The sequence below is a fragment of the Bradyrhizobium iriomotense genome (genome assembly GCF_030160715.1).
GTDB lineage: Bacteria > Pseudomonadota > Alphaproteobacteria > Rhizobiales > Xanthobacteraceae > Bradyrhizobium > Bradyrhizobium iriomotense.
On the sequence record NZ_BSOW01000004.1, the window covers coordinates 114,393 to 223,665 of the forward strand.

At 64.8% G+C, this 109,273-nt stretch carries 115 protein-coding genes, 1 tRNA gene and 6 pseudogenes (1 of these 122 running past the window's edge); 65 read left to right on the forward strand and 57 right to left on the reverse strand.

Translation table 11 applies throughout. The annotated features are described in order from the left end of the window. The first annotated feature begins 119 nt into the window (after positions 1-119). Entirely contained in the window at positions 120-962 is an 843-nt protein-coding gene (locus QQL28_RS07070; protein ID WP_284262734.1) for a hypothetical protein, read from the forward strand. 138 nt (positions 963-1,100) lie between these two features. On the opposite strand, the gene QQL28_RS07075 is transcribed toward QQL28_RS07070, so the two are convergent. Both QQL28_RS07075 and QQL28_RS07080 read right to left on the reverse strand, forming a co-directional pair. Further along, a complete protein-coding gene (locus QQL28_RS07075) occupies positions 1,101-1,763 on the reverse strand; it encodes a response regulator (RefSeq protein WP_284262737.1) in 663 nt (220 codons plus the stop codon). Next, on the reverse strand, positions 1,760-3,151 hold the full coding sequence (locus QQL28_RS07080; protein ID WP_284262739.1) for a sensor histidine kinase: 1,392 nt from the start codon (positions 3,149-3,151) through the stop codon (positions 1,760-1,762). The genes QQL28_RS07075 and QQL28_RS07080 overlap by 4 nt, the downstream gene beginning before the upstream one ends. 192 nt (positions 3,152-3,343) lie before the next feature. Here QQL28_RS07080 and QQL28_RS07085 point away from each other — a divergent pair, with 192 nt between their 5' ends. Then, the gene (locus tag QQL28_RS07085; RefSeq protein ID WP_284262741.1) at positions 3,344-4,219 is read left to right on the forward strand and encodes a DUF3280 domain-containing protein; all 876 of its coding nucleotides are present in this window, start codon (positions 3,344-3,346) and stop codon (positions 4,217-4,219) included. 14 nt (positions 4,220-4,233) lie between these two features. On the opposite strand, the gene QQL28_RS07090 is transcribed toward QQL28_RS07085, so the two are convergent. From QQL28_RS07090 to QQL28_RS07100, 3 genes are read right to left on the reverse strand one after another with little or no spacing between them, the layout of a single operon-like run. Continuing rightward, positions 4,234-5,265: an L-idonate 5-dehydrogenase gene (locus QQL28_RS07090; protein ID WP_284262742.1), complete on the reverse strand. Its 1,032-nt coding sequence runs from the start codon at positions 5,263-5,265 to the stop codon at positions 4,234-4,236. Between the two features lie 38 nt (positions 5,266-5,303). Further along, the gene (locus QQL28_RS07095) at positions 5,304-6,071 is read right to left on the reverse strand and encodes an SDR family oxidoreductase (RefSeq protein WP_284262744.1); all 768 of its coding nucleotides are present in this window, start codon (positions 6,069-6,071) and stop codon (positions 5,304-5,306) included. Between the two features lie 11 nt (positions 6,072-6,082). Further along, entirely contained in the window at positions 6,083-7,282 is a 1,200-nt protein-coding gene (locus QQL28_RS07100) for a mandelate racemase/muconate lactonizing enzyme family protein (RefSeq protein ID WP_284262746.1), read from the reverse strand. A gap of 180 nt (positions 7,283-7,462) precedes the next feature. Here QQL28_RS07100 and QQL28_RS07105 point away from each other — a divergent pair, with 180 nt between their 5' ends. Then, positions 7,463-8,224, forward strand: coding sequence for a GntR family transcriptional regulator (locus QQL28_RS07105; protein WP_284262748.1), 762 nt, complete (start codon positions 7,463-7,465; stop codon positions 8,222-8,224). A 23-nt stretch (positions 8,225-8,247) separates the two neighbouring features. Further along, a complete protein-coding gene (locus QQL28_RS07110) occupies positions 8,248-9,612 on the forward strand; it encodes an MFS transporter (protein WP_284262751.1) in 1,365 nt (454 codons plus the stop codon). 6 nt (positions 9,613-9,618) lie between these two features. Here the strand turns inward: QQL28_RS07110 and QQL28_RS07115 are convergent, their stop codons facing one another. The 4 genes from QQL28_RS07115 to QQL28_RS07130 all read right to left on the reverse strand — a co-directional run bounded on the left by QQL28_RS07115 (position 9,619) and on the right by QQL28_RS07130 (position 15,247). Beyond that, complete coding sequence (locus QQL28_RS07115) at positions 9,619-10,878, reverse strand: arsenic transporter (RefSeq protein WP_284262753.1); 1,260 nt, start codon at positions 10,876-10,878, stop codon at positions 9,619-9,621. Between the two features lie 20 nt (positions 10,879-10,898). Next, positions 10,899-12,173, reverse strand: a complete 1,275-nt coding sequence (locus tag QQL28_RS07120; protein ID WP_284262755.1) for an MFS transporter — start codon at positions 12,171-12,173, stop codon at positions 10,899-10,901. A gap of 88 nt (positions 12,174-12,261) precedes the next feature. Beyond that, positions 12,262-12,702, reverse strand: a complete 441-nt coding sequence (locus QQL28_RS07125) for an EamA family transporter (protein WP_284262757.1) — start codon at positions 12,700-12,702, stop codon at positions 12,262-12,264. Between the two features lie 97 nt (positions 12,703-12,799). Then, entirely contained in the window at positions 12,800-15,247 is a 2,448-nt protein-coding gene (locus QQL28_RS07130) for a PAS domain S-box protein (RefSeq protein WP_284262759.1), read from the reverse strand. A 266-nt stretch (positions 15,248-15,513) separates the two neighbouring features. Between QQL28_RS07130 and QQL28_RS07135 the strand changes: the two genes are divergently transcribed. The 4 genes from QQL28_RS07135 to QQL28_RS07150 all read left to right on the forward strand — a co-directional run bounded on the left by QQL28_RS07135 (position 15,514) and on the right by QQL28_RS07150 (position 20,161). Beyond that, positions 15,514-16,584 carry a zinc-binding metallopeptidase family protein gene (locus QQL28_RS07135; protein ID WP_284262762.1) on the forward strand — a complete coding sequence of 357 codons (1,071 nt, stop codon included), beginning with the start codon at positions 15,514-15,516 and terminating at the stop codon, positions 16,582-16,584. A gap of 191 nt (positions 16,585-16,775) precedes the next feature. Next, complete coding sequence (locus QQL28_RS07140; protein WP_284262764.1) at positions 16,776-18,791, forward strand: acetyl-CoA carboxylase biotin carboxylase subunit; 2,016 nt, start codon at positions 16,776-16,778, stop codon at positions 18,789-18,791. A 207-nt stretch (positions 18,792-18,998) separates the two neighbouring features. After that, positions 18,999-19,865 carry an isocitrate lyase/PEP mutase family protein gene (locus QQL28_RS07145; RefSeq protein ID WP_284262766.1) on the forward strand — a complete coding sequence of 289 codons (867 nt, stop codon included), beginning with the start codon at positions 18,999-19,001 and terminating at the stop codon, positions 19,863-19,865. Beyond that, positions 19,862-20,161 (forward strand): acylphosphatase, encoded by a 300-nt coding sequence (locus QQL28_RS07150; RefSeq protein WP_254095820.1) that lies wholly within the window; start codon positions 19,862-19,864, stop codon positions 20,159-20,161. Before QQL28_RS07145 ends, QQL28_RS07150 begins: the two co-directional genes overlap by 4 nt. A gap of 2 nt (positions 20,162-20,163) precedes the next feature. Here QQL28_RS07150 and QQL28_RS07155 read toward each other — a convergent pair whose 3' ends face one another. Next, on the reverse strand, positions 20,164-21,681 hold the full coding sequence (locus QQL28_RS07155; RefSeq protein ID WP_284262771.1) for a PAS domain-containing sensor histidine kinase: 1,518 nt from the start codon (positions 21,679-21,681) through the stop codon (positions 20,164-20,166). Between the two features lie 149 nt (positions 21,682-21,830). Between QQL28_RS07155 and QQL28_RS07160 the strand changes: the two genes are divergently transcribed. From QQL28_RS07160 to QQL28_RS07170, 3 genes are read left to right on the forward strand one after another with little or no spacing between them, the layout of a single operon-like run. Further along, positions 21,831-22,388 carry a GbsR/MarR family transcriptional regulator gene (locus QQL28_RS07160; protein WP_284262773.1) on the forward strand — a complete coding sequence of 186 codons (558 nt, stop codon included), beginning with the start codon at positions 21,831-21,833 and terminating at the stop codon, positions 22,386-22,388. Positions 22,389-22,405: 17 nt separating this feature from the next. Further along, positions 22,406-23,065, forward strand: a complete 660-nt coding sequence (locus tag QQL28_RS07165) for a DUF4166 domain-containing protein (protein ID WP_284262774.1) — start codon at positions 22,406-22,408, stop codon at positions 23,063-23,065. Beyond that, positions 23,062-24,498, forward strand: a complete 1,437-nt coding sequence (locus tag QQL28_RS07170) for a TIGR01777 family oxidoreductase (RefSeq protein WP_284262776.1) — start codon at positions 23,062-23,064, stop codon at positions 24,496-24,498. The genes QQL28_RS07165 and QQL28_RS07170 overlap by 4 nt, the downstream gene beginning before the upstream one ends. Before the next feature lie 3 nt (positions 24,499-24,501). On the opposite strand, the gene QQL28_RS07175 is transcribed toward QQL28_RS07170, so the two are convergent. After that, positions 24,502-25,353: a LysR family transcriptional regulator gene (locus tag QQL28_RS07175; protein ID WP_284262777.1), complete on the reverse strand. Its 852-nt coding sequence runs from the start codon at positions 25,351-25,353 to the stop codon at positions 24,502-24,504. Positions 25,354-25,470: 117 nt separating this feature from the next. On the opposite strand from QQL28_RS07175, the gene QQL28_RS07180 reads away from it, so the two are divergent. Further along, entirely contained in the window at positions 25,471-25,899 is a 429-nt protein-coding gene (locus tag QQL28_RS07180) for a tautomerase family protein (RefSeq protein ID WP_284262779.1), read from the forward strand. Here QQL28_RS07180 and lipB read toward each other — a convergent pair. Next, positions 25,896-26,633, reverse strand: a complete 738-nt coding sequence (gene lipB, locus QQL28_RS07185) for a lipoyl(octanoyl) transferase LipB (protein ID WP_284262781.1) — start codon at positions 26,631-26,633, stop codon at positions 25,896-25,898. The genes QQL28_RS07180 and lipB overlap by 4 nt on opposite strands. Positions 26,634-26,701: 68 nt before the next feature. Here lipB and QQL28_RS07190 point away from each other — a divergent pair, with 68 nt between their 5' ends. Next, the gene (locus QQL28_RS07190) at positions 26,702-26,944 is read left to right on the forward strand and encodes a FliM/FliN family flagellar motor switch protein (protein WP_018647371.1); all 243 of its coding nucleotides are present in this window, start codon (positions 26,702-26,704) and stop codon (positions 26,942-26,944) included. A gap of 136 nt (positions 26,945-27,080) precedes the next feature. Beyond that, a tRNA-Leu gene (locus QQL28_RS07195) sits at positions 27,081-27,165 on the forward strand. A 43-nt stretch (positions 27,166-27,208) separates the two neighbouring features. Here the strand turns inward: QQL28_RS07195 and QQL28_RS07200 are convergent. Then, positions 27,209-27,466: a hypothetical protein gene (locus QQL28_RS07200; protein WP_284262804.1), complete on the reverse strand. Its 258-nt coding sequence runs from the start codon at positions 27,464-27,466 to the stop codon at positions 27,209-27,211. A gap of 464 nt (positions 27,467-27,930) precedes the next feature. Here QQL28_RS07200 and QQL28_RS07205 point away from each other — a divergent pair, with 464 nt between their 5' ends. Continuing rightward, positions 27,931-28,305 (forward strand): hypothetical protein, encoded by a 375-nt coding sequence (locus QQL28_RS07205; protein ID WP_284262806.1) that lies wholly within the window; start codon positions 27,931-27,933, stop codon positions 28,303-28,305. A 14-nt stretch (positions 28,306-28,319) separates the two neighbouring features. Here the strand turns inward: QQL28_RS07205 and QQL28_RS07210 are convergent, their stop codons facing one another. Together QQL28_RS07210 and QQL28_RS07215 are read right to left on the reverse strand one after the other, a co-directional pair. Next, positions 28,320-29,591: a polysaccharide deacetylase family protein gene (locus QQL28_RS07210; protein ID WP_284262808.1), complete on the reverse strand. Its 1,272-nt coding sequence runs from the start codon at positions 29,589-29,591 to the stop codon at positions 28,320-28,322. Positions 29,592-29,755: 164 nt separating this feature from the next. Then, positions 29,756-30,556 (reverse strand): polysaccharide deacetylase family protein, encoded by an 801-nt coding sequence (locus QQL28_RS07215; protein WP_284262810.1) that lies wholly within the window; start codon positions 30,554-30,556, stop codon positions 29,756-29,758. 82 nt (positions 30,557-30,638) lie between these two features. Here QQL28_RS07215 and mgtE point away from each other — a divergent pair, with 82 nt between their 5' ends. The 5 genes from mgtE to QQL28_RS07240 all read left to right on the forward strand — a co-directional run bounded on the left by mgtE (position 30,639) and on the right by QQL28_RS07240 (position 35,319). Then, entirely contained in the window at positions 30,639-32,060 is a 1,422-nt protein-coding gene (gene mgtE / locus QQL28_RS07220) for a magnesium transporter (RefSeq protein ID WP_284262812.1), read from the forward strand. A 250-nt stretch (positions 32,061-32,310) separates the two neighbouring features. Continuing rightward, the gene (locus QQL28_RS07225) at positions 32,311-32,607 is read left to right on the forward strand and encodes a helix-turn-helix domain-containing protein (RefSeq protein ID WP_284262814.1); all 297 of its coding nucleotides are present in this window, start codon (positions 32,311-32,313) and stop codon (positions 32,605-32,607) included. 111 nt (positions 32,608-32,718) lie between these two features. Then, positions 32,719-33,537 carry an aldo/keto reductase gene (locus QQL28_RS07230; protein WP_284262816.1) on the forward strand — a complete coding sequence of 273 codons (819 nt, stop codon included), beginning with the start codon at positions 32,719-32,721 and terminating at the stop codon, positions 33,535-33,537. Positions 33,538-33,688: 151 nt separating this feature from the next. Further along, positions 33,689-34,528 (forward strand): hypothetical protein, encoded by an 840-nt coding sequence (locus QQL28_RS07235; protein WP_284262818.1) that lies wholly within the window; start codon positions 33,689-33,691, stop codon positions 34,526-34,528. A gap of 158 nt (positions 34,529-34,686) precedes the next feature. Next, positions 34,687-35,319, forward strand: coding sequence for a hypothetical protein (locus QQL28_RS07240; protein ID WP_284262820.1), 633 nt, complete (start codon positions 34,687-34,689; stop codon positions 35,317-35,319). Between the two features lie 36 nt (positions 35,320-35,355). Here the strand turns inward: QQL28_RS07240 and QQL28_RS07245 are convergent, their stop codons facing one another. From QQL28_RS07245 to QQL28_RS07260, 4 genes are all read right to left on the reverse strand, one after another. Beyond that, positions 35,356-35,736 (reverse strand): hypothetical protein, encoded by a 381-nt coding sequence (locus tag QQL28_RS07245; RefSeq protein ID WP_284262821.1) that lies wholly within the window; start codon positions 35,734-35,736, stop codon positions 35,356-35,358. After that, positions 35,730-36,428, reverse strand: a complete 699-nt coding sequence (locus tag QQL28_RS07250; RefSeq protein WP_284262823.1) for a transposase — start codon at positions 36,426-36,428, stop codon at positions 35,730-35,732. The genes QQL28_RS07245 and QQL28_RS07250 overlap by 7 nt, the downstream gene beginning before the upstream one ends. Before the next feature lie 140 nt (positions 36,429-36,568). Further along, positions 36,569-37,675 (reverse strand): DUF6892 domain-containing protein, encoded by a 1,107-nt coding sequence (locus QQL28_RS07255; RefSeq protein WP_284262825.1) that lies wholly within the window; start codon positions 37,673-37,675, stop codon positions 36,569-36,571. Between the two features lie 388 nt (positions 37,676-38,063). After that, the gene (locus tag QQL28_RS07260; RefSeq protein WP_284262827.1) at positions 38,064-38,786 is read right to left on the reverse strand and encodes a DUF599 domain-containing protein; all 723 of its coding nucleotides are present in this window, start codon (positions 38,784-38,786) and stop codon (positions 38,064-38,066) included. Positions 38,787-38,913: 127 nt separating this feature from the next. On the opposite strand from QQL28_RS07260, the gene QQL28_RS07265 reads away from it, so the two are divergent. From QQL28_RS07265 to QQL28_RS07285, 5 genes are all read left to right on the forward strand, one after another. Next, entirely contained in the window at positions 38,914-39,573 is a 660-nt protein-coding gene (locus QQL28_RS07265; protein WP_284262830.1) for a glutathione S-transferase family protein, read from the forward strand. 93 nt (positions 39,574-39,666) lie between these two features. Beyond that, positions 39,667-40,068: a YidB family protein gene (locus QQL28_RS07270; protein WP_284263550.1), complete on the forward strand. Its 402-nt coding sequence runs from the start codon at positions 39,667-39,669 to the stop codon at positions 40,066-40,068. A 206-nt stretch (positions 40,069-40,274) separates the two neighbouring features. Further along, positions 40,275-40,478, forward strand: a complete 204-nt coding sequence (locus tag QQL28_RS07275; protein WP_156944292.1) for a hypothetical protein — start codon at positions 40,275-40,277, stop codon at positions 40,476-40,478. Positions 40,479-40,624: 146 nt separating this feature from the next. Further along, positions 40,625-41,608, forward strand: a complete 984-nt coding sequence (locus QQL28_RS07280; RefSeq protein ID WP_284262835.1) for a hypothetical protein — start codon at positions 40,625-40,627, stop codon at positions 41,606-41,608. Positions 41,609-41,650: 42 nt separating this feature from the next. Next, positions 41,651-42,091, forward strand: coding sequence for a DUF1489 family protein (locus tag QQL28_RS07285; protein WP_284262837.1), 441 nt, complete (start codon positions 41,651-41,653; stop codon positions 42,089-42,091). A 26-nt stretch (positions 42,092-42,117) separates the two neighbouring features. On the opposite strand, the gene panC is transcribed toward QQL28_RS07285, so the two are convergent. Continuing rightward, on the reverse strand, positions 42,118-42,969 hold the full coding sequence (panC, locus tag QQL28_RS07290) for a pantoate--beta-alanine ligase (protein WP_284262838.1): 852 nt from the start codon (positions 42,967-42,969) through the stop codon (positions 42,118-42,120). Positions 42,970-43,242: 273 nt separating this feature from the next. Here panC and QQL28_RS07295 point away from each other — a divergent pair, with 273 nt between their 5' ends. The 3 genes from QQL28_RS07295 (at position 43,243) to QQL28_RS07305 (ending at position 46,254) form a co-directional block, all read left to right on the forward strand. After that, entirely contained in the window at positions 43,243-44,166 is a 924-nt protein-coding gene (locus tag QQL28_RS07295; protein ID WP_284262840.1) for a division plane positioning ATPase MipZ, read from the forward strand. A gap of 328 nt (positions 44,167-44,494) precedes the next feature. Further along, positions 44,495-45,355 (forward strand): alpha/beta fold hydrolase, encoded by an 861-nt coding sequence (locus QQL28_RS07300; protein ID WP_284262842.1) that lies wholly within the window; start codon positions 44,495-44,497, stop codon positions 45,353-45,355. 143 nt (positions 45,356-45,498) lie between these two features. Next, positions 45,499-46,254: a vWA domain-containing protein gene (locus QQL28_RS07305; RefSeq protein ID WP_284262844.1), complete on the forward strand. Its 756-nt coding sequence runs from the start codon at positions 45,499-45,501 to the stop codon at positions 46,252-46,254. 1 nt (position 46,255) lies between these two features. Here QQL28_RS07305 and QQL28_RS07310 read toward each other — a convergent pair whose 3' ends face one another. After that, positions 46,256-46,654, reverse strand: a complete 399-nt coding sequence (locus QQL28_RS07310) for a DUF302 domain-containing protein (RefSeq protein ID WP_284262846.1) — start codon at positions 46,652-46,654, stop codon at positions 46,256-46,258. Between the two features lie 124 nt (positions 46,655-46,778). Between QQL28_RS07310 and QQL28_RS07315 the strand changes: the two genes are divergently transcribed. Then, the gene (locus tag QQL28_RS07315; protein ID WP_284262848.1) at positions 46,779-47,504 is read left to right on the forward strand and encodes a DnaJ domain-containing protein; all 726 of its coding nucleotides are present in this window, start codon (positions 46,779-46,781) and stop codon (positions 47,502-47,504) included. Positions 47,505-47,732: 228 nt separating this feature from the next. Here the strand turns inward: QQL28_RS07315 and QQL28_RS07320 are convergent, their stop codons facing one another. Then, entirely contained in the window at positions 47,733-49,562 is a 1,830-nt protein-coding gene (locus QQL28_RS07320; protein WP_284262850.1) for a D-alanyl-D-alanine carboxypeptidase, read from the reverse strand. 407 nt (positions 49,563-49,969) lie between these two features. Between QQL28_RS07320 and QQL28_RS07325 the strand changes: the two genes are divergently transcribed. Further along, positions 49,970-50,308, forward strand: a complete 339-nt coding sequence (locus QQL28_RS07325) for a phasin family protein (protein WP_284262852.1) — start codon at positions 49,970-49,972, stop codon at positions 50,306-50,308. Positions 50,309-50,315: 7 nt separating this feature from the next. Here the strand turns inward: QQL28_RS07325 and QQL28_RS07330 are convergent, their stop codons facing one another. Then, complete coding sequence (locus tag QQL28_RS07330) at positions 50,316-50,579, reverse strand: hypothetical protein (RefSeq protein WP_284262854.1); 264 nt, start codon at positions 50,577-50,579, stop codon at positions 50,316-50,318. A gap of 450 nt (positions 50,580-51,029) precedes the next feature. Here QQL28_RS07330 and clpS point away from each other — a divergent pair, with 450 nt between their 5' ends. Further along, positions 51,030-51,362 (forward strand): ATP-dependent Clp protease adapter ClpS, encoded by a 333-nt coding sequence (gene clpS / locus QQL28_RS07335; protein ID WP_027523020.1) that lies wholly within the window; start codon positions 51,030-51,032, stop codon positions 51,360-51,362. A gap of 266 nt (positions 51,363-51,628) precedes the next feature. Further along, positions 51,629-54,043 (forward strand): ATP-dependent Clp protease ATP-binding subunit ClpA, encoded by a 2,415-nt coding sequence (gene clpA / locus QQL28_RS07340; RefSeq protein ID WP_284262855.1) that lies wholly within the window; start codon positions 51,629-51,631, stop codon positions 54,041-54,043. Between the two features lie 69 nt (positions 54,044-54,112). Here clpA and QQL28_RS07345 read toward each other — a convergent pair whose 3' ends face one another. From QQL28_RS07345 to QQL28_RS07370, 6 genes and pseudogenes are all read right to left on the reverse strand, one after another. Next, a complete protein-coding gene (locus QQL28_RS07345) occupies positions 54,113-54,562 on the reverse strand; it encodes a PEGA domain-containing protein (RefSeq protein WP_284262857.1) in 450 nt (149 codons plus the stop codon). Between the two features lie 227 nt (positions 54,563-54,789). Beyond that, positions 54,790-54,951 (reverse strand): hypothetical protein, encoded by a 162-nt coding sequence (locus tag QQL28_RS07350; RefSeq protein ID WP_284262859.1) that lies wholly within the window; start codon positions 54,949-54,951, stop codon positions 54,790-54,792. Positions 54,952-55,060: 109 nt separating this feature from the next. Continuing rightward, the gene (locus QQL28_RS07355) at positions 55,061-55,291 is read right to left on the reverse strand and encodes a hypothetical protein (protein WP_284262861.1); all 231 of its coding nucleotides are present in this window, start codon (positions 55,289-55,291) and stop codon (positions 55,061-55,063) included. A gap of 126 nt (positions 55,292-55,417) precedes the next feature. After that, positions 55,418-56,560 carry a transporter substrate-binding domain-containing protein gene (locus tag QQL28_RS07360; RefSeq protein WP_284262863.1) on the reverse strand — a complete coding sequence of 381 codons (1,143 nt, stop codon included), beginning with the start codon at positions 56,558-56,560 and terminating at the stop codon, positions 55,418-55,420. A gap of 81 nt (positions 56,561-56,641) precedes the next feature. Beyond that, positions 56,642-57,541, reverse strand: a pseudogene (locus QQL28_RS07365) (AraC-like ligand-binding domain-containing protein); the annotation flags it as partial. Further along, positions 57,541-57,648: pseudogene (locus tag QQL28_RS07370) on the reverse strand (carbon-nitrogen hydrolase family protein); the annotation flags it as partial. The pseudogenes QQL28_RS07365 and QQL28_RS07370, both read right to left, overlap by 1 nt. Here QQL28_RS07370 and QQL28_RS07375 point away from each other — a divergent pair. Both QQL28_RS07375 and QQL28_RS07380 read left to right on the forward strand, forming a co-directional pair. After that, positions 57,646-57,987: pseudogene (locus tag QQL28_RS07375) on the forward strand (nitrilase-related carbon-nitrogen hydrolase); the annotation flags it as partial. The pseudogenes QQL28_RS07370 and QQL28_RS07375 overlap by 3 nt on opposite strands. A 180-nt stretch (positions 57,988-58,167) precedes the next feature. Then, positions 58,168-58,500 (forward strand): annotated as a pseudogene (locus QQL28_RS07380) (nitrilase-related carbon-nitrogen hydrolase); the annotation flags it as partial. 77 nt (positions 58,501-58,577) lie between these two features. Here QQL28_RS07380 and QQL28_RS07385 read toward each other — a convergent pair. Then, positions 58,578-59,225 (reverse strand): HAD family hydrolase, encoded by a 648-nt coding sequence (locus QQL28_RS07385; protein ID WP_284262864.1) that lies wholly within the window; start codon positions 59,223-59,225, stop codon positions 58,578-58,580. Between the two features lie 127 nt (positions 59,226-59,352). Here QQL28_RS07385 and QQL28_RS07390 point away from each other — a divergent pair, with 127 nt between their 5' ends. The 4 genes from QQL28_RS07390 (at position 59,353) to tsaA (ending at position 62,143) form a co-directional block, all read left to right on the forward strand. Then, positions 59,353-60,315, forward strand: a complete 963-nt coding sequence (locus tag QQL28_RS07390) for a lytic transglycosylase domain-containing protein (protein WP_284262866.1) — start codon at positions 59,353-59,355, stop codon at positions 60,313-60,315. A 225-nt stretch (positions 60,316-60,540) separates the two neighbouring features. Beyond that, positions 60,541-61,281 carry an AzlC family ABC transporter permease gene (locus QQL28_RS07395; protein ID WP_284262868.1) on the forward strand — a complete coding sequence of 247 codons (741 nt, stop codon included), beginning with the start codon at positions 60,541-60,543 and terminating at the stop codon, positions 61,279-61,281. Further along, entirely contained in the window at positions 61,278-61,622 is a 345-nt protein-coding gene (locus QQL28_RS07400) for an AzlD domain-containing protein (RefSeq protein WP_284262869.1), read from the forward strand. Before QQL28_RS07395 ends, QQL28_RS07400 begins: the two co-directional genes overlap by 4 nt. Positions 61,623-61,651: 29 nt before the next feature. Further along, positions 61,652-62,143, forward strand: a complete 492-nt coding sequence (gene tsaA / locus QQL28_RS07405) for a tRNA (N6-threonylcarbamoyladenosine(37)-N6)-methyltransferase TrmO (RefSeq protein ID WP_284262871.1) — start codon at positions 61,652-61,654, stop codon at positions 62,141-62,143. A 109-nt stretch (positions 62,144-62,252) separates the two neighbouring features. On the opposite strand, the gene QQL28_RS07410 is transcribed toward tsaA, so the two are convergent. Both QQL28_RS07410 and QQL28_RS07415 read right to left on the reverse strand, forming a co-directional pair. Then, positions 62,253-62,681 (reverse strand): HIT family protein, encoded by a 429-nt coding sequence (locus QQL28_RS07410; protein WP_284262873.1) that lies wholly within the window; start codon positions 62,679-62,681, stop codon positions 62,253-62,255. 50 nt (positions 62,682-62,731) lie between these two features. Then, positions 62,732-63,973, reverse strand: coding sequence for a GNAT family N-acetyltransferase (locus QQL28_RS07415; protein WP_284262875.1), 1,242 nt, complete (start codon positions 63,971-63,973; stop codon positions 62,732-62,734). Positions 63,974-63,993: 20 nt separating this feature from the next. Between QQL28_RS07415 and QQL28_RS07420 the strand changes: the two genes are divergently transcribed. After that, entirely contained in the window at positions 63,994-64,134 is a 141-nt protein-coding gene (locus QQL28_RS07420) for a hypothetical protein (RefSeq protein ID WP_284262877.1), read from the forward strand. A 19-nt stretch (positions 64,135-64,153) separates the two neighbouring features. Here the strand turns inward: QQL28_RS07420 and QQL28_RS07425 are convergent, their stop codons facing one another. Then, a complete protein-coding gene (locus QQL28_RS07425) occupies positions 64,154-64,900 on the reverse strand; it encodes a glycerophosphodiester phosphodiesterase (protein WP_284262879.1) in 747 nt (248 codons plus the stop codon). A gap of 16 nt (positions 64,901-64,916) precedes the next feature. Further along, positions 64,917-65,384, reverse strand: coding sequence for a RidA family protein (locus QQL28_RS07430; protein WP_284262881.1), 468 nt, complete (start codon positions 65,382-65,384; stop codon positions 64,917-64,919). Between the two features lie 248 nt (positions 65,385-65,632). Between QQL28_RS07430 and QQL28_RS07435 the strand changes: the two genes are divergently transcribed. Beyond that, positions 65,633-66,481: a cell envelope integrity EipB family protein gene (locus QQL28_RS07435; RefSeq protein ID WP_284262883.1), complete on the forward strand. Its 849-nt coding sequence runs from the start codon at positions 65,633-65,635 to the stop codon at positions 66,479-66,481. 272 nt (positions 66,482-66,753) lie between these two features. Continuing rightward, on the forward strand, positions 66,754-67,155 hold the full coding sequence (locus tag QQL28_RS07440; RefSeq protein WP_284262885.1) for a RidA family protein: 402 nt from the start codon (positions 66,754-66,756) through the stop codon (positions 67,153-67,155). Positions 67,156-67,267: 112 nt separating this feature from the next. On the opposite strand, the gene QQL28_RS07445 is transcribed toward QQL28_RS07440, so the two are convergent. Both QQL28_RS07445 and QQL28_RS07450 read right to left on the reverse strand, forming a co-directional pair. Continuing rightward, entirely contained in the window at positions 67,268-68,572 is a 1,305-nt protein-coding gene (locus QQL28_RS07445) for a DNA polymerase IV (protein ID WP_284262887.1), read from the reverse strand. Continuing rightward, a complete protein-coding gene (locus QQL28_RS07450) occupies positions 68,569-68,868 on the reverse strand; it encodes a DUF3572 domain-containing protein (protein WP_284262889.1) in 300 nt (99 codons plus the stop codon). Before QQL28_RS07450 ends, QQL28_RS07445 begins: the two co-directional genes overlap by 4 nt. A 273-nt stretch (positions 68,869-69,141) precedes the next feature. Between QQL28_RS07450 and QQL28_RS07455 the strand changes: the two genes are divergently transcribed. Together QQL28_RS07455 and QQL28_RS07460 are read left to right on the forward strand one after the other, a co-directional pair. Beyond that, complete coding sequence (locus tag QQL28_RS07455; RefSeq protein ID WP_027523000.1) at positions 69,142-69,507, forward strand: response regulator; 366 nt, start codon at positions 69,142-69,144, stop codon at positions 69,505-69,507. Between the two features lie 13 nt (positions 69,508-69,520). Next, entirely contained in the window at positions 69,521-70,894 is a 1,374-nt protein-coding gene (locus tag QQL28_RS07460; protein WP_284262897.1) for a PleD family two-component system response regulator, read from the forward strand. Positions 70,895-71,228: 334 nt separating this feature from the next. Here the strand turns inward: QQL28_RS07460 and QQL28_RS07465 are convergent, their stop codons facing one another. Continuing rightward, positions 71,229-71,564, reverse strand: coding sequence for a hypothetical protein (locus tag QQL28_RS07465; RefSeq protein WP_284262900.1), 336 nt, complete (start codon positions 71,562-71,564; stop codon positions 71,229-71,231). 362 nt (positions 71,565-71,926) lie between these two features. Next, positions 71,927-72,505, reverse strand: coding sequence for a TetR/AcrR family transcriptional regulator (locus QQL28_RS07470; protein WP_284263553.1), 579 nt, complete (start codon positions 72,503-72,505; stop codon positions 71,927-71,929). A 165-nt stretch (positions 72,506-72,670) separates the two neighbouring features. On the opposite strand from QQL28_RS07470, the gene QQL28_RS07475 reads away from it, so the two are divergent. The 4 genes from QQL28_RS07475 (at position 72,671) to QQL28_RS07490 (ending at position 77,214) form a co-directional block, all read left to right on the forward strand. Continuing rightward, positions 72,671-73,897 carry an MFS transporter gene (locus tag QQL28_RS07475; protein WP_284262902.1) on the forward strand — a complete coding sequence of 409 codons (1,227 nt, stop codon included), beginning with the start codon at positions 72,671-72,673 and terminating at the stop codon, positions 73,895-73,897. Positions 73,898-74,293: 396 nt separating this feature from the next. Next, positions 74,294-75,688, forward strand: coding sequence for an ammonium transporter (locus tag QQL28_RS07480; RefSeq protein ID WP_284262904.1), 1,395 nt, complete (start codon positions 74,294-74,296; stop codon positions 75,686-75,688). Between the two features lie 76 nt (positions 75,689-75,764). Further along, the gene (locus tag QQL28_RS07485) at positions 75,765-76,109 is read left to right on the forward strand and encodes a hypothetical protein (protein WP_284262906.1); all 345 of its coding nucleotides are present in this window, start codon (positions 75,765-75,767) and stop codon (positions 76,107-76,109) included. Between the two features lie 109 nt (positions 76,110-76,218). After that, positions 76,219-77,214, forward strand: coding sequence for a DUF6745 domain-containing protein (locus QQL28_RS07490; protein ID WP_284262909.1), 996 nt, complete (start codon positions 76,219-76,221; stop codon positions 77,212-77,214). Positions 77,215-77,232: 18 nt separating this feature from the next. On the opposite strand, the gene QQL28_RS07495 is transcribed toward QQL28_RS07490, so the two are convergent. From QQL28_RS07495 to QQL28_RS07505, 3 genes are all read right to left on the reverse strand, one after another. Continuing rightward, complete coding sequence (locus QQL28_RS07495) at positions 77,233-77,763, reverse strand: hypothetical protein (protein ID WP_284262911.1); 531 nt, start codon at positions 77,761-77,763, stop codon at positions 77,233-77,235. Between the two features lie 85 nt (positions 77,764-77,848). Next, positions 77,849-78,016, reverse strand: a complete 168-nt coding sequence (gene rpmG, locus QQL28_RS07500; RefSeq protein ID WP_027522986.1) for a 50S ribosomal protein L33 — start codon at positions 78,014-78,016, stop codon at positions 77,849-77,851. A 126-nt stretch (positions 78,017-78,142) separates the two neighbouring features. Further along, on the reverse strand, positions 78,143-79,468 hold the full coding sequence (locus QQL28_RS07505; RefSeq protein ID WP_284262914.1) for an LLM class flavin-dependent oxidoreductase: 1,326 nt from the start codon (positions 79,466-79,468) through the stop codon (positions 78,143-78,145). A gap of 299 nt (positions 79,469-79,767) precedes the next feature. On the opposite strand from QQL28_RS07505, the gene QQL28_RS07510 reads away from it, so the two are divergent. Then, positions 79,768-80,310 (forward strand): hypothetical protein, encoded by a 543-nt coding sequence (locus QQL28_RS07510; RefSeq protein WP_284262921.1) that lies wholly within the window; start codon positions 79,768-79,770, stop codon positions 80,308-80,310. Positions 80,311-80,321: 11 nt separating this feature from the next. On the opposite strand, the gene QQL28_RS07515 is transcribed toward QQL28_RS07510, so the two are convergent. The 4 genes from QQL28_RS07515 to topA form a co-directional block, all read right to left on the reverse strand. Further along, the gene (locus tag QQL28_RS07515; RefSeq protein WP_284262924.1) at positions 80,322-81,071 is read right to left on the reverse strand and encodes an NUDIX hydrolase; all 750 of its coding nucleotides are present in this window, start codon (positions 81,069-81,071) and stop codon (positions 80,322-80,324) included. Between the two features lie 90 nt (positions 81,072-81,161). Further along, positions 81,162-81,602 (reverse strand): DUF983 domain-containing protein, encoded by a 441-nt coding sequence (locus QQL28_RS07520; RefSeq protein ID WP_284262926.1) that lies wholly within the window; start codon positions 81,600-81,602, stop codon positions 81,162-81,164. Further along, positions 81,590-83,926 carry a ribonuclease R gene (gene rnr, locus QQL28_RS07525; protein WP_284262928.1) on the reverse strand — a complete coding sequence of 779 codons (2,337 nt, stop codon included), beginning with the start codon at positions 83,924-83,926 and terminating at the stop codon, positions 81,590-81,592. Before rnr ends, QQL28_RS07520 begins: the two co-directional genes overlap by 13 nt. Positions 83,927-83,933: 7 nt before the next feature. Beyond that, positions 83,934-86,678 carry a type I DNA topoisomerase gene (topA, locus tag QQL28_RS07530; protein WP_284262929.1) on the reverse strand — a complete coding sequence of 915 codons (2,745 nt, stop codon included), beginning with the start codon at positions 86,676-86,678 and terminating at the stop codon, positions 83,934-83,936. A gap of 226 nt (positions 86,679-86,904) precedes the next feature. On the opposite strand from topA, the gene QQL28_RS07535 reads away from it, so the two are divergent. Next, entirely contained in the window at positions 86,905-87,144 is a 240-nt protein-coding gene (locus QQL28_RS07535; RefSeq protein WP_284262932.1) for a hypothetical protein, read from the forward strand. 194 nt (positions 87,145-87,338) lie between these two features. Here QQL28_RS07535 and QQL28_RS07540 read toward each other — a convergent pair whose 3' ends face one another. Continuing rightward, positions 87,339-87,812 carry a winged helix-turn-helix transcriptional regulator gene (locus QQL28_RS07540; RefSeq protein WP_284262934.1) on the reverse strand — a complete coding sequence of 158 codons (474 nt, stop codon included), beginning with the start codon at positions 87,810-87,812 and terminating at the stop codon, positions 87,339-87,341. Positions 87,813-87,917: 105 nt separating this feature from the next. On the opposite strand from QQL28_RS07540, the gene QQL28_RS07545 reads away from it, so the two are divergent. Then, on the forward strand, positions 87,918-88,691 hold the full coding sequence (locus tag QQL28_RS07545) for an SDR family NAD(P)-dependent oxidoreductase (RefSeq protein WP_284262936.1): 774 nt from the start codon (positions 87,918-87,920) through the stop codon (positions 88,689-88,691). Between the two features lie 173 nt (positions 88,692-88,864). Continuing rightward, complete coding sequence (locus QQL28_RS07550; protein ID WP_284262938.1) at positions 88,865-89,047, forward strand: hypothetical protein; 183 nt, start codon at positions 88,865-88,867, stop codon at positions 89,045-89,047. A 71-nt stretch (positions 89,048-89,118) separates the two neighbouring features. Here the strand turns inward: QQL28_RS07550 and QQL28_RS07555 are convergent, their stop codons facing one another. Continuing rightward, positions 89,119-89,727, reverse strand: coding sequence for an FMN-dependent NADH-azoreductase (locus QQL28_RS07555; protein ID WP_284262940.1), 609 nt, complete (start codon positions 89,725-89,727; stop codon positions 89,119-89,121). 83 nt (positions 89,728-89,810) lie between these two features. Between QQL28_RS07555 and QQL28_RS07560 the strand changes: the two genes are divergently transcribed. Then, positions 89,811-90,221, forward strand: a complete 411-nt coding sequence (locus tag QQL28_RS07560; protein WP_284262942.1) for a winged helix-turn-helix transcriptional regulator — start codon at positions 89,811-89,813, stop codon at positions 90,219-90,221. 148 nt (positions 90,222-90,369) lie between these two features. Here QQL28_RS07560 and dprA read toward each other — a convergent pair. After that, positions 90,370-91,511, reverse strand: a pseudogene (dprA, locus tag QQL28_RS07565) (DNA-processing protein DprA). A 91-nt stretch (positions 91,512-91,602) separates the two neighbouring features. On the opposite strand from dprA, the gene QQL28_RS07570 reads away from it, so the two are divergent. Next, entirely contained in the window at positions 91,603-92,844 is a 1,242-nt protein-coding gene (locus tag QQL28_RS07570; RefSeq protein ID WP_284262944.1) for an amidase, read from the forward strand. Here QQL28_RS07570 and QQL28_RS07575 read toward each other — a convergent pair. The 4 genes from QQL28_RS07575 to QQL28_RS07590 form a co-directional block, all read right to left on the reverse strand. Continuing rightward, the gene (locus tag QQL28_RS07575) at positions 92,836-94,050 is read right to left on the reverse strand and encodes a patatin-like phospholipase family protein (RefSeq protein WP_284262946.1); all 1,215 of its coding nucleotides are present in this window, start codon (positions 94,048-94,050) and stop codon (positions 92,836-92,838) included. The two genes, QQL28_RS07570 and QQL28_RS07575, sit on opposite strands and share 9 nt — an antisense overlap. Before the next feature lie 140 nt (positions 94,051-94,190). Continuing rightward, a complete protein-coding gene (gene plsY, locus QQL28_RS07580) occupies positions 94,191-94,787 on the reverse strand; it encodes a glycerol-3-phosphate 1-O-acyltransferase PlsY (protein ID WP_284263554.1) in 597 nt (198 codons plus the stop codon). Positions 94,788-94,885: 98 nt separating this feature from the next. After that, the gene (locus QQL28_RS07585) at positions 94,886-96,187 is read right to left on the reverse strand and encodes a dihydroorotase (protein ID WP_284263556.1); all 1,302 of its coding nucleotides are present in this window, start codon (positions 96,185-96,187) and stop codon (positions 94,886-94,888) included. A gap of 5 nt (positions 96,188-96,192) precedes the next feature. Further along, complete coding sequence (locus QQL28_RS07590; RefSeq protein ID WP_284262947.1) at positions 96,193-97,140, reverse strand: aspartate carbamoyltransferase catalytic subunit; 948 nt, start codon at positions 97,138-97,140, stop codon at positions 96,193-96,195. A gap of 201 nt (positions 97,141-97,341) precedes the next feature. On the opposite strand from QQL28_RS07590, the gene QQL28_RS07595 reads away from it, so the two are divergent. The 3 genes from QQL28_RS07595 to QQL28_RS07605 all read left to right on the forward strand — a co-directional run bounded on the left by QQL28_RS07595 (position 97,342) and on the right by QQL28_RS07605 (position 99,858). Beyond that, positions 97,342-98,100, forward strand: coding sequence for a M15 family metallopeptidase (locus tag QQL28_RS07595; protein WP_284262950.1), 759 nt, complete (start codon positions 97,342-97,344; stop codon positions 98,098-98,100). Positions 98,101-98,200: 100 nt separating this feature from the next. Next, entirely contained in the window at positions 98,201-98,971 is a 771-nt protein-coding gene (locus QQL28_RS07600; RefSeq protein WP_284262952.1) for a CPBP family intramembrane glutamic endopeptidase, read from the forward strand. A 128-nt stretch (positions 98,972-99,099) separates the two neighbouring features. Then, the gene (locus QQL28_RS07605) at positions 99,100-99,858 is read left to right on the forward strand and encodes a CPBP family intramembrane glutamic endopeptidase (protein ID WP_284262954.1); all 759 of its coding nucleotides are present in this window, start codon (positions 99,100-99,102) and stop codon (positions 99,856-99,858) included. Here QQL28_RS07605 and QQL28_RS07610 read toward each other — a convergent pair. Then, positions 99,855-99,968 (reverse strand): annotated as a pseudogene (locus QQL28_RS07610) (AEC family transporter); the annotation flags it as partial. The gene QQL28_RS07605 and the pseudogene QQL28_RS07610 overlap by 4 nt on opposite strands. A 16-nt stretch (positions 99,969-99,984) precedes the next feature. Continuing rightward, positions 99,985-100,476 (reverse strand): Holliday junction resolvase RuvX, encoded by a 492-nt coding sequence (gene ruvX / locus QQL28_RS07615; RefSeq protein ID WP_284262956.1) that lies wholly within the window; start codon positions 100,474-100,476, stop codon positions 99,985-99,987. Between the two features lie 47 nt (positions 100,477-100,523). Here ruvX and QQL28_RS07620 point away from each other — a divergent pair, with 47 nt between their 5' ends. After that, entirely contained in the window at positions 100,524-100,739 is a 216-nt protein-coding gene (locus QQL28_RS07620; protein WP_284262958.1) for a hypothetical protein, read from the forward strand. Here the strand turns inward: QQL28_RS07620 and QQL28_RS07625 are convergent. Next, positions 100,726-101,616: a LysR family transcriptional regulator gene (locus QQL28_RS07625; RefSeq protein ID WP_284262960.1), complete on the reverse strand. Its 891-nt coding sequence runs from the start codon at positions 101,614-101,616 to the stop codon at positions 100,726-100,728. The genes QQL28_RS07620 and QQL28_RS07625 overlap by 14 nt on opposite strands. Positions 101,617-101,669: 53 nt before the next feature. Here QQL28_RS07625 and QQL28_RS07630 point away from each other — a divergent pair, with 53 nt between their 5' ends. From QQL28_RS07630 to gatB, 7 genes are all read left to right on the forward strand, one after another. Then, positions 101,670-102,692 carry an NAD(P)H-dependent flavin oxidoreductase gene (locus QQL28_RS07630; protein ID WP_431309581.1) on the forward strand — a complete coding sequence of 341 codons (1,023 nt, stop codon included), beginning with the start codon at positions 101,670-101,672 and terminating at the stop codon, positions 102,690-102,692. 15 nt (positions 102,693-102,707) lie between these two features. Next, positions 102,708-103,784, forward strand: coding sequence for an NAD(P)H-dependent flavin oxidoreductase (locus QQL28_RS07635; protein ID WP_284262964.1), 1,077 nt, complete (start codon positions 102,708-102,710; stop codon positions 103,782-103,784). A gap of 160 nt (positions 103,785-103,944) precedes the next feature. Continuing rightward, complete coding sequence (gene gatC / locus QQL28_RS07640) at positions 103,945-104,232, forward strand: Asp-tRNA(Asn)/Glu-tRNA(Gln) amidotransferase subunit GatC (protein WP_284262966.1); 288 nt, start codon at positions 103,945-103,947, stop codon at positions 104,230-104,232. Positions 104,233-104,256: 24 nt separating this feature from the next. After that, entirely contained in the window at positions 104,257-104,469 is a 213-nt protein-coding gene (locus QQL28_RS07645; protein WP_284262967.1) for a hypothetical protein, read from the forward strand. Then, a complete protein-coding gene (gatA, locus tag QQL28_RS07650; RefSeq protein ID WP_284262969.1) occupies positions 104,466-105,941 on the forward strand; it encodes an Asp-tRNA(Asn)/Glu-tRNA(Gln) amidotransferase subunit GatA in 1,476 nt (491 codons plus the stop codon). The genes QQL28_RS07645 and gatA overlap by 4 nt, the downstream gene beginning before the upstream one ends. Beyond that, the gene (locus tag QQL28_RS07655) at positions 105,932-106,234 is read left to right on the forward strand and encodes a hypothetical protein (RefSeq protein WP_284262971.1); all 303 of its coding nucleotides are present in this window, start codon (positions 105,932-105,934) and stop codon (positions 106,232-106,234) included. Before gatA ends, QQL28_RS07655 begins: the two co-directional genes overlap by 10 nt. Then, the gene (gene gatB, locus QQL28_RS07660) at positions 106,231-107,709 is read left to right on the forward strand and encodes an Asp-tRNA(Asn)/Glu-tRNA(Gln) amidotransferase subunit GatB (protein ID WP_284262973.1); all 1,479 of its coding nucleotides are present in this window, start codon (positions 106,231-106,233) and stop codon (positions 107,707-107,709) included. The genes QQL28_RS07655 and gatB overlap by 4 nt, the downstream gene beginning before the upstream one ends. Positions 107,710-107,735: 26 nt before the next feature. Here gatB and QQL28_RS07665 read toward each other — a convergent pair whose 3' ends face one another. Both QQL28_RS07665 and QQL28_RS07670 read right to left on the reverse strand, forming a co-directional pair. Further along, positions 107,736-107,918: a hypothetical protein gene (locus QQL28_RS07665; RefSeq protein ID WP_284262976.1), complete on the reverse strand. Its 183-nt coding sequence runs from the start codon at positions 107,916-107,918 to the stop codon at positions 107,736-107,738. A gap of 572 nt (positions 107,919-108,490) precedes the next feature. Then, positions 108,491-108,820, reverse strand: coding sequence for a hypothetical protein (locus QQL28_RS07670; protein ID WP_284262977.1), 330 nt, complete (start codon positions 108,818-108,820; stop codon positions 108,491-108,493). A 314-nt stretch (positions 108,821-109,134) separates the two neighbouring features. Between QQL28_RS07670 and QQL28_RS07675 the strand changes: the two genes are divergently transcribed. Further along, positions 109,135-109,273, forward strand: the 5' portion of a protein-coding gene (locus QQL28_RS07675) for a hypothetical protein (RefSeq protein ID WP_284262979.1). It continues 128 nt past the right edge of the window; 139 of the gene's 267 nt are visible here — the first part of the coding sequence; the start codon lies at positions 109,135-109,137; its stop codon lies off the right edge, out of view.

Below are 109,273 nucleotides of genomic sequence, written 5' to 3' on the forward strand. Positions count from 1 at the left end.
ATGACAGCGCGGCGTGCGATTATGACAGTGCCATAACGCAGATTTTTGTCGCCTCCTGCTGCCGAATTATGACAGAATTGCTACCGCTGGATGTCACATCGATTACAGCGGAGCGATTCATGTTGCAGTGGCAGGCACGGTCAAATCCCCTCGCGTGGTGGTGGGGGTCTCTGACGCTTGTCAGCGCGGCCAACATCCTCGTCTGGTTCATGCTGTACCGCGAATTCTATCCGACGATTGCGGGTAGCCTCGGCGGCGGCTCCGACACCGGCCTGATGTTCCTGCTCTGCGCAGCTTACGTGTTTGGCTGCGCCTTCCGCTCGGTGCTGCCGCGCGCCGACGTGCAGCGCATCTGCCTGTTCGACACCTGGCTGTCGAGCGTCTTCGTTGGCCGCACGGTCGCGACCGTGGCCGAGGTCTGCTTCGCCGCGCAATGGGCGATCATCCTGCATCAGCTCGGGATCATGACCGGCGCGGAGACCGCGGTGAACATCGCGCTCGTGATCGTGCCCATCATCATCATCGCGGAGTGCTTCTCCTGGTATGCGGTCGTGACGACCAACTTCCTCTACAATGCGATCGAAAACTCGCTGTGGGCGGTGACCTTCTTCCTCGCCGGCATTGCGCTGTGCCGGCTGATGCCGGAATTCCAGGGGCCGGTGCGCTGGGCGCTGATCGCCGGTATCGTCGGCATTGCCTGCTTCCTCGCCTTCCTCGTCACCGTCGACGTGCCGATGTATCTCAGCCGTTGGCGGGCAGGGCATGCCGAGGGCAACAAGTTCCTCGGCTTCCTCGAAGGCCTGCATGACGTCTCGACGCGATGGGTGGTGACCCATGACATCGCGCACTGGAAGGGTGAGCTGACCTGGATGTTCCTGTATTTCAGCGCGGCGGTGTGGTCGAGCCTTGCGCTGTGCGCGCTCTATGCGATGGAAGGCTATCTGACGCGCTACCTCGTTTGAGCCGTGGCGCCTAACGCATGATCCGGAAAAGTGTGCAGCGGTTTCCCTCGCGACAAACTCGGAATGCGTTTGCGCGGAGATCATGCTCAAACCAAAAACCTAAAGCGCGATGACGATTCCGCCCAATCTCATCGCGCTTTAGGCCTCGCCGAGATCGACTTCGGTCAATATGCCCTGGCGCAGCGCGAGCCTGACGAGCTCGATGTCCGACTCGACGCCGAGCTTGCCCTTGATCAAAGAGTGCAGGTTCGCGACCGTCTTGGGACTGACGTGGAGCGTCTCGGCGATCTCCTCGGTGGAGCGTTCGGCGAGCAGGAGCCTGAGCACCTCGAATTCGCGCGCCGTCAGGACGTCGGTCGCCGAGCTTTCGCCGGCGAGCCGGCTCAGCGCGAGCTCATGGTCGATGTCGGGGCTGATGGCGACCCGCCCCGCAAGCACGTCCATCACCGCGCGCACCAGCGTCTCCGGCGGGCTGGTCTTGGTGACATAGCCCCTTGCGCCGGCGCGGATCGCCTGCACGGCGAATCCCGCGTTCTGATGCATGGTGAAGACGAGGATCTTTGCGGCCTTGTCCCACTGCCTGATCCGCCGGATCGCCTCGAGCCCGCCGATCCCGGGCATGCTCAGATCCATGATGATCAGGTCGGGCGCGCTTTCCTTGAACAGCCGATAGGCCTCCGCGCCATCCGAGGCCTCGGCGACGACGCGCAGTCCCGGCTGCTTCTGCAAGACGGAGCGATAGCCCTCGCGGACGACGGCGTGGTCGTCGACCAGCATGATGGCCCAGCCGGCCTCGCTCATGCCGCGTCCTCCAGGGCCTCGAGCTGCCCGTCGGCCGGGCTGACCGGAATCACGACGCGTAGGGAGGAGCCGCCGTCCGGCCCGGCCGTGAAGCTGAACCGCCCGCGCATCGCCGCGACGCGCTCGCGCATGCCGAGCAGGCCCATGCCGGACTTGACGGCGGCGTCGTTCGGCCGGCCGTCGTCGTCGATGGCGAGCGCGATCTCGTTGGCGCCCATCGCCAGATGCAGGCCGACCTTCGTGGCGCCGGCGTGCTTCGCCGCGTTGGTGAGCGCCTCCTGCACGATGCGATAGAGATTGGCACTGATCGAGGCGGGCAGGCTCTCGAAGGCGCCCTCGAAGCGGATATCGAAGCGCGTCTGGCCGTGGCTACGGCCGTTCCACCCCGACACCAGCCCTTGGAGGCTCGCGACGAGGCCGAGCTCGTCGACATCGGGCGGCCGCAACCGGAACAGCGCGCCGCGCAGCGTCTCCATCATGCCGGTCGCGGTCCGGGCAATGCTGTCGCACTCTCCGAGCAGCGCGGGGCAGTCCTGCGCCGCGGTCTGGCTGGCGGATGCGGCGAGCGCGCGGATTGCGGCGAGCGACTGGCCGAACTCGTCGTGCAGCTCGCGTGCGAGATGACGGCGCTCCTCGTCCTGGAGCGCGATCAGCCTGCGCGTCAGTTCGCTGCGTTCGGACAGCGCTGTGGCAAGACTCGCGGCGAGATGATTGAAGACGTCGCGGATTGCCGACAGCTCGGCGAGGTCGAAGGGCGGCAGCCGCGCGTTGAGGTCGTTGGCGGCAATGCGTTCGAGGCCGGCACGGACGACCTGCGTCGGACGCAGCGCGCGGGCCAGCGCTGCGTAGACCAGGGCGCACAACAGCGGCAGCGTGATCGCAAGCACGGTCATCAGGCGCCCGGCCTCGTGCCAGGCCTCCGCGGTCTGCACGGCCGGATCAAACCAGACCACGGCGTCGCCGAGCCTCGCTCCGCGCGCGATCACCGGCCGTGCCGCTTCCCGGCCGGGGTCGAACAGGCCGCGATAGAAGGCCGCGAAGGCTTGCGGCGGCGCATTCGCCGGGGTCGGTGCGCCGCTACAGAATCGCTGGAGCATCTCGCCGTTCGCGCCACGGAACGCGAGACACAGGCCGGGCGTCATCACGAAGGCCGAGACAGGGTCAAGGTTCGGAAAGTCCGAGCGCGGGCTATTCACCCACTGGACTTTGCCCTGTTGCAGCTCCAGCGTCTTCGCCACGATGGCGGCGATACCGTCGATGCGCGCATGCACCGCGCGGTCGGCCGTGATGAGGAAATAGGCGGAGATCGCGGCGAAGCAGGCGGCCGATACGGCGGCCACGCGCAACGTCAGACGGACCTTGAGATCGAACCTCGGGCGGTTCCACATCGGCGGGCACCTGGCGCGGACGGTATTGTCGCGTCCGCATTAAACGGCAGAACGCAAGCGGCGGAAAGCGCTACGGGCTATCGCAGTGCAACGTCGTGAAATTTTCCCGGCGCTCGCCGGGACGGGCACGGCTGCGTGGCCTGAGGCCGCCGGCCTAGTATCGCGGGCCGCTCCCTCGTACGAGGCCCGCTCATGCACCGTTTCCGATTGACCCTCTCTGCTTTTCTTCTCTCCGTCCTCCCGGCAGCTCATGCGTTGGCTGGCGCCGAGGCCGCCATCGGCGTTGCCATGGACGATTTCAGCTATACCGATACGTCGGCCGAACCCGCCAACCAGACCGTCGCCCACGAGCGGCGGCTGTCGGCGTTCATGGCCGCGCTCAGGCGGGATGTCGGTGCGGACGGTCGCTACCGGCTTGCCCCATCGGTCCAGGACGGTGCGGCATTCAAGGTCATCGGCGGCATTCAGAAGACGAGCACGCTGGTGCAATGGGCCAAGGTCGCTGTGATCGACGTCGGCGCCAGGAAGATCGTGATGGACAAGCTCTACACCTTCCGCGGGGATAGTGATGAAGCATGGGAGCGTGCCGAGATCTTCGTGTCCCGCGAGGTCATGGCCGCGCTCGGCACACCCGCACCGGTCGCGCTGGCGGTATTTGAATTCGAGCTCGACGACAACACCGCGGCGCCGGCGGCCGGCCTCGCAGCCGCAGATGCATCCTATCTGGCCGAAGTCACCAACAGCGTCCGCGACGCCCTCGTCCAATCCGGCCGCTACCGGATTGTCGACGTCAACGGCGCGAGCGGAGAGGCGGTTACTCGACATGCGCTGCGCGACTGCAACGGCTGCGAGGCCGCAATTGCGCAAACGCTCGGCGCGGACCAATCACTGATCGGCGTGGTGCGGCGGGTCAGCCGCACCGAATACACGCTCGGCTTTCAGGTGCGCGATGCCAGAACCGGCGCCGTGGTGTCACGCGGCGACAGCGGCCTGCGCATGGGTGCGGACTATTCGTGGAAGCGCGGGGCCGTCCGGCTGGTCAGCGAGCGGCTGATCGAGAGCCAATAGCGCCGGCCGTTGGCTCAGAACGTCAACTGCACCTTCATCGACTGCGACCGGTCGCTGGCGAGCTCGAAGGCGGCGACCGCGTTCTCGAACGGCAGCGAGGCCGAGATCAGCGGCTTCACGTCGATGAGGCCTTCGCCCATCAGCCGCACCGCCAGCTCGAACTCCGGATCGAAGCGGAAGGTGCCGCGGAGCTGCAACTCCTTGGCGACGATGGAATTGATCGGCAGCGTCATCTCGCCGCCGAGACCGAGCTGCACGATGGTCGCGCCGGGGCGCAGCAGGTCGAGCGCGGTACGCAGCGCCGCCTGGTTGCCGGAGGCTTCGAACAGCGTGTCGAACACGCCCTTGCCGGCGCGCCAGAGATCGAGCGCCGCGGCATTGTTCGCGACGTTGATGGCATGGGTGGCACCGAGCTTCCTGGCGACCGCGAGCGGCGCGTCGGCAACGTCCGTCACCACGATCTCGGCGGCGCCGCCAAAGCGCGACACCAAAATCATCAGGGCGCCGATCGGGCCGCAGCCGGTGATCAGCACGCGCTTGCCGAGGAGGGGGCCGGCCTGCTTGCCGGCATGCAGACACACCGCAAGCGGCTCCGCCATTGCGGCTTCTGCGAACGACAATTTTTCGGCGATCGGAACGGCTTGCGCGGCATCGACGGTGACGTATTCGCGAAAGCCGCCCTGGACGTGGGGATTGCGCATCGCGCTGCCCATGAAGCGCATGTCGAGGCACTGGTTGCGCATGCCTTCGTGGCAATGCAGGCACTGGCCGCACGGCTTGCTCGGATTGACCGCGACCCGCGTCCCTGATTTCACACGCAAGACGCCTTCACCAACTGCGGCAACGACGCCGGCGATCTCGTGCCCAAGCGCCATCGGCTGCTGAATGCGCACGGTGCCGAAGCCGCCATGGTGATAATAGTGCAGGTCGGAGCCGCAGATGCCGCCATTGGCGATCTTCACACGGACTTCACCGGGGCCGGGCGCGGGATCGGCAAAGCTGTCGATCCGCAGATCCTTCGGCGCGTGAATGACGACGGCACGCATGGGCTCACTCCTTCAACTCGTTCAGTGGCGGGGCGCGATCACATCGCGGCGATCATGCCGCCATCGACATAGATGATCTGACCGTTGACGTAGGTCGAGGCGTCGGAGGCGAGGAAGATCGCGGCGCCCACCAGCTCGTCCGGCTTGCCCCAGCGCTTCGACGGGATGCGCCCCATCAGCCAGTTGTTGAAATCGGCGTTGTTGACCAGCGCCTCGTTCATGTCGGTCAGCATATAGCCCGGGCCGATCGCGTTGGCCTGGATGCCATGCTGCGCCCATTCCACCGCCATGGAGCGGGTAAGGTTCTTGATGCCGCCTTTGGCCGCGGTGTAGGGCGCGATCGTCGGTCGCGCCAGCTCGCTGCCGAGCGATCCGATGTTGATGATCTTGCCGTGCTTGCGCGGGATCATCCGCTTGGCGGCCTCGCGGCCGATCACGAAGGCGCTGGTCAGATCCGTCTCGATCACCTTGCGCCATTCGTCGGTGGTGAACTCGACCAGCGGCTTGCGGTGCTGGATGCCGGCATTGTTGACGAGGATGTCGACCGCGAGCCCCTCGCGATCGAAGCGCTCGAAGCTGGCGACGATCGCGGCTTCATCGGTGACGTTGAAGGCGGCGCCTTCGGCCTTGTGCCCGGCGGCGCGGAATTCGGCGACCGCCTGCTCGACCCGCTTGGGATCGACGCCGTTGATGATCAGTGTGGCGCCGGCTTTCGCTAGGCCTTCCGCGATCGCACGGCCGAGCCCGCGGGAGGAGCCGGTGACGAGCGCGGTGCGGCCGGAGAGATCGAACAGGGTGGTGCTCATCTAGGCAATCCTCAAACGTTGGAGCGGCGCACGGTGAGATCGGACCGATCGAATACCGCAGGCAGGAGATCGACGCCAAGGCCGGGACCTTCCATCGGGAAGACGTAGCCGTCCTTGATCACGGGCATCGTGGTCACGAGCTCATTGTACCAGCCTTTGTAGAAGGCGCGCACTGATTCCTGGATCAGCGTGTTGGGCTGGCTGAACGACATGTGGATCGCGGCGATGAAGCCGACCGGGCCGATGCAATCATGCGGTGCAAAGGGGCGGTGATAAGTCTCCGCCATCGCAGCGATCTTGCGGCCCTCGGTGAGGCCTCCAGTCCAGCACAGATCCGCCATCACGACATGCATGGCGTCGCGGTCGAGCATGTCCTTGTAGGGGAAGCGCGAGCCGAGCGTCTCGCTGGCGCAGACCCAGACGTCGGTCGAGCGCGCATATTCGGCGAGCGCCTGCGGCGAGTTCATGCGGATCGGATCTTCGTACCAGGTCGGCTTGTACGGCTCGATCGCCCGCGCGATCTGCTTTGCGGTCGGCAGATTCCAGAGCGAATGGAGTTCGACCATGATCTCCATCTTGTCGCCGACCGCCTTGCGAATCTTCTCGAACGGCTCGAGCGCCTTCTTCATCTGGGCCGCGGTGATGAAGAGGCCGTTGTTCTCCTGGGCGGCCGGGTCGAACGGCCAGATCTTCATGGCCGAGATGCCGTTTTCCAGGAGATTTTCGGCAAGCGCGTCGGCGCGGTTCATGAAGCCGTCGAGGTCTTCATAGGGGCTTTGCACCTCGCCGAGATTCCAGTTCGAGACCGGGCGGATGTTGGTGGAGCGGACATATTTGGTGCCGGCGCAGGTGTTGTAGATGCGCTGCTTGTCGCGGCAGAGACCGCCGAGCATCTGGTGCACCGGCTGGCCGCAGACCTTGCCGAAGAGGTCCCACAGCGCGATGTCGATCGCGGAAGCCGCGCGGTATTCGACGCCGGTCGAGGACTGCGCCATCGGCAGGTTCAGCATGTCGCGATGGATCGCCTCGATGTGGAGGGGATTGCGGCCGAGCAGGCGGCCGGCAAAGGTGTCGTGGATCTGCGCTTCGACAGCGCCTGCGCCGTAAAACGTCTCGCCGAGGCCGATGACACCGGCATCGGTGTGGACGCGCACCCAGATCACATTGGCGAATTCCTCGGTGCGCAACGTCTCGATTGACGTGATCTTCACGGCAACATCCTCCCGTTTCAAAGCGCTGGGCGCCCGTCTTGTTGTTGTTTCGCACCGCCAGAGGCGGCGGATCGGTGCGCGCAGTCATACGCCCACTTGTAATATATCACAACATGTTTTACGAATATCACAAACAAGGCCGCGCCCGACAGGGACGAGGCGGGCCGACGGGAGGATGGGATGGCGCGACGTAAGCGCACGCTGGAGGTTGTGCGATCGGAGGGTGAGGACAGGCCCGGCCGGCGCAACCGCATCAATTTCTTCGAGCTGGCCTATCAGAAGATCGAGGATCTCCTCGTCAGTTGCGAGCTCAGGCCCGGTCAGTTCCTGACCATGCTGGAGCTCCAGCATTTGACCGGTTTTGGCCGTACGCCGATCCACCATGCCATCAACCGTCTCTCTGCGGACACGCTGATCATCATCCGCCCGCGTCACGGCCTCCAGGTCGCGCCGATCGACCTGGCGCGCGAGCGCATGCTCTTGGGCCTGCGCCGCGACATGGAGCGCTTCGTGATCCGCCTGGCGGCCGATCGAGCCAATCTCTCGCATCGCAACCAGGCGCTGCATATCGAGCGCGTGCTGCGCGAGCGCCGCGCCACGCTGACACTCGACGAGTTCAACAGCCTCGACCGCCGCATCGACGCGCTGATCCTCGAGGCCGGCGGTGAGCCGTTTCTGGCGCATACGATGCGGCCGCTGCACACGCTCTATCGCCGTATCGGCTTCATCCATCACCATCACATGCCGGGGCAGACCGACCTGTCCGGCACGATCGACTGCCATCTAGACATCCTGCACGCGATCGCCAACCGCCGCGTTGATGCGGCGGTCAAAGCGAGCGACGCATTGATCGACTTCATGGACTCGATGTTTGCAGGAATGGAAGCGGGGATAGATCCGCGGCTGCTCGATTGCAGCATCGAGCCGCTGTTCGGCGCGTAACGATTTTTAGGGAAGGAACTCACATGCAAACGATGGCACTGCCACAACAGACCGCGATCGACACCGCGGTCCGCCACCTCATCACCAATTACAGTCCAAAGGGCAACAAGGTCGGCTGGCTGATGATGGCCTCGATCCTCGTCGAAGCCTGGGACCTCTATTCGATCGCCTTCGTGCTGATCTTCATACGCGAGCAGTACAACCCAGATCCGCTGATGCTCGGCCTTGCCGCGGCAGGAACGCAGGGCGGCGCCTTGATCGGCGCGCTGATCGGCGGCTGGCTGTCGGACAAGATCGGTCGCCGGGTGATGTTCCTTGTCACCATGGTCATGTTCATTATCCTGGCGCTGGCGCAGGCCTTCGTGCCGGGCGTCGGCTGGCTCGTCGTGATCCGCTTCCTGCTCGGCATCCCGCTCGGTTCCGATATCTCGACCGGCTACACCTACATCATGGAATCCATGGCCAAGGGCGAGCGCGAGGTCATGGGCAATCGCTGGCAGTTCATGTTCGCGGTCGGCGAGGTGCTGACGCTCGCGGTCATCATTGCCTTCCTGCTGGTCGACATGCACCACGAGACGCTGTGGCGCGTGACGCTTGGCCTCGGCGCGCTGCCGGCGCTGATCATCCTGTTGATGCGCCATGACGTGCCGGAGACGGCCGTGTGGCTGGTGCAGAAGGGACGCTTCCGTGAGGCCAAGCAGGTGGCCCGGGAAATGTTCAACGACAATCTCGACATGCTGCCGGACCATGACGTGGTGATGCCGAAGGCGCGCACGAGCGCGTTCCTCGCCGATCTGCGCAAGGACCCGATCCGCTGGCGCGCCACGCTCTATGGCTGGATTGCCTGCTTCGTTCAGGCGAGCGAGTTCTCGACCTTCGCGTTCTATCTTCCGGTGTTGTTTGCGATGGTCGGCGTGTCCTCGATCCTCGGCAACAATCTGGTGACGATGGCGCTGTTCTCCTTCGCAGCCCTGTCCGGCTGGGTCGGGCCGCTGCTCACGCCGAAGATCGGCCATCGCGGCATCGCGATCGCGGGCTTCTCCATCGTGCTCGTGTCGCTGCTGGTCGCCGCGTTCGCGCTCTACACCGACAACAAGGTGCTGTTGCCGTTCGCCGCCGCCGGCATGCTCTGGGGCCACTATTGGGATGCGTCGAACTGCATGACGATTCCGACCATGGTCGCAAAGCCGCTCTATCGCGGCACCGCGAGCGGCTTCGCCTACATGTTCGTGAAGCTGCCGTCGTTCCTGGCGATCTTCCTGTTCCCATCGCTGTTCGCGGCCATCGGGCAGGCCAATGCGACGCTGTTCGTCGCGATCTTCCCGGTGATCGGCTTGCTCGCTGCGATCTTCATCCTGCCGGAGGTCTACGGCTACGAGAACGATTGAGGCGGCTCACCTGATCGCGGCTGCAAGTGCTGCGATCAGGGCCGGCGGCGTCACGAGCAGTCCCAGCTTAAGGAACGGCCAGGCGCCGACATCGATCTTCTCGCGGCGCAGCGCCACCAGCCACAGGATGGTGGCGAGCGAGCCGGTGATCGAGAAGTTCGGTCCGAGATCGACGCCGATCAGGATGGCGCTCACGACCGATGTGGGCAGGTGATCGGCGGCCACGATCGACCCGGCGACGAGCCCGACCGGCAGATTGTTGGCGATGTTGTCGGCGATCGCAGTCGCAATCCCGACGCTCCAGGCGGCCCTGGGTACGGACTGCGCGACGGCCTCGTGCAGCAGCGCGCTGAGATGGCCGATCACGCCGGTCTTCACCAGCGCCTCGACCATCACGAAAAGCCCGCCGACCAGCGGCAGCACGCTCCATGACACGTGCTTCAGCACCGGCACGGGTGACTGCCGGCTCAGCAGCAGGACGAGGCCGGTCGTCACGACGCCGCAGATGAAGGTCGGCAGGCCAAGCTGCTTGTCGAGCGCGGAGGCCGTGATCAACACGACGCCGATCGCGGCAATGCCGATCGCGGTCAGCTTGCCGCCGCGGCTGAGCACCTTGTGTGGCACGCGGCGCTCGATGGTCTCCTCCTTCAGCGCGCGATGCTGGGTGAGGCGCAGCACGACATAGGTCAGCACGATCGAGGCGAGCGAGGGCAGGGCGAACTGCCGCAGCCATTCGGTCAGATGCGGCATGCGCGAGCCGAACACCACGAGATTGGCGGGGTTCGAGATCGGCAGCACGAAGCTCGCGGCGTTCGCAATGAAGGCGCAGACGAACAGATAGGGCAGCGGCTGGGCGCCGGCCGCACGCGTCGCCGCGTAGACCGCCGGCGTCAGTACGATCGCGGTCGCATCGTTCGACAGGAGTACCGTGACCAGCGTGCCGACGAGATAGATCAGGAGGAACAGCCGCTGCGGCGAGCCGTGGGCATGCTCGACGGCAAGGGCGGCGAGATAGTCGAATAGGCCTTCGAGCCGGGCGAGCTCGGCGATCAGCATCATGCCGATCAGGAACAGATAGACGTCGATGCCTTTCTCGACGCCGGTCAGCGCATCATTCCAGCTCAGGAAGCCGAACAACACCAGCGCCGCGGCGCCGGCCACCGCCCAGATCGCCTCGGGCAGGCGAAAGGGGCGGATGATGACGCCTGCAGTCGCAAGCACGATGATGCTCCAGGCCCAAAAGGCGTCGTGCGGCGAGATCGGCAATTTCGGTCCTCGTTCGATGATTATTGCGCAGCGATAGCCGAAGCCGGCCGCGCTGTCTCCCCCCGCGGATGCGACTGTGGACCCCACGTCTCGGGGAGGGCGACGTAGCAGATTGCCGCGCCGATCGCGGCTATGCCGCCGAGGGTGAGAAATGCGGCGCTATAGCCGGCGCCGACCACGACCAGGCCCGCGAGCGTCGTCGACAGGGCCGCGCCGATACTTTGCGCCGTGATGATCGCGCCTTGCGCGACGTTGAAGCGGCCGGTGTTGCGCATGAGGTCGGCGACGATCACAGGGAAAATCGCGCCGAAAATGCCCGCGCCGACGCCGTCGAGAAGCTGCACGCCGACCAGCCAGAACGGGTTGTCGGAGAGGGTATAAAGCGCACCGCGGATGGGCAGGATCAACAGCGCTGCGAGGAAGAAGCGCTTGTGGCCCCAGCGGTCGGCCCGGGCGCCGACCAGCATCGCGAACGGCACCATCACGATTTGCGCGGCGACGATGCAGGCCGACATCAGGCTGGTGCCGAGTTGCTTGTCCTGAAGCGCAAGCTTTTGGCCGACCAGCGGCAGCATGGCCGCATTGGAGAGATGGAACAGCGCGACGCAGATTGCGAAGACGAGCAGGGGACGGCAGGTGAGGAGAACGCCCAAGCCCGACGGCTGCTCGCGCGCGTCACCTGCTTCGCCGTCAAGCAAGCCGCGGGCAAGATCATGATCGATGGCGCTTTCCGGGATGCAGACAATGCTGACGAGGCTCGCGAGCGCCATGGCGGCGAGAAGGTAGAAGACGACGCTCGGTCCGAACCAGTAAGCCGTAGCGCCGGCGATGGCTGCGGCGACGGCATTTCCGGCGTGGTTGAAGGTCTCGTTGCGTCCGATCCGCGCCGTGAAGGCACGGTGGCCGAAGATACCCAGCGAGACGGCGGCGATCGCAGGCGGAAATACCACGGCCGCAGCTTGTGCGATGCCTTGCGAGATCGCGACCGGCCAAAAGCTCGGCCAGACCGGGAGCAGGACTGAGGATGTCGTCACCAGGATCGCCGCGGCGACCATCACCAGCCGTTTGGCTCGGGTCGCGTCGACCAGCGCACCCGCCGGCGTCTGTGCGACGATGCCGGCGATCGTCGCGATCGACATGACGATCCCGATGCGCGCCTCGTCCCATTGCTGCTCGGTGAGGAGATAGACCGCGAGATAAGGCCCGAGCCCGTCGCGGACGTCGGCGAGAAAGAAATTCGATGCATCCAGCGCGCGGCCGGCCTGCACCTGTTCGCTCAGACTGCGCTTCGACATCGCGATCTCGATCGAGGCGCAGAACTCGCCCTGCGAGAAACCGATGTCGGACCAGATTGGTTCCGCTCACATCAGCGCGAGCACTCCGTTACAGCTTCACCGCCAGCAGCACCGCGCCGGCGCCGATCATGGCGATGCCGATCCAGCCCTGTGCGGTCGGACGCTCGCCGAGAAAGGCGAAGGCGAACAGCGCCACCAAGACGACGCTCAGCTTGTCGATCGGCGCCACCAGCGTCGCGGGCCCGAGCTTGAGCGCGCGGAAATAGCACAGCCAGGAGGCGCCGGTGGCAAGGCCCGAGAGGATCAGGAAGAGCCAGGTCTTTGACGAGATTGCCGACGGCACCGCGAATTGGCCGGTGAGGAACAACAGCACGGAGAAAGCCAGCAGCACCACGATGGTGCGGATGAAGGTTGCAAGATCCGGGTTGATGTTTTCGACGCCGACCTTGGCGAAGATCGCAGTCAGCGCGGCAAAGCAGGCCGAGAGCAGCGCCCAGGTCTGCCAGGCGGAGAAGAGGGCGGATTTCATGGGGTGAGCGTCTGATGCGTTGTCATTGAATCGTAGTTGTGCGGGCGGCTGCAATCAAACACTTCGCCGGGACGACAGCGTGTGGTGTGGCTTATACTCACCGCCCCACCGACACCTTCTCCGCCATCGCCTTGCGCAGGATGCGCGAGAGCGACTCGACTGAATACGGCTTCTGGATCAGCTCGAAGCCGCGATGGGCGCTTTCGGCGAGCACGTTGCTGTAGCCGGAGGTGAGCACCACCGGCAGGCCCGGATAGCGCTCGCGGATCACGCCGGCGAGCTCGACGCCGTTCATGCCGGGCATGATGACGTCGGAGAACACGAGGTCGACGGCGAATTCGTTCTCGCCGAGGATCGCCAGCGCCGCGTTGGCGTTGGCGACACGGCGCACGACATAGCCGAGGTCTTCGAGCAGCTCGGTGGAGAAGCGGCCGACGTCGTCATTGTCCTCCACCACCAGCACGCGATAGCCGCGACCCGTGGCCGCGGGCTCGCTCAGCAGCGATGCTGCTTGCGCGGCGAGGGTGGGGCCCGGCGCCTGCGGCAGATAGATCGTGAAGGTCGCGCCGCGTCCGACGCTGCTCTCGACCGCGATGTCGCCCTCGGACTGCTTTGCGAAGCCGAAGGCCTGGCTGAGGCCGAGCCCGGTGCCCTTGCCGACCTCCTTGGTGGTGAAGAACGGCTCGAAGATCGCCTCGAGATTTTCCGGTGCGATACCAGAGCCGGTGTCGTGGACCGAGATCGCGACGAAATCGCCACCGCGCGCCGATTGCGTGCGCAAGGCGGGGATGCCCTTGAGCTTGTGGACCGCGATAGTCAGGCGTCCTTCGTCCTTCATCGCATCGCGTGCGTTGATCGCAAGGTTGATCAGCGCGGTCTCGAACTGCGCGATGTCGGCGATGGTGAAGCAGTCGGGATCGTGCACCTCGACCGCGATCTCGATGCGGCCGCCGACCAGCGGCCGTACCAGCTGCGCCACGCTTTCGACCTGCGCGCCGACGTTGAAGACCTGCGGCTTCAAGGGTTGCCGCCGCGCAAAGGCGAGCAGCTGTGCCGTCAGGTTCGAGGCGCGCTCGACCGTTTCGGAGATCGCATCGACGTAGCGCCGCCGCCGTTCCTCCGGCAGCTCGCGCCGGCGCAAGAAGTCGGTGGCCGAGCGGATGATGGTGAGGAGGTTGTTGAAATCATGCGCGACGCCGCCGGTCAGCTGGCCGATCGCCTCCATCTTCTGCGACTGGCGCAGTGCCTCCTCGCCGCGCCGGCGCTCGGTGATGTCGACCGCTTCGGGCACGGCGCCGGAGATCTTGCCGTGCTGGTCGAGCAGGGGGCGGATGCCGAAATCGAACCAACGCTCGCCGATGGGGAGGCGGAGCAGCACCTCTATCCGCACCGCTTCGCCCGTCAGGACCATATCGAAGGCGTTGCGGACCATCGTCGACGCGCCTTTGGTCGCGGTGAACCACGGCGTATCCCAGAACGGCTTTCCGATCACGTCGCGCGATAGGGCGTGGATGCCGGCGAGCGCCGTCCTGTTGGCGTAGAGCACGTCGCCTTCGAGGTTGAGCAAGCCCTGGTACTGGTTGCTGGTTTCCAGGATCGCACGCAACCGGGCCTCGTTGGCTTCGAGCTGTGCAGTGCGCTCGCTGATCCGCTCTTCCAGCGTTTCGTTCAGCTGCCTGAGCTCGATCTCGGCCTGCTTGGCGGCGGTGATGTCGTGGGCGACGCCGATGAAGCCGATATGCTTGCCATTGGGGTCCCAGCGCGGCTGCGACTCCGAGCGCAGCCAGCGCCACTGGCCGTCGGCGCGCCTGTAACGGGCTTCCAGCACGAACGGTTTTAGCGAGGCTTCGCCCTGCACGGATTGCTGGAGCACCTGGGGCAGGTCGTCCGGGTGCAGCACCTTGCGCCAGTCGAAATCGATCGCCTCATCGAAAGGCAGGCCGAGGAAATCGACATAGGCCTGGTTGGCGAAGGAGCGCTTGCGGTCGAGCTTGGTGACCCAGATCGGCACTGGCGCGCTGTCGGCGATCAGGCGGAAGCGTTCCTCGCTTTCCCGTAACGTCGCCTGCGCCAGCATCTGGTCGGTAACGTCGAGGTCGGCGCCGACCAGCCGCACCGCACGGCCGCCCGCATCGCGCTCGATCTTGCCGACGACGCGGATCCAGCGCACCTCGCCGTCGCTGGGGCGATTGATGCGGTAGGTGTCGGAGTAGTCTTCGCTCTCGCTCTTGAGAATGCCGAAGAGGTGCTCGACCGTTCGCTCGCGATCCTCCGGATGGATGCGGCCGACCCAGTCTTCGTAGGTCTCGCTGGCCGCCTCCGGCGGCAGGCCGTGGATCAGGAGATATTCGGGGGTGCGGCGGTTCCTGACGCCGCCGCGGAAATCGATCTCCAGGCCGCCGACGCCGGCGATTCGCTGGATGCGCGCAAGCTCGGCCTCCCGCTCCTGCAAGGCGCGATAGGCGTTGTCGCGCTCGCGGGCGATCTCCTCCAGATGCTGGCGCAGCCTTTCGGCGGCGATGGTTTCAGGCAAAGGATCGTTCAAGGCGTAGGCCGTGGTCAGGCGTGTGCGTACGCCATACTCACATAGTCGCAGCGCAATGGCTATTGTTCCGGAGGGAGAGAACACACAAAGACGTGCGCGGCCGGCCGCTTTGGTCGACCGTGCAAGACACACCCGCCCGCCGTTGAGACACCACAGGCCAGCGAGCAACGTGCTGGTCTGGTAATTTGTTCCGGGAAGAGGAACGATCGCGGTGCGGAGGCGTCGTCGCGAGCGCTCCGTTCGCATCGAATGAAAGAGGTTGGACCTTGAAGTTATTTGTCTGCCAGGCCTGCAGCAACGTCCTCTATTTCGAGAATCGCGCCTGCGAACGCTGCGGCCACCGGGTCGCCTTCCTCCCCGAGAAGGAGATGCTCTCTTCGATCGAGCCTGACGGGACGGCGTGGGCGACGCTCGCCGACAACGGCAAGGGCCGCATGCTGTGCGCGAATGCCGAGTTCGACGCCTGCAACTGGCTGACCGAGCCCGGCAGCAGCGATCTCTACTGTCGCGCCTGCCGGCACAACGGCACGGTGCCCGACCTGTCCGATCCGGCGCAGCTTGCCGGCTGGCGCGAGCTCGAGGTGGCCAAGCACCGGCTGTTCTATTCGGTTCTGCGCTGGAAGCTGCCGTTGACGACGCGGGCAGAGGATCCCGCGCACGGGCTGATCTTCAACTTCCTTGCCGATGATCCCTTCAGCGGCCAGCGCATCATGACCGGCCATGACAACGGCCTGATCACGATCGCGCTGACGGAAGCCAATGACATCGAACGCGAGCGGCGCAGGCTCGAGATGGGCGAGCCATACCGGACGCTGCTCGGCCATTTCCGCCACGAGGTCGGGCACTATTTTTGGGACGTGCTGGTGCGGGGCGGCGGCAAGCTCGACGAATTCCGCGCGATGTTCGGCGACGAGCAGATCGACTATGGGCAGGCGCTCCAGCGCCATTATGCGGAGGGTCCGCCGGCCGACTGGCAGCAGAACTATGTCTCCGCCTACGCGACCACGCATCCCTGGGAGGATTTCGCCGAGACCTGGGCGCACTACCTCCACATCGTCGACACCCTGGAGATGGCCGCCGAATTCGGCATGGAGGTACGTCCCAGGATCGATCGGGACGGCGAGCTGACGGCGCGGATCCGCTTCAACCCCTACATGGCGGCGGACGTCGAGAAGCTCGTCAACGCATGGCTGCCTTTCACCTTTGCCATCAATAGCGTCAACCGTGCCATGGGTGCCCGCGACCTCTACCCCTTCATCCTGTCACCCGCGGTGATCGGGAAGCTGGGCTTCGTCCACGAGCTGGTGCGGAGCGCGGCCAAAGCCGGCAGTCGATAGGGGATCGATAAGGCCGGCTTTGGCACGGCGATAAGGCCGGCCGGGATCGCTGGTACGCCAGGGCGGGGGTGTGGATTTAGGCCGTTGCCTCCGGCTCATTTTGCTGTACCACGGACACATCACGGCCTGTCCCATCAGCCCGAACGGGTGAGGGAGGGGTCCCGCCCAAGGTCGAACAACCAAGAAAAAGCATGTTCAAGCGCATTCTGATCGCCAATCGCGGCGAAATCGCCTGCCGGGTCATCAAGACTGCCCGCCGGATGGGAATTGAGACGGTCGCGGTCTATTCCGAAGCCGACCGCGATGCCCTGCATGTCGAGATGGCCGACGAGGCGGTCCTGATCGGGCCACCGGCCGCGGCCGAGAGCTATCTCGTGATCGAGAAGATCGTCGAGGCGTGCCGCAAGACGGGGGCTGAGGCCGTGCATCCCGGCTACGGCTTCCTGTCCGAACGCGAGGCGTTTCCGCGCGCGCTGGAGGCGGCCGGCATCGTGTTCATCGGTCCGAACCCCGGCGCGATCGCGGCGATGGGCGACAAGATCGAATCCAAGAAAGCGGCCGCCAAGGCAAAAGTCTCGACCGTGCCCGGCTATCTCGGCGTCATCGAGGACGACAAGCACGCGGTGCGCATTGCCGACGAGATCGGCTATCCCGTGATGATCAAGGCCTCCGCCGGCGGCGGCGGCAAGGGTATGCGCATCGCGCATTCGAAGAGCGAGGTTGCCGAAGGCTTCAATCTGGCGAAAGCTGAAGCCAAGGCCTCGTTCGGCGATGACCGCGTCTTCGTCGAGAAATTCATCGTCGATCCCCGCCACATCGAGATCCAGGTGCTGGGCGACAAGCACGGCAACGTGATCTATCTCGGCGAGCGCGAATGCTCGATCCAGCGCCGCAACCAGAAGGTCATCGAGGAGGCGCCGTCGCCGCTGCTCGACGAGACCACCCGTCGCAAGATGGGCGAGCAGGCGGTCGCGCTGGCGAAGGCCGTGAAGTACGATTCCGCCGGCACCGTCGAATTCGTCGCCGGACAGGACAAGAGCTTCTACTTCCTGGAGATGAACACCCGCCTCCAGGTCGAGCATCCCGTCACCGAGCTCGTCACCGGCATCGATCTCGTCGAGCAGATGATCCGCGTTGCCGCCGGCGAGAAGCTCACCATTGCGCAGAAGGACGTCGCGCTCACGGGGTGGGCGGTGGAGTCGCGTCTCTACGCCGAAGACCCCTTCCGCAACTTCCTGCCTTCGATCGGGCGCCTCGTGAAGTACCGCCCGCCGGCGGAGCTCTGCAAGGACGGCATCACCGTGCGCAACGACACCGGCGTGCAGGAGGGTGGCGAGATCTCGATCCACTACGATCCGATGATCGCCAAGCTCGTCACCCATGCGCCCTCGCGCGCCGCCGCCATCGAGGCGCAGGCCACCGCGCTCGATGCGTTCTATGTCGACGGTATCAGGCACAACATTCCGTTCCTCTCCGCGCTGATGAACCATCCGCGCTGGCGCGAAGGCAGGCTGTCGACCGGCTTCATCGCCGAGGAGTTTCCGAAGGGGTTTTCGGCACGCGTGCCTGAAGGCGAGGTCGCGCGGCGGATCGCTGCCGTCGGCGCCGCCATCGACCACGTGCTCGGCGAGCGCAAGCGGCAGATTTCCGGCCAGCTCGGCGGCCGCATCGTGCAGCGCGAGCGCCGCCGCGCGGTGTGGCTCGACCACGAGGAGATCGCGCTCGAGATCGCGCGCGACGGCGAGGCGATCGCGGTGCGTTTCCTCGACGCCGAGGGCAAGGCGGGAAGCGCCCATCTCCTGGAATCGCCGTGGACGCCGGGCGAGCCGGTCTGGCAGGGCACGATCGACGGCCATTTCATCGCCGTGCAGGTGCGTCCCGTTCCGAACGGCGTTCGGCTCGCCCATCAGGGCGTCGAGGTGCCGGTCTATGTCTGGACCGAGACGGAAGCGTCTTCCGCGCGGCTGATGCCGGTGACCACGGCCTCCGACACCGGCAAGAAGCTGCTCTGTCCGATGCCCGGGCTCGTCGTCTCGATCGCCGTCACCGAAGGGCAGGAGATCAAGGCCGGCGAGACGCTTGCGGTCGTCGAAGCCATGAAGATGCAGAACGTGCTGCGCGCCGAGCGCGACGGCACGGTGAAGAAGATCCACGCCAGCGCCGGCGCCACGCTGGCGGTGGATGCGTTGATTTTGGAGTTTGCGTAAAAGGGCTTGGTGCAGGCGGCAGACCCTCACCCTGAGGAGCGCGCTCTCAGCGCGCGTCTCGAAGGGCGAGGCCGAGAGCCGGGCCTCCATCCTTCGAGACGCGCGTTCCGCGCTCCTCAGGATGAGGGGCTGGCGTTCTGGATTGCTTCGCTCGGCTCGCAATGACGGAGTATGTTGCGGCTTCCGCGCCTCAACCGAGAGAGCACCATGGCCTTTCGTCAACGTCGCGAAAAACTACGTTCCATCCTCTCGGGCTCGGCATGCGTCCGTCCCGGCTCGGTCTATGACGCGATCTCGATCCGCATTGCCGAGGATCTCGGCTTTGCGCTCGGCATGTTCGGCGGCTCGGTGGCCTCGCTCGCCGTGCTCGGCGATCCCGATATCGCGCTGATCACGCTCACCGAGCTCGCCGAGCAGATGCGGCGGATGTCGCGGGCCTCCGCGCTGCCGGTGCTGGTGGACGCCGATCACGGCTATGGCAACGCGCTCAACGTCCGCCGCACGGTGCAGGAGCTGGAGGCCGCGGGCTGCGCCGGCCTTACCATCGAGGACACGCTGCTGCCGCAGGCCTTTGGCGAAGCGAAGACGCAGCTCATCTCGCTGGAGGAGGGAGTCGGCAAGATGAAGGCGGCGCTCGATGGCCGCAGCGATCCCTCGCTGGTCATCATGGGCCGCACGGGCGCCGCCGCGATCACCTCGCTCGAGGACACCATCAAGCGCGCGCAGGCCTATGGGGAAACCGGCGTCGATGCCTTGTTCTTCACCGGCATCAAGTCGCGCGCCGAGCTCGAGGCGATCGCAGCGGCGACGCGCCTGCCGATCGTGCTGGGCGGCGCGCCGGACGAGCTGAACGCGCTCGACTATCTCGCCGGCCAACGCGTGCGCATCGCGCTGCAAGGCCATGCGCCGATCGCTGCGGCAACTCAGGCGGTCTACGACACGCTGAAGGCGCTGCGCGAAGGAACGCCGCCGAAAGGTCTCAGAGGTCTCGCATCGTCGGAGTTGACGGCGCGCGTCACGCGCGAGGCCGACGTGAAAGCGCGCAGTGCCGATTTCCTTAGGGCGAAGAGATGAGCCGGGCCATCCTCCAGGTCATGATCCGCGGGCGTGTGCAGGGCGTCGGCTATCGCGCCTGGGTCGAATACCAGGCGAGCGCGAGCGGGCTGGAAGGCTGGGTGCGCAATCGGCGCGACGGCAGCGTGGAGGCGCTGTTTGCGGGAGCGCCGACCCGCGTCGCCGAAATGGTGGCGTTGTGCCGGCATGGCCCGCCGTCCTCGCGCGTCGATAACGTCACCAGCGAAACCGCAGGAGAGGACGATTTGAACCTGCGGCGGGCAGGCGAGGCGTTCTCGGTGCTGCCGACGGTGTAGATTCACCGCGGCAGCTTGGCGATGGCGTCGCTGAGCTCGTGGATCTCGTAGGGCTTGCGCAGAATCGGGAAATTGCCGCGCACATCGGCGGCGGCGTCGCTGTAGCCGGTCGCGAGCAGGATCGGCAGCTCGGGGCGGATCTGGCGCAAGCGATGGGCGAGGGTGAGGCCGTCCATCTTGCCGGGCATCACGATGTCGGAGAACACGAAATCGACGCCGTCTTGCTCGATCTCGCGTAGCGCCTCCTCGGCATCCGCCACGCGGCGAACGCGATAGCCGAGTTGCTCCAGCAGCGTGGTGCTGACCAGCGCGACGTCGGGATTGTCCTCGACCAGCAGCACGGTTCCGCTGCCGCGCGAGGGCGCGACGGTCGCTTCGCGCTGAGGTTCGCTCGTCTCGCGCGGCAAGAGAATTGTGAATGTGGTGCCCTTGCCGAGCTCGCTGTCCACCTTCACCGTGCCGCCGGCCTGATGGGCAAAGCCGTGCACCTGGGACAGGCCGAGCCCGGTGCCCTTGCCGACCGGCTTGGTCGTGAAGAACGGCTCGAAGATCTTGTCGAGCACGTCGGAGGGGATCCCGAGGCCGGTATCGGCAACGGTGATGGCCACGAACTCGCCGGCGTGAAGCGGTTCGGACAGCACCACGTTGCGTGCGCCGATCGTTACCGTGCCGCCATCGGGCATCGCATCGCGCGCATTGATCACGAGGTTGAGCAGCGCGGTCTCGAGCTCGGACACGTCGGCCCTGATCGGCCAGACCTCGCGGTCGATGTCGAAGGCGAGCCGCACGGGGCTGCCGACGCCGGCATGGAGGACCTCGCGGATCGCCTTGATGCGTTCACCGAAATGGATCGCCTGCGGATTGACGCTCTGGCGGCGGGCAAAGGTCAGGAGCTGGGCCGTCAACGCGGCGCCGCGCTTCGTCGCCGTATCGATTGCGGAGATCGCGCGCTCCAGCTTGGAGTCCTGTTCAGGGCTCCTCTTGAGAACGTGAAGGCTGCCGCTGATGATCATCAAGAGGTTGTTGAAGTCGTGCGCGACGCCGCCGGTGAGCTGGCCGAGCGCGTCGAACTTCTGGGACTCCGCGAGCTGCTTCTGCATCGCCTCGAGCTTGAGCTGGGCGTTGCGGCGTTCGGTGATGTCGCGGGTGATCTTTGCAAAGCCGATGAGATCGCCGTCCTCGTAGATCGGATCGATCACGACGCTTGCCCAGAAGAAGGTGCCGTCCTTGCGGACGCGCCAGCCTTCCTCCTCGTAGCGGCCCTGTTCCCGCGCGATTCTGAGCGCGCGCGCGGGTTTGCCATTGGCGCGATCGATCTCGGTATAGAAGCGCGAAAAATGCTGGCCGATGATCTCTGCGGGCGAATAGCCCTTGATGCGCTCGCCGCCGATGTTCCAGCTGGTGATGATGCCGGTGGGGTCGAGCATATAGAGGGCGTAGTCCGCAACCCCCTCAACCAACAGCCGGAAACTTCGTTCGCTTTCGAACAAGTCTCTCTGCTGTCTATACTTTTGCGCCATTCTGGACCCCGCCTCGACCGTGACAAACGCCTCGCTCCGGTCTTTGTTCCGCGCGCCTGAACTCTTTTTAGGCAAATGTCGGTAACAGTATGCAAGGCCAGGGCAAGGGACCGCTTGACAGGAGATCGATACCGTCAGATATTTCTGTTATGACAGAAATAACAGGTAAGAAGAAATTGCCCGCGGCCGTCGAGCGCTTCATCCTGCACTGGGGCGACATGGGCGATGAATGGGGCGTCAACCGCTCGGTCAGCCAGATCCATGGGCTGCTCTATCTCGCGGAAGCGCCGATGACGGCGGAGGACATCGCCGAGACGCTCGGCATGGCGCGGTCCAACGTCTCCAACTCGATCAAGGAGCTGCTGGCCTGGAATCTGATCCGGCGCGTGCCGATCCTTGGCGACCGCCGCGATCATTTCGAGGCGGAGACCGACATCTGGGAGGTGGCGGCGCGGATCGCGGCGCGGCGCAAGGAGCGGGAGATCGATCCTGCTATCGCGGCCCTGCGGGCCTGCGTTTCCGATGCCACCGACGATCCGACCATCAGTCCGGTCGCAGCCAAGCGGCTGAAGGAGATGCTCTCCTTCACCGAGCTCGCGGACCACTGGTTCACGCAGATGCTCAGAGTGCCGCGGCCGCGGCTGATCGCGCTGATGAAGCTCGGCGAGAAGATCGCCAATCTGCTGCCGCTGGGTAAGGCCAAATAGCGTAGGGGAGGGCTGCGATGACGTCGGCACGATTACCAGGCTCTCACGCATCCTTTCTCGCCCACAGCAAATTCCTCGATGATCGCCGCTTCCGTGCGCTGTTGCCGGACGAGGATTGGGGGCGCCTGCCGCTTGCGACCTGGCGGCGGTTTTCCATGCGCGACGGCGACAGCGTCGTCTATGTCGGCGTCATCGACGAGGTCAGCTTCAGCGATCTCGGCTGGTGGCTCGCGCAGGCCGCGCGTCTGATCGGCGGGCCGTTGCCGACCGGTCGCGACATCGGCGTGCCGATGATCGTCACGGTCACCGAGGATGCCCGCAGCGGCGGCCAGACCTGGACGCGCATCTGCGCACGCAGGAACGGCTTTCCGCAGGTCATCCACTCTGCCAAGCGCTTTGAGGGGCCGACCGGGCTCGAGGAATATGTTGGTTTCGGCGTGTCGATGGCGCTGCGGATCGCGGTCGTGGGAGAGGTGCTGGAATTTCGCAGTGCCGGCTACGGCCTCCAGATCGGCCGGCTCTGGCTGCCACTGCCGAAATGGCTGACGCCCGGCGATCTCACGGTGACGCATCGCGATCTCGGCGAGGGCGCCTTCCGTTTCACCCTCGACGTCACTCACCCCCGTTACGGCGCGCTGATCCACCAGTCCGCCACCTTCAGGGAGGCCGTGTCATGACACCGCTGTTGTGGACCCTCATCGCCATCCAGATCGTGATGGGGGTGTTCGATACCTTCTATCACCACGAATTCACCGAGCGCCTGGCCTGGCGGCCATCGCAGCGTTTCGAGCTGAAGCTCCACGCCGTGCGCAACATGCTCTATGCACTGCTGTTCCTGCTGCTCGGCTGGCTCGAGGTGCATGGTTTGCTTGCCGTTCTCATCGTCGCGGTGCTGGTCGCCGAGATCGTCATCACGCTGATGGATTTCGTCGAGGAAGATCTGAGCCGGAAATTGCCGCCAAGCGAGCGCATCAATCACACGCTGCTGGCGATCAACTACGGCGCCATCCTGGTTTTGCTGCTGCCGGTCCTGATCGGTTGGGCCACGCAGCCGCTCGGCGTAACGATCGTTTATCATGGCCTGCTCAGCATTGCCGCGACCGCCTGCGCGGTCGGCGCGGCGCTGTGCGGCCTGCGCGACTATGCCGTGACGCGGCGGCTTGCCCGCATGACGAGCGCGCCTGCGCGCGATCTCACCGACAAGCTCGCGGGTTGCCAGACCGTGCTGATCACCGGCGCCACGGGGTTCATCGGCAGCCGGCTCGCGGCCAGTCTCGCGGAAGCCGGGCACCAGGTCATCGCGCTGATCCGCGATCCCGCCAAGGCTCGGATGTTGCCGCCGCCGGTGACGCTGATCACGAGCCTTGATCAGGTTTCGTCGGACATGTGCATTGACGCCATGGTCAACCTGGCGGGCGAGCCGATCGGCAACGGGCTGTGGACCGAAGAGAAGCGTACAAGGATTCTCAAGTCGCGGACCGACATGACCGGTGAGGTCGTGAAGCTGATCGCGCGGCTGGCGCGCAAGCCGGCCGTGCTGGTCAGTGGCTCCGCGATAGGCTGGTACGGGCTGTGGGCCGACCAGGTGCTGACGGAATCGGCGAAGTCGCACGCCTGCTTCAGCCATGAGCTGTGCGATGCCTGGGAGAAGGCGGCGCGACCGGCGGAGGAGCACGGCGTTCGCGTGGTTTACCTGCGCATCGGCCTCGTGCTCGGCACCGAGGGAGGCTTCATCACGCGCATGCTGACGCCGTTCGAGTTCGGCCTCGGCGGTCCGCTCGGCACGGGCCGGCAATGGATGTCATGGATCGAGCGCGACGATCTCATCCGCCTGATCGCCTATGTCATCGCGACGCCCGATCTCGCCGGCCCCATCAACGCGACCGCCCCGATCCCCGTCACCAATGCAAAATTCACCGACGAGCTTGCCCGCGGCCTGCATCGCCCCGCGGTGTTTCGCATTCCGGCAAGCCTGCTCCGCCGGATCGGTGGCGGTTTTGCCGACGAGCTCCTGCTCGGCGGCCAGCGCGTGCTGCCGAACAAGGCGCTGAGCCATGGCTTCGTGTTCAGGCACGAAACGCTGCGCAGCGCGTTCGAGGCGATTTTGTGAGGCTTACGCGGCGGCGCTGCGAAACGTCGCCGCCATCGTGCGCAGTGCGGCGAGCTTGGCGGGGTCGCTGACCTTCGAGTGCAGCATCACCTTTGACGCGCCAAGTTTTGGCAGCTTGTGCGCCGGGCCGATGTCGACCAGCCCAGCCGGTGCGATCCGCCGCGCCAGCGGCGCCACGGCAAGGCCTGCGAGCGCGGCGGCAACCACCGCCGTGACGCCGCCGCCGACGAAGCGCTCGCGCCAGGGGATGCCGGCCTTGTCGAGCGCGCGCACGGCGATCGCGCGCACTCCGCAGGGCGGGGCCAGTGTGGCGAGCGGCAGGGCTTCGCCTTGCGGCACGGTAAAGCGTCTTGCCGCGAACCACCCGAACTCGTCCTCGGCCAGCTTCTCGCCGCCGCGCCGGCTGCCTTCCTGGCGCACGATCACCGCATCGAGCCGGCCCTCGTCGTAGGCCTCCAGCATCTCGCGCGAGAAGCCGATGCTGACGGCGAGGGTGAGCTGCGAGGACATCGCGTGCAGCCGTTCCAGCAGGGGCACCAACTCGGGGCCGGCGGCGTGGTCGGAGATGCCAAGCGACAATGATTGCGCGGCCTGCGCCTCGCCTGACAATGCGCGGTCATGGGCGTCCATGAGCGCCCGTGCCCGCGGCAGGAACGTCGCGCCCTCGGCGGTCAGCTTCACCGCGCGCGGCGAGCGCTCGACGAGGCGCTTGCCAAGCAGCGTTTCGAGCCGTTGCAGCTTGAGGCTCACAGCCGCCTGCGTTGTCCCGAGCGCCTCGGCCGCGCGCGTAAAACTCTGGAGGTCGGCGACCAGCAGGAAGGCCTGCACCGTGGCGATGTCGAGCGTTGCTGTCATTACGAATAGTTATCATTGATATCAGTATAGATAAGATACCAAAATGATGTGGCCGGATCTAGTTTTCCATGGACGCCGCGCAGCAGCTGCGCCGAAGCTTTCCAAGGAGAAACCACCATGCCCCTGATCACCGTGTCCTATTCGACCTCCCGCCAGTCGCCGTCGCTCAAGGCCGACATCGCGAGCGCCGTGTCCGAGCTCACCGCAACGATCCTGCACAAGGATCCCAAGGTCACCGCCATCGTCGTGAAATCGGTCGACGCCAACGACTGGTTCGCCGGCGGCAAGTCGCTCGCCGAGCAGAAGCTCGCGAGCTACTGGATCGACATCCACGTCTCCGAGGGCACCAACACCAAGGACGAGAAGGCCGCCTACCTCGCCGCGATGTTCAAGCGCATGGCCGGGATCCTGGGCCCGCTGCATCACGAGACGTACCTGCATGTCGACGAGGTGAGGGGCGATGCCTACGGCTTCGGCGGCCTCACCCAGGAGCGCCGCTACATCGCCGGCAAGCTCGAGGTCGCGCCGGAGCGCGCGGCCGCCTAAACCGCGGTCTCCGGCAGCAGGGCTTTTGTCGGGCCGAACAGCTCCTCAAAAGCCCGCCGCAGCGCGACGTCGACGTCGGCCATCGTGACGAGGTGGCCGAGGTCGACCAGCGAGGTGACGCCATAGCGGGGATCGACCACGCCGCAGGGCACGATCGCCGCGAAATGCGACAGGTCCGGCTCGACATTGATGGCGATGCCGTGGAACGACACCCAGCGCTTCAGCCGCACGCCGATCGCGGCGATCTTGTCCTCATGGCCTGGGCCCTTGTCCGGTCGCTTCACCCAGACGCCGACCCGGTCCTCGCGCCGTTCGCCGCGGACGTTGAAGGCGTCGAGCGTGCGCAGAATCAATTCCTCCAGGCTCGCGACATAGGCCCGTACGTCCGGCCGGCGGCGCTTGAGGTCGAGCATCACATAGGCCACCCGCTGGCCGGGCCCGTGATAGGTCACTTGCCCGCCGCGCCCCGCGGCGAAAGCGGGAAAGCGGGGATCGAGCAGGTCGGACGCCTTGGCGGAGGTGCCGGAGGTATAAAGTGGGGGGTGCTCCAGCAGCCACACCAGTTCCGGCGCTTCGCCCGCGGCAATCGCCGCAACCCGTGCCTCCATGGCGGCCACGGCCTCGGGATAGGGCACCGGGGCGTCCGAAATCCGCCACTCCACGGGCTGGCCCGAGGTGGCGGAAAACGGCGTCAAATCGAGGTCTTGGCGCTGATTTTCGAGGCTATTAACCATTGGCTAACCATAACGTGGTGATCATCACAGGCGCAAATGCAAGAGTCTCCAGTTGCGGCGGTGCTGACGTGCCCACTCTCGATAAAGTCACCGTGGATCTCATGGTCGTCCTCGGGACGACCACCATGCCGATCCATCAGGTATTACGTCTTTCCCGTGGCGCCATCATCGAACTGGACGCGACCGAGGCCGACGAGGTGAAGGTTTTGGCCAATAATCTGCCCGTAGCCAGCGGCGTCGTGCTGGTCGACCGCAACCGGATTGCGGTCGAGGTCAAGCAGATGCTGCCGCGCTCGCCCGGGACCCGGTGACCGGCCGGACGAGGGACGAAATTTCCTCAGAAGCTTGTGGAATTTGCGGCCTCGGCAGGCTTGTACCCCCCTGATGGATTTGTTAGATCGGCGCCGGTTGATCCGGCCGGCGCGAGCCCAAAGCCGGCTTCTTAAAGCGCTCGTGGCGGAACTGGTAGACGCGCTGCCTTGAGGTGGCAGTTCTTAACCGAGTGGGGGTTCGAGTCCCTCCGAGCGCACCAACCTCCCTTAGTTTTCCAGGACGTGGGGCCCTTCAGGCTCCGCTCAGCCATATTCCTCGCCGATCCCGTATTCCCGGTAGATCTCAAGCGGGTCGGTCTCGGGGAACAGGCGGCATTTGGCCTGGGCGAGATGAAGGCTGACGGTGGCAGGCTCCTTGCCGTTGGCCAGCATCTTGCGGATGTCGTCCATATGCGCGCGCGGCTGGTGTTTAGGCGCGAGCTGCTCCAGCGCGACCAGCGCGGTTGCCAGCGCCTCGGTGAGCACCCATTCGTCGTGGCCCGTGATTCCCTTCTTCGGCATCGGCAGACCCCACATCGGCAGGAGCATGATCCGGAAAAGTGTGAAGCGGTTTTCCCTCGCGACAAACGCGAAGCGTTTTGCGCGGAGATCATGCCCAAACAATAACCAAAGCGCGATGACGCTTCATCTTGAACCCATCGCGCTTTGGCAAAGTCTGGTGGCAAACGCAGTGTAACGTGAGTTGTGCCGAATCTCCATTGAGCCGATAGGGCCGCCGCTGTCCGTGCGCGGCGTCGTGGCAGGCCGCCTGCGCTCTCTTGCATTATGGCCAAGCGTGGCTAAAAGGCGCACGCGCGCGCGTCCGGCCACCCCGTCGATTCCCGGTCCGCGCCGCGCGGGGCACACTTAATATTGGCTGCACAAAGTTGGCGTAGACCAGCACCCGTTCGGGGCAGGCCGTTCCGGCTTGCGTCGAACATTCTCCGCAAATTCGCAACGTCGCGCCGCCCTTCGCTGGAGCCAGCATGGTTTTTCTAAGCTTCGTCTACCGCTTCGTGACCAACTTCGCGTTCCTGGCGATGGTCTATTTCAGCCTGAACTTCATGGAGAAGTATCCGAACCGCGCGATCCTCGCGATTCTCGTGCTGGTCTACACCGGCATGCGCGCGGCCTCGACGCTGCGCGCGTTCTATTTTTACCAGAAGATCGAGAAGCTGGAGGGCGAGACGCGGCGGCTGCAGGCGCCGATCAATGACGGCAGCGGCGGAACCAATGCGCGCAAGCAGATCGTGACCGACGTGGCGCGGCTGCGCCGCGACGGTGAGCTCAAGTCCTATATGGACCTGTTCTTCCTGGCGCTGATCGTGCTGCTCTGCGTCGCCGCCATCGTGCGGCAGTAGGGAGCTTTTAAAGCTTACTGCTGCTGCCGCTTCTTCAGGCTGGCAAGCTTTGTCGGGCGCGCTGCGCTGGCGTTGGCGTTCCGCGCCGTGCGCTTGGCCGTGGCGCGCGAGGCCTGGGCATGCTGGCCGCCATGCGTGGCAACCGCCACGGCCCGGCCGCGGCCCTTTGCTTTCCTTGATGAGACCGCATCGGCCGTGTTGGCCGGCGCCAGCCTCGTTGCCGCGTGACGGGACGCCGTCAGCAGCACTTCGAGCGAGCCTTCCTTGATCTCGAAAAGGTCCCGGCTCGGAACGGGCAGGTTCTCAGCGCCGGCTTTGGCGATACCCCAGTGCGACGAGGCCGCCTGGCGCGGCAGCTCGGCATTCAGATCCGACAGCAGCGGGGCCCGCAATGTTTCGCTCCGTGTGAAGACGAAGCTCGGAATCCTCGGCCAGCGCACCACGGCCACGTTCTCGCTCGGCGGATGCAGCAGCCACTCGACCGGCTCGGTCGGCGTCGCCGGCCGATCGGCGGTGGCGGGCACCACATGCACGATGCGATAGCCGCGGGCCTTCAGCTCGCGGATGATCTTGGGCAGCGCTGCGACGGTGCGCGGCTGGATGTCGTGCAGGAGCAGAACGCCCTTGCCCTTGGCTTCCAGCCGCTGGATGGCGAGCTGATAGACGCGCTCGGGCGAGACGTGCCGCCAGTCGTCGGCCGGGAAATCGGCGCTCCAGACCTGGATGCCGCGCGAGGCGAGCAAATTCTCCACGCCCTCGGCGCGGAGCAGGCCGGGAATGCGGAAGAACGGCGCGAGCGCGGCCGGATCGGTCATCGCTGCCGTCACCGAGGCGATGCCGCCATCGATCTCGGCCTGCGCCTTCTCGATCGGCATCTTCTCGAAGGTGAGCGGATGACTATAGCTGTGCGTACCGACGGTGTGGCCGGCGGCGACCAGCTTGCGCACGCCTTCGGGGTTGGCCTGCGCCTGCTTGCCGATGGTGAAGAAGGTCGCCTTGATGCACTCATTGGCCAGGATCTGGAGCACCTGGTTCGAGTATTTCGGGAGCGGCCCGTCGTCGAAGGTCAGGACCACCTCGTGATCCCTCAGCGGCAGGGTTTCCCGGTACTGCATCGTGCCGATGCGCGGATGCTCGCGGGGGTCGACCACGATCGTGCGCGAGGTGCCGAGCGCGTCGGGATGGCCGGGACAGTCGGCCGCGAGCGCAGCGGCAGGGCCGGCGGTCAAAAATCCGAGGCAGACGATCCAGGACCGCGTCCGGCGGGAAACTTTGGGAACGATCATTGCTCTTCGTCTGCCCTCGTACGCGATCCGCGACCGAACATTGGTCGAAGCCCGGCCGAAACGGTTCAGGCGCGCTTGCCCGTCCATCTTTGCACGGCCTAGCATGAACGGAGGCTTAATTGCCCCACGATCACCCCAATTTGGGCCGCCGTGACATTCCGGCATCAATGCGTATTGGCGCTTTTTTCCGTCACTGCCGGAACAATGTGAACGACGTGGTAGCCATTGTGGTGCAGGTAGCGCAGGAAGGCGGGCATCATGGCCGCGGTTCGCGCCTGCGCGTCGTGCAACAGGATGATACCCTTTTTCGCGACCTCGAGCCGCTCCGTGACCTTCTTCAATTCCTCCTCCGGGGTGATATCTTCCCAGTCGCTGGCCCAAAGGTCCGCCCCGAACACGGCGATCCCGCGTGATTGCAGGAAATCGAGGGTTGCGGGCGTCGAGTCGAAATAGGGGAAACGGAAGAACGGGGTCGACGGCGTCGTGGTCGATGCGCCACGGAGCGCCATCTCGTCGGCGGCAATGCCGCGATCGATGTCCTTTTTCGCATGCTCGAACGAGATCTTCGACGACATCGGATGCGACCAGGTGTGATGCGCGACCGTATGGCCTTCAGCGGCGATCCGCTTGACCAGTCCCGGAGATTCCGCCGACGACCTGCCGACCAGGAAGAAGGTGGCGCGCACGCATTCATGGGCGAGCGCCGCCAGCACCTTTTGCGTGTGCGGGGGCCGGGGCCCGTCATCGAAGGTCAGCACGACCTCGTGATCGGCGAGCGGCAAGGTCTGCGGAAAGCTCTTCAACCCGACCCGCGGATAGATCTTCGGGTCGACGCTGAGCACGCGCGCGGTGCCGAGCGCATCCTGGCGCGGGCAGTCGGCAGCCTTCGCCGCCGTGATGCCGGCAAGCACCACTGTGGCGACGGCGATCGACAGCGGCCATGGGTGCAGACGCATCTTTCTCATTGCGCTCGATGTTGCCTTGTGACTATTGCCTGAGCCTCAGCTCAAACCAATTGGACCATCCTGTCAAACGGCGAGGCGCGCCATGGACGAACATATGGACGTTGCCGAACCCGCCGAGGCCTCGGTCCTTGATCACGTTCCCATGCGCAACGAAGATGGCGAAATTCGTCACGAATTCGTCGCGGAGATCGCGCGAGCCATCGAAGCCTCCGACAGCGCGCAGCTGCGGGCCATCGTCGCGGAACTGCACGAGGCGGACCTCGGCGACCTCATCGCGGCCCTCGCGCCCGATGACCGCGTCCGGCTGGTCGAGCTGACGGGGCGCGATTTCGACTTCTCGGCCCTGAACGAGGTCGACGAGGCCGTTCGCGAGGAGATCCTCGAGGAACTGCCGCCGGAGACGGTTGCCGAGGGCGTCCGCGAGCTCGAATCCGACGATGCCGTCGAGCTGCTCGAGACCCTCGATGAGGCGGATCAGGAGGAGATCCTCGAGAAGCTGCCGGCGTCCGAGCGCGTCGCGCTCGAGCGCAGCCTGCTTTATCCGGAAAACTCCGCCGGCCGGCGGATGCAGACCGAGTTCATCGCGGTGCCCCAGGATTTCACGGTGGGCCAGGCGATCGACTACATGCGCGAGACGCCCGATCTGCCGGACCGCTTCTACGAGATCTACGTCGTCGACAAGGACCGGCACTGGCAGGGAGCCGTTCCGCTCGACGTGCTCTTGCGCGCCCGCCGCCCCGTGCCGCTCACCGACCTCTGCGACGAGGACCGCCGCCGCGTCTCCGTCCTGGAGGACCAGGAGGAGGTGGCGCGCATGTTTGGCAAGTACAATCTCGTTGCCGCTCCCGTCGTAGACACCCAGGATCGCCTGGTCGGCGTCGTCACCGTCGACGACGTCGTCGACGTCATCGAGGAGGAGGCGGACGAGGACCTCAAGGCGCTCGGCGGCGTCACCAGCGACGAGGAACTGTCCGACAGCGTGCTGACCATTGCGCGCGCCCGCTTCAACTGGCTGCTGGTCAATCTCGCCACCGCCTTCCTCGCGTCTTCCGTGCTCGGCCTGTTCGAAGGGCAGCTCGAAAAGATGGTGGCGCTCGCCGTGCTCGCGCCGATCGTGGCGAGCCAGGGCGGCAACGCCGCGACCCAGACCATGACCGTCGCGGTGCGGGCACTTGCCACCCGCGAGCTCGGCTCCTCCAATGCCTGGCGCGTGGTCATGCGCGAGACCTTCGTCGGCCTCGTCAACGGCCTCGCCTTTGCGGTGATCACCGGCATTGCCGCGGTGGCCTGGTTCAAGATTCCGGGTCTCGGCATCGTCATCGGGCTTGCGATCGTCTGCAACCTCGTCGCCGGCGCGCTCGGCGGCATTCTGATCCCGATGGGGCTCGAGCGGGTGCGGGCCGATCCCGCGGTCGCCTCCGGCACCTTCGTCACGACGGTGACCGACGTCGTCGGCTTCTTCTCCTTCCTCGGCATTGCGACCTTGTGGTTCGGGCTGAAATAGGAACCTTGAGGTGCATACGGAGTGTGGGCAACCACAATGGCAACCCTCGTGTCCCGGGCGCGCTGCAACGCTCTGGGCGTTGCTGCGCAGAACCGGGACCCATGTCGACACGGACGCCGCGGTGAGATGGGCCCCGGCTCTGCAGCGCACCGCCGAAGCGGCGCTGCGCTGCGTCCGGGCACGAGCGGAGCGCCTCTCTATCATTAATCCGAACTTAAGCCGCTTCATCCATGATCACCCTGCTTGGGGAATGAACATGCGGTTGCGGCTGAAAGCGGACGGACGGATCGTCGAATTGCGGGACGGGCAGGAGCTGCCGCTGCAAGGCGCACCTGCCGTCGGTGAGGCCGGCCCGCTCGCCGTGCGCGACCTGCGTCGCCGCGCCTGTCTCACCCAGATGGAGTTCGCCGCAAAACTCGGCGTGCCCGTCGAGACCATCCGCAACTGGGAGCAGGGCAAGCGCGCGCCGCGCGGACCTGCACGGGCGCTGCTCGCGGTGATCGCGCATGCACCTGACATGGTGTTTCAGGCGCTCGCCAAGGTCTGACAACCCGACGACAAGGGCCGATTAAGCTCACCTCGATATCGCCGATTGCCTCGGTTGGCAGCTGCGTGCGCGGGGTCCATAATGCGACCGGGGCGAGCGAGAGGATTCCTCATGCTGTTCGTCGAGGCCAATGGTGCACGAATCCCAGCGCTCGGGCTCGGGACCTGGGAGCTGAGCGGCCGGACCTGCGCGCGCGTGGTCGAGCAGGCGCTGCGGCTCGGCTACCGCCATATCGACACCGCGCAGGTCTACGACAATGAGCGCGAGGTCGGTGACGGCGTTCGCGCCTCCGGTGTGCGCCGCGACGACGTCTTCATCACCACGAAGGTCTGGACCAATCATTTCGCGCCTCACGATCTCGAGCGCTCGGTCAAGGAGAGCCTGGTGAGGCTGCGGCTGCCGTCGGTCGATCTGTTGCTGCTGCACTGGCCCAACCCGCACGTGCCGCTCGTCGAGACGCTCGGCGCGCTGGCGCACGCCAGGCGGCTCGGGCTGACGCGGAATATCGGCGTCTCCAACTTCACGGTGGCGCTGATCGAGGAGGCGGTCGCCGCCTGTCCGGAGCCGCTGGTCTGCGATCAGGTCGAGTATCATCCTTATCTCGACCAGACCAAGGTGAGGGCGGCCTGCGACCAGCACGGCCTTGCGCTCGTCGCCTACAGCCCGATCGCCAAGGGCCGCATCAAGAATGACGAAACGCTGGCCAGGATCGGCCGGGTTCATCGCAAGACGGCCGCGCAAATCTGTCTGCGCTGGCTGGTGCAGCAGAACGTCGTCGCGATCCCGCGCACCTCGCGCGTCGAACGTCTCTCGGAAAACATCGAGATCTTCGATTTCGAATTGTCGCCCGACGAAATGAGCCAGATTGCCGCGCTCGCGAGCCCCAAGGGCCGGCTGACCAATTTCGGCTTCGCGCCGAAATGGGATTGAGGCGCCGCGCTCATATGCTAGAGCATGATCCGGAAAAGTGTGAAGCGGTTTTCCGAAAAGATCATGCTCAAAACAACAACCTAAAGCGCGATGACGATTCATCCCAATCTCATCGCGCTTTAGGACCGTGGGCAGCAACCGAAGTTGGGCCATGGATTGGCGGCGGATCATACGAACGGACATTGCGGCCTCGGCCGTCGTGCACCTGACGCTGGTTGCGCTGATCGTCCTGATCAGCGAGGTGCATCCGTTCCATGCCCCGCCCACCGAGGCCGTCGACGTCGACATCGTCACGCCGGAGGAACTGAAGGAGAAGGTGCCGGAACCCACCCCGTCGCCGCAATTTCAACTGCCCGAGCTGACCGCGAAGGACAAGGCGGAGGTATCAGCGCCGCCGCCATCTCCGCCGCCGCAACCGGCACAGCAACCATCGCCGCAGCCGACGCCACAGGCCTCGCCGCGGCCGCAGCCATCGCCCACGCCGGCCAGGCGCGAAGCCAAAGCCCAACCGCAGCCTCAGCCGCAACCCGCGCCGCAGGCCCCGAGCTACACGCCACCGGAACCCGACGTCACCCTCAAATACGGCGTGATGCTGGGATTGCCCGCCGAGCTGCCACCCTTGTCGAAAGACGCCCCCAAGGAAAATGAAACCGGCGGTGCCGCCGACACGGAAGCGGCCAGGCTTCCGGCCAATGTCATCGCCGAATTCCGCCGTCACCTGCGAAGTTGCGCAAAGCTGCCCGATACGATCGCGCCGTCCGACAACGTGCACATCAAGATGCGCACCTTCATGACGACCGACGGCCAGCTCGCCACCGTCCCCGCACTGATCGAAGCCAGCGCATCGCCCGCCAAGGGCCTCGCCCTGATGCAGGCCGCCAAGGCCGCGCTGCAAGCCTGCCAGCCCTACACCATGCTGCCGGCCGACAAGTACGAGGAATGGAAAGTGCTCGACCTCACCTTCACGCCGAAGGACTTCGGGGCGCCGTAGCTCCCGTCACTGCGCAATTCCCAAGGCGGCTGCCGCGCTAACGTGGAATTAATCTCGTCGGCCGACAATTTTGGGCAGTTGTAGATGGGTGCTGCGTAGAGGAGGCGTCGTGAGGACGTTCCGGCGACGGCTTCCTTTCGCTCGCTCATTTGAGGTCAATGCAGATGACCACGACATCAGAAGCGCAAAGCCCGGCCGAACAACTCGACCCCGCGGCACTCGCATCCGAAGCTGCAGCACCGAGCGAGCGGTCCAACCGCAAATCGATCCTGGCACTGTCGCTGTGCGCCTTGGCCATCAATGGCGCGGCGGCCATCTATACATTGCCCTCTGATTTTCCGTTGCCAAATATCAGCAGCTTGGCCGAACTGCTTCCGCATCAGAAGTCGTCCACGCCAAAACCGGATCCGGTCGTCACCGCCTTGAAGGATATTCAGTCGGCCCAGCAGCAACATACTGCGTCGCTGCAGGAGAATAACTACTCATTGCAGCAACACACTGCTCTGCTGCAGCAGGATTCGATGGTGCTCCTTTCTCTGCGAGAGAGCATCACGGATGAACGGGTCGACGTGAAGAAGATATCCTCGCAGCTTGCTACGCTCATCGCGAAGGTCGACTCGCTGCAAAATGCGATGATGTCGGAAGTAACCTCCTCCATTCCAAGAGGGCCCGCTCGCAATCGACTATGGTTGCGCAAGCGGATGGCTCGGCAATCGAAACCTCTGGGGCCTGTTTCGGTTGGCGGAGCTCCCCTGAGTATTCCAGCTACGACGTCGGCCCCGGAAAGCTGAAGCGCGAAGGATGGGTTGAGCTTTTCGCGAAACCAATCATCTTCCTCGCGAAGTGCGTTGTTGGGTTTCGCTTCGCTCTCCCCATGCTGCGGGCTGGCCGTCGAACTCGACATGGAAGATTTCGGACAACCCCTCTCTTCCGCGTGATGTGAGACGAAGGGCGCGGCTCTCGGGAATTCGTTCGAACCAACCGAGCTCCAAAAGACGACGCAGGATTGCTGCGCCGAGCAGTCCCTTGAGGTGATAACGACGCTCGGTCCAGTCGAGACAAGGCTGGCAGAACAACCGCCGGGTCCGCGAGGGCGACGCCACGTCGATACCCAGTTTGCGCAGGAAGCTCTCGCCCGAGGACGTGAGTTCACCTCCGTCATCGGTGAGCACGAGGTGCCCCATGGCGACGAGCGCGTCGGTCAGCAATTACGGTGACAGTGCACTAAATTCGCCGTCGTCTGGCTCCGAGGCTTCGGTCCACGCTTGGCGGGTTTGAGGGGGCGCCCGGTCAATCGCTCGAGGCGGGCGATGAAGCGGTCGCTTCCGAGCGGCCGGCCGATGCTCTCGGCTGCGCGCAACCGGGCGAACAGGTCGGTCTCCGGCACGCTGTCGAGCAGGTCTGCGAAACGCGGGAAGCGGTCCCTGACCGGCGCCAGCGTGGTCACCCCGTCGTCCTTGCCTCGCAGATGCGCGCGCGTGCTCGACCATCGCCAATCCTGCGCGCGCTGCACCAGCCGGGCGCGCACCGGATTCAGCGAGACGTAGCGCAGCGCCGCCGCGAGATGTTCTTCGTCCATGGCAACGGCGCCGAACCGCCCTTGCCAGAAATGCCCGGTGCGTTTGCGCCGCGCCTGGATCGCGCCGGCATAGGTCCGATGCACGCGCGCGAGCGCGCGGCGCAGTCCGTCGGGATCGGAGGGAACCAGGACGAGATGCACGTGGTTCGGCATCAGGCACCACGCCCACACCGCGACGCCGGCGGCTTTGCAATTCGCCGCGAGCAGGTCGCGATAGAGCGCATAGTCGTCATCGCCGAAGAATGTGCGAGCGCGGCCGTTGCCGCGCTGGGTGACGTGGTGCGGATGACCGGGGATGACGACACGGGCGAGACGGGCCATGCCGCAGCATGCATGCGAGAGAGCAGGCTGTCAATTAAATGCACTGTCACCGTAATGCCTGTCACCGTAATGCCGAAGCGCGCTTGCCGCGAGAGTTTGGTGGCTCCGAAGAGCGAAAGTTGGCGGATCACGTCGCGCTGTCATTCGAACGCCGACGGCGGTGATCCATCATAAGAAATGAATTGGACTCGGATTTTTACGCCGCGAGCGCGCAAGGCGTCCATGGCCCGGCGCGACGGATGACCTGGAGTCGTGACGTCGGCAAAAATCTGATTGCCCCAGAGATGACATTCTTTGAGCGCGGGCAGATCGAGCAGTGCCTCGATATTTGAATAAAGGCCGATGGTCAGCTTGAGTCGGGTGAGCTTTGGCAGACGCCGAAGGTTCGCGCTCTTGAAGTCGAACACATCCACAGGCGGCAGATCACACAGCTCCGTCACATTCCTGCAAAGCTCGACACCATCGACGCTTTGAACGTCGAACACGTTCGAGTGGCCGGACCAAAATGGCCAGATGTACGAATAGATCGATAATCCTCCGTCGGCGCAATCGATTCGTTCGACCGCATCCATCTGGTCGGCCGTTAGCGGATAGCGCACGAGATAGTCGTAGACGGGGCGAATGAATTCATAGCCTTCCGCATCGATATCGAAGGGCCGGCCAAGCACAAAAGAGGCAAGCTCGCGCTTGGTGCCGAGATGAATGATGTCGCGATCAAGCAGGTCGCTTAGGACTGCCAGCTTGAAATTGGGGTCGCTGAACGGGTGTCCCGGCGGCTCTGTTGGCGCCGGGTACACCATATCGACTTTCGCGGGATGCACCGCCTTTTCGTTGACGAATCCGATCACGCGCAGCTCGTCGAACAGAAATTGAAGACGTAGGGTGGTGTTTGCATCGAGTTTCACAGAGCCGAGAGTCGGCATGGGATGCTGGCCGGAGCGAACAAGGAGGTCGGGATAGACGAGTTGTGCATTACAAAGCGGCATGCCTGCCCGAAGTCCGGCAATATCCACGTTAGGCGAAAACGGTGGATCGACCCACAGCGTGCCAAACTCGACGCGCCCCACCGCCCCGTTGACGTCGATCTGCGCCACGAAAGCGTGAGTGTGCCGGAGGCACATTACCTTGCCTTGCTCGTGCGGCAGAGGTTCGCGCCATCTGTGGCCCACGAGTTGACGCAGCGATTGCAGGGAATCTCCGAGCCGGACGGCCGCGAGCGATCGCAGAAAATTCAGCTCATCCGACATCAAGTGACCTTCCAAATGAAATCGCCATTTCCCAGTTGAACAGCGTTCCGTCGATCATGAGGTCGCCGTCAACGACCATTTCCTGAGCACGCGGTCGGCAAAGTAACTTCCGAGATCGAGGTCCTTGATTGCTTCGGAAAAGGAGAGGAGCGCGAACCCCTGAATTGCCACGGCGATTCCATTCCAACTGGGAGCGATGCCTCGTTGGTCGTCCGCGGGCTCTACTGGGTTCGATCATGCGATGCTCGGCGCTCGACGGGCGAGTTCGCACGACAAAGCGATGCGGCAGTCGCCGGCTCCTTTGCATGGGGTTGTTTTTCGAAATTAGCAGCCGGCAGGGGCGCTAGGCGTCGCTACACGCACAATGCGGGCGGCGAGGGGCAGGCCTTCATGGTTCGAGACGATGCTTGACGACGCCCTTGTCCTGGTCCTCCTCCGGCGCCATTGCCGCCCACGCACTGGACGCAAACTGTCTCCGCCACGTCACGATCACGACCGCCGCCGTCGTCACGAACAGCACCCAGGGGCTGACGAACCAGCCGAGATAGCCGAGCGCGAAGAAGAAGGCGCGCTGGCCGCGGTTGAAGTGGCGGCCGGCGGCCTCGAACAGGCGCGTGGTGCGGATGACGTGGGCTTCGGCCTCTCTCGTGTCGCGCTGGGAGGCTGGCGGCATGCTGCCGAACAGGATCGCGACATAGTTGAAGAGGCGATAGGCCCAGGCGAACTTGAAGAAGGCGTAGACGCAGATCAGCACGAGGCCGACGCATTTCAGCTCCCACAGCGCGGGCGAGGGGCTGAGATCGACCGGCAGACTGCTCAGGATGACAAGCGCGTCGTTGGTCGCACGCAGCAGCGCCAGCGCGCCGCCGATCGCGAACAGGCTGGTGGAGGCGAAGAATGCGGTGCCGTTCTGGAGCGAGGCCATGATCTGCATGTCGACCATGCGCGCCTCGCGGTCGAGCAGGCGCCGCACCCAGACTTCGCGGTAGCGGTTCATGCGCGCCGACAGGCTGTCGCGGCCATAGGCCGAGTGCTCCAGCGTCAAGGCGTAGACCAGCCATTCCAGCGCGAAGAAGCCGACCGCGGCGATGTCGACCCAATGTCCGCTCATTCTCGATCCCCTCGTTGCCGCGCTGAATTGCCATGCATGGTCCGTCGCGGCAACGATTGATTGCGTGCAGGCGATGGCGCTAAAAGCAGCGGGCTTGATGGAATGGCTTAAGGGAAGGACCAGTCACATGGCGCTGAAGCTCGCGATCGGCAACAAGAACTACTCGTCATGGTCGATGCGGCCCTGGCTCGCGCTGCGCGCCAACGACATCCCGTTCGAGGAGGTCGTGATCCCGCTCTACACTGACAATCCCGCCGACAAGCAGCGCATCGTCTCGTTCAGCCGCGCCGGCAAGGTGCCGGTGCTGGTCGACGGCGACGTCACGGTGTGGGATTCGCTCAGCATCATCGAATACATCGCCGAGCGCTTTCCGGAGAAGAAGCTGTGGCCCGACGATGCTGCCGCGCGCGCGCATGCCCGTTCGGTGTGCGCCGAGATGCATTCCGGCTTCATGGCCTTGCGCGGCGAATGCGGCATGAACCTGCACCGGCCGATGCGTCCCGTGACGCTGTCGGCGGATGCGCAAGCCAATATCGCGCGCGTGCAGGAGATCTGGCAGGAGTGCCGCGAGCGTTACGGCGCCAAGGGACCGTTCCTGTTCGGCCGCTTTGGCGCTGCAGATGCGATGTATGCGCCGGTGGTGCATCGTTTCCGCACCTACGCGATCGAGGTCACGCCGCAGACGCGCGCCTATATGGACACCATGCTGGCACAGCCGGCATTCCAGGAATGGACGCGGGACGGGCTTGCCGAGACGCTGGTCATCGAGAAGTTCGAAACCGTGTGAGGCGAAGGGGGATCGGAGCGCAGACAGGAATGTGATTGGGCGCGGCTTGACGGCAGGCCGGCGGGCGGCGCTCAATCGGCGAAGGCAACGCGCATCGGGCGCAAGGGGAGCAGGGGGAGACTGGCCATGGGAATCTTCGACGCGCTGGAAAACAACCCCGCATTGCGCAGCGCGCTCGGCCAGCTTGGCTCGGCGGTGCTGCCGACCGTGCTCAACGAGGTGCTCGGCAGCAACAACCAGGGCGGCTTGGGCGCCATCGTCGCCAAGCTGGAGCAGGCGGGCTTCGGGGATCAGGTCAAGTCGTGGCTCGGGAGCGGCCAGAACCTGCCGATCTCGGCCGACCAGCTCCGCCAGGTGCTCGGCAACGACACGGTCCGGCAGCTTGCCGCGCGCTACAACATCCCGGTCGACCAACTCAGCCAGATCCTGGCCCAGGAGCTGCCCAAGGCTGTGGACAATGCGAGTCCCGACGGTAGGCTGCCCCACGGCGCCTGAGGCGGCGCCCCGTAGTTCTACGGTTCCGGCCGAGATCACGGATGGGCGTTATGCCCGCTATCGTGCTGAAAATATTACAAAAATCACACGTTTGCCATAGCGGTATAGCGCTGGCCAAGGAGGCGGGCCGCGTGCTATACACCGCGCCGGGTTTCCGGCCGGCCGCCGCAGCGGGACACGTGGGCGCGGCAGGCGTTGTTTGAGTGATGGAGAGGGTGTTGAAGCACAAATTCCCCGTGGGCGCGCGCGTCCTTTTCACGGCGAGCAATATCGCGCGCCCGGCCGCCAGCGGGACCTACGAGGTTATCCGCCTGCTGCCGACCGAGGGCGACGATTGTCAGTATCGGATCAAGAGCTCGACCGAAGCCTTCGAACGGGTTGCAAAGGAAAGCCAGCTCGCCCTGTCCTGACGCTACGCAAGGGTGGGATGACGAATTGGATGTCGTCCCGCCGTCAAAAGGCCCGGTTCAAGTCAACATGGTGAGCGGGCTGTCCCGGTTCGCGGGCAGTTACCATCACCGAATTTGATCTCGGCTCGCGTGAGGGGACTTCGCGCATGAACTGGGCATGGGCCAATTCGCTCGACGAAACCTGGCGCTCGCCGGGCTTTCCGATGTGGCTGACGCTGGCGGCCGCCTGTTTCTTCGGCCTGATCCTTTTGATCACGCTGCTGCGCGCCGAGCGATCGGTCGCCAACGGGGCGCTGACCGTGATCACGCTGCTCGCGATCGGCATTGCGGTCGCGGCGACCATTCGCGCCTATGGACCGACCGGGGCAGGTCCCGCCAGCGAAGCCCGCGCGCAGCCCGTGACGACCGCCGCGCTGCCCGCGCTATCCTGCATCGATGATCTCGCCGGCGACACCGTTCTGGCGGCCTGCGAGAAGGCGCTGTTCGGCTCGCCTGAAGCGACCGCCGCCGCCATCTCATATACCGCGGCCCAGATCAGCCGCCTCACCGCGCTCGGCGATGTTGCTGCCGCCGGCAAGAACCCGACCCCGGAACTCAAGGCATTGCGACGGGCCATCGAGCACGACCGCTACGGCCTCGTCGCGCAGGTGCTGGTCGCTCGCGATGGCTGCACGCAATTCGACTGCGCCGCGTTCCGTTCGCTGACGGATCAGCAACAGGTCGCCGCCAACATGGATGCCCATGTCTATGACGGGCTGGTCGCGCGCTATGCATCCAGCTGGAATGCGCCGGCAACGCCAATGCCCGGGGCGCTTGCCGCTTTGCCGTCGTCGGTTCCGACCGGCAAGCCGACCAATGCCGAGTTTCCAAGTGCCGCATCGACGCCAGCCGTGAGCATCATGGCGCCGGAACCGCCCACACGCGCGGCGCCGTCCGGAACCGCGGCAGCGCCGGCTGCGCCGCGCGCACCTGCTGCCGCAACTTCGGCACAGGCCTCCGCACCGCCGCCGGCTGCAAAGAAGCCGCCTGCGCCGAAGGCTGCGCGTGCGCCTGCGGCCGCGCCGGTTCAAATCGCTCCTGCGGCTCAGCCCGCGCAGGCTCCGGCCCCGGCGGCTGCGGATAACAACTAGTTCGCCATTCCAAATGCGCGGCCGGCCCGCTAATGCTGGGGCATGCCACTACATCTGATCAAGCTCGCCGTCGGCTGCGACTCCGTCAAGGACCTGAAGGAGTGGATCGCCGAACGGATGCAGGCTGCCAAGAAGAAGGGCCTGCCGCAGCACCACGTCCACATCACCCGCATGGTGCCCAAGCGTGGTGACGAGATCCTCTCGGGCGGCTCGCTCTACTGGGTGATCAAGGGCGAGATCGCCGCGCGAGAAAAGATCATCGGCATCGAGCCGTTCCGCGACAAGGACGGCATCGGGCGCTGCCGGATCGTGATGCAGCCCAAGGTGATCGCGGTGTCGCCGCGGCCGATGCGGCCGTTCCAGGGCTGGCGCTATCTGACGGAGGACGCCGTGCCGCCCGATCTCAGCAAGGCCGCCGCCGGAACCATCGCGGCGATGCCCGAGCCGATGCGGCGCGAGTTGCGCGATCTCGGCTTGCTGTAGGGGGGTGCAAGCGCAACCTGGGCGTCCTACACCGCGATGTTGTCGATCAGGCGGGTGGTGCCGAGCCGCGCCGCCACCAGAATGCGCAGCGGCCCGTCCTTGCGCGAGGTGACCGGTGCCAGGGTCTCGGCATGGCGGGCTTCAAGATAGTCGAGCGCAAAGCCGGCCTTTTCGATCATCCCGGCGCTATGCGCCATCGCCGGCGCGATCGCCTCACCGGCACGGATCCGTTGGGCGCTCTCCTTCATGGCGTGATAGAGGGTTGCGGCGCGCTGGCGCTCCTCGGCCGACAGGTAGACGTTGCGCGAGGACATCGCGAGCCCGTCGCGCTCGCGCACCGTGCGCGAGCCGACCACCTTGACGCCGAGGTCGAGATCCCCGGCCATCTGCGTGACCACCCGCAATTGTTGAAAGTCCTTCTCGCCGAAGATCGCGACATCCGGACGGCACTGCGTGAACAGCTTGCCGACGACGGTGGCGACGCCGCCGAAGAAATGCGGCCGGAAGCGGTCCTCGAGCCCGGCGTGCGCCGGTCCCTCCGGCACGATGCGGGTTGCAAAGCCCTCCGGATACATCGCCTCGACCGTCGGGTGCCAGACGAGGTCGACGTCCTCCGCCGCGAGCTTTGCGATATCGGCCTTCCAGGTGCGCGGGTAGGCACCGAAATCCTCCGTCGGCGCGAACTGCGTGGGGTTGACGAAGATCGAGACGACGACGCGGCTTGCGCGTCGCTTGGCGAGGCGCACCAGCGACATATGCCCGTCATGGAGCGCGCCCATCGTCGGCACCAGCGCGACCGTGGCCTTCCGCTTGCGCAGATTGTCGAGGCTGCGCCGCAGGGCAGGGACCGTGCGGGCGATCAGGGGACTTCGTGGCATCTGGACCCTTGGCTGCTGGAGATGCGGCTGGCGCGGCGGTCCGCGGGGCAGGGGCTAACCTTAACAAGCGGCACGAGTGGACGCCATGCACCAGCAGGCGTCAGAGAATGTTTCGCGCGGCGCGACAATGCGGGTTGCAACACGGAGCGAGGACGCGCGCGATTCATGATTAAGAACGGCGCGTTGCGATTTGCATTTCCTGTCACGCATTTCACTTGACCGCGGACGCGGTCAACTTGAAGATATTTGTTAGGGGCGTCGAGGATTCCTAAAATGCTTGTGCAGGCTAGCCAAGGCCAATCCGGCTCGGCGCACGTCGTCGTGCTCGGCAACGAGAAGGGTGGCTCTGGAAAATCCACCACTGCCTTGCACATCGCGGTCGCGCTGCTCAAAGCCGGCCAGCGCGTCGCCACCATCGACCTCGACTGCCGCCAGCAGAGCTTTACCCGCTACATCAGCAACCGTTCCGCCTGGGCGCGCCGCACCGGCCTCGCCCTCGAGTTGCCGGTGCATCGCTGCATCAAGCTCGGCGAGACCATGCAGATCGCCGAGAACGAGAACTCCGAGTTCCTGCAGTTCATGGAGGCGGTCTCGGCGGTCGAGAGCGACTTCGATTTCATCGTCATCGATACGCCCGGCACCGACAGCTACCTGATGCGGCTCGCGCACTCGATGGCGGACACCCTGGTCACCCCGATCAATGACAGCTTCCTCGACTTCGACGTGCTCGGTACCGTCGATCCCGCCAACTATGCGGTGACCGGCGAGAGCCACTATGCCGAGATGGTCCGCGACACCCGCCGCAAGCGCCGCCAGCTCGACGGCTCGACCACCGACTGGATCGTCGTGCGCAACCGCCTGTCGATGCTGGGCTCACGCAACAAGCAGCTCGTCGCAGAGGGCTTGAAGGAATTGTCGCTGCGGCTCGGCTTCCGCTATGTCGACGGCTTTGCCGAGCGTGTCGTCTACCGCGAATTTTTCCCGCGTGGCCTGACAGCCCTCGACGATATCGATGAAGCGACCCTCGGCATGCGGCCCAATCTCGGCCACGTCACCGCCCGCGAGGAGGTGACTAGCCTGCTTCGCCAGCTCAAGCTGCCGCTCGACGAGCGCGGACGCCGCCGCGCCGCCAACCGCGCCGAATGGTTCAGCCAGGTCGACAAGCCGCTCGAGCTTCACGACATCCTCGGCGCCTGACCAAGCGCGGTACGCAGCTACTTCCACCGAAAATATTTCGATCGAGCCGCTGGTTCCACGGGAACCGCGCGGGACAATCACGATTGAACCCGGCGCAGCCGGGTTGCGTCTGAAGGATAATAGTACCTGACGTAGTGGTCCTGAAATACCGTGCCCACGAAACGAGTGCATCGCACAACGAAAGGGCTGCCAGTTCACAATTTTTGGCCTTCCTGTCACGTCGCTGTGACCTATATAAGGGAATAACCGACAAGGGGCTCGAGAGCCTCCAAGCAACACGATTTCAACTGGGATTTCAGGCCAGAAAGGCCTGAGGCTGAGGACGAAAATGAAGCGTGGAATTGCAGTACTGGTTTCGGTCACCGCCCTTGCAGGCGTCGCTTATTTCACGGCGACCAAGTGGGCCATCAAGCACGTGACGATCACCTTCTATGATGCCTCGCGCGACAACCGTCCGGTGCCGGTTGATATCGCCGTGCGCCGTGATCGCGAGATGCAGGCTGATGCCGGCCTGATCACGCTGCCGGTCGCAGTGCTCAATCACGGCAACACCGTCAAGAACACCGAGTACGGCTTCCTCGCCAACGTGTTTGCGATGCGCGGTTATCTCGTGGTCAGCCCGCAGCATGACCTGCCGACCGATCCGCCCATGGTGACCAAGCCGGGCGAGCTCTATGTCGGCCGTCTGCCGCAGATTCTGCGCGGCGTGGCGAACATTCATCTGGCGCTGCACGACATGAAGGCGGTTCAACCCAATGCGGATTACGCCAGAGTGACGATGGTCGGCCATTCCATGGGCGGCGACATCTCGATGTACTTCGCCAAGCAGTATCCGGAAGAGGTCAAGAAAGTCGTGACGCTGGACAATCTGCGCGTTCCGTTCGTCACCGCCGGCAAGTTCAAGATCCTCTCGTTCCGTTCGAAGGATCCGCAGTTCAAGACTGATCCCGGCGTGCTCCCGACAGACGAGGAGTGCGAGAAGGCGGGCATCACGGTCGTGAAGACCGACTTCCAGCACAACGACATGCGCGACACCGGACCGGATAGCGCGAAGGACTCGATTCAGGGCATGCTCGACAAGTTCCTGAGCGACACCGACAGCGAGGTGGCTCCGGTCGATACCCTCAGCTCGCCGCCCAAGGTGCTCGAGCCCGGTCCGGTCGCACTGATGGCGCCGGCCAAGAGCTGACCGCCCAAGAGCTGACGGCCTCGCTCGGCCTCCGAATTTTCGTCCCAGGCCTCCGCTGCTGACCGCCGCGGAGGCCTTTGCACATTGACCGATCATGGCGCGCTAGCCACATATTGGTGGTGTAGTCCTATGTGCGAGCAGGGATGTCCGGCGAACCGACCAAACCACGCAGCGGCGATGCCGTGTCGGCGCGGGCCGAGGCCAACGGCAAGTTGCCGCAGGCCAAGACCTCCGCCAGCGAGGACATCGCGGCCTTTGTCGCCAAGGCGCGCGCGATGTCGCCGCATGCGCCGGGCGCGAAGGGCCGGTTGATTTTCGCGCTCGACGCCACGATGAGCCGGCAGCCGACCTGGGACATGGCCTGTGCGCTCCAGGCCGACATGTTCCGCGAGGCTTCGGCGCTCGGCAGCCTCGATATCCGGCTCGTCTACTACCGCGGCTTCAACGAGTGCCGTGCGACAGGATGGATCTCCGACAGCACCAGGCTCGCGAGCCTGATGAGCAAGATCGATTGCCGCGGCGGCGACACCCAGATCGGCAGGGTGCTTTCGGAGGCGCGGCGCGAAGCGGCATCCTCCGGCGTGCGCGCGATGGTTTTCGTCGGCGACGCCATGGAGGAGAGGGTCGACGAGCTCTGTGCCAAAGCGGGCGAACTCGGCATGCTCAAGGTCCCCGTCTTCATGTTTCAGGAAGGTCACGATGCGACCGCCGAGCAGGCGTTCCGCGAGATCGCGCGGCTTACCGGCGGGGCCTGGTGCAGGTTCGATCCGGGCGCGGCGGCGCAACTGCGCGAGCTCTTGCGCGCGGCAGCGGCCTACGCCGCCGGCGGCCGCGAGGCGCTGCTCAGGCTGGCCAAGACGGCAAGCGGCGCGGCCAAGCTGATCGGGCAGATGAAGTAGCTCAGGCTATCGCCGCTTCCACAACCGTCCGGGTTGCCGCGCTCATTTTGCTGACCGGGTCGGCGGCACCGGTGCCGACCTCATGCCGGCGCGCAAGCCAGGCTGGATCATAGTAGGACAGCCTGGTGGCGCCCGACGCGTCCTGCCAGACCAGCGCTCTCAGCGGCAGGTCGATGCCGATGGTCTGAGCGGACTGCATCAGCGGTGTGCCGGCCCTGGCGTTGCCAAAGATCAGGACCTCGGTCGGTGCCAACGACAGTCCGACCTCCACGGCGCCGGCGGCATGATCGATTCGCGCGAACACCCGCATGCCCTTCGCCATCACCTCGGCCTCCAGCCGGTCCATCGTTGCCTTCGGCCCGTGACGGCTCGATAGCGTCACCAATCCCTCGGGGCTCATCGCACGCTCCTTGTGCGCTTCGTTCGCCTGACTATCCGAAGAAGGAGCGCCCGCAACAAACGAACTTCTCGTGTTCGGGACGACCTCCATGCATTTTGCGACGAGGCGGACTATATTCGGAGGCATGCCGACCCTGATCGCAGGCGCTGTCGCCGTCGTTACCCTGTACCTGCTGCTGCAGATGTTCCGTTCCGCCAATCCGGCGGTGCTCGCGCGCGCCATCAAGGTCGGCGGCGGGGTCGTGGCGCTGGCGGTCGCGGCCTTCACGGGCCTGCGAGGCGAACTGGCGGTCGCTATCCCGCTCGGCATCTTCGGTGCGGGCCTGCTCGGCTGGACGCCGCTCGCGAACTCCGGCTTCGGCAATATTGGCGGGCTGTTTGGTGGCGCGACGCGCTCGTCGGGGCGGACCTCGCGCGTCCGCTCGCAGTTTCTGGACATGCGGCTGGACCACGATTCCGGCCAGCTTGCAGGCGAGATCGTCGCCGGACCTTACGCCGGGCGTTCGCTCGACGAGTTCGATCTTGCCGCGCTGCTTGCGATGTGCCCCGCTTTCGACGCGGAGAGCGTCGCGTTACTCGAAAGCTATCTGGACCGCCGGTTTCCCGCCTGGCGTCAGAACGCGCAGGGCGATGCGGCAGGGCGGCAGAGCCGCGCGGCGCCGAGCGGCAAAATGACGGCGGAGGAAGCCTATCAGATCCTTGGCCTGCGGCCGGGAGCGGGGCGCGACGAGATCGGCCGGGCCCACAAGACTCTGATGAAGAAACTGCATCCCGACCAGGGGGGCTCGACGTATCTCGCTGCCCGGGTAAACGAGGCCAAGGATACTTTGCTTCGTACGCATAACGGCTAACTCCGGCAACCAACGCTACAAACGCCCGTACCGCGTCAGCTCCGTATTGCTCTGTCTGCCGTCGCCCCGATGTCGCCCGCCATTTGTCGGCGTGGTCGATCCCTTGAGCAAAATCTTAACCGTAAATCGTTGACGAGAGGTTGTTGCGAAACAGTCTTCGCGCTTGCCTGAAACGACGATGCCCGCGCACGAGGCGCGGGCATTGGGACCAGATCGATTTGGTCGCCGTCAGTTGCGGACGGTGATGCAGGAAATGTCGGCGCGCTTCAGCGCGCGGCAGACGGCTTCCGCCTGGTCGCGCTCAAGTCCGGCGAAGCGGGCGCGGAACAGCTTGCGATTGTCCTTGGCAACGACCTCAGTGAAGGGGTCGGCCTTGCTGAGCAGGCCGCGAGCCGAACTGCGGGCGGCTTCGATGCGCTGCTGCGCCTCGTTCTCGCTCTCCAGTGCGCCGACCTGAACGATCCAGCCGCTATGCGTGACCACCGGCCTGGTCGTCGCGCTCATCTGGATCGGTTGCGGGGCCGGCTCGGCCGAGGCAAGTTTTGCGGCAGGCGCGGGCGCGGCGGCGCCGGACGCCGGCAGGACGCCGAGGATGCCGTTGCCGGTGCCAAAGCCAGGCGGCTGCGGCGGCAGCTCGCTGCGGGCAACTTCAGGCTTGACGATTTCAGGCCTGGCGACGACGTCCGGCTTGTTGACGATGTCGGCCTTGGCGACGACGGCGCCGGAGGTTTCCGCGACTTCGGCACGCGCGCCGGAGATCGTGTTGGTGATCGGCGGTGCCGGTTGCGACGGGGCGGCGGAAGCGACCTTCACGCTGCCGGCTTTGACCTGAACCGTCCTCACCTTGACCGGCTTCATCGGCTCGGACGAGCCCGGAATGATCGAGAGCGGCTGGCTCGAGATCACGCCATTGGTCAGCGGCGCGGGTTCAACCTTGGACTCGACTGCCTTGGGCTCCGGCTTGGCGGCCGGCGGCATCGCCGCGGTGGCGGCGGCAAGCGTGGCGAGGCGCGAGGCCGGGCGCGGCGCGGGCGCTTCGGGAGCGGGGGCCGCGGCCGCCTGAACCTGAGGAGCGGGACGCGTCGGGGTGTCCGATGCATCGGCGACGTCGGTGTTGGTGTCGGCGCCATTGCGCTCGGAGATTGCTGCCACGGTGCGGGTGCCGGCGCCCTTCTCGAGGTTCTCCGCGAGCAGGTTGCGCATGATGGCGTCGCGCGAGCCGCCGCTGCGGCCGCCCAGGACCACGCCGACCAGGAAGCGGTTGCCGCGGTGCAGTGAGCTCACGAGATTGAAGCCCGACGCGCGGGTGTAGCCGGTCTTGATGCCGTCGATGCCCTCGACGCTGCCGAGCAGATGATTGTGGTTGCGGATCGACTGTCCACGGAAATTGAACGAAGCGGTGGAGAAGTAGCGATAGTAGCGTGGGAAACGATCCTGGATCGCGCGGCCGAGCGTGGCCTGGTCGCGGGCGGTCGTGACCTGTTCGTCGTTCGGCAGGCCTGAGGCGTTGCGGTAGACGGTCTTGGACATGCCGAGCGCGCGCGCCTTGCGCGTCATCATCTGCGCGAAATCGTCTTCATCGCCGCCGATCGCTTCCGCGATCACGACGGCCGCGTCGTTGGCGGAACGGGTGACGAGACCCTTGATCGCGTCCTCGACGCGGATGGTCTGGCCCGGACGCAGGTTGAGCTTGGTCGGATCCTGGTCGGCGGCGTGCTGGGACACCGGCATTTCGGTGTCGAGCTTCATTTTGCCGGAGTCCAGGCGCTCGAACAGCAAATAGAGCGTCATGATCTTGGTGAGGGAGGCGGGATGACGCAGCCCGTCCGGGCTCGTCGACTGGAGCACCGCGCCGGTGTTGCCGTCGACGATGATCGAGGCGAACTGCGGACTGTAGCTCTCGCCGGAGTCGCGATGCACGCGGTGAGCGTAGTGCCGGCCGCGATGGCGGCGCGCTTCGGCAGCATCGCTGGTGACGATGACCGCGGTGATGACTGTAAGAAGCCCGAAGACTCCAGCCCGCGCCATGCGCGAGGAAGACCAGTTCTTACGAAGCATGAAACCCCGTCCCCGTTTCTGACTGGATCACCGGCTCGTGAGGCAAAATTGTGCCCTCCAGATCCGGGACCATGACCTGCTTGAGCCGCCAAACCGCAGGCGCTGATCGCCAGCGATCGAAGCTCAAGCCGCTGTTCTGGCTAAGGCGATGTTCGCAAACGGCTTTTGACCGCCTGTCGGAAGCTGAACACGTCCAGGGAATCAGGGTAGGGGCGCTCGGTTTCCAAAACCTTAAGGAACCCTTGCGTAGATACCTGGGAATCACTTCAAGTTGCATGCATTATTGTGCGTCGCACAAAGATTCTTGACTTTTTTGTGCGTTGCACTAATTATGGGCAGCGTCAGGTGGCCCCGAGGTTTTGAAAATCCAGGCTTCCGGACGAGAGCCAGGGAAAAAGGATTCCAAGATGTTCAAGGTTGAAGACTTTCAGAACTACGGGAAAGAGCAGTTCGAGCAGTGCGTCGCCTCCGCGACCTCGGTGCAGCACGGCCTCCAGGCGATCGCCAGCGCCTATGGCGACTACACCAAGAAGTCGTTCGAGGACACCAAGTCCTTCGTTGAGAAGCTTTCCGGCGTGAAGTCGCTGGACAAGGCGCTGGAAGCGCAGACCGATTTCGCGCGCTCCTCGTACGAGACCTTCGTTGCGGAAACGCAGAAGATCGCCGGCCTCTACAACGACCTCGCCAAGCAGGCGTTCAAGCCGGTCGAGACCATCGTCTCGAAGTTCACCCCGGCCGCTCAGTAACTCGTCGTCAAGTCCTGGAATCGGAAAAGCCCGGCTGGATCAGCCGGGCTTTTTTCGTGAGAGCGCTCGCGAGGGCTATTGCGAGCCCCAGAGCTTGCGGAGTGCCGTGCCGATCGTGTTGAAGGTTGTTACGATCTGGGCCGAACTCGTCAGCATGAAGAACTTGTCCGACCTGCTCGCGCGGTTCTGCAGCCTCGGTGGCCTTCAGATTGCTGCGCATCGATCCGGCTCTGGCCATAGTCATGGGGTTCGCGTTGACGGTCTTGGCCAAGGGAATGATCGAGATGTAGACGTCGCCATTGCCCGAGCGCCGTCCGCATCGACGTGCCCGCGAACAGGGGCGACAAGTTAACGCCGAGTTCCTGATTAAGGATGGGCGAAACTTGTTGATCGGATCTTTTTGTCAAATTGGTCCGGATTGATTAACCTTGGTCAGGATCGCCGGGGACCGGGAATCGGGACCGCCGCGGCCGCATCGGTCGAGCCTTTGCACGCTTGCGGGGGGCCGGGGGCAGGCCCATATTCACTCATGCCGTTCCGGTGAGGACCGGACCGGTCGGGAGCGGCGATCGAACAAGACGGCGCGCCTATGCGAGGCTCCGACGGCGGAGCAGCGGGGCGGGCTGCTATCGCTTCCGTGGGGATTTTGAACGCCTGAGCCATGCCGCAACTAACTTCCAGCCTCGATCTGCCCGCGTCAGCCGCCGCCTATGCTCCCCGGATGAGCAATGACGAGAACCGTTCTAATGGTCCGTCCGGCCCGAGCACCTCGGTCATCACCAAGGTCAAGCCCAAGACCAAGCGGCCCAACCTTTACCGGGTGCTGATCCTGAACGACGACTACACGCCGATGGAGTTCGTGGTTCTCGTGCTGGAGAAGTTCTTCAACAAGGACATCGAGGCAGCGACCAAGATCATGCTGCATGTCCACCATCACGGCATCGGCGAATGCGGCGTCTTCACCTACGAGATCGCCGAGACCAAGGTCACGCAGGTGATGGATTTTGCCCGCAAGCACCAGCACCCCCTGCAATGCGTGATGGAAAAGAAGTAGCGCGTCCCGCGTTCTGCGCATTCTGACGTTCGTGTCACCCGGTTCGTTCTCCTCACGGCCGTCATGGCCGGCGAATTGCGGGGAGTAGGGGACTGGCGCCAACCCCGCCCAAATCGGAACGGGTTTTGCATCGAAAATACCGCGCGTGAGTCCAGTGTCGCGGAACCGCTCTTTTGCCGCGATCTAGTATACCTATATGTGACAAAGGTTGTTGTTGCCTGACCGGGCGATGGCGATCATGATGGTGGGGGCCACAGAGGACGCGAATGCCGACTTTTTCTCAAAGCCTTGAACAATCCCTGCATCGTGCACTGGCGATCGCAAATGAGCGTCATCACCAATACGCGACGCTCGAACATTTGCTGCTGTCGCTGATCGATGACTCCGACGCAGCAGCCGTGATGCGGGCCTGCAGCGTCGATCTCGACAAGCTGCGCACCAGCCTCGTGAACTATCTTGAGACCGAATTCGAAAATCTGGTGACGGACGGAGCCGACGACGCCAAGCCGACGGCCGGTTTCCAGCGCGTGATCCAGCGCGCGGTGATTCACGTGCAGTCATCCGGTCGCGAGGAAGTGACAGGCGCGAACGTTCTGATCGCGATCTTCGCCGAGCGCGAGAGCCACGCCGCGTATTTCCTGCAAGAGCAGGACATGACGCGCTACGATGCGGTCAACTACATCAGCCACGGCATCGCCAAGCGGCCGGGCGTCTCCGAGGCGCGTCCCGTTCGCGGCGTCGACGAGGAAACCGAGACCAAGGGCAACGAGGACTCCAAGAAGAAGGGCGAGGCCCTGGAGACCTATTGCGTCAACCTCAACAAGAAGGCGCGCGACGGCAAGATCGATCCGGTGATCGGCCGTAACTCCGAGATCAACCGCGCCATCCAGGTGCTGTGCCGCCGGCAGAAGAACAACCCGCTGTTCGTGGGCGAGGCCGGTGTCGGCAAGACCGCGATCGCGGAAGGCCTTGCCAAGCGCATCGTCGACAGCGAGGTGCCGGAGGTTCTGGCGGCTGCGACCGTGTTCTCGCTCGACATGGGCACGCTGCTCGCGGGCACGCGCTATCGCGGCGACTTCGAGGAACGCCTGAAGCAGGTGCTGAAGGAGCTCGAGGCGCATCCCAACGCCATCCTGTTCATCGACGAGATCCACACCGTGATCGGTGCGGGTGCGACGTCGGGTGGCGCGATGGACGCCTCGAACCTGCTCAAGCCGGCGCTCGCCTCGGGCACCATCCGCTGCATGGGCTCGACCACCTACAAGGAATACCGCCAGCACTTCGAGAAGGACCGCGCGCTGGTGCGGCGCTTCCAGAAGATCGACATCAACGAGCCGACGGTCGAGGACGCGATCGCGATCCTCAAGGGGCTGAAGCCGTATTTCGAGGACTACCACCGGCTGAAATACACCAACGAGGCCATTGAAGCGGCGGTGCAGCTCTCCTCGCGCTACATCCACGACCGCAAGCTGCCGGACAAGGCGATCGACGTGATCGACGAATCCGGTGCGGCGCAGATGCTGGTTGCCGAGAACAAGCGCAAGAAGACGATCGGCATCAAGGAGATCGAGACCACGATCGCCTCGATGGCGCGGATCCCGCCGAAGAGCGTGTCGAAGGACGATGCCGAGGTGCTCAAGCATCTCGAGCAAACCCTGAAGCGCGTCGTGTTCGGCCAGGACAAGGCGATCGAGTCGCTGTCCGCCTCGATCAAGCTGGCGCGTGCCGGCCTGCGTGAACCGGAGAAGCCGATCGGCTGCTACCTGTTCTCGGGCCCGACCGGCGTCGGCAAGACCGAGGTCGCAAAGCAGCTTGCCTCCAGCCTCGGCGTCGAGCTGTTGCGCTTCGATATGTCCGAATACATGGAGCGGCACACCGTGTCGCGCCTGATCGGCGCGCCTCCCGGCTATGTCGGCTTCGACCAGGGCGGCCTGCTCACCGACGGCGTCGACCAGCATCCGCATTGCGTGGTGCTGCTCGACGAAATCGAGAAGGCGCACCCCGATCTCTACAACGTGCTGCTCCAGATCATGGACCATGGCCGGCTTACCGATCACAACGGCAAGCAGGTCAACTTCCGCAACGTGATCCTGATCATGACCACGAACGCCGGCGCGGCCGATCTCGCCAGGCAGGCGTTCGGCTTTACCCGCTCGAAGCGGGAAGGCGACGACCACGAGGCGATCAACCGGCAGTTCGCGCCGGAATTCCGCAACCGCCTCGACGCCATCGTCTCCTTCGCGCATCTCAATGCCGACGTGATCGGCATGGTGGTGGAGAAGTTCGTGCTCCAGCTCGAGGCCCAGCTCGGCGACCGCGACGTCACGATCGAGCTGTCCGAGGAGGCCAAGGCCTGGCTGATCAAGAACGGCTATGACGAGCAGATGGGCGCGCGGCCGATGGCCCGCGTGATCCAGGAGCACATCAAGAAGCCGCTCGCCGACGAGGTGCTGTTCGGCAAGCTCAAGGGCGGCGGTCATGTCCGCGTCGTCCTGGTCAAGGACGAGGCCGACGAGACCAAGGACAAGATCGGCTTCGAGTTCGTCGAGGGCCCGGTCACGCCGAAGCAGGAGAAGCTGCCCGGTGCCCGCAAGCGCCCGCCGTCAGGCAAGTCCAAGCCGGGCGGTCCCGGCGGCCCGTCCAAGGGGCCGACCTCCAAGGGGCCGCTGGTCAAGGTCTGATCGGAGCGTCATGAATTGAAGAAGGCCGGCTGCGAAGCCGGCCTTTTTCGTCGCCGTTGCGGCACGGTGTTAGGTGCCGGCGTCGGGTGCCTGCGGCGGGCGCGGCTTTCTCGCAACCGGCGCCCGCGGCGGCGGAGCCGAGGGCTGCATCGTGACGATGACGGGATTGGGCTTGTGGTCGGTCGCCGCGCCCGTTGCCGCGTCGACGCCCATGCCCACGATACCGCCGAGCAGCAGATTTCCGGCAAAGCCCGCAGCTCCCGTCCCCGGTATGTCGCGTTGCAGCTGTACGACCTGCGACTCGTAACCCGGCTTCTGGAAGGTGATGGATATGTCGGCGTTGCGCTTGGCGACGACCGAGCACGGCGTGGTGCAGGTGGTCGGAACTTCGAGTCCGGAAACCACGGCCTCGGCGCCGGATGGTGTTGATGAAATGGCGATATTTTCTGTCGTGCCGCGCGTGACCGATGCGCAGCCGCCCAGCATGACGCCGAGCGCCACAATTCCAAAGATACGCATGAACTGCCCCTAAAATCCCCCCCGCCAATCAAGCGCAACCAGAGCGCGAGGGCAAGTGGCAGATATGCCAATTGGTTAAGCCACGCACAGGTTGCGCCGAGGGCGCGCGGGCTGAGCGCCAGTCACCCTTCGCCCCCGCCGTCTGCTGCTTGGCTTCCAGCGCGTGGCTCGGCGAGGTGGACAGTGCGGCGACGATCGCACGTAAGGAAGGGATCGCGTCATCCGTCCTACCAGAGCGACGTCGCCTTGCCGAAGACATAGAGCACGATGAGGCCCGCAGTCACTACCGTCGACAGGATCAGGACGTCCCGATCCCAATCGATCCGCTTCCGCTCCGCTCTGTTGAGGCTGAGGGCGGTGAACAGGGCCTTCATGGCAAATCGGCGCATCGACTCCTCGCGCGTGCATGATGGCACGTGCGGCAAAGATCGGCTTGATTCACGTCAACGCGTGTCGCGCATGCGAGCTCCCGAAAGGACCAGCTGTACGCGATGTTCGCTAGCCGCCCCAGTTCTTGTAGGGACTATCAACCGTCGGATCGGGTTGATCGCTTGGCACATACGCATAGGGCGCCGGCCCTCGAGGCGGCGCATAGCCGAAGCTCGACATCGGATCCGTGTACACGCGAGGGGCAGGGGCAACATGCTGCCGGTGCGTGCGATGCGCCGGAGCGGCGTTGGCCGCACTCGATAGCGCGATCAGAAGGCTCAAAAGCAAGACGGGACGCATTGCGTTCTCCCCGATGGAACCTGACCCGGGCCTTAGGTGAGGTTCGCCTTGCGGCGGCGCAATCTCTCCCCGCTTCACGATCAGTCACATCGGCGGCATCGGGCGGCCGACTGTGCGCATCGCGTCTTAGTGCTTGCCGAACCACTCGTCGTAGATGCGCTGATAGGCGTCGCTTTCGCGCAGTGCCAGAAGCGCCTCGTTGACATGCTTGCGCAGCGGGCTGCCGGTCGGAAAGACGATTCCGTAGTCTTCGCGATGAAAGACGCGGCCCACGGTCCGTGCCAATCCCCTGCCGTCATGCGTCGCGTAATAGAGCAGCGCGGGTGAATCGAAGACGACCGCGTCGATCTCCTGATCCAGCAGCGCCTTGTAGAGTTCATCGACTTTCTCGAATTCATGGACCTGAGCCTTGGCCTCGTTCAGATAAAAGGTGGCCGTGCTTCCCCGCGTCGTGCCGACGCTCTTGCCGACGAGATCCTCCGGACTGTTGATCGGGCCCCTGATCTGCTGGACCGTCAGCGATGCCGTCAATTGCGCGGTGTAGAAGGCCACGAACACCACGCCCGTGAACATCCACAGCACCGCCACGATGCGGGCGATCCAGTGCCGGGGCATTTGATCCGCCTGGGTCGCCAGCGTGCCCGCGGCCCAGAACATGGCATGGAAGATTCCCGGAAAATATCGCGTGGTCGGAATGATGCCGTTGTGATGATGCCGCTCCACCAGAAAGATCAGGTGGGCCGGAATGAGGATCAGGAGCAGCGCAATGCCCAGCCAGACCAGAAGAGTTCGGGAGAAGAACAACTGCATCAACTCGCTCAGGGGATTGGGCTCGACATTGGCGGCGGTGCCACGCACCAGGATCTGCAGGCCCGAATTCAGGATCGGTTGAGAGAAGTCGAACCTGTCCTCGCGCTCGGACGTGATGGAGATGGCGGAGATCCCGAGATCGGCCCGTCCGCTCTGCACGGCATCAAGCAGCTCGCCGACATCGGACGTGATGATGTACTCGGTCTCGCGGTGCAGGCGCTGGCCGATGCCGTTCCAGAGCTCGATGCTGAAGCCGCCCAGAACGCCGTTCTTCTCGATGACCATGGGCGGCACGATGCGGGTCGCTACCCGAAGCTTGCCGGTCCCGCCCTGGGCCATGGAGCAGGAGATGCAAACAGAGAACACCAGCGCCAGCCCCAGGGCGGCGTCGCGCGCGAGCATAAGGAGCAGGCGGGCGGTCGTTGAGGGAGGGCAGGCCGGCAGACTGGCACGAGGCATCAAATCGTTCCCCTAACTATGCGCCTCGTTGTCAGCGACTGCTCCGCGATCGCATTCGTCAGGTTGCGGAACGTGACCTGTCTAATGCGGCAACTGGCTCTGCCGGTAGTCGCGCGGCGACATTCCGAAATGCTCGCGAAAGACGCGGCCGAAATGCGAGAGGTCGTTGAAGCCCCAGGCGAACGCAATCTCGCCGACCTGACGGCCTGCGAGCGCGGGCGAGGCGAGATCGCGTCGGCATTGGGCAAGACGCTCTGCAAGCACGTAGCACTGGAACGAGGTGTGCTCCTGGCTGAGGAGATCGTTGACATAGCGCGGCGAGATTCGAAGCGCAGCTGCGGTGTCCGACAGCGACAGATCGGGATCAGTGAGATGACTGCGGATATGCGCCTTCAGTCGGTAGAGCAGGGCGGCGCGATGGGTCGAAGAGGGCGGCGACGTCGTGCCGAGCCGTTCGCTGAGCGCCATCGCGACGAGATCGACCGCTTGCTCGGAGAGCGCGACGGCGTGCCGCGGATCGATCTGGTCGGCGCTGTGGCAAAGCTTGAAGATGAAATCGTAGGCGAGCCTTTGCAGCGGTGCGTCCGCGCCGAACGAGATCGCGGTCAGCGCCTCGGTGGCTCCCAAGCGCCGCTGCAGCATCTCGCGCGGCACCTTGAAGATGGTCTGCGTGAAGGCGTGATCGAATTTCAGCTCATAGGGACGCGTAGTGTCGTAGAGCGCGAACTCGCCGGGATGGATCACCGTCTCGCGGCCATCCTGCACCACGCCGCCGACCCCCTGATTGCCGAGCGCGACGAGAACAAAATCGAGATCCGAGCGGGCGATCCGCGACGGCGTGCGGAAGACGTGCTGGCGGTCCGAGCAGACGTCCGAACAGACCGCGCGTCCAAGCGCGGCTTGCGTCACCGAGCCGCGGAAGGCGCTGCCGAGATCCGACTTGCAGTCGAGCTCGACGAAGACGTCGCAGACGATGTCCTGTCGGCGCGGTCGTGGACGGCAAGATCGCTGCCGTCGCCCTCGCCATAGACGGTGCGCTCGGCATGGGTCGGCCGCAGCTTGCGGCGCTTTGCAATGGTCTCGCCATCGGACGTATCGGTGCGCTGTGCTGCTGGGAGCATCTCCAGCCGCTGTCCAAGTACGCGATGTACGCCCAGAACGAGCAGGTGCACGTGGCATCCTGGCCGAGCTTCTCGCTCTACGATCCCTTCGCTCCCGCGCTGGGAGCAGAGGTCAACAACGCCGCCTCGCGCGTCTATGCGGTGGAGGGCTCGTGCTTTGTGCTTGCGCCCTGCGCGACCGTCTCGCAAGCGATGATCGACGAGCTCTGCGACCGCCCGGACAAGCATGCGCTGCTGCATGCGGGCGGCGGCTTTGCCGCGATCTACGGCCCCGACGGCAGCCAGATCGGCGACAAGCTGGCGCCGAGATCGATCTCGGCGATCAGAAGCCCTTCCTGATCCGGCGGCAGCCTCTACATCGCGCAATGGCTGATCGGGCCTGATCGGTCGAGCAGGCGTCTTCCGGCCGTGGCCCAATAGAGTGCATCGGACGTGTGCCGCGATCAACGGAAAAGCGGCCCTGTTCCGGAGAGCATGGAGGCGGGAATGGGCATCGAACATCCGAAATACAAGGTCGCGGTTGTGCAGGCGGCACCGGCCTGGCTCGACCTCGACGCGTCCATCGGCAAGTCGATCGCGCTGATCGAGGAGGCCGCCAAAAAGGGTGCGAAGCTGATCGCATTCCCGGAGGTGTTCATCCCCGGCTACCCCTGGCATATCTGGCTGGACTCGCCGGCCTGGTCGATCGGCCGCGGCTTCGTGCAGCGCTATTTCGACAATTCGCTCGCCTACGACAGCCCACAGGCCGAGAAGCTGCGGCAGGCCGTGCGCAAAGCCGGCCTGACCGCGGTCATCGGGCTGTCCGAGCGCGACGGCGGCCGGTCGACAGCGTCGAGCCTGCGGACATCGCGGCGGCGGCGAGCTGAGCACCGAGAGAGGCCGGCAGCGGCTGGCGTTCAAGCGGCGCGCGTCATGCAGTGGGCGAGCACCTCGGGGTGCGCGGCGCAGATATGATGCGCGCCGGCGTCCCTGAGCTCGGCTTCGCTGCCATAACCGTAGAGCACGCCGATCGCGGTCATGCCGTTTCTGCGCGCGCCGACCACGTCGTGGCTGCGGTCGCCGATCATGACAGCCGTTTGCGGGTCGACCTTGGCGGTGTCGAGGGCGTAGCTCAGGAGATCGCCCTTGTCGACGCGGGTGCCGTCGAGCTCGGAGCCGAACACCTGCTCGAAATAACGCCGCAGGCCGAAATGATCGACGATACGTCTCGCATAGACGGCCGGTTTGCTGGTCGCGACGAACATGCGTGCACCCGTCGCCGACAGCGTGGACAAGGTCTCCTCGATCCCGCCATACGCCTCGTTCTCGAACAGGCCGACATCGGAAAACCGCTCGCGATACAGCAGCAGTGCCCGGTTGGCGAGCTCGTCGGTTCCGGTGAGCTTCTTCAGGCTGGCAAGCAGCGGCGGCCCGATGCACCAGGTCAATTCGTCCTCGCTCGGGACATGCTGTCCGAGCCGTTCCAGCGCATACTGGATCGAGCGGGTGATCCCCGGCTTCGGATCGGTCAGCGTGCCATCGAGATCAAAATAGATTGTAGCCATTCCGCCCCGGCCTGCGTTGATTATGCCGCCAGTTGCTAGTTGGCTTGGCCTTGGAGTTCAAGGGCCTTGGAGTTCAAGGGCCTTGGAGTTCAAGGCCGATTTGTCCGATATCGCCGGTACCCTGCCAATGACACGAGCCCGACATGTGCTCTGCCAGGCCGCTGCCGCGCTGTTGCTGCTCGCGCCGGCATTGGCCGAGGATGCGCCGAGCCGCGTCGTGCATCCGAGCGTCGAGGAGCTCGCGATGCCGCCGGCGAAGCCTGCCGAGGCGGCGCGCGAGAGCGACACACGGGAATCGATCTGTCTTATCATCGAGGCGGCCGCGCGCGATGCCAGCCTGCCGCTCGAATTCTTTGCCCGCGTGATCTGGCAGGAGAGCCGGTTCCAGAGCGACGCGGTGGGTCCGGTGACGCGCAGCGGCGACCGCGCGCAGGGCATCGCGCAGTTCATGCCGGGCACCGCCAGCGAGCGCGGACTGCTCGATCCCTTCAATCCCGTGCAGGCGCTGCCGAAATCGGCGGAGTTCCTGAACGAGCTGCGCAACCAGTTCGGCAATCTCGGGCTTGCGGCGGCTGCCTACAATGCAGGTCCGCGCCGCGTCCAGGAATGGCTCGCCGGCACCGGCGGCATGCCCGAGCAGACGCGGCACTATGTGGTCGCCATCACCGGCTCGACGGTCGAGGACTGGGCCGCAGCCGGGCGAGGCGGCAAGACGCCGCCAAGCGCGCCGCCGACGAGCTGCCGCGAGCTGATGGCGCTGCTCAAGCGTGCGCCCAACCCATTCGTCGCCGGGCTCGAGCAGCACGTCGAGCTTGCTGCCGCAAAGATCTGGGGCGTGCAGCTCGCTGCGGGCTTTGACCGCAACAAGGCGCTCGCGATGTATTCCCGTGCGGTCACGCGGCTGAGCTCGGTGGTCGGCGACCGCGACCCGAGCTTGCTCAGCTCGGTGATGCGCAGCCGCGGCACGCGCACCTTCTACCAGGTGCGCATCGGCGCCGACACGCGGCCCGAAGCGGATGATCTCTGCAACCGCATCCGCAGAGCGGGCGGCGCCTGCTTCGTGCTGAGGAACCGGGGCGTGACTGGGTAGGGCCCCAACAACTACCGCCGTCATTCCGGGGCGCCGCGAAGCGGCGAGCTCGGAATCCATAACCACGATCGTGAGTATGGATTCCGGGCTCGCGCCCAAGGGGGCGCGCCCCCGAATGACGATCGGTGGCTAGGGCACGCATGCCAGCCCTGACGCCCGCTTTCTTGACGCGCGCCGCAGCATCCCCCGTTATGCCGTCACGATTCCTCGTCCCACCCGGCTCCCGTGGCGCTTCCTCCGCTCGATTCATCTGAATGGCACAGCTCCTTTCGCGCCTTTGCGTGGGGGCTGCGGTCGATCACGCAGACCATCCTCACCATCGTGCTGTTCGTGACTTATCTGGGTATCGGGGCGCTGGCGCATGACACGCATTTCAGCCTGGCCTGGGCGCTGGCCTCGACGCTGTTCGTCTGGGCGGGGCCGGCGCAGATCATCCTGATCACAACGCTCGGCTCCGGCGCGACGCTCATCCAGTCGGCGATCGCCGTGACGGTCAGCGCTATCAGGCTGTTTCCGATGGTGGTGTCGGTCCTGCCCTTGATGCGCACGCCAACGACAAAGCGGCGCGAGCTGATCTTTGCGGCACATCTCACCGCTGTGACGCTGTGGGTCGAATGCCACCGCTTCCTGCCACAGGTGCCGCGCGAGCGGCGGATTGCTTTCGTCCATGGGCTCGGCTGCGGCCTGGTCTCGGTGTGCCTGACCGCCAATACCGTCGGCTATTTCCTCGCCGCCAACCTCACGCAGACGCTTGGCGCGGCGATCCTGCTGCTCACGCCGCTATCGTTCCTGTTCTCGACCGCGCGCAACAGCCGCGAGATCGCCGACATCGTCGCGCTGGTCCTCGGGCTCGTGCTCTATCCGCTGGCTGCGAAGATGAACAGCGGCCTCGACATTCTCGTCAGCGGTGTCGTGGCGGGCACCATCGCCTATGGCGTCCATTTCTGGCGGGAGGCGCGCGCATGAGTGCCTTCATCGGCGACTGGCATGCGCTTGCCGTGCTGTTCGTGGCCGGCGTTATTCCCAACCAGATATGGCGCATGCTGGGCCTGTGGTTCGGCGGCGGCATCGACGAGGGCTCGGAGCTCCTTGTCTGGGTGAGGGCGGTGGCGACCGCCATCCTGGCCGGCGTCATTGCCCAGATCGTGGTCCAGCCGCCGGGCGCGCTCGCCAGCGTGCCCGATGTCTTGCGCTATGGCGCGGTGGTCGCGGGCTTCATCGTCTTCATGCTGACCCGTCGCTCGATCTTTGCCGGCGTCGTCACCGGCGAGCTCTTCATGCTAGCCGGCAAGTGGTGGCTGGGCTAAAACCCAGGGAACAGCAAGGAAGAGGAAAAATGGTTCGCGAAAATGAGCTCCGCGAAGGCGAGGTGGCGATCGAGCTGCCGGCGACGCAGGATGCCGGCCTCGTCTTCATCGGCCGGATCCGCACGCCCTGGACCTCGCGGCTGGAGACGCCGCGGCAGGGGCGGAATGACGGCCCGGTGTGCCGGCTGGAGATTTTTGAGCCCTTCGTGCCGGCGATCAAGGGCGTCGACTTCTACAGCAATCTCGAAGTGCTCTACTGGCTCGACCGCTCGCGTCGCGACATCATCCTGCAAAGCCCGAAGAACAACCAGAACACCCGCGGCACCTTCTCGCTGCGCTCGCCGGTGCGGCCCAATCCGATCGGCACCTCGATCGTCAGGCTGGTCGGCATCGAGGGCAACACGATCCTGGTGCGCGGCCTCGACTGCATCGACAACACGCCGCTGATCGACATCAAGCCCGACCGCTGCGAGTTCACGCCACTGGCCGCGCCGCAGCCCGGGGATTTCGAGACGGAGTGAAGTCTCTCTCCTCCATCATTGCGAGGAGCGAAGCGACGAAGCAATCCAGGCCGCCTCCGCGGAGACAGTCTGGATTGCTTCGTTTCGCTCGCAATGACAGCGGAGAGACCTAGCCTGCCTTCAACGCTGCGATCAGCTGCGCCGCATGCTCTTCCAGCAGCTTGCCGTCTTCCTTGCGGCTCGCGGGCGGCAGCAGCGCGACGCCGTCGTGGCGCGGCATCACATGCATGTGCAGGTGAAACACGACCTGGCCACCGGCGGGCTCGTTGAATTGCTGCACGGTGATGCCGTCGGCGTCGAAGGCCTTCATCGCGGCTGAGGCGATCTTGTGCGCGCCGCGCGCGACATGTGCGTAGTCGTCCGGCCTGATGTCGAGGATGTTGCGGGCAGGGGCCTTTGGGATGACGAGCGTATGACCGGGCGAGCGCGGCATGATGTCGAGGAAAGCAAGCACGTGCTCGTCCTCGTAGACCTTGTAGCAGGGGAATTCGCCGCGCAGGATTTTCGCGAAGATATTGTTGGGATCATAGGCGGTCATGCGGCTGCTCCTGAAGTTGCGGCCTTACTGTCATCACCTCTAAGAAGCCGTCAAGGCGCCTCTTCGATGCCCTTGCGGAACGGGCCCAACTCGGCGAGTTCGCGGCCGGCTTCCGCGACATAGGCACGTTCGCGCTTGAGGTAATCGTCGATGGCGCGGCGCAAGCCGGGATCGGCGATGAAATGCGCCGAATGCGTCGTTCGCGGCAGGTAGCCGCGCGCGATCTTGTGCTCACCTTGCGCACCGGCCTCGACATGCTTCAGGCCGTGTTTGATCGCAAAATCGATCGCTTGGTAGTAGCAGACCTCGAAATGCAGGAATTGATGATGCTCGATCGCGCCCCAGTTGCGGCCGAACAGCGTGTCCGAGCCGATGAAGTTGATGGCGCCCGCGATCCAGCGGTGATTGCGGCGCGCCATGACCAGGAGCACGTCGTTGCTCATGGCCTCGCCGATCAGCGAGAAGAATTCTCGCGTCAGATACGGCCGGCCCCATTTGCGCGAGCCGGTCTCCATGTAGAAGGCGAAGAATGCGTCCCAGGCATCCTCCGTGATCTCGCTGCCGGTGAGCCAGTGGATGGTGATGCCGGCGGAAAGCGCGTCGCGCCGCTCGCGCTTGATCGATTTGCGGTGGCGCGAATTCAGCGTCGCGAGGAAATCGTCGAAGGTCGCAAAGCCCTCGTTGTGCCAGTGGAACTGTTGGTCGGTCCGTTGCAGGAAGCCGTGCTCGGCGAGCAGTTTCCATTCAGCCTCGCGCGCGAAGGTGACGTGCACCGAGGAGGCCTTGCTCACCCCGCACAGCGCGATCAGCCCGCTCGCCAGCGCGTCCGCTATGCGCTCGCGATCGACGCCCTCGCGGATCAGAAGGCGCGGGCCGGTTGCCGGTGTGAAGGGAACCGAGACCTGGAGCTTCGGATAGTAACGCCCGCCGGCGCGCTGATACGCATCCGCCCAGCCGCGGTCGAAGACGTACTCGCCTTGGCTATGCGATTTCAGATAGCAGGGCACGACGCCCGCGACGCGGCCATCGAGCTTGGCAACGAGATGCCGTGGTCCCCAGCCGGTGCGGGCGGTCGCCGAACCTGAACTCTCAACTGCCGACAAAAAAGCGTGGGAAACAAAGGGGTTATAGGCGGGTTTTGAGAGTGCGATGGAGTCGCCTGGCAGCCCGGACGAGGTTCCCCTGCCACTCCCATTACAGGCGCTGCCGGGATTGGCGCAGGCGTCCCAATCTTCCGGCGCTACCTCGCCGATGGAAGGTACGGCCTCGAGCGTGATTTCAGATGATGCCATCGCGTGTCTTGAAGACCCCTATGGAGAAGATCGTGCATTGCAGCAGCGACTTCAAGGGGCAGGAATTCGCCATCAATGTCGTCCTGGCTTTCGCCAGGACGACGTCTGGGAGGCTCGGTGCTTCAACAATTGCTGTAAATGCGTTGTTGCGCTTGCGTTGACAACGCGGACAGCAGTGCCCTACGGCACGAACCCCTCAAAAATCATCTGGTCTGCGTGTTGCCCGGCGCGCGCCCGCTGCTCCGGCGTGCGCACGGTCCAGCCGAGCAGGGCGCAACGGAACACGTTGCGCGCGATCCAAGGCGCCGGCGCCGGCAGATGGTCGACCTTGAAGGCGACGAAATGCGGCTGGGTTTGAAAGCCGTGGCGCATGTACAGCATGCCGTCGCGCTGGGCTTGCGTCAGCTTCGTCCAATACTCGTCCTCATAGGTCCGCTGCGCGACGATGCCGCGTGGGCGTGACGGCAACAGCTCGCGTAGCGCCAGCACCTGGTCCGGATCGAAGGACATGCCCACCGCAGGGCCTTGATAGGATGCCAGCACCTCGGCCATCCGCCTCACTAGCTTGCGGTCGCCGCCAAAATGGCTCTTCACCTCGATCACCAGCGGAACACGCCCGGCGACCATGGCGCAGAGGTCGGACAGCGACATCATCCGCTCGGACGTGTCCTTGAATTTGACGGCCCTGAGCTCGGCCGCGGTCTTCTCGATCAGCTCGCCGTCGCCCTCGGTCAGGCGGCCGAGCGCGTGGTCATGATGCACCATGGCCTCGCCGTCGGCGGAGAGCTGGATGTCGACCTCGATCGCGAAATTGCCCGCGATCGCAGCCTGGACCGCGCCCGGCATGTTCTCGACGATACCACGTGAAATGTCATGCAGGCCGCGATGAGCGACCGGCCGCGCCGTCAGCCACTCCGGAGCACGCACGTCTCTTGCTCCCGGATCAGGCGACCTCGAACAGGCCTTCGACCTCGACCGCGGCGTCGGCCGGCAGCGAGGCGACACCGACGGTGGTGCGGGCGTGGCGGCCCTTGTCGCCAAACGCCGCAACCATCAGGTCGGAGGCGCCGTTCAGCACCTTCGGTCCGTCGACGAAATCCGGCGCCGAGTTGATGAAACCGCCGAGCCGCACGACGCGTACGACCTTGTCGAGATCGCCGAGCGCAGCCTTGACCTGCGCCAAGAGGTTGATGGCGCAGCCGCGCGCCGCCGCCGCGCCCTCTTCGATCGAGACGCCGGCCCCGAGCTTGCCCTTGGCGATCAGCTTGCCGGCGGGATCGAAGCAGACCTGACCCGAAACGAAGAGGAGGTTGCCGGTCCGCACGAACGGCACGTAGTTGGCCACGGGGGTGGGGGCCTCGTGCAGCTTGATGCCCTGTTCCGACAGTTTCTGCTCGACCGTGCCCGCCATGTTCCGACCTCGATGTCATCTGGAAATTCTGTCCGGCCTCACGCCGGCCGGCGCGCCTGTTTCGCCGATTGTGCGGTGACATGCAAGGCGGCGAGGCCGTGGCCCGGGCGCCCGGCAGGGTTGCATCTATCCGAGGCCAGGCAGCGCTTTTCTGGGAAAAAAGCGCAACTTTCCGTGAAGCGGCCGCAGTTGCGACGCAATGCGGCGGTCATTAAAATGACGAATCTCGATTTCCCCAAGGAATATTCATGGTGCACCTTTTCCGGACGTCGCTCGGTGTCATGGCGCTCGCGGCTGTCGCTGTTGGCGCTTCTGGCGGGGCTGAGGCCGCGAATGGTCCGTTCCTCCCGCACCAGGCCCTGTACGAGCTGAGCCTGGTCAAGTCGCGTACGAGCTCGATCAACAGCGCGCGCGGGCGCATCCTCTACAATTTTGCAGGCAATTCCTGCGAGGGCTACACGTCGGAATTCCGCCAGGTCTCCGAGCTCGACAGCGGCGAGGGCAAGATCACGCTCAGCGACCTCCGCTCCAATTCCTGGGAGGAGGCGACTGGCAAGAGCTATCGCTTCAAGATCGAGACGCGGATGAACGACACCGACTCGAGCCAGGTCGATGGCTCGGCCGAGCGCGATGGCGACCACATCAACGTCAAATTGAAGCTGCCGGTGCCGAAGAATTTCACCCTCGACGGCACGACGGTGTTTCCGACCGAGCAGATCCAGCGCATCATCGCCGCCGCCAAGGAGGGCAAGTCGCTGCTCGAGCTCTCCGTCTATGACGGCTCCGACAATGGCGAGAAGGTTTACAACACGCTGACCGTGATCGGTCAGCCGATCCCCGCCGACCGCACGGCATCCTCGCCCGATCCCGCGACGTCGGACGAGCACATGAAGTCGCTGACGCGCTGGCCGGTCACCGTCAGCTATTTCGACCGCGAAGCCCAGCAGAAAGAGGGCGAGCAGACGCCCGTCTACGCGATGTCGTTCGAGCTCTACGAAAACGGCGTCTCCCGCGCGCTGGTGCTCGACTACAACGATTTCGTCATCTCGGGCGCGATGGGCAAGTTCGACGCGAAGGATACGAAGCCCTGTAATTGACGGCGAAGCCGTCACGCCGGACTCTGCTCCGCAACAGTTGCCGCACGCACCTATCCCATCACCGTCACTCTGAGGTGGCCGCGAAGCGGCCCTCGAAGGGCGACGGCCCCCCGCGCTATTTCGGCCGTTCATCCTTCGAGGCTCGCCTTGCGATCCGTTCGGATCGCAAAGCTCGCACGTGAGGATGACGGGGCTGCCGGCATCACGTGGGTTGGTTCCGAGGGCCAGACGGGCTACGCTCCCTCCCAATCATAAACGTCAGGGAGGCACACATGCCGAAGATCGATCATCTCCGCCCGAGCGGCCTGCACCACAATCCGGCCTATTCCCACGTCGTCACGGCCTCCGGCGCGCGCACCATCTACATCTCGGGGCAGGTCTCGGTGGACGAGGAGGGGCGGGTGGTCGGCGAAGGCAATCTTGCGGCGCAGACGACCCAGGTGATGCAGAACCTTGGCCTCGCGCTGAAGGCCGCCGGCGCGAGCTACGCCAACATCGTGAAGATCACGACCTTCGTCGTCGGCTACAAGCCTGAGCTCCGTCCCATCATCGGCAAGGCGCGCTCCGCGTTCTTCGAAGGCATGGAGCCGCCGGCGAGCACGCTGGTCGGCGTGTCGGCGCTTGCGGCACCCGAATGGCTGATCGAGATCGAGGCGGTGGCGGTCGCGGATTGAGGCGGGGACATAGGATGGGTTCAGCCCTTCGCGACACCCATCGCCTTTCGTCGTTTGATAGAAGCTTGATGGGTTTCGCCCTTGCTCCACCCATCCTACGGCCTAGAAGCACTCACTCCCGCTCCGCCTTCTCCGGCCCGTCATACGCGATGCCGCGGATCACCGCGGCGCTGCCGAACTTCTTGCGCAGATCGTCCATCGCCCGCTCCGCATGCGCCGCACGGCGGTCGAGCATGTCGGTGTCGTCGGCGGCCGAGCCCGCGCGCAGTGCGCTGACGCCGGCGCCCATCAGGCGGAAGGCGGTGCCGTCGATCTCCTTGGCCAGCATCTCGCGGCAGATCGAAAAGATCTTTGCGGCGAGCTGCGTCGGCGCGTTGATCGATTGCGATCGGGTGCGCTGGCGGAAGTCGGCGGTCTTCAGCTTCAGCGTGATGGTCGAGCCCGCAAGCTCGCCGCTCTTGAGCCGTGACGACGTCTTCTCGCAGAGCCGCCACAAGATCTTCTCAAGCGTTGCGAAGTCGCGGATGTCGCTCTCGAACGTGGTCTCGCTGGAAATCGTCTTGGCGCCGCGATCAGGCTCGACGCGGCGATCGTCGATGCCGCGCGCGAGCCGCCAGAGTCTGCGGCCATCGCTCGGAAACTGCCGCATCAGCTCGATCTCGTCGGCCTTTTGCAGGTCGGCGATGATACGGAAGCCGCGCTGCACCAGCCGCTCCTGCGTCGCCGGCCCCACGCCGAAGATGAAGCCGACGGGCTTTTCCGCGAGCATCAGGCGGGCCTCCTCCTGGTCGAGGCTCGCAAAGCCGCGCGGCTTGTCGAGATCGGAGGCGATCTTGGCCAGAAACTTGTTGCAGGAGAGCCCGACCGACACGGTGATGCCGATGTCGCGCTCGACGTCGCGGGCAAAGCGTGCCAGCACCTTTGCCGGGATCATGCCGTGCACACGTTCGGTGCCGGAGAGATCGAGAAAGGCCTCGTCGATCGAGAGCGGCTCGACCAGAGGCGTCAGCGCCTGCATGGCGTGGCGCACCTCGCGTCCGACACGGACATATTTGGCCATGTCGGGGCGAATCACGGTCGCATGCGGGCAGGCTTCCAACGCCTTGAACATTGGCATCGCCGAGCGCACGCCGAAGGTGCGCGCGATGTAGCAGGCGGCCGACACCACGCCGCGCTTGCCACCTCCGATGATCACGGGCTTGTCGGCGATGTCGGGATTGTCGCGCTTCTCGACCGTCGCGTAGAACGCGTCGCAGTCGATATGGGCGATCGTCAGCGCGGCGAGCGCGCGGTGGCGGACGAGCCGCGGGGAACCGCAGGCGGAACAGCGCCGCGCCGACATGGCTCGATTGGATTCCTGGTCGGCCAGACAATCCCGGCAGAAGCAGCGGGGCCCGGCCGGGTCGAGGGCGTTCACGGCACGTCGCGCTCCCAGTGCGGGTCGCCCAGAACCTGTCGGGCCGCGGCAATGTTGGTCGGATGGAGTTCCGAGGCGTTCGCAAAGGCCTTCACCGTTGCGTCATCGCGCAGCACGAAATCGAGCACGCTGATAAGGAAATTCGGGTCGGAAGCCGCGTTCCGCAGCGTTTCCGGGCCGATGCCGGTCTCGGCCAGAAACAGGCCCAGCCGCTCGGGGTCGCCGGCGACGAAAGACAAAGCCTGAATCGCAACGATTTCAGCTACTTCGCGGGGGTTTTGAACAGGCTTTTTCAAGCGGACGGTTTGCCTTTCCGTTAACTTTCGGTCTCTAATTTGGAATCATCATGCCCGAGTCTTGGGATCGTGTCTTGGGATCGTGTCTTGGCTACTCGAAGTCTTGGGACCCTGGGCAAGCAACTGGAAACCACATCGCGGAAAGTTGGCCCTCCGGTTTAACGAAACTAGAGCGAATCTGAGGCTAGTTTGAATCCAGTTTTCGAAGCGCCGGCTGAAGGCGCCTGAGGCGTCACATGTCGAACAGGTCTCCTGACAAGTGGGAGGGACGGGATGGCTAAGACCGTCCTGATCGTGGAGGACAACGAGCTCAACATGAAGCTCTTCCGCGACCTGTTGGAGGCGCACGGCTATCAGACCTCGGGCACCAGCAACGGCTACGAGGCGCTCGATCTCGTTCGCAAGATGCGCCCCGATCTCGTGCTGATGGATATCCAGCTGCCGCAGGTGTCGGGGCTCGAGGTCACGCGCTGGATCAAGGACGATCCGGAGCTGCGCAATATTCCTGTCGTCGCCGTGACCGCATTCGCGATGAAGGGTGACGAAGAGCGCATACGCGAGGGCGGCTGCGAGGCGTATCTTTCCAAGCCGATCTCGGTCGGCAAGTTCATCGAGACGGTCCGGCGTTTTATCGGGTAGGGAGTGAATTTCAGTGTCCGCGCGTATCCTCGTCGTCGATGACGTCCCTGCCAACGTCAAGCTGCTGGAAGCCCGGCTCTCCGCCGAGTATTTCGACGTGATGACGGCCTCGAACGGCAGTGAAGCGCTGGCGATCTGCCGCCGCGCCGAATGCGACATCATCCTGCTCGACGTCATGATGCCCGACATGGACGGGTTCGAGGTCTGCCGCCGGCTGAAGACCGATCCGGTGACGCACCACATTCCCGTCGTGATGGTGACCGCGCTCGACAGCCCCGCCGATCGCGTGCGCGGCCTGGAGGCCGGAGCCGACGATTTTCTCACAAAACCCGTCTCGGACGTCGTGCTGATCGCGCGCGTGCGTTCGCTGACGCGGCTGAAGATGATGACCGACGAATTGCGCATGCGCGCCATCACCTCGCTCGAGATCGGCGTGCAGGCGCCCGAGCGCAGCGCTGTGGCCGACACCGGCAAGGGCGGCCGCATCCTCCTGGTCGACGACCGGCAGTCGTCCTATGAGCGGCTGGCGACGCTGCTTTCGGCCGAGCACAGCGTCGATGTCGAGCCCAATCCGACGGAGGCACTGTTCCACGCCGCCGAGGGCAATTACGACCTGCTGATCGTCTCGCTCGACCTCAACAATTTCGACGGCTTGCGGCTGTGCAGCCAGGCGCGCTCGCTCGAGCGCACCCGCCATGTGCCAATCCTCGCCATTGCGGACGCCGAGAGTGGCACGCGGCTGCTCCGCGGGCTCGAGATCGGCGTCAACGACTATCTGTTGCGTCCCGTCGACAAGAACGAGCTGCTCGCGCGTGCGCGCACGCAGATCCGCCGCCGCCGCTACACCGATCATCTGCGCGACAACGTGCAGAACTCGATCGAGATGGCGATTACCGACGCGCTCACCGGCCTGCACAATCGCCGCTACATGGAAAGCCATCTGGGGACGCTCGCCGAGCAGGCTTCGACCCGCGGCAAACCGCTCGCGCTGATGATTCTGGACATCGACTATTTCAAGTCGATCAACGACAATTACGGGCATGATGCCGGCGACGACGTCTTGCGCGAATTCGCGGTGCGCGTGCGCAAATCGATCCGCGGCATCGATCTCGCCTGCCGCTATGGCGGCGAGGAGTTCGTCATCGTGATGCCTGAGACCGATCTGCACGTCGCCGGCATGGTGGCCGAGCGCCTGCGCCGCTCGATCGCCGGCGAGCCGTTCTCCGTCCACAAGGGCACCAAGCGCATCGAGGTCACGATCTCGATCGGCCTGACCACGCTGGAGCAGAAGGGCGAGGCCGTCGCCGACGTGCTGAAGCGGGCGGACATGGCGCTCTACCGCGCCAAGCACGACGGCCGCAATCGCGTGGTGTCGCAGGCGGCGTGAGGCTGCCTGCGCATAAAAATGCGAAAACAACCCCATGCACAGTAGCCGGCGCTAGCCGGATCAAGGACTTGCGCAGGTGGCAAGATGACTAGCGCTGGCAGCGGCGCCATTTGACCCGTCGGGCAAAACAGGAGCATATTGGTAGGGTCGCGACAGCCCCGCAAACTCCGCTGTCATTCCCCGCGAAGGCGGGGAATCCAGTACGCCGCGGCCTCACGGTTCAAGCCTCACTGTCTCTGGAATACTGGATCACCCGCTTTCGCGGGTGATGACACCGTGTGATGCGGTGGCAGCGGTTAGTGCGGCGTGCGCTGCGTTCCATAACCGGTGTAAGTCAAATTATGCGCGGAATCCCAGCGGTGCGGTCACCTTCGATTTCACCTGCTATGAGCCTATCGAGCATGGCGTGGAAGTCTCCGGCCAAGTGGACATGCTCCCGGACCGATGACAGGTATTCCGCCCGACTTTCGATTGCTGTCGCGGCAGACCGAATGCAGGCCAGTATTTGTTTGGAAATCACGTACTCGTTTTTAAGTCCCCGAGCCTTGTGCCACAGATGGGCATGTAGGGCTTGAAACGCGGGGAGGTCGAACACGTCCGCGGAAAGCAGACGATCGACGGATCGTTGCTTTAGTTCTTCGAGCTGAGCGTCGTAGTAATTTTCTGACATCGCACCTAGCTAACCAGCTTTCTCGTTTCCTTTTCCCTGTAGCACAAAGCCTGCTAGGTGCCGATGCTGATGTGGCAGCCGGTATGAGGATGGGCGAGGGACAAGACAAAACCGGAAAGCGGTCCCATGCACAGTAGCGTTAGTTGGATCGAGACTTGCGCGGGTAGCAGGGCGGTTTGACCCGTCGGGCAAAACAGGAGCATATTGGTAGGGCGGCGACGGTCCCACAAACTCAGCTGTCATTCCCCGCGTAGGCGGGGAATCCAGTACGCCGCGGCCTCACGGTTCTCGCCTCGCTGTCTCTGGAATACTGGATGCCCCGCCTTCGCGGGGCATGACACGGCACGATTCGGCGACGGCGGCTATTTTGGCGTCGGCTTGCTACGCTGCACCGGCTTCGCATCACCACCCACATCCACCCCCGCATTCCGCAGCAGCACCGTCGCCGCTTCCTTCGCCGCGCGGGCCATTGCCGGATCGTCACGCACGAGGTCCTGCGCAATCGAACCGTCGACCAGCAGCACGAGCTGTGTCGCGAGCGCCTCCGCATCGGCAACGCCGAGCTCGGTCAGGCGGTCGCGAAACCAGAGGCGGCGGCTTTCCTTGAAGGCGATTGCGATCTTCTTCACGGCGCGATCCGAAGGCCCGAGCTCGGCCACCGCATTCACGAACGGGCAGCCGCGGAAATCCTTGGCCGCAAAGCGCCGCTCCAGCGAATCGAAGGTAGCGAGGATCTGCTCGGCCGGCGGCTTGTCGGAAGGGCGTGCGCTTACGAAGCGCCGCTCGAGATAGGCCGCGATCAGCGCGTCCTTGGACGGAAAGTGGTTGTAGAGCGTGCGCTTGCTGATGCCGATCTCGGCCGCGACCATATCGACGCCGACGGCGCGGATGCCCTCAAGATAGAACAGCCGGTCGGCGGTCTTGAGGATCCGCTCCTTCATGTCCGTCTTGATATCCGATTTTGCAGGGGCAGCCATTACACAGACCTGTTTACTTGGTCCTTGACAGCGGATCGCGTGCTTATTCTAAGTTACACAGGCCTGTGTAATCAAGCCGCATGGGCAGGTGGCGAATCGCCGCGAGAACAAGAGAACGGGAGATCAAGCATGCCACTGCTGCAGGCGCTTCGTCCGACGCTCCCGATCCTGATCGGGGCCTCGCTGATGCTGACGCTCAGCATGGGCTTGCGGCAATCGCTCGGCATCTTCCTCCAGCCCCTGACTCACGACGTCGGCATCTCCGTTTCCGATTTCACCCTCGCGATCGCCGTGCAAAACCTCGCCTGGGGCTTTCTGCAACCGCTCGCCGGCGCGCTCACGGTGCGCCACGGTTTTCGCGTGATCATGATGACCGGCGCGTTGCTTTACATTGTGGGCCTTGCACTGATGGCATGTGCCCAGGGCATGATTTTCGTGATGCTGGGGGCAGGGGTGCTGATCGGCACCTCGCTCGCCTGCACGGCGGCTGCGATGGCGATGTCGGTCGCTGCGCGCGCGGTGCCAGAAAGCGTGCGTTCGACGGTGCTCGGCATGGTTTCGGCCGCGGGCTCGCTCGGCGCGCTGCTGTCGGCGCCGATCGGGCAAATGCTCAATGAGGGCTACGGCTGGCGCATCGGGCTCGCCGGCTTTGTGGTGCTCTCGCTGGTGATGCTGCCGGCGGCATGGTTTGCCGGGCGGATCGATCGCATTCCGCTGCCGAAGGCGAGCGGCCTCGGCAATGTCTCGGCGACGACCGCGGCCACAGCCGCGCTCGGCAACGCTTCCTTCGTAGTGATGGCGGCAGCCTATTTCGTCTGCGGTATGCAGCTCATCTTCATCACCACGCACCTGCCGTCGTATTTGCTCATCTGCGGCATGGACCCGATGTTGAGCGCGAAGACGCTCGGCGTGATCGGTGGCTTCAATGTGCTGGGCTCGCTGTTCTTCGGCTGGGCCGGCCAGCGCTGGAACAAGCTCGCGTTGTTGGGGGGCATCTACGTCGTGCGCTCGCTGGTGCTCGCCTGGTATTTCATGCTGCCGCCATCGCCGGCCTCGACGCTGGTGTTCGGCGCGCTGATGGGATTCGTCTGGCTCGGCGTCGGCCCGCTGGTCGCAGGCGCAGTGGCAGAGATGTTCGGGCTGCAATGGCAGGCGATGATCCAGGGGCTTGCGTTCATGAGCCATCAGATCGGCAGCTTCGTCGGCGCCTATGGCGGCGGTCTGATCTATGACGCGCTCGGTTCCTACAACATGGCTTGGCGCATCGGTGTCGCGGTGGGGCTTGCCGCCGGCATCGTCCAGATCGCGTTTGCGCTGATCCGACCGACGGCGCCGCCACTCTTGCGAACGGCATAGGCATCGTCGGCGTCTGCTCATTCGTTGGGCAGTGCGCCGCCGCGTGAAGCAGCGCACGACGCGCCTGTCGCAAAGCAGCAAACGGGAATCGAAACGCATTCAGTGGGTTGAATGAATAGTGTCGATGGTGCGATTCTTGCACGTTCCTTGATCAAGAATTGGAACCGTCTCTGACGCTTTCCGATCTGGCGACAAGGGAAAGGCCGATAAGCCATGAGGCTGGTCGCCGCCAGTCTCCAGCCATCGACGCTCGACGACCTCATCGCGCCGAGCCGTGAACATTGTGTCCCGAAAATTCGAGCTGATCGCGCTGGCGCGTCGCCGGCGCGAACCTTCGTCTCGACGGTTCCAGTCAAGCCAGTGCCCGGAAGGCATCTCTTGCGACTTGGGAGGACGATGATGGAATCAAGAACATCCACGCGCAAAAGACTCGTGACGTTGGTGGTGGCGCTGTTGGGAATTGCACTTCTCTACCTCGTCCTCGGCGACGTCGCGCTTGCGGAGGATGCGGCGCCCCCCGCTTGTGGCGGCAAGATCCTCGAGAAGTGCACGCCAAATCCCGGCGACACCGCCTGGATGCTCACCTCGGTCGCGCTGGTGCTGATGATGACGGTTCCGGGGCTTGGGCTGTTCTATGGCGGCATGGTGCGCAAGAAGAACGTGGGCGACACCGTGATGACGAGCTTTGCAGTAACCTGCCTCATCACCATCCTGTTCGCCATCCTGACCTACAGCCTGGCCTTCCGCGCCGGCACGCCGTTCATCGGCGGGCTGGACCGCATGTTCCTGAAGGACATCCTCAGCGATATCGGCAAAGGCGGGATCGGCAACCCCAATCCGCTCGCGGCGACGATTCCCGAAAGCGTCTACATCTGCTTCCAGATGACTTTTGCGATCATCACGCCGGCGCTGATCGCAGGGGCCTTCGCCGAGCGGATGAAGTTTTCCGCGATGCTCTGGTTCATCGGCCTGTGGGCGATCTTCGTCTATGCGCCGATCGCGCATTGGGTGTGGGGCCCGGACGGAATCTTCGCCTCCGGCAACGACGCCGCCTGGGTCAAGGTGCTCGACTTCGCCGGCGGGACCGTCGTGCATATCAATGCCGGCGTGGCAGGCCTGATGTGCGCCATCATGCTCGGCAAGCGCAAGGAAACGGGACCGGCCCACAACATGGTGCTGACCTTCATCGGCGCCTCGCTGCTCTGGGTCGGCTGGTTCGGCTTCAACGCGGGCTCGGCGGTGACGGCGGGCATGCAGGCCGGCATGGCGATGCTGGTGACGCAGATCGCAACGGCCGTTGCCGGCTTTACCTGGATGCTGGTGGAGTGGTCGCTCAAGGGCAAGCCGACGGTCGTCGGCATCTGCTCGGGCGCGGTGGCAGGTCTCGTTGCCATCACGCCAGCGTCCGGTTTCGTCGGCCCGGTTGGCGCCTTCGTGATCGGGATTGCGGCCGGCGTCCTCTGCTACTGGGGATGCACCGGGCTGAAGGCCATGTTCAGCTATGACGATGCGCTCGATTGCTTCGGCGTCCACGCCGTCGGCGGCATCGTCGGCGCACTGCTCACCGGCATCTTTGCCGTCGAGCAATATGGCGGCACCGCGGGTGCTCTGGAAGGAAACCCCGGCCAGTTCATCAACCAGTGCATCGGCGTCGCCACCGTCATTGTTTACGACGCCGTCGTCAGCCTGATCATCCTCTACGTGGTCAAGCTGTTCGTCGGTTTGCGGGTGTCGGAGGATATGGAGCGCGACGGTCTCGATCTCGCACTGCATGGCGAGGTCGTGCACTAGATCGTTGATAACGATGTTGAACCAACCCGGCCGTCCGCGCTTGCCCCGCGGATGCGTCGGCACGGGAGAAGGCAAGATGACCGAGATCTTTGCGCAAGGTGACCTGCTGATCGAGCGGGTACCCGATGTAGCGCCATCGGGAACGCTCGCCGAAACCGCCGAAGGTGTGCCGCTGGTCCTGCTGGAGGGCGAGGCCACCGGACATTGTCATGCGATCAGCGAGCGCGTGACGCTGTTTCGCGACGACGATCTGGCGCGCGACATTCCGGCCGGGCTGTATGTCGGACATCTCCTGATCGCCGCGGCCTATGCGCGGGTGACGCATCAGGAGCACGCGCCGCTGACGTTGCCGCGAGGGACCTACCGCGTGCGCCGCCAGCGCGAACTGGGCCCGCGGGATGCGCGCGTCCTTGCCGACTGAGCAGGCACTGACGGCGGAGCAGCGGGGAGCGCTCGGGGAGTACCGAGCGCGGTGGGCTGCCGTCCGGCGGTCGACGGCACCTGCCAATCGCGGCGCCGCGGAGCGGGCCGTGCGGTTGGCCTATCAGTCCGCAGGACTGGAGCCGCCGGCCCGCATCGTGTGGTGCGACAGCCCGTTTGCGCTTGCCGAGCTCGCTGGCCGGATGTCGGGCGACGACGGCCGCAATGTGCGCTTGCGTCTGGTCGATCGCCTCCGCCGGCGAATTGCTTCGCTGGTTGCGAGGCGGTTGCATCGGAAGGTGCTCGCCACGATCGAAAGCGACGTCAATCCTGCCGATGGGCTGGTCAGCGCTGCGGCCGAGGTGGTGGTACGGAGCGTGCCGGAACAGAATCCGTCCATGTTCGGCCAGCTCCGTCGAACCGGCCTGTCGCTATCCGGTCTGCTTGAAGCGATCGTTGCTCCCCGCAATTTTACGACCTGCGCGGCGGGGCCGCACGATCTGTCGTGGCTTGGTGCTTACGACTATCTCCGCGAGGTGCTCGGTCTGCGCGGCGAGACGGAGTCGTTGCGTGGCCTGATGCAGCTCGCGATGAGCGCCGGCTGGCTCCAGCCGCATGAGCGCACCTGCTGGCTCGCAGAGCGACCGAACCTCTTGTGCGGTGATGCACGCGACCGGTTGCATCAGGCGAGCGGCCCGGCGCTGCGTTACCCCGATGGGTGGTCGATCTGGGCCTGGCGCGGTGTTGAGGTGCCGCGCTGGATTATCGAACACAAGGACAGGATCACGCTCGCCGCGATCGACGAGCAGATCGATGTCCAGGTCCGCCGCTGCATGATCGAGATCATGACGCCGGAGCGTTACGTCGCGCTCGGCGGCGCCACCCCCATCGCCGAGGACGAGACCGGAATCCTGTGGCGCCGGAACTGGCTGGCCGCGGACGCTTGGGCGGCGGTGGAGGTCGTGAACGCGACGCCCGAGCCCGACGGCACGCGCAGGCATTTCTTCCTCCAGGTGCCGGCCAATCTGCGCACGGCGCGCGAGGCGGTGGCCTGGACCTACGGCATGAGGGCCGAGGCCTATGCGCACCTCGTGCACAGGACGTGACGGAGACGGGTCTGCCGGCTAGCTGCGATAGTAGCGCCACATCCGCAGGAACGTGCGATGGATCATGTCCGGCGGCTGATCGAACGGCTCGACATTGATCCGCACCATGTTGGTGTGGCTCATCCGCCAGGGCAGGCGCATCAGCCAGCGCCAGGACGGCTGCTTGCGCCAGTCGGCCACCAGCGCGCTGGTGAGCGGCGCGTTCAGCACGATCTGGAGCTCGTGCACAGTCATAGCGCGTTCGGCGATCTCGACGAGATCGATTCGCTCGATCGCGCGCCACCGGATCAGGCCGAAGGCCTGGATGAAGATACCGTATTGGTTGGCGCCGATGGTGGGCCGGCCGGTCTCGAGCAGAGGAATGTTGTAGTAGGTGAATCCGGCCGCGAGCGCTGCGAGCGCAAGCCAGTAGAGCGCGCCGGTGACGAACGCAGCGGTGCAGAAGATCGCGGCGAGCGCCGCGGTGACGTAGACCGGAAAATAGGTGTCGTCGCGGCCATAGGCGACCGAGTAGCCACCGACATTTCCCTCGTCCAGGGCTGCGATCATGGACGTGGAGGCTACGACCATCGGCCGCAAATAAAAACGGGGCCGCGAATGGCCCCGTCAAAGTCGTTCAGCGTAGTCCGCGATCTTACTTGATCTTGGCTTCCTTGAATTCGACGTGCTTGCGCGCGACCGGGTCATACTTCTTCTTGACCAGCTTCTCGGTCATGGTGCGCGAGTTCTTCTTGGCGACGTAGTAGAAGCCGGTGTCAGCCGAGGACACGAGCTTGACCTTGATGGTGACCGCTTTGGCCATGTTCAGAAACCTCGAATGGAATGGGATTTGAGGAGCCGGCCAAACGGCCCGCGTTGGCCGGCAACCTAGCCACAAACCGCCCAAAGTCAAGGTTTTGCGGCCAGAAACTCGCTCAAATCGGCCCGATTAACCCTCGAAGAACCGGTTTTTCGGCCGCGGCAGGCCCAGATTCTCTCTCAAAGTGGCCCCTTCATACTCTTTCCGGAAAATCCCGCGCCGTTGCAGTTCCGGGACGACCTTGTCGACGAAATCGTCGAGGCCTGCGGGCACGAACGGGAACATGATGTTGAAGCCGTCGGAGCCGCGGCCGACCAGCCATTCCTCCATCTGGTCGGCGATGGTCTTGGGCGTGCCGACGAAGGCAAGCCCGCCATATCCCCCGACGCGCTGGGCGAGCTGGCGCACCGTGAGCTTGTCGCGCGCCGCGAGATCGACCATCCGCTGCCGGCCGCTCTTGCTGGCATTCGTCTCGGGGATCGGCGGCAGCGGCCCGTCGGGGTCGAAGCCGCTCGCATCCGTGCCGAGGATGACCGAGAGCGAGGCGATGGCGCTGTCGTAGTGCACGCGGCTGTCGAGCAAGGCGCGCTTCTCCCTGGCTTCGTCCACGCTGTCGCCGACCACGACGAAGGCGCCCGGCAGGATCTTCAGGTGCTCGGGATCGCGGCCGATCTTCTCCATCCGCCCCTTGATGTCGGCATAGAGCTTCTGCCCGTCGGCAAGGCTGCCGCCGCCCGTGAACACGGCCTCTGCCGTCTCCGCCGCGAGCTGCTTGCCGTCCTCGGACGCGCCGGCCTGCACGATCACCGGCCAGCCCTGGACGGGCCGGGCAATGTTGAGGGGGCCGCGCACCCTGAGATATTTGCCCTGGTGGTCGAGCACGTGCATCTTCGACGGCTCGAAGAACAGACCCTGTTCGACATCGCGCACGAAGGCGTCGTCGGCGAAGGAATCCCAGAGGCCCGTGACCACGTCATAGAATTCGCGGGCGCGCTTGTAGCGCTCGGCGTGCTCCATGTGATCGTCGAGGCCGAAATTCAGCGCCGCGTCCGGATTCGAGGTGGTGACGATGTTCCAGCCGGCGCGACCGCCACTGAGATGGTCGAGCGAAGCAAAGCGACGCGCGACGTGGTAGGGCTCGTCAAAGGTGGTCGAGCCCGTCGCGATCAGGCCGATGCGCTCGGTCACGGCGGAGAGCGCTGACAGAAGCGTGAACGGCTCGAACGACGTCACGGTGTGGCTGCGCTTCAAGGCATTGATCGGCATGTTCAGCACGGCGAGGTGATCGGCCATGAAGAAGGCGTCGAACTTGCCGGCCTCGAGCTTCCTGATCAGCTGCTTGATATGGCCGAAATTGAAATTGGCGTCGGGCCAGGCGCCGGGATAGCGCCAGGCGCCGGTGTGGATTGAGATCGGGCGCATGAACGCGCCGAGCTTGAGTTGCCGTTGTGCCATCGGCCCGTATCCGTGCTGAGTGTCGTTGCAGATGACATAGGTGCGACCCGGCTCGGTGCTACGGGGCGGACGCGGAACAATTTTTTGTTTTTCGGCCGCCTCTCAGCACAATTGTCATTCCGGGGCGCGCGTCAGCGAGAGCCCGGAATCCATCGGGCCGCACGACCACGGAGGAATGGATTCCGGGCTCGCGCCAAGAGGCGCGCCCCGGAATGACGGGAGAGCGACGGGCGCTTCCTCGAACCGATCGGCCTCTTGATCCGACCAAGCCATGACTTCGGCCCGTGAGGAGACAGGCAATGGCCAGCGCAATGTCAGCGGACGGTACAATTCGCATCGATCGGCCGATGCCCTGGATCGGCCGGTTGCTGTCGCTGCCGCTGCTTGCGGCGAGCGCCTATCTGCTTTGGAATGTCGGCCTCGGGCTGCGCCAGGACCTGTCCGGCTTCGGGCGGTTGGCGGACGACTGGGTGCCTGTGCTGGTCTTCGCAGGTCTCGGCCTTGCGGTCGGCATTCCCGGCCTCATCCTGCTGACATTCCGCTATTTCATCGTCCTGAACGAGAAGCAGCGTCAGGTGGTCATCACCAGGCAGTTCGGCCTGCTGAACATCCGCTCCTTACGCAATCTGTCGGGCTACCATCTGATCAGCATCACCGATGACTGCGATCCGGAGCTGACGATGTACGACGTCAACCTCTGCGGCAACAAGGGCACCACGCCGATCACGCTGTCGAGCTTCACCAAGCGCGAAGACGCGAACAGCTTTGCAAACGAGCTCGGCCGCGCGCTCAAGCTTCCGGCGCGCGACTATGTCGGCACGGAGCCCGACGCGGACGAGTGATCCGTCTCAGGTCAGCTCAAGATATCCTTTTGCATCTTGCCGCCGTAGAAATGGAAGAACGGCACCGGCGCATCGTGGCGGAGCGGGCCGGTGGCAAGCCGCTTGTCCAGCTCGTTGAGCACGTTCCGCGTCATCGGATGCAAATCCGCGAGCGGCTGCGAGCCGAGCTCGACCCAGACCAGCTCGACCAGTTCGGCATCTGCATGCACCACGCCCTCGACGCGATGGGTGATGGCGGAGGCATCCGCGGTGAAGAAGCGCGTGTCAAAACGCTTGACGCGGCCGGGCGGCGTGATGGCGCGCGCAATCAGGAACAGGCCGGAGGGATCGGGCAGGAGGCCCGCATCGGCGAACGGCTTCCAGGGGCCGTCGAGCTTCGGCGCCTTGCCCTCGTGCTGACGCCCGAGGCAGAGACCGGTTTCCTCGCAGGCCTCGCGGATCGCGGCGACCGCAAGCGATTTTGCACGCGAGGCTTCCGTCTTCGGGCTGCCCTTGAACAGATTGGCCTGAAGCTCCGGCGTGATCGGCGCCGCGCAGGGCACGCGATAGTCGGCCTTGTCGACGCGACCACCGGGGAACACGAATTTGCCCGGCATGAACACCACCTTGTCGTGGCGCTTGCCGACCAGCACTTTTGGAATCGAGCCGCTGCGATCGACCAGGATCAGGGTGGCAGCATCCTTCGGCCGAAAATACGGATGGTGATCGGCTTCCTTTTCTTCGTGGACTTTTTCTGGTGCCGCTTGCGCCACGTCCGTCATCTCCAACCCCGAACTTTCTTGTTCATTGTGGCTCTTTGTTTTGAGCATGATCTTATTGGAAAACCGCTACACACTTTTCCGGATCATGCTCTACACCGGCGGGATACCATCCGGCGGATTGTCGTCAAAGCCGTGCATGCGCAGGGCCCATTGCAGGCCGACCACGGCGCCCTTCACCGGTTGCAGTAGCGCGAGCGAGGCGACGAAGGTGAAGGGCAGATAGGCGGCGAAGCTGATCCAGGCCGGCGTGGTGTAGTTGGTCTCGATCCAGAGGATGGTCGGCACCACGATGTGGCCGACGATGACGATCACGAGATAGGCCGGCAGGTCGTCGGCGCGATGCGGCGTGAAGTCGAGCCCGCAGGCCGAGCAACTGTCTGCGGTCTTCAGGAACGCGCGAAACAGCTTTCCCTGGCCGCAACGCGGGCAGCGGCCGCGAAAGCCGCGCTTCATCGCTTCCCAGACGTCGCGCTTCTCGACGAGGCCGGTCTCGCGCGTCCAGATCTTCGGCGCCGTGCTCATCGCTTCCATGCCTTGCCCTTCGACCCCTTGCCTTTCTTCCCCTTGCCGGACTTCTTCTGCTTCTCCGGCTTGCGCTTCTTCTCCGGGCTGCGTCCAGGCCGCGCCTTTTGCGATTTGCGGGGACCGCGAAAATTCCTGGGGCCGCGCGGCGCGCTCTCGCCCGCCGACAGCAGCTCGAAGCGCAACGCGCCGGCAATGGGAGCAGCTTCTACCAGACGGACGTCGACGACATCACCCAGCTGGTGCATGGCACCGCTGCGCGAGCCGACCAGGGCGTGGCGGCTCTCGTCATAGTTGAAATATTCCGTGCCGAGGGATCGGATCGGGATCAAGCCGTCAGCGCCGGTGTCGTCGAGCTTGACGAACAGGCCGGCGCGCGTGACGCCGGAGACGCGGCCCTGGAACGTCGCGCCGATGCGATCGGCGAGATGATGCGCAATGAGCCGGTCGACGGTCTCTCGCTCGGCCTTCATCGCGCGCCGTTCGGTGACCGAAATATGCGCGGCGACTTCGCCGAGGCTTTCCGGCGTCTCGCTGTCGGGCAACGCACCTTCGCCCAGGCCCAGCGCGCGAACCAGCGCGCGATGCACCACGAGGTCGGCGTAGCGGCGGATCGGCGAGGTGAAATGCGCGTAGCGGCGCAGGTTGAGGCCGAAATGGCCGTAATTCTCGGCCGAATATTCCGCTTGTGCCTGTGCGCGCAGCACCACCTCGCTGACCAGCGGGTAGTAGTCGTGGCCCTCCAACTGGGCCAGCACGCGGTTGAACAGGGTCGGGCGTAGCGGGCCGCTCTTGGCAAAGGGCACGTCGAGCGTCTCCAGAAATTCCTGGAGCGCGTGGACCTTTTCCAGCGTCGGCTCGTCGTGCACGCGATAGATCAGCGGCAGCGATCTCTTCTCCAGCATCTCGGCTGCCGCGACGTTGGCGAGGATCATGAACTCCTCGATCAGCCGGTGCGCGTCTAACCTTTCAGGCACGATGACGCGATCGACCGTGCCGTCGCTCTTCAACAGGATCTTGCGCTCGGGCAGATCGAGGTTGAGCGGGTCGCGCTCGTCGCGGGCGCGCTTGACGCAGGCGTAGGCGGCATAGAGCGGTTTGAGGATCGGATCGAGCAGGGGGCCGGTGGTGTCATCCGGCCGGCCGTCGATCGCGGCCTGCGCCTGCGCATAATGCAGCTTTGCCGCCGAGCGCATCAGGATACGATGGAACGAGTGGGAGCGCTTGCGGCCGTCGGGGCCGATCACCATCCGCACTGCCAGCGCGCCCCGCGGCTCGCCCGGCACCAGCGAGCAGAGATTGTTGGAGATCCGCTCGGGCAGCATTGGCACGACGCGGTCGGGGAAATAGACGGAGTTGCCGCGGTCGATCGCGTCGCGGTCGAGCGCAGTGCCCGGTCGGACGTAGAAGCTCACATCCGCAATCGCGACATTGACGATGAAGCCGCCCTTGTTGTTGGGGTCCGGATCGGCCTCTGCATGCACCGCGTCGTCGTGATCCTTGGCGTCGGGCGGATCGATGGTGACGAGCGGGACGTCGCGCCAGTCCTCGCGCCCTTTCAAGTTTGCCGGCTCCGCCGCTTCCGCCTCGCGCTCGGCGGCGGGAGAGAATTGCAGGGGGATGTCGTGGGCGTAGATCGCGATCAGGCTGATCGCCTTCTCCGACTTGACCGAGCCGAGCTTCTCTTTCACCCGGCCCGAGGCCAGGCCAAAGCCGCGCGAGCGCACGATGTCGACGCTGACGAGGTCGCCATCCTGGGCGCCTTGCGTGTCCGTCTTCGCAATGTTGAGTTCGCGGTCGGCGAACTTCTTGTCGACCGGTACGAGCCGTCCGCCGCCTTCGGGCAGGCTGCGGAAGACGCCGAGGACGCGGCTCTTGGCCTTGTCGATGACCTTGATGATGCGGCCGCGCCAGGCGGGACCTTCGGTCTCGTTGGAGCGCTCGATGCGAAGCAGGGCGCGGTCGCCAACGCCGGCGGCGGTGCCTGGCTTTGGCCGGCGCGGCATTTCGATGAGGATCTTTGGCGGTTCGCCACTTTCGACCTCGTCCCATTCGGCGGGGGAGGCGATCAACTCGCCGTCCGTGTCGCGGCCGGTGATGTCGGCGAGCAGCGTCGGAGGCAGACTGTCCGGCTCCGAGACCTTGTGGCGCTTCTTCTTGATGATTCCGTCGTCGGCGAGCTCGCGCAGCATGCGCTTGAGCTCGATGCGATCGGCGTTCTTCAGGCCGAACTCGCGTGCAATCTCGCGGGTTCCGACCTTTCCATGATTTGCCTTGATGAAGGCGACGATGGCGTTCCGATCGGGAAAGCCATGGTCATTCTTACGTTTCACTTAACCTCTAATTCTTGCCGGCACTCTTCTTGGCCGGTGCCTTGGCCGCGGCAGATGTCTTGGTCGGCGACGTCTTGGCCGTCGACGACACGGCTGCGCGTGCCTTGCTGGTTGATTCAGATTTCGTCTTGGCCGCGGCTTTTTTCGCGGCCGGTTTCTTTGCGGCTTTGGTTGCGGCCTCGCCATCGTCCGGCTTGGCGGCCTTGGTCGCCTTCTTTGCCGTCTTGCTGGCCTTGGCCTTGCCGCCACCTTTGGCCGCGCGCTCGTCGATCAGCGCGATCGCCTGGGGCAGCGTGATCGCGTCCTTTTCGATCTCGCTCGGAATCGTGGCGTTGACGCCGCCCGCGGTGACATAGGGGCCGTAACGGCCGCTCTTCACGGTGACGGTGCCGAGTGTCGGGTGATCGCCGATCGCCTTGCCGGGATCGGCGCCGAAGCGGCGACTCGGGCCCTTCGCAGCCTTCTCCGCGATCAGCGTCACCGCGCGGTTGAGGCCGATGTCGAAGACTTCGTCGCCGGCCTCCAGGCTGGCGTAGGTTTTCTCGTGCTTCACGAACGGGCCGAAGCGGCCAAGACCGGCCGTAATCGGCTGACCGGTTTCCGGATGCTTGCCGATCTCGCGCGGCAGCGACAGCAGCTTCAGCGCAAGCTCGAGGTCGACATCGCCGGGCGAGGTGCCCTTCGGGATGCCGGCGCGTTTCGGCTTCTCGCCTTCCGCATAGTCCTTCTGCTCGCCGAGCTGGATGTACGGCCCGAAGCGGCCGGCCTTGACCCAGACCTCGAAGCCGGTGTCGGGATCCTGGCCGAGCGAGCGGTCGGCGCTGGCTTCACCGTCGGCTGCGAGCTGGCGGGTGTAGCGGCATTCCGGATAGTTGGAGCAGCCGACGAACGCACCGAACTTGCCGGCCTTCAGGTTGAGCCGGCCGCTGCCGCAGCTCGGGCACTGCCTGACGTCGCCGCCATCGGCGCGCGGCGGATAGATGTGCGGCCCGAGCATCTCGTCGAGCACGTCGAGCACCTGCGCGACGCGCAAGTCCTTGATCTCGTCGACGGCGCCGATGAAGTCGCGCCAAAAGTCCTTCAGCACCTGCTGCCAGGAGATCTCGTTGTTGGAGATGCGGTCGAGCTGCTCCTCCAGATCAGCGGTGAAGTCGTATTCGACGTAGCGGCTGAAGAAACTTTCCAGGAACGCGACCACGACGCGGCCCTTGTCCTCGCCATGCAGGCGCTTCTTCTCGAGCTTGACGTAGCCGCGGTCCTTCAGGACCTGGAGGATCGAGGCATAGGTCGAGGGCCGGCCGATGCCAAGCTCTTCCATGCGCTTGACGAGCGAGGCTTCCGAGAAGCGCGGCGGCGGCTCCGTGAAATGCTGGGTGACGGCAAGCGACTGCCGCTTCACGGCCTCGCCCGCGCTCATCGCGGGCAGGCGGCGGGAGTCCTCGTCCTCCTCGTCGTCGCGGCCTTCCTGATAGAGCGCGAGGAAACCGTCGAACTTGATGACCTGGCCGGTGGCGCGCAGCTCCAGCGTGCGGGAACCTGCCTTCGCCGTGATGTCGACGGTGGTACGCTCGAGCTCGGCCGCTTCCATCTGGCTTGCGATTGTGCGCTTCCAGATCAATTCATAGAGCTTGGCCTGATCGGCATCGAGCTTGCGGGCCATGCTGGCGGGACGGCGGGAGAGGTCGGTCGGGCGGATCGCCTCATGCGCTTCCTGCGCGTTCTTGGCCTTGGTCTGGTACTGGCGGGGGCTGTCCGGCACGTAGGCGTTGCCGTAATCCTCGCCGATCACCTTGCGCGCCTGGGTGATCGCTTCGCCAGCGATCTGCACGCCGTCGGTACGCATATAAGTAATGAGTCCGGTGGTCTCGCCGCCGATGTCGATGCCCTCATAGAGCCGCTGCGCGATCCGCATCGTATGTGCGGGCGCAAAGCCGTATTTGCGGCTGGCTTCCTGCTGAAGCGTCGAGGTGGTGAAGGGGGCCTGCGGATTGCGGCGCGCCGGCTTGGCGTCGACCGCCGTGACGGCGTAGGTCGCTAGTTCCAGCGCCTTCTTGAAGTCTTCCGCTTCCGCGCCGGTGCCGATGTCGAGGCGCTGGATCTTCTTGCCGTCGGCGCCGACGAGGCGGGCCTCGAAGGCGTCGCCCCGCGGCGTCAGCAGGGTCGCGATCAGCGACCAGTATTCGCGCGCGACGAACTTCTCGATCTCGAGCTCGCGGTCGCAGACGAGGCGCAGCGCCACCGACTGCACGCGGCCGGCCGAGCGGGCGCCCGGCAGTTTCCGCCACAGCACGGGGGAGAGGGTGAAACCGACCAGATAGTCCAGCGCGCGGCGCGCCATATAGGCGTCGACCAGCGCACCGTCGATCTGGCGCGGATGCTTCATCGCTTCCGAGACCGCCTGCTTGGTGATGGCGTTGAACACCACGCGCTCGATCTTCTGGTCCTTCAGCGCGCGCTTCTCTTTCAACACCTCCAGCACATGCCAGGAGATCGCCTCGCCCTCGCGATCGGGGTCGGTGGCCAGAATCAGGCGGTCGGCGCCCTTCAGCGACTTGGCAATGTCATTGAGCCGGCCGGCCGCCTTGGGGTCGACCTCCCAGATCATCTTGAAATTTTCGTCCGGATCGACCGATCCGTTCTTCGCCGGCAGGTCGCGGACATGGCCGAACGAGGCCAGAACCTCGTAGGACGAGCCCAAATACTTGTTGATCGTCTTGGCTTTCGCCGGCGACTCCACAATGACGATATTCATGTAGTTCCAGTAACTTACGGGGGAAATTGAGGCCAAATTCGAAGGGACTCGGGTCGGCCGTTTCGACCCGAACATGAGTGGTGAGGCCGTCCCTGTCAAATCGAGGGGTGTTGAACGGGCCGAAAATGAGCAAAGTTTCATATCGAAAAAGTTGTATTATACCACCTTTGAGTTGTGAGTGGGGCGGCGTAGAGTCCGGGCCGGGCAAGGATTCGGATGGGGTCTGGTGACAAAACCAGCAAGGAAGCGGACGCAGGCCGCCGCGGCCGGAGGAAAGCGTTCGCGGAGCGAGGAGCCGGGTGAGGGCGGGGCGGACGAGGCGGTCGCGTTCATCGCCGAACAGGTGGCTCATCTGCGCCGGATCGCCGAGCGCCACAAGCTCGACGTGCTGCATTATCTACTCGGCATGACGCAGTTGGAGGCCGACGAGCACATCCGCCTGCGCAGCAAACGCAAGCTGTCGTGAGGGGGCGAGCGGCGGGATAGCGCGCGATCCTACTCCGTGTCGTCCTGGCGAAAGCCAAGATCTATAACCACAGGGTTGGGTTGTCGGAAACGCTCGTCGCCTCTTTCTCTGCAACAACGAGCAGCCGGGATAGTGGGTCCTAGCTTTCGCCAGGACGACATGAGGGAGAGGCACCGTGCCCCCGCAATTTGCAGCTATCCAGCCCTTCGTCGTGCCCTGGCCGCCGGCCGCGCCTTGAGCGTGGTCTCGCCGACACTCAGCAACCGCCCGTCCTCCGCGCGTAGCTCGAGCTTCCGCACCGGGCGGCCCTTGTCGCGATCGACCAGGATGGTCGCGATCTCCTCAGGATGATCGTCGAACTCCTCGCTCCATTGCCGGAGCGCGACCAGGACCGTGAAGACGCCGCGGCCTTTTGGCGTGAGCACATATTCTGAATAGGCGCTGCCGTCTGAGGCGGGGGCGATCTTCAGGATGCCATGGTCGACGAGTGCGCGCAGCCGCGTGGCGAGGATGTTCTTGGCCATGCCGAGCTTGCCCTGGAACTCGCCGAATCGGCGCAGGCCAAAGAGCGCCTCGCGGATGATGAGGAGCGACCACCAGTCGCCGATCGCTTCCAGCGATCGCGCGATCGGGCAGGAGTCTCCCTCAAAGCTCGTTCGTTTCACCATCGTGTCGTTCCGCCTTCGCGCGATCACGCGCTTGTGTGGTTGCATCATAGAACCAGATGGCCTAGATCGCAATCAGGTTTCATTATGCAACCACTGGAGGCGAGCGTGAGACTGAAGGGCAAGACGGCATTCATCACCGGCGGCAACAGCGGCATCGGCCTTGCGACGGCAAGGCTGTTCGTGGCCGAGGGCGCCAAGGTCACCATCACCGGGCGCAACAGGGAGACGCTGGAGGCTTCCGCAAAGGAACTTGGACCCAATGGTTTTGCGGTCGAAGCCGACATCAACGATGTCGCCGCGACCGAGAAGGCGATCGCGCGCGCGGTCGAAAAATTCGGCAAGCTCGACATCGTCTTTGCCAATGCCGGCATCCCCGGCAACACGCCGCTCGGCGGCACCGCGCTGTCTGCCTTCGAGCAGGTGATCCGCACCAACATCACCTCGGTGTTCTTCACCGTGCAGGCGGCGCTGCCGTATCTCAATGACGGCGCGTCCATCATTCTCAACGGCTCGGTGATCTCGGTGCTCGGCAATCCGGGCTATTCCGCCTATGCCGCGAGCAAGGCCGGCGTGCGCGCGATGGCGCGGGTGATGGCGTCCGAACTGTCGCCGCGCAATATCCGCGTCAACGTGGTGGCGCCGGGCGCGGCCCGCACGCCGATCTGGAAGGGCGCAGCGCCGACCGACGAGGCATTTGCCGCGCTGGAGAGCCGCATCGCCAAGACAACGCCGCTCGGCCGAATTGGTGAAGCAGATCACATTGCGAAGACCGTGCTGTTTCTCGCCTCCGATGATTCCGCGCATGTCCAGAGCGCCGAGATCTTCGTCGATGGCGGCGCGACCGGCTCGCCTGCGGGCGCGCCGATCTTTCGCGGTTGATCGGATGATGTGAAAATTTGAATCCGTCGGCGCGACGAGACGGTTGCGCCGATGGGTTCCCTCATCCGTAAGACGTAATTTCAAAACTGTACGTGATGAGGTTGAACCTTGGCGTGCGCTGCAAAGACATTTCTACGGGCAGGGGTCATAAGACCCATTTAAGGGAGCCCGTAATGCCGAAAGCCGCTCGCATTATTTCATCGATTTCAGAACCGCGCATTTACACCGAACGGTCCGCGATCCCCACGAAGCAATCCGACAGCCATCAGCTCGTCGCGGTCGCTTTGTTCTCCTGCATCGGCCTGTTCATCTCGCTCATCGCCGTCATCCTCGGTGTGCAAGGGATGTGGTTTTAGCTTCGTGAGAGGCGCGTGATGCAACTGCCGCCGCCGGCATTTGGCGGCGGCAGATGGTATTGGCGCCGAGCTTATGCCGCACGCAGGCTGGTTGCGGCCTGAAGTGCGCTTGCGAGCGCCTTTTCACGGTGCTCGGGCCCAATTTGGATGCCGTCGGCGAAGATGAATTCCGGATTGGTGATGCCAATGAAGCCGAACACCCAGCGCAAATAGGTTTCAAGATGCTCGCCCGCGGCGTAAGGCGTCTCGGCCCCATAGAAGCCACCACGCGAGATCGCCACGATCACGCGCTTGCCACCCGCCAGTCCTTGCGGACCGTTGGCGCCGTATTGGAACGTCTTTCCCGCCACCAAGATGCGGTCGATCCAGGCCTTGAGCTGGCTCGGGATAGTGAAATTGTACATGGGCGCGCCGATCACGACGATGTCGGCGGCGAGGAACTCGTCCAGCACGGCTTTGCTGGCGGCAAGGTCGGCGGCGAGCTCCGCCGGAGCGGAAGCGCCTTGGGCCGCTGCCAGATGTGTCCCGGAGAGATGCGCGAGCGGGGTTTGCGTCAGGTCGCGGTAGGAGACATCGAGTGTCGGCGAGGCTTCGCGCAGTCGCGCGACGATAGCGGAGGAAACCTGCCGGCTGACGGAGTGGGGGCCGAGCACGCTGGAGTCGATATGGAGGAGTTTCATTGGGGTCACCCGTGGTATAGATTTGTAACCCGCACTACATGAGTGACTACCGAAATCCCCGCAAGAACGCACTTTTTTGAGCCATGGGCACATCTTTGAAACCTGCACACAGCCATTTGCCTGCCCCGCCAATGCGGCCCGATCCCCAGCATTCCGACTGTCGCGGCGTCGCCTCGATCCTGTCCCGCGTCGGCGACAAATGGAGCGTGTTCGTGATCATGATGCTCGGCGACGGGCCAAAACGCTTCAATGAGCTCAAGCGCATGATCAACGGCATCTCGCAGCGGATGCTGACCTTGACGCTGCGGGGGCTGGAGCGCGACGGGCTCGTCACGCGGACGATCTTCCCGACGATTCCGCCGCGCGTGGATTATGAGCTGACCGATCTCGGTCACGGGCTGAGCCGGCCGGTGCAAGCGCTCGGTATGTGGGCGAAGGAGCACCAGAGGGAAATCGAGGCGGCGCGGGCGCGCTTCGATGAGCGCAATCCATAGCGTTTTCAAGACCGGTTCGAGTCTGGAAAACGGGTCAAAAAAGACTCCTAGAGCATGATCCGGAAAAGTGCGAAGCGGTTTTCCGAAAAGATCATGCTCAAACAACAACCTAAAGCGCGATGACGATTCATCCCAATCTCATCGCGCTTTAGAGCAGCGAGACGAGACCTCCACCGTGACGCTCGAGGCGGCCGGCGAGCTCGAGTTCGAGCAGCACGGTGCGCACGATCGCAGGCGAGGCGCCCGACATCCGCACGAGATCGTCGATCGAGATCGGTGCGGGGCCGAGCAGGCCGGTGATCTGATCGCGGTCATGGCCTTGCGGATCGCTTTCAAACGGCTCGCTGTCGGGCTCGCCGGCCGGATGCATCACCGGCCGTTCCATGATCGGCTGTACGGCATTGATGATGTCGGCGGCTTCCGTCACGAGCGTTGCTCCCTGCTTGATCAGATCATTGGTGCCGGCTGCGCGCGGGTCGAGCGGCGAGCCCGGCACGGCAAACACCTCGCGACCCTGTCGGCCGCCATGCGCGCGGTGATCAGCGAGCCCGAGCGCTGCGCGGCCTCGATGACCACCACGCCGAGGCACGCGCCCGAGATCAGGCGGTTGCGGCGGGGGAAGTCGCGGGCGCGCGGCTCGTGGCCGAGCGGCATCTCGGAGATCGCGGCGCCGCTCTGGTCGAGGATCGCGGCAAGCAGGTCCTCATGCTCGGGCGGGTAGATGCAGTCGTGCCCGCCGGCGAGCACGGCGACCGTGCCGCTTGCGATGCTCGTGCGATGCGCGGCCTGGTCGACGCCGCGTGCAAGGCCCGAGATGATCACGAAGCCGGCCTCGCCAAGCTCGCGCGCGAGCTGGCCTGCAAATTTCAGCCCGGCGCCGGACGCGTTGCGCGAGCCGACGATCCCGATCATCGGCCGCATCAAGCTGGCGGCGTCGCCACGCACCGCGAGCAACGGCGGAGCGTCGTCGATCGTCGCCAGCCGCGCGGGATAGCCGTCCTCGCCGGGTGCGAGCCAGCTGACGCCGAGCTTCCGGCTTGCGGCAAGTTCGGCCCTGGCCTCGTCAGCGGGACAGATGCGTCCCGACCGCGCCGCGCCACCACGGCGCGCAAGCTCCGGCAGCCGGTCCAGGGCAGCCCTTGCTGTGCCGAAGTGGTTGACGAGTGAGAGGAAAGTGCGCGGGCCGACATTGTCCGAGCGGATCAGGCGCAAGCGGTCGATCCTGTCGGCTTCGGTCAGCTCGATCCTTGAGTTGATGGCGTCCACGGCGTCTCCTTGCGGGCGCAGCATGGAACAACCTGGGCGCGTGGGCAACAGGGCGCTGCGCTTGCGCCACTGACTTGCGATGCTAAAAGCGCTCCCAACAAGAAGGATTTTTGCCATGATCTCACTCGCCGACCTCCAGAGCCGCATCGAGAGGGGCGAGCTTTCGCCGGATGCCGCGATCGCGCAGTCGCTTGCAGCGATCGAGGCTCGGGAGAAGGATGTCCGGGCCTTCGTCTGCCACGCCAAGTCGGCGAAGGCGGCGGCACACGGTCCCCTGCGCGGCATCGCGGTGGGCATCAAGGACATCATCGACACCGCGGATTTCCCGACCGAGATGGGTTCGTCGATCTACAAGGGATGGCAGCCGCGCGCGGATGCGCCGGTCGTGATGATGCTCAAGCGCGCCGGCGCCACCGTCATCGGCAAGACCACGACGACGGCCTTTGCCTCGCGCGATCCGACCGTCACGCTCAATCCGCACAATCCCGGCCACACGCCGGGCGGATCGTCCGCAGGCTCGGCGGCCGCTGTCGCGGCCGGCATGATCCCGCTGGCGCTGGGCACGCAGACCGGCGGCTCGGTGATTCGGCCTGCGGCCTATTGCGGGGTCGCGGCGATCAAGCCGTCGTTCCGCCTGCTGCCGACGGTGGGCGTCAAATGCTTCTCCTGGGCGCTCGATACGGTCGGGTTGTTCGGTGCCGGCGTCGAGGACATCGCGCGCGGATTGTTCGCGATGACGGGGCGTGCCGAATTCTCAGATATTGGCGGTGCCAAATCGCCGCGCATCGGCGTGGTCCGGCAGGAATTTGCCGGAGAGGTCGAGCCGGCCGCCGAGCAGGGGCTTGCGGCCGCCATCAAGGCCGCGCAGCGCGCCGGCGCCAGTGTTCAAACCATCGACCTGCCGGAGATGGTGCGCGAGGCCTGGCGCATTCATCCGATCATCATGGACTTTGAGGCGCATCGCGCGCTCGCCTGGGAATTCTCAGAGCGCCATGACGAGATCGCGCCGATGCTGCGCGCCAATCTCGACGAGACCGTCGGGCTCACGCCGTCGCAATATGACGAGGCGCGCCGGATTGGCCGTCGCGGCCGCCGCGAGCTCGGCGAGGTCTTTGAGGGCGTCGACGTGCTCTTGACCTATTCCGCGCCTGGCGCCGCCCCGAAGGGCCTCTCGACCACCGGGGATGCCCGCTACAACCGGCTGTGGACGCTGATGGGCAATCCTTGCGTCAACGTGCCGGCATTGAAGATCGACGGCCTGCCGGTCGGCGCGCAACTCATCGCGCGCTTCGGCAATGATGCGGGCGCGCTGGCGGCGGCGCGCTTCCTCGAGAACGCGCTCGCGGGGTCACACTAACGCAGGCTCGGCGGGCGTGCGCTGAACGGACGGCTCGCTGCGCGTCTCCTGCCGCAGCCACCGCTCGGCGGCGGCGCGGCCGTTCCGATGCAACAGGCGGATGAAGCCGCGGCCGAGATCGGTCGCTGAGCGCTGCGCCAGCCCCTCGATCTCGTCTTCCGCTGCGATCCGGAACAGGCGCAGCGCAGGTACGGAGCCGGCGCGGGCCCATTCCACCGCGGCGATCTCGGCGTTGAGCGTGGCATTGGCCGCGATCTGGTCGAGCCGGCGGTCGATCGCGGCAAGCGTGATCGGCACGTAGCTGTCGCGCGAGGGCGTCACCTGGACGACCAGCACATCGGACGTCCGCGACTCCTGCACCAGCCGCACCAGCGGCGGATTGCCGCCGTAGCCGCCGTCCCAATGGGCCTCGCCCTCGATCTCGATGGCGCAATGCACCAGCGGCGGACAGGTCGAGGCCAGCGCGACGTCGGCGGTGATCGCGTCGTTCGAAAACACCTGCTGGTGCCCGTCGCGGATCCGCGTCGCCGCGATGAGAAGTTTCGGGCAGGCCTTGGCTTGCAGCGCGGCAAAATTGATGTCGCGCGACAGCGCCCGCCGCAGCGGATCGAGATCGAACGGATCGAACTGGCCGGACCGCAGCGTCGGCCCGAATGCCACGGAGCTTCCGGCCGGCGAAAAGCCGCCGACCAGCATCAGTGAGCGGAACGAGGCCTCGTGCATCAGCCGCACCCAGAACCGGTCGAGGCGGGCCCGCGCGCCCTCGCGGCCGCCCTCGGCAAGGCCGCAGGCGAGGAGCAGCGCGTTGATGGCGCCCGCGCTGGCGCCGCTGATGGTGTCGAATTCGATTCCCGGCTCTTCCAGGAGGCGCTCCAGCACGCCCCAGGTGAAAGCGGCAAAGGTGCCGCCGCCCTGCAATGCCAGCGACAATTTTCGCGGTGGCCAATCCGTGGAGGCAGAACGCTTATCCGCCTTCGTGGGAGCAGGGGCGGGCCGCGGAGCCGGCTGGGTAGGTTGCGCGATCTCTTCGCGGGCAGGCGGCGGCTTCGGAACGGGCGCCTCCGCAATGGGCGGTTCAGGCGCGCTCGACCAGATGTTGGTCGCAGAGAGCAGGCGGCTCGCGGCGGTGCCGGAGGCTTGCGCGGGCGCATCGGCGGCGCTGCGCTGGGTTAGTCGATCATGCGTAACGTCGGTCTTCTTACTCATCGGACGCAAACCGGATAACGCCATTGTCATCCCTGAGGATGACAGGCATGGAACTGCTTCGCCACTCCCGGCAAGAGTTGCGAACAGGAATTGGATTATAATGCGGAAGAGCCGCGTCGGTATCCGTACTTTTTCCGGACTTACGACTTCTGGCCAATCCGGCTCTCGCTGCCCGATTGCAACCGCTTGATGTTCTCGCGGTGCATGTAGAACAGGAGCAGCGTCAGCACCGCGGCCAGCGAGGCGAGCGCGAGGTGGCCGAACCACCACAGGAAGATCGGCGCCACGAAGGCCGCCACCAGCGCCGAGAGCGAGGAGTAGCGGGTGGTGAAGGCGGTCGCGAGCCAGAGCAGGCAGAAGAACAGCGCGCCCGGCCAGAACAGGCCGAGCAGGATGCCGATATAGACCGCAACGCCCTTGCCGCCTTTGAACTTGAGCCAGACCGGAAAGAGGTGGCCGAGGAAGGCGCCGAGGCCGGCGATCATCGCCGCATTGGGACCGGCGATGTAACCCGCGATCACGACCGCCGCAGTGCCCTTCAGGGCGTCGAGCAGCAGCGTTGCCGCCGCAAGCCCCTTGCGGCCGGTGCGCAGCACGTTGGTGGCGCCGATATTGCCGGACCCGATCGAGCGCAGATCCTGCGTGCCGGCCAGCTTGGTCAGGATCAGGCCGAACGGGATCGAGCCGAGCAGGTAGCCGATGACGAAGGCCACGGGGAGGAAAGCTTCAAGTCCCATCGCCGCATCTCCGTGCCCGACATATTTCCCGCGCATGGATTCTTCCTGACGCGTTTTCTTGACGCGAACCGGTACCCACTTCGCTCGAAAACGCTACGCTAGACATGCTCGAACACCGTGCGCCCGCCGACGATGGTGCGCACCACCCGTCCCGTGAAGCGGGCTTCGTCGAACGGGGTGTTCTTGCAGGGCGATTTGAGGTCGGCGGGATCGAGCACCCACGGCGTATCGGCGTCGATCACGATGACGTCGGCCGGCGCGCCGGCGCGCAAGGTGCCGCCGGGCAGGCCAAGCAGCTCGGCCGGCCGCGTCGACATCGCCCGGATCAGCGTCTTCAGTTCCATCTCGCCATTATGCACCAGCCGCAGGCCCGCCGACAGCATGGTCTCGAGGCCCACCGCGCCGGACGCCGCTTCCGCGAACGGCAGGCGCTTGACCTCGACGTCCTGCGGATTGTGGTCGGACATGATGACGTCGACGAGGCCGGACCCGACGGCGGCAACCAGTGCCCGGCGGTCGTCCTCTGTGCGCAGCGGCGGCGATAGTTTCAGGAACGTCCGGTAGGGCCCGATATCGTTCTCGTTCAGGGCGAGATGGTTGATCGAGACCGAGGCGCTCACGTTGAGGCCCGCGTCGCGCGCGCGCTTCAGAATGTCGAGCGAGTCGATGCAGGAGAGCGCGGCCGCGTGATAGCGGCCGCCGGTCAGCGCGACAAGGCGCATGTCGCGCTCCAGCATCACGGCCTCCGCCGCGTTCGGGATGCCCATCAGGCCAAGGCGAGTCGCGAACTCGCCCTCGTTCATGACACCTTCGCCGACGAGTTTGGGGTCCTCGGTATAGTGCACGATCAGCGCGTCGAAATCGCGCGCATAGGTCAGCGCCCAACGCATCACCTGTGCGTTGGTGACGCTTCTGTCGCCGTCGCTGAACGCGACCGCTCCGGCGGCCTTCAGGAGACCGAACTCGGTCATCTCCTCGCCGCGCATTCCCTTCGTCAGTGCCGCCATCGGCTGGATGTTGACGATCGCGGTGTCGCGGGCGCGGCGCATCACGAAGTCGACGGTCGCCGAATTGTCGATGACGGGCGCGGTGTCGGGTTGGCAGATGATGGTGGTGATGCCGCCGGTCGCCGCCGCCTGGCTCGCGCTGGCAAACGTCTCGCGGTGGCTGAAGCCGGGTTCGCCTGCAAAGGCGCGCATGTCGATCAGCCCTGGGGCCACGATCTTGCCGGAGCAGTTGACGATGTCGGTGCCCTCGGGGACGCCGGCCGCGCCGATGCCGCGGCGGGTCTCGCGGATGGTGCCGTCGGCGATCAGGACGTCGCCGAGGCCGTCGAAATCCCTGGAGGGATCGACGACGCGGGCGTTGGCGAGCAGGATCGGGCGGCGGTCGGTCAGCATGGGCATCACGCGTTCGGCAGGTTACGGGCGAGTGCTTCCAGCACCGCCATGCGCACGGCCACGCCCATCTCCACCTGTTCGCGGATCAGGGACTGCGCGCCGTCGGCGACCGCGGTGTCGATCTCGACGCCGCGGTTCATGGGACCGGGATGCATCACCAGCGCATCGGGCTTTGCGTAGGCGAGCTTCTTCTGGTCGAGGCCGAAATAGTTGAAGTACTCGCTGGACGACGGCACGAAGGAGCCGTTCATGCGCTCGCGCTGGAGCCGCAGCATCATGACGATGTCTGCGCCTTCCAGGCCCTCGCGCATGTCGCGCGCGACCTCGACCCCCATCCGCTCGATGCCCGGTGGCAGCAGCGTGGAGGGCCCGACGACGCGAACGCGGGCGCCCATGGTGTTGAGCAGAATGATGTTGGAGCGGGCGACGCGCGAATGCAGCACGTCGCCGCAGATCGCGATCACGAGGCCTTCGATCCGGCCCTTGTTGCGGCGGATGGTCAGCGCGTCCAGCAGTGCTTGCGTCGGGTGCTCATGGGCACCGTCGCCGGCATTGATCACGGACCCGTCAACCTTGCGCGCCAAAAGTTCCACCGCGCCGGAGGCGTGATGCCGCACCACCAGGATATCCGGGTGCATGGCATTCAGCGTCACGGCGGTGTCGATCAGCGTCTCGCCCTTTTTCATAGACGAGGACGAGACCGACATGTTCATGACGTCGGCGCCCAGGCGTTTGCCCGCGAGCTCGAACGAGGATTGGGTGCGGGTGGAGGCCTCGAAGAACAGGTTCACTTGCGTCCGTCCACGCAGGACAGTGCGCTTCTTGTCCACCTGGCGGTTTACCTCGACATATTCTTCGGACAGGTCGAGGAGGCCGGTGATATCGGCAGCGGAAAGGCCCTCGATGCCCAGCAGATGCCGGTGACCGAGGACGAAGGTCGATTTCGATGTCATTAAAAGCAGAGCTATAGGCGGGGATGGTGGAGGGGGCAAGGGGCAAAGGTCAGGAAGTGAGTTATCCCCTGATCTGTAACCTTGTCGTCATTCTGGGGCGATGCGAAGCATCGAACCCGGAATCTCGAGAGATTCCACAATTCGCGATTGCGAATTGGGGTTCGCGCTGACGCGCGCCCCGGAATGACAAGGGAAGAGTGAATGTGCGTCGCCAAGCCAATTTTGATCGCAGTTTTAGCAATCGTCTCAATCCCGGCAGCCCATGCCCAATCGCTGCCCGGCGGCTTCGTCTACCTGCGCGACATCGATCCCACCATTATCCAGGACATCCGCTACGCGACTTCGAACAACTTCACCGGCCATCCGCTGAGTGGCTACGGCGCCGGCGAATGCGTGGTCAAGCGGGAGGTGGGGCTGCGGCTGAGGGCGATCCAGCAGGAGCTCTCTGGTCAAAACCTCTCGCTGAAGATGTTCGATTGCTACCGGCCGGTGCGCGCTTCGCTCGATATGGTGGCGTGGGCGCAGAACGGCCGCGAGCCGACAGCCGAGCGGCGCTACAACCCGAAGATTGCCAAGACCGAGCTGTTTCGCCTCGGCTATATCGCGAGCCGCTCGCAGCATTCCACAGGTGCGGCGCTCGATCTGACTCTCGTCGATCTGAAGGCTGACAACTCCGCCAGATACGATCCCGCCAAGGCCTATGGCGACTGCACGGCGCCGGTCGAGGCCCGGGCCCCCGAAGGCAGCGTCGACATGGGCACCGGTTATGACTGCACGGATGCGAGGGGCCATACCGCCGCACCGTCGATCACGGCCGATCAGCGCGCCTGGCGCAAGCGGCTGGTGGCTGCGATGGCCCGGCAAGGCTTTGTGAACTATTCGAAGGAGTGGTGGCATTTTTCCCTGCCGGGGGCGGGCGGGGCAGCCTATGATTTCCCGATCCAGCCGCGGCGGAACTGATTCCGGTCCGAGGACGCACGATGACCCAGCTGAGCTTCGCAACCCATGAGGTCTTCAACCAGTCGCCGCCCCTGTTGTCGCGCCCAACGAAAGCCTCTTGATGGACACCCTCAATCCTGACCATCCGCCGTTCATCGTGACGCCCGCCGACGGCGCGCCGCGCGTCTGGAAATTCTGGGGCACGACGCTGTGGGGCGTGTTCGTGTTCGCTGCGATGTTCGTCGGCCAGATCGGCACCATCGTCTATCTCGTGGCGTATCGCGGCGGCCCGATCGACATGGCGTCCCTTGAGTCCGTCGGCCGCGATCCGCAGGCGCTGGCGCTGTCGGTGATCGCAGGCCTGCCGACCACGCTGGCCGCGGTGTGGCTTGCAATTCGCCTGAAGGGAGCTTCCTTCGCCGACTACCTCGCGCTGCGCTGGCCATCCTGGTTGCAGATTCTGCTTGGTGCCGTCGGTCTAATCCTGATCGTGGTGATCTGGGAGACGATGTCGCGCGCGCTGGGCCGCGAGGCGACGCCGGGCTTCATGACCGATCTCCTGAAGTCGGGCCGCGACAAGGGCGCGGCGACGATGCTCGTGCTCGCCTTTAGCATTGCCGCGCCGATGTCCGAGGAGCTGATTGCGCGGGGCTTCCTCTATCGCGGCTGGTCGGAAAGTTTTCTGCGCGTGCCCGGTGCAATCATCCTGTCGTCGCTGGTCTGGACGGCCGTGCACCTCCAGTACGATATGTACTTCCTTGCCGAGGTGTTCTCGATCGGACTGTGGTTCGGCTACATGCGCTACCGCGGCAACTCGCTGTGGCTCACGATCGTGCTCCACGCACTGAACAATCTGACGGCGGTGGTGCTGACGATGTGGCTGGGGAGCTAGATGGGCGCCTGTGCTTGGCGCGCAATTGAAGCCGTCTGTGACGTCACAATTGCCGGCCAGACTATGCTGCAGTACGTTAGGTAGAACCTTCCTCCACTGTCGCCGCGACTTTGTCGCGGAAAATCTGCATGTCCGACCTCGAAAATGCCAAGCCCTCGGCTGCGGGCTCAGCGCAACAGCCCCGAACGTGGGATTTCATGGAGACGTTACTCGTCGCCCTGATCGCTGACGGCGCTTACTTGCTCACAGCGGGATTCGCGCTGAGCGTTTTGCTGGCTATGTATGGTGGGACGAGGACTTTGTCTCCAGCAGAATTTAACGCGGTGTGGCTAGAGGGCCGCTGGCAAGGCACCGCCGTCATTCTGGGAACCCCGGCAGCAATGACGGTGCTGTGGGTTGCGACACGCATGGCTCGCAGGGACTTCGCTGAATATCTTGCGCTGAACTGGCCAAGCGGGGGCGAGATCGTGCGAGCTTTGGCTCTTATGACGATCGTGTTGTCCCTTGAAATGTTTGTCGCTCAAAAAGTTGGCCCGGGCGGGTATCAACCTGGTTCTGTTCTCGTTGTTAAGGGCGCCGCTGGAATGCTTGCGCTGCTCGTCGGAACGTGTATTGCCGCGCCAATTCTCGAGGAGTTCGTGGTTCGCGGCTTCATGTTTCGCGGCTGGTCCCAGTCGTTTCTGGGGCCGACCGGCGCCATCCTGCTCACTTCGGCGCTATGGGCGATGGAGCACACCCAGTACGATTGGTACGGGCGGCTAAATGTCTTCTTCGGGGGACTTGCTCTCGGTCATCTTCGCTCAAGCAGCAATTCGACCTGGCTGACGGTGATCGCTCATTCGGCCGTAAACACCTTCATCTTCTTCATCTCGGGCCCCTACGTCTAAGGCCCTGCCGCCACCATCGCGATCGCAATCGGCATCGTGACCGCCGCCAAGATCGGTTGCAGCGTGATGATCTGCGCCAGCAGCGGCGCATCGCCCGCGCAGCGCCGCGATCACCACCGCCATGGGTCAGTCCGTTCCGGGCGCGGCGCGAAGATTGGCAAGCCGATCGAGCGCGCCTTGCAGGATGAAGATTGCGGCGTGCTCGTCGATCACCTCGGCGCGCTTGGCCCGGCTGACGTCCATGCCGATAAGCTCGCGCTCCACGGCGGACGTCGAGAGACGCTCGTCCCACAGCCCGATGGCAAGCGCGGTCAGGCCGGCGAGGTTGCGGGCGAAGGCGCGGGTCGATTGCGCGCGCGGGCCCTCACTGCCGTCCATATTGATGGGCAGGCCGAGCACGAAGCCGACGGCCTTGCGCTCGGCGGCGATGGCGAGCAAGCGTGCGGCATCCTGCTTGAAAGCCTTGCGCTGGATCGTCTCGACGCCGGTCGCGAGCCGCCGGTCGGGATCGGAGACGGCAACACCGATCGTCTTGGTGCCGAGATCGAGCCCGATCAGCGCGCCGCGCGCGGGCCAGTGGGTTGCAGCGTCGATGAGAGGTAGGATAGGAGCCGGCATGTGTCAGCGCATACCACGCGAAGCGCTGCGGAGTGAACCGAGAAACAATGGATGCGCTGACCTTATTCGGCCTGTTCGCCGTGACCGCGATGCTGGTCTGTTATGCGCTGGAGGATCGGAGCCACTGGTTCGTGCTGCTGTTCGCCGCATCCTGTGCGCTCGGCTCGGCCTACGGCTTCCTGCAAGGCGCCTGGCCGTTCGGCCTGGTCGAAGCAATCTGGGCCGCCGTGGCGCTACGGCGCTGGCATCTCAGGCCGCGATGACCTCGTCGTCCTTGCTCAGGCAGGACACGAACCCTTGAAGCGCGCTGTATTGGTGGCCGGCGCGACGCTGGATGAACAGCGTCTCGACGCGCGCGGAGGCTGGGCTCAGCGCGTGGATCGACACGTTACCGATCATTGCGCTGCGTTCGACCACCGCGCGGGGCAGCAGTGTCACGCCCATGTCGGCGGCGACACAGCCGATCATGCCGTCGAGCGTGCCGAGCTCGAAGCGCGCCGCCGACGGCCAGCCGAACTCGACGAAGATCTGCTCGAGCCGCTGGCGATAGGTGCAGCCGGTGCGGAACACCAGCGCCGTCGGGCCGGACTCCGGTGTGCCGGCGCGCAGCTCCATCAGTGATGCCCAGCGGCGCGCGCTGACCAGCACCAGCTCTTCGCGGAAGGCGCTGACGCTGGTGAGCTCGGCATGCTCGATCGGACCCGCGACAAAGGCGCCGTCGAGCGCGCCATCGAGCACGGCGGCTACGAGATCGGCGGTGGTCGCGGTGCGCAGGCTCAGCCGCACGGCAGGGAAATGCCGGTGAAAATCCGCGAGCAGCGGCGGCAGGCGCACGGCGGCGGTCGTCTCCATCGAGCCGATCGCGAGCGGACCCTTGGGCTCGCCATCGTCGCGCGCGGCGAGCACGGCTTCGCGCGACAGCGCCGCCATTTTCTGCGCGTAGGGCAGGAGCCGCTTGCCGGCGCCGGTCAGCGTCATGCCGCGGCTGTGCCGCCCGAACAGCGGCGTGCCAATCTCGGCCTCCAGCGCCTTGATCCGCTGGGTGACATTCGACTGCACGGTGTTGAGCTCTTCCGCGGCACGGGTGATGCCGCCGGCGCGGGCGACCGCGGCAAAGGTCTTGATATCGCTGAGTTCCATAGCTTCGTTTCGTTTTTGAGATGGCAGCGTTCGCAAGAATTCAATTTTCGAGAATGCTATTCCCGCCTAGCCTTGCTGTCCAGACGGGAGGAGCCATGCCGATCACCACACCGCTGACCACGCAGCTTGGCATTGATCATCCGATCCTGCTCGCTCCGATGGATATCGTTGCGGGTAGCCGGCTGGTGACGGCTGTGAGCCGCGCCGGCGGCTTTGGCGTTCTCGGCGGCGGCTATGGCGAAAGGCTCTGGCTGGAGCAGGAGACTGCGAAGCTGAAAGACCTGCGCGCGCCGTTCGGCATCGGCTTCATCACCTGGAGCCTCGCCAGGTGTCCGGAGCTTCTCGACATCGCGCTCGCGGCAAAGCCCGCGGCGATCATGCTCTCGTTCGGCGATCCCGCGCCATTCGCGCCGAAGATCAAATCGGCCGGCGCGCGGCTGATCTGCCAGGTGCAGGACGAGGCCATGGCGCGACAGGCGCTCGACGCCGGCGCGGATATTCTGATCGCGCAGGGCACCGAGGCGGGCGGCCATGGTGCATCCCGCACCACCGTCGATCTCGTGCCAGGGATTGTCGATCTCGCGGCGGGGCGGGTGCCGGTTGTCGCCGCCGGCGGCATCGCCGACGGGCGCGGGCTCGCCGCCATGATGATGCTGGGGGCAAGCGGCGTGCTGCTCGGCACGCGCTTTTATGCGAGCCAGGAGGCGGACGGCGCGGATGAGGCGAAGCGGCGCATCTGTGATGCAACGAGCGGCTCGACCGTACGCGGCATCATTTTCGATCTCTCCCGCAACAATGTGTGGCCGGCGCCGTTTACCGGACGGTGCCTGATCAACGATCACGCCCGGCGCTGGATGGGCCGCGAGGTCGAATTGATGCAGAATGTCGCCAAGGTTGCGGCCGACTATGCCGCCGCGAAGGCGAGCGGCAATTTCGACGTCACCGCCGTGATCGCCGGCGAGGCGGTCGGCCTGATCCATGATATTCCGCCGGCCGCCGAGATCATCGAACGGATCGCGACGGAGGCGGAGCAGTTGCTGGCCCGCCGGCGCAATTCTATCGCTTCTGCTGCCTAACACGAGAGAACAACCATGTGGCCTGACCGTCGACTGATCGATCTCTTCAAGACCGAATTCCCGATCGTGCTGGCGCCGATGGCGGGCGTGATGGATGCGGAGCTGGTGATCGCCGCGGCGAAAGGTGGCGCGCTCGGCTCGCTGCCGTGCGCGATGCTGTCGGCGGAGAAGGCACGTGAGCAGGTCAATCTCATCCGCCAGAGCGTCTCTGCGCCGGTGAGCATGAACTTCTTCTGCCATACGCCGATCGAGCTCACGACTGAAGCCGAAGCACGCTGGAAGCAGCGGCTCACGGGCTACTACAAGGAGCATGGTCTCGATCCGGCGGCGCCGATCAGCGCCGCGAGCCGCGCGCCGTTCGATGCGGCGTTCTGCGAGGTCGTCGAGGAGCTGAAGCCGGAAGTCATCAGCTTCCATTTCGGCCTGCCGGAGGCGGCGCTGCTCAAGCGCGTCAAGGCGGTCGGCTGTATCGTGATCTCCTCCGCCACGACCGTGAAGGAAGCGGTCTGGCTCGAGCAGCGCGGCGCCGATGCCGTGATCGCGCAAGGCGCCGAGGCGGGCGGCCATCGCGGCATGTTCCTGACCGACAAGATCGCCGAGCAGCCCGGCACCTTCGCGCTGGTGCCGCAGGTCGTCGATGCGGTGAAGGTGCCGGTGATCGCCGCCGGCGGCATCGCGGACGGGCGCGGCATAGCAGCCGCCTTCGCGCTCGGTGCGGCCGGCGTGCAGATCGGCAGTGCCTATCTGCGCTGCCCGGAATCCAAGGTCAGCGCCGGCGGCCGCAAGGCGCTCGCCGAAGCCCGGGACGATTCCACCGTCATCACCAATGTGATGACCGGCCGGCCCGCGCGCGGCGTGCAGAACCGCCTGATGCGCGAGGCCGGCCCGATTTCGCCGGACGCGCCGCCCTTTCCCCATGCCGCGACCGCGCTGGGGCCGCTGAAGGCGGCCGCCGAAAAGCAGGGCAGGGTGGATTTCACCAATCTCTGGGCTGGCCAGGCCATCGGCATGGGCCGCGAGGCGCCGGCGGCCGAATTGACCCGGGAGCTGGCCAAATCCGCGCAGGCCCGCCTGAAAGCGCTGGCCGGCTAGGGCGCGATAGGATCATCGCGCTTTAGGTTATTGTTTGCGCATGATCTTTCCGGAAAACCGCTGCGCACTTTTCCGGATCATGCGCCCACGCCGGTTGCGGCGCAAAACCGGCCTCTGCTATACGGCAGAACAGGATTTCTGCCGTTCGAGGCCTTATATTATGTCCGTTGACGCCGCTACCGTCCGCCGCATCGCGCATCTCGCGCGCATTGCGGTTTCCGACGACGAGGTTCCGCATCTCCAGGGCGAGCTCAACGCCATGCTTGCCTTCGTCGAGCAGCTCTCGGAGGTTAATGTCGACGGCGTCGATCCCATGACCTCGGTGACCCCGATGGAGATGAAGAAGCGTCAAGACGTCGTCAATGACGGCGAGATCGCCGACGATATCGTTGCCAACGCGCCGGCGACCGAAGGCCACTTCTTCCTGGTGCCGAAGGTCGTCGAGTGAGTCTCTAGTTCAGGACGCTGTCCGATGTGCCTCTTATGCGACGATGAAAAGGCCTATCAGGCCTATATGAACTATCTCGACGCGATGGAGCGGCAGGGCAAGACTGCCGACCCCAATGTCGCCGTCAATGCCGTGCTCGACGAGATCGAGGCCGCCGCGAAGGCGGCTGCCAAGAAAGACGACCCGGCCAACGACAAGACCCTGTCTCCGTTCTTCTGTAGCCCGATCAATAAATGACCGATTTGACATCGCTGACGCTCGCCGAGGCCCGCAAGGGTCTCGCCGACAAGACGTTCACGTCGCTCGAGCTGACCGACGCGCATTTGAGCGCGATGGAAGCCGCGCGCGCGCTCAACGCCTTCGTCCTGGAGACGCCCGACCAGGCGCGCGCCATGGCACGCGAGGCTGATGGCAAGATCGCCAAGGGCGATGCCGGCCCGCTCGCCGGCATTCCGCTCGGCATCAAGGATCTGTTCGCGACGGAGGGCATCCGCACGACGGCGTGTTCGAAGATTCTCGGCGACTTCAAGCCGCCCTATGAATCGACCGTGACCAAGCAGCTCTGGCGCGATGGTGCCGTGCTCCTCGGCAAGCTGAACAATGACGAGTTCGCGATGGGCTCGTCGAACGAGACCTCCTGCTTCGGCCCGGTCGTCAATCCCTGGCGGCGCGAGGGCTCCAATACGACGCTGGTGCCGGGCGGCTCGTCCGGCGGCTCGGCCTCGGCTGTCGCCGCGCTGCTCTGCATGGGCGCGACCGCGACCGATACCGGCGGCTCGATCCGCCAGCCGGCAGCCTTCACCGCGACCGTCGGCATCAAGCCGACCTATGGACGCTGCTCGCGCTGGGGCATCGTCGCCTTTGCCTCCTCGCTCGATCAGGCCGGTCCCATCGCGCGCAGCGTGCGCGATTGCGCGATGCTGCTGCGCTCGATGGCCGGACACGACCCGAAGGATACGACGTCGGTCGACATCGCCGTGCCGAACTACGAGGCCGCGATCGGCAAGTCCGTGAAGGGCATGAGGATCGGCATCCCCAGGGAATATCGCCTCGACGGCATGCCGGCCGAGATCGAAAAGCTTTGGGAAGCGGGTGCGGCCTGGCTGAAAGCCGCCGGCGCCGAGCTGGTCGAGGTGTCGCTGCCGCACACCAAATACGCGCTGCCGGCCTATTACATCGTGGCGCCGGCGGAAGCCTCGTCCAACCTCGCGCGCTATGACGGCGTGCGTTACGGCCTGCGCGAGCAGGGCAGGAACATCATCGAGATGTACGAGAACAGCCGTGCCGAAGGCTTTGGCGCCGAGGTGAAGCGCCGGGTCATGATCGGCACCTACGTGCTCTCGGCCGGCTATTACGACGCCTATTATCTGCGCGCGCAGAAAGTCCGCACGCTGATCAAGAAGGATTTCGAGGATTGCTTCGCGAAGGGCGTCGACGCGATCCTGACGCCGGCGACACCGTCGGCCGCCTTCGGCATCGGCGAGAAGGGCGGCGCCGATCCGGTCGAGATGTACCTCAACGACATTTTCACGGTGACCGTGAACATGGCGGGCCTGCCCGGCATCGCCGTGCCCGCCGGCAAGGACGCGCAAGGCCTGCCGCTCGGCCTGCAACTGATCGGCCGTCCCTTCGATGAGGAGACGCTGTTCTCGCTCGGCGAGGTGATCGAGCAGGCGGCAGGGCGCTTCACGCCCGTGAGGTGGTGGTGAACGCGGCAGCGTTCATCGCAAGCCTCGACGGCGCTTCGCCCGCGCCGAACTTGAGCGCGCCGCTCAAAGGCCTGTGGTGGGCCGCCAAGGGCGACTGGGATCAGGCGCACAGGATCGTTCAGGACGACAACGGCCGCGACGCCGCCTGGGTTCATGCATACTTGCACCGCGTCGAAGGCGATCTCGGCAATGCCGGCTACTGGTACCGCCAGGCGGGTCAGCCCGCGGCAAAGGATTCATTGGAAGCGGAGTGGGAGCGGATCGCTGCCACGCTGCTCGGGAGCAAGACATGAGCACGGCCACGCACAAGCTTCTCAAAGGCGCCACCGGCGACTGGGAGATGGTCATCGGCATGGAGATCCACGCCCAGGTGACGTCGAACTCAAAGCTCTTCTCGGGCGCGTCCACTGAGTTCGGCGGCGAGCCGAATACGCACGTGTCGCTGGTCGACGCGGCGATGCCGGGCATGCTGCCGGTCATCAATGAGGAATGCGTCAGGCAGGCTGTCCGGACCGGACTCGGGCTGAACGCGAGGATCAATCTGCGCTCGGTGTTCGACCGGAAAAACTATTTCTATCCCGACCTGCCGCAGGGCTATCAGATCAGCCAGTACAAGTCGCCGGTCGTCGGCGAAGGCGAGGTGCTGGTCGAGCTCGACGGCGGCCGCAGCGTCACGGTCGGCATCGAGCGGCTGCATCTGGAGCAGGACGCCGGCAAGTTGCTGCACGACCAGTCGCCGTCCATGTCCCATGTCGACCTCAACCGCTCCGGCGTGGCGCTGATGGAGATCGTCTCAAAACCGGACATCCGCGACGCCGAGCAGGCCAAGGCCTATGTGACGAAGCTACGCTCGATCCTGCGCTATCTCGGCACCTGCGACGGCGACATGGAGAAGGGCAATTTGCGCGCCGACGTCAACGTCTCGGTGCGCCGCCCAGGCGGGCCGCTCGGCACCCGCTGCGAGATCAAGAACATGAACTCGATCACCTTCATCGGGCAGGCGATCGAGTACGAAGCGCGGCGTCAGATCGAGATCCTCGAGGACGGCGGTGCGATCGACCAGGAGACGCGCCTCTACGATCCCAACAAGGGCGAGACGCGCTCGATGCGGTCCAAGGAAGAGGCGCACGACTATCGCTACTTCCCCGATCCCGATCTGCTGCCGCTGGAGTTCAGCCAAAGCTTCGTCGACGAGCTGAGGGCAAAGCTGCCGGAGCTGCCGGATCAGAAGAAGACCCGCTTCGTCGCCGACCTCGGCCTGTCAGCCTATGATGCGAGCGTGCTCGTCGCCGAGCGCGAAAGCGCCGACTTCTACGAGACCGTGCTGGACAGGCTCGCCAATCGCAGCCGCGACGGCAAGATGGCGGCGAACTGGGTGATCAACGAGCTGTTCGGCCGCCTCAACAAGGAAGGGCGGGACATCACGGGCTCTCCGGTCACCGCCGAGCAGCTTGCCGCGATCATCGACCTGATCGGCGAGGGCACGATCTCCGGCAAGATCGCAAAAGACCTGTTCGAGATCGTCTGGCAGGAGGGCGGCGATCCGCGCGCGCTCGTGGAAAGCCGCGGCATGAAGCAGGTCACCGACCTCTCGGCGATCGAGAAGGTGGTCGACGACATCATCGCGGCCAATCCCGACAAGGCCGCGCAGGTCAAGGACAAGCCGCAGTCGCTCGGCTGGTTCGTCGGCCAGGTGATGAAGGCGTCCGGCGGCAAGGCCAACCCGCAGAGCGTCAACGACCTGCTCAAGTCCAAGCTCGGCATCTGACCACGCTGCGGTGACGGCGCGTGCCGTCACCGCAATCCTGCCTTCGCGCATCCGTCTTGCGCACGCGGCGAGATCAACGTCGCCTCGATCGTACCGTCCGAGCCCAATCGAATCGCCGTCTTCGATTCGCGGAAAGCGGCGGCTTCAGGCGCGCTCCGGCGAGCGATCGCGCCGTTAAGCATGAAAATATTTTCGTTGCCAAAATTCACGACTCAGAGTCCGCGAAACGCACTTCGCGTGTCTTCGAACCAGACGCAACGCGCGACGACGCGTCGATCGCGCGCAACGCATGAATGCGGAATGGGCTTGCAGCATAGGGTTTTCCTGCAATCGATGCTTTCACCGGCGTCGATGTGGCAGGCACTTTTCGCATAGACGACCGAGCGACTCGTCGAGCGCGTGTACGAAGCGCGGAGTGCGTGCGCGCTTTGGTGCGTCAACACTTCCTTAAGCGGGAAGATGTTTTTTTCGCCGTGTTGGTGTATTCGGGATGAAGTGCATTCGATCCCCGAATGCACGCAGCGATTAAAGCCATCTCACACATCGGAGGGCAACATGGCCAAGAAAGCGAAGAAGGCGAAGAAGGCGAAGAGCGCAGTGAAGAAGACTGCGAAGAAGACCCGCAAGGTCGCGAAGAAGAAGAAGTAACTTCGCTCTTGAAGTCGCCGGCCTCTCTGACGGCCGGCACGTCATCAGCGCCTTCTGCGATCTGGTTTGCCTCCGGCAGGGCAGGTCTCAGTCAACTGGGCTCTGATCGGCGATAGAGGGTGTCGGCGAGACATCAGGTCAACGGTCGGATCGTCCTTCCTTGCCGAGCTAGCTCGTCAAGGTCCGGTCCGGCAGAAGAAACGAGTTTTCTTCGTTCGGTGCGGTTCGCCTTTATCGGCTCCGCAATTTCATGAGTAGCCTTGCGGCCAAAATGAAATCTGGTCCTGACGTGTTCGCCGACGCCCTCGTTCGAGTAGCCGGAATCCTCGCCGGCGTTTTCATTTCCCAAAATTTTTGAATCCGAGACGCCGCAGCCGATGCTGCGCGTGGCCGCCGTGAAATAACTGTCGCGCCGACGCCTGGCGTCATGGCCTGGTGAAGCCCGGCGAAGCGAGCTGACCACAGGGCGCTCGGGATCATGCGAGCGCCTCTGGTACCCGTCGCAATGGTTATCACTCTGCCAAAATCGGCGCTGTCAGCCTCGTCCAGCGAATCGCGCAAGTGCTTGTGAATCGAGGACTTCTTGCATTTTCGCAGCCGCGCCCCGTGGCCTTCCGTTTACGTCCCCTTCATCGCGATACTTAAACTGCCATTCAAATTTGCCCGCCAAGATCGCCCTCAACAAGCCGGCAAGAACGGCGTGGGGACGAGTTGAACAGTTTGGACGGGAGCCGCGCTCGGGGGAACGAGGCGGCACAACAATAAAGGGGATGCGACATGTTTCAGGGGACTTTCGATCTGGAGACCGCGACGCCGATCGACGCGAGCGCGTTGTCGGACGTGCTGTTCGAGCGGGGCGTGTATTGGGCGAGCGGCCGCTCCGGCCTCGTCGATCTCATTGCTGCGCACAAATGGT

What these genes read in the sequence shown, in the direction of transcription:
- QQL28_RS07070 (WP_284262734.1), top strand. Translation starts at nt 120, where the DNA reads ATGTTGCAGTGGCAGGCACGGTCAAATCCCCTCGCGTGGTGGTGGGGG.
- QQL28_RS07075 (WP_284262737.1), bottom strand. Translation starts at nt 1,763, where the DNA reads ATGAGCGAGGCCGGCTGGGCCATCATGCTGGTCGACGACCACGCCGTC.
- QQL28_RS07080 (WP_284262739.1), bottom strand. Translation starts at nt 3,151, where the DNA reads ATGTGGAACCGCCCGAGGTTCGATCTCAAGGTCCGTCTGACGTTGCGC.
- QQL28_RS07085 (WP_284262741.1), top strand. Translation starts at nt 3,344, where the DNA reads ATGCACCGTTTCCGATTGACCCTCTCTGCTTTTCTTCTCTCCGTCCTC.
- QQL28_RS07090 (WP_284262742.1), bottom strand. Translation starts at nt 5,265, where the DNA reads ATGCGTGCCGTCGTCATTCACGCGCCGAAGGATCTGCGGATCGACAGC.
- QQL28_RS07095 (WP_284262744.1), bottom strand. Translation starts at nt 6,071, where the DNA reads ATGAGCACCACCCTGTTCGATCTCTCCGGCCGCACCGCGCTCGTCACC.
- QQL28_RS07105 (WP_284262748.1), top strand. Translation starts at nt 7,463, where the DNA reads ATGGCGCGACGTAAGCGCACGCTGGAGGTTGTGCGATCGGAGGGTGAG.
- QQL28_RS07110 (WP_284262751.1), top strand. Translation starts at nt 8,248, where the DNA reads ATGCAAACGATGGCACTGCCACAACAGACCGCGATCGACACCGCGGTC.
- QQL28_RS07120 (WP_284262755.1), bottom strand. Translation starts at nt 12,173, where the DNA reads ATGTCGAAGCGCAGTCTGAGCGAACAGGTGCAGGCCGGCCGCGCGCTG.
- QQL28_RS07125 (WP_284262757.1), bottom strand. Translation starts at nt 12,702, where the DNA reads ATGAAATCCGCCCTCTTCTCCGCCTGGCAGACCTGGGCGCTGCTCTCG.
- QQL28_RS07140 (WP_284262764.1), top strand. Translation starts at nt 16,776, where the DNA reads ATGTTCAAGCGCATTCTGATCGCCAATCGCGGCGAAATCGCCTGCCGG.
- QQL28_RS07145 (WP_284262766.1), top strand. Translation starts at nt 18,999, where the DNA reads ATGGCCTTTCGTCAACGTCGCGAAAAACTACGTTCCATCCTCTCGGGC.
- QQL28_RS07150 (WP_254095820.1), top strand. Translation starts at nt 19,862, where the DNA reads ATGAGCCGGGCCATCCTCCAGGTCATGATCCGCGGGCGTGTGCAGGGC.
- QQL28_RS07155 (WP_284262771.1), bottom strand. Translation starts at nt 21,681, where the DNA reads ATGGCGCAAAAGTATAGACAGCAGAGAGACTTGTTCGAAAGCGAACGA.
- QQL28_RS07160 (WP_284262773.1), top strand. Translation starts at nt 21,831, where the DNA reads ATGACAGAAATAACAGGTAAGAAGAAATTGCCCGCGGCCGTCGAGCGC.
- QQL28_RS07165 (WP_284262774.1), top strand. Translation starts at nt 22,406, where the DNA reads ATGACGTCGGCACGATTACCAGGCTCTCACGCATCCTTTCTCGCCCAC.
- QQL28_RS07170 (WP_284262776.1), top strand. Translation starts at nt 23,062, where the DNA reads ATGACACCGCTGTTGTGGACCCTCATCGCCATCCAGATCGTGATGGGG.
- QQL28_RS07175 (WP_284262777.1), bottom strand. Translation starts at nt 25,353, where the DNA reads ATGACAGCAACGCTCGACATCGCCACGGTGCAGGCCTTCCTGCTGGTC.
- QQL28_RS07180 (WP_284262779.1), top strand. Translation starts at nt 25,471, where the DNA reads ATGCCCCTGATCACCGTGTCCTATTCGACCTCCCGCCAGTCGCCGTCG.
- lipB (WP_284262781.1), bottom strand. Translation starts at nt 26,633, where the DNA reads ATGGTTAATAGCCTCGAAAATCAGCGCCAAGACCTCGATTTGACGCCG.
- QQL28_RS07200 (WP_284262804.1), bottom strand. Translation starts at nt 27,466, where the DNA reads ATGCCGAAGAAGGGAATCACGGGCCACGACGAATGGGTGCTCACCGAG.
- QQL28_RS07205 (WP_284262806.1), top strand. Translation starts at nt 27,931, where the DNA reads ATGGTTTTTCTAAGCTTCGTCTACCGCTTCGTGACCAACTTCGCGTTC.
- QQL28_RS07210 (WP_284262808.1), bottom strand. Translation starts at nt 29,591, where the DNA reads ATGATCGTTCCCAAAGTTTCCCGCCGGACGCGGTCCTGGATCGTCTGC.
- QQL28_RS07215 (WP_284262810.1), bottom strand. Translation starts at nt 30,556, where the DNA reads ATGAGAAAGATGCGTCTGCACCCATGGCCGCTGTCGATCGCCGTCGCC.
- mgtE (WP_284262812.1), top strand. Translation starts at nt 30,639, where the DNA reads ATGGACGAACATATGGACGTTGCCGAACCCGCCGAGGCCTCGGTCCTT.
- QQL28_RS07225 (WP_284262814.1), top strand. Translation starts at nt 32,311, where the DNA reads ATGAACATGCGGTTGCGGCTGAAAGCGGACGGACGGATCGTCGAATTG.
- QQL28_RS07230 (WP_284262816.1), top strand. Translation starts at nt 32,719, where the DNA reads ATGCTGTTCGTCGAGGCCAATGGTGCACGAATCCCAGCGCTCGGGCTC.
- QQL28_RS07235 (WP_284262818.1), top strand. Translation starts at nt 33,689, where the DNA reads ATGGATTGGCGGCGGATCATACGAACGGACATTGCGGCCTCGGCCGTC.
- QQL28_RS07240 (WP_284262820.1), top strand. Translation starts at nt 34,687, where the DNA reads ATGCAGATGACCACGACATCAGAAGCGCAAAGCCCGGCCGAACAACTC.
- QQL28_RS07250 (WP_284262823.1), bottom strand. Translation starts at nt 36,428, where the DNA reads ATGGCCCGTCTCGCCCGTGTCGTCATCCCCGGTCATCCGCACCACGTC.
- QQL28_RS07255 (WP_284262825.1), bottom strand. Translation starts at nt 37,675, where the DNA reads ATGTCGGATGAGCTGAATTTTCTGCGATCGCTCGCGGCCGTCCGGCTC.
- QQL28_RS07260 (WP_284262827.1), bottom strand. Translation starts at nt 38,786, where the DNA reads ATGAGCGGACATTGGGTCGACATCGCCGCGGTCGGCTTCTTCGCGCTG.
- QQL28_RS07265 (WP_284262830.1), top strand. Translation starts at nt 38,914, where the DNA reads ATGGCGCTGAAGCTCGCGATCGGCAACAAGAACTACTCGTCATGGTCG.
- QQL28_RS07275 (WP_156944292.1), top strand. Translation starts at nt 40,275, where the DNA reads ATGGAGAGGGTGTTGAAGCACAAATTCCCCGTGGGCGCGCGCGTCCTT.
- QQL28_RS07280 (WP_284262835.1), top strand. Translation starts at nt 40,625, where the DNA reads ATGAACTGGGCATGGGCCAATTCGCTCGACGAAACCTGGCGCTCGCCG.
- QQL28_RS07285 (WP_284262837.1), top strand. Translation starts at nt 41,651, where the DNA reads ATGCCACTACATCTGATCAAGCTCGCCGTCGGCTGCGACTCCGTCAAG.
- panC (WP_284262838.1), bottom strand. Translation starts at nt 42,969, where the DNA reads ATGCCACGAAGTCCCCTGATCGCCCGCACGGTCCCTGCCCTGCGGCGC.
- QQL28_RS07295 (WP_284262840.1), top strand. Translation starts at nt 43,243, where the DNA reads ATGCTTGTGCAGGCTAGCCAAGGCCAATCCGGCTCGGCGCACGTCGTC.
- QQL28_RS07300 (WP_284262842.1), top strand. Translation starts at nt 44,495, where the DNA reads ATGAAGCGTGGAATTGCAGTACTGGTTTCGGTCACCGCCCTTGCAGGC.
- QQL28_RS07305 (WP_284262844.1), top strand. Translation starts at nt 45,499, where the DNA reads ATGTCCGGCGAACCGACCAAACCACGCAGCGGCGATGCCGTGTCGGCG.
- QQL28_RS07310 (WP_284262846.1), bottom strand. Translation starts at nt 46,654, where the DNA reads ATGAGCCCCGAGGGATTGGTGACGCTATCGAGCCGTCACGGGCCGAAG.
- QQL28_RS07315 (WP_284262848.1), top strand. Translation starts at nt 46,779, where the DNA reads ATGCCGACCCTGATCGCAGGCGCTGTCGCCGTCGTTACCCTGTACCTG.
- QQL28_RS07320 (WP_284262850.1), bottom strand. Translation starts at nt 49,562, where the DNA reads ATGCTTCGTAAGAACTGGTCTTCCTCGCGCATGGCGCGGGCTGGAGTC.
- QQL28_RS07325 (WP_284262852.1), top strand. Translation starts at nt 49,970, where the DNA reads ATGTTCAAGGTTGAAGACTTTCAGAACTACGGGAAAGAGCAGTTCGAG.
- clpS (WP_027523020.1), top strand. Translation starts at nt 51,030, where the DNA reads ATGAGCAATGACGAGAACCGTTCTAATGGTCCGTCCGGCCCGAGCACC.
- clpA (WP_284262855.1), top strand. Translation starts at nt 51,629, where the DNA reads ATGCCGACTTTTTCTCAAAGCCTTGAACAATCCCTGCATCGTGCACTG.
- QQL28_RS07345 (WP_284262857.1), bottom strand. Translation starts at nt 54,562, where the DNA reads ATGCGTATCTTTGGAATTGTGGCGCTCGGCGTCATGCTGGGCGGCTGC.
- QQL28_RS07350 (WP_284262859.1), bottom strand. Translation starts at nt 54,951, where the DNA reads ATGCGCCGATTTGCCATGAAGGCCCTGTTCACCGCCCTCAGCCTCAAC.
- QQL28_RS07355 (WP_284262861.1), bottom strand. Translation starts at nt 55,291, where the DNA reads ATGCGTCCCGTCTTGCTTTTGAGCCTTCTGATCGCGCTATCGAGTGCG.
- QQL28_RS07360 (WP_284262863.1), bottom strand. Translation starts at nt 56,560, where the DNA reads ATGCCTCGTGCCAGTCTGCCGGCCTGCCCTCCCTCAACGACCGCCCGC.
- QQL28_RS07385 (WP_284262864.1), bottom strand. Translation starts at nt 59,225, where the DNA reads ATGGCTACAATCTATTTTGATCTCGATGGCACGCTGACCGATCCGAAG.
- QQL28_RS07390 (WP_284262866.1), top strand. Translation starts at nt 59,353, where the DNA reads ATGACACGAGCCCGACATGTGCTCTGCCAGGCCGCTGCCGCGCTGTTG.
- QQL28_RS07400 (WP_284262869.1), top strand. Translation starts at nt 61,278, where the DNA reads ATGAGTGCCTTCATCGGCGACTGGCATGCGCTTGCCGTGCTGTTCGTG.
- tsaA (WP_284262871.1), top strand. Translation starts at nt 61,652, where the DNA reads ATGGTTCGCGAAAATGAGCTCCGCGAAGGCGAGGTGGCGATCGAGCTG.
- QQL28_RS07410 (WP_284262873.1), bottom strand. Translation starts at nt 62,681, where the DNA reads ATGACCGCCTATGATCCCAACAATATCTTCGCGAAAATCCTGCGCGGC.
- QQL28_RS07415 (WP_284262875.1), bottom strand. Translation starts at nt 63,973, where the DNA reads ATGGCATCATCTGAAATCACGCTCGAGGCCGTACCTTCCATCGGCGAG.
- QQL28_RS07420 (WP_284262877.1), top strand. Translation starts at nt 63,994, where the DNA reads ATGGAGAAGATCGTGCATTGCAGCAGCGACTTCAAGGGGCAGGAATTC.
- QQL28_RS07430 (WP_284262881.1), bottom strand. Translation starts at nt 65,384, where the DNA reads ATGGCGGGCACGGTCGAGCAGAAACTGTCGGAACAGGGCATCAAGCTG.
- QQL28_RS07435 (WP_284262883.1), top strand. Translation starts at nt 65,633, where the DNA reads ATGGTGCACCTTTTCCGGACGTCGCTCGGTGTCATGGCGCTCGCGGCT.
- QQL28_RS07440 (WP_284262885.1), top strand. Translation starts at nt 66,754, where the DNA reads ATGCCGAAGATCGATCATCTCCGCCCGAGCGGCCTGCACCACAATCCG.
- QQL28_RS07455 (WP_027523000.1), top strand. Translation starts at nt 69,142, where the DNA reads ATGGCTAAGACCGTCCTGATCGTGGAGGACAACGAGCTCAACATGAAG.
- QQL28_RS07465 (WP_284262900.1), bottom strand. Translation starts at nt 71,564, where the DNA reads ATGTCAGAAAATTACTACGACGCTCAGCTCGAAGAACTAAAGCAACGA.
- QQL28_RS07470 (WP_284263553.1), bottom strand. Translation starts at nt 72,505, where the DNA reads ATGAAGGAGCGGATCCTCAAGACCGCCGACCGGCTGTTCTATCTTGAG.
- QQL28_RS07475 (WP_284262902.1), top strand. Translation starts at nt 72,671, where the DNA reads ATGCCACTGCTGCAGGCGCTTCGTCCGACGCTCCCGATCCTGATCGGG.
- QQL28_RS07480 (WP_284262904.1), top strand. Translation starts at nt 74,294, where the DNA reads ATGATGGAATCAAGAACATCCACGCGCAAAAGACTCGTGACGTTGGTG.
- QQL28_RS07485 (WP_284262906.1), top strand. Translation starts at nt 75,765, where the DNA reads ATGACCGAGATCTTTGCGCAAGGTGACCTGCTGATCGAGCGGGTACCC.
- QQL28_RS07495 (WP_284262911.1), bottom strand. Translation starts at nt 77,763, where the DNA reads ATGATCGCAGCCCTGGACGAGGGAAATGTCGGTGGCTACTCGGTCGCC.
- rpmG (WP_027522986.1), bottom strand. Translation starts at nt 78,016, where the DNA reads ATGGCCAAAGCGGTCACCATCAAGGTCAAGCTCGTGTCCTCGGCTGAC.
- QQL28_RS07505 (WP_284262914.1), bottom strand. Translation starts at nt 79,468, where the DNA reads ATGGCACAACGGCAACTCAAGCTCGGCGCGTTCATGCGCCCGATCTCA.
- QQL28_RS07510 (WP_284262921.1), top strand. Translation starts at nt 79,768, where the DNA reads ATGGCCAGCGCAATGTCAGCGGACGGTACAATTCGCATCGATCGGCCG.
- QQL28_RS07515 (WP_284262924.1), bottom strand. Translation starts at nt 81,071, where the DNA reads ATGACGGACGTGGCGCAAGCGGCACCAGAAAAAGTCCACGAAGAAAAG.
- QQL28_RS07520 (WP_284262926.1), bottom strand. Translation starts at nt 81,602, where the DNA reads ATGGAAGCGATGAGCACGGCGCCGAAGATCTGGACGCGCGAGACCGGC.
- topA (WP_284262929.1), bottom strand. Translation starts at nt 86,678, where the DNA reads ATGAATATCGTCATTGTGGAGTCGCCGGCGAAAGCCAAGACGATCAAC.
- QQL28_RS07540 (WP_284262934.1), bottom strand. Translation starts at nt 87,812, where the DNA reads ATGGTGAAACGAACGAGCTTTGAGGGAGACTCCTGCCCGATCGCGCGA.
- QQL28_RS07550 (WP_284262938.1), top strand. Translation starts at nt 88,865, where the DNA reads ATGCCGAAAGCCGCTCGCATTATTTCATCGATTTCAGAACCGCGCATT.
- QQL28_RS07555 (WP_284262940.1), bottom strand. Translation starts at nt 89,727, where the DNA reads ATGAAACTCCTCCATATCGACTCCAGCGTGCTCGGCCCCCACTCCGTC.
- QQL28_RS07560 (WP_284262942.1), top strand. Translation starts at nt 89,811, where the DNA reads ATGGGCACATCTTTGAAACCTGCACACAGCCATTTGCCTGCCCCGCCA.
- QQL28_RS07570 (WP_284262944.1), top strand. Translation starts at nt 91,603, where the DNA reads ATGATCTCACTCGCCGACCTCCAGAGCCGCATCGAGAGGGGCGAGCTT.
- QQL28_RS07575 (WP_284262946.1), bottom strand. Translation starts at nt 94,050, where the DNA reads ATGAGTAAGAAGACCGACGTTACGCATGATCGACTAACCCAGCGCAGC.
- plsY (WP_284263554.1), bottom strand. Translation starts at nt 94,787, where the DNA reads ATGGGACTTGAAGCTTTCCTCCCCGTGGCCTTCGTCATCGGCTACCTG.
- QQL28_RS07585 (WP_284263556.1), bottom strand. Translation starts at nt 96,187, where the DNA reads ATGCTGACCGACCGCCGCCCGATCCTGCTCGCCAACGCCCGCGTCGTC.
- QQL28_RS07590 (WP_284262947.1), bottom strand. Translation starts at nt 97,140, where the DNA reads ATGACATCGAAATCGACCTTCGTCCTCGGTCACCGGCATCTGCTGGGC.
- QQL28_RS07595 (WP_284262950.1), top strand. Translation starts at nt 97,342, where the DNA reads ATGTGCGTCGCCAAGCCAATTTTGATCGCAGTTTTAGCAATCGTCTCA.
- QQL28_RS07600 (WP_284262952.1), top strand. Translation starts at nt 98,201, where the DNA reads ATGGACACCCTCAATCCTGACCATCCGCCGTTCATCGTGACGCCCGCC.
- QQL28_RS07605 (WP_284262954.1), top strand. Translation starts at nt 99,100, where the DNA reads ATGTCCGACCTCGAAAATGCCAAGCCCTCGGCTGCGGGCTCAGCGCAA.
- ruvX (WP_284262956.1), bottom strand. Translation starts at nt 100,476, where the DNA reads ATGCCGGCTCCTATCCTACCTCTCATCGACGCTGCAACCCACTGGCCC.
- QQL28_RS07620 (WP_284262958.1), top strand. Translation starts at nt 100,524, where the DNA reads ATGGATGCGCTGACCTTATTCGGCCTGTTCGCCGTGACCGCGATGCTG.
- QQL28_RS07625 (WP_284262960.1), bottom strand. Translation starts at nt 101,616, where the DNA reads ATGGAACTCAGCGATATCAAGACCTTTGCCGCGGTCGCCCGCGCCGGC.
- QQL28_RS07630 (WP_431309581.1), top strand. Translation starts at nt 101,670, where the DNA reads ATGCTATTCCCGCCTAGCCTTGCTGTCCAGACGGGAGGAGCCATGCCG.
- QQL28_RS07635 (WP_284262964.1), top strand. Translation starts at nt 102,708, where the DNA reads ATGTGGCCTGACCGTCGACTGATCGATCTCTTCAAGACCGAATTCCCG.
- gatC (WP_284262966.1), top strand. Translation starts at nt 103,945, where the DNA reads ATGTCCGTTGACGCCGCTACCGTCCGCCGCATCGCGCATCTCGCGCGC.
- QQL28_RS07645 (WP_284262967.1), top strand. Translation starts at nt 104,257, where the DNA reads ATGTGCCTCTTATGCGACGATGAAAAGGCCTATCAGGCCTATATGAAC.
- gatA (WP_284262969.1), top strand. Translation starts at nt 104,466, where the DNA reads ATGACCGATTTGACATCGCTGACGCTCGCCGAGGCCCGCAAGGGTCTC.
- gatB (WP_284262973.1), top strand. Translation starts at nt 106,231, where the DNA reads ATGAGCACGGCCACGCACAAGCTTCTCAAAGGCGCCACCGGCGACTGG.